This is a genomic window from Mesorhizobium sp. NPDC059025, from assembly GCF_042739655.1.
Taxonomy (GTDB): Bacteria; Pseudomonadota; Alphaproteobacteria; order Rhizobiales; family Rhizobiaceae; genus Mesorhizobium.
On sequence record NZ_JBHYIM010000005.1, the window covers coordinates 1 to 112451 of the forward strand.

General features: G+C 63.7%; 110 protein-coding genes and 1 pseudogene (1 of these 111 running past the window's edge). 61 read left to right on the forward strand and 50 right to left on the reverse strand.

What is annotated here, in order from left to right:
- Together ACFWYE_RS13590 and ACFWYE_RS13595 are read right to left on the reverse strand one after the other, a co-directional pair.
- A pseudogene (locus ACFWYE_RS13590) lies at nt 1-163 on the reverse strand (tryptophan synthase subunit beta); the annotation flags it as partial.
- A 29-nt stretch (nt 164-192) separates the two neighbouring features.
- Complete coding sequence (locus ACFWYE_RS13595; RefSeq protein ID WP_379112011.1) at nt 193-855, reverse strand: phosphoribosylanthranilate isomerase; 663 nt, start codon at nt 853-855, stop codon at nt 193-195.
- Between the two features lie 114 nt (nt 856-969).
- Here ACFWYE_RS13595 and ACFWYE_RS13600 point away from each other — a divergent pair, with 114 nt between their 5' ends.
- On the forward strand, nt 970-1188 hold the full coding sequence (locus tag ACFWYE_RS13600) for a hypothetical protein (protein WP_379112013.1): 219 nt from the start codon (nt 970-972) through the stop codon (nt 1186-1188).
- An 18-nt stretch (nt 1189-1206) separates the two neighbouring features.
- Here ACFWYE_RS13600 and ACFWYE_RS13605 read toward each other — a convergent pair whose 3' ends face one another.
- Entirely contained in the window at nt 1207-1650 is a 444-nt protein-coding gene (locus ACFWYE_RS13605; RefSeq protein ID WP_379112015.1) for a MarR family winged helix-turn-helix transcriptional regulator, read from the reverse strand.
- Between the two features lie 79 nt (nt 1651-1729).
- On the opposite strand from ACFWYE_RS13605, the gene ACFWYE_RS13610 reads away from it, so the two are divergent.
- A complete protein-coding gene (locus ACFWYE_RS13610) occupies nt 1730-2548 on the forward strand; it encodes an SDR family NAD(P)-dependent oxidoreductase (RefSeq protein WP_379112017.1) in 819 nt (272 codons plus the stop codon).
- Nucleotides 2549-2557: 9 nt separating this feature from the next.
- Here the strand turns inward: ACFWYE_RS13610 and ACFWYE_RS13615 are convergent, their stop codons facing one another.
- A complete protein-coding gene (locus ACFWYE_RS13615; protein WP_379112019.1) occupies nt 2558-3439 on the reverse strand; it encodes a LysR family transcriptional regulator in 882 nt (293 codons plus the stop codon).
- A gap of 269 nt (nt 3440-3708) precedes the next feature.
- Between ACFWYE_RS13615 and bla the strand changes: the two genes are divergently transcribed.
- The 5 genes from bla (at nt 3709) to ACFWYE_RS13640 (ending at nt 7711) form a co-directional block, all read left to right on the forward strand.
- Complete coding sequence (bla, locus tag ACFWYE_RS13620; protein ID WP_379064594.1) at nt 3709-4605, forward strand: class A beta-lactamase; 897 nt, start codon at nt 3709-3711, stop codon at nt 4603-4605.
- Between the two features lie 31 nt (nt 4606-4636).
- Nucleotides 4637-5812, forward strand: a complete 1176-nt coding sequence (gene ampC, locus ACFWYE_RS13625; protein WP_379112020.1) for a class C beta-lactamase — start codon at nt 4637-4639, stop codon at nt 5810-5812.
- 44 nt (nt 5813-5856) lie between these two features.
- Nucleotides 5857-6171 (forward strand): EthD family reductase, encoded by a 315-nt coding sequence (locus tag ACFWYE_RS13630; RefSeq protein WP_379112022.1) that lies wholly within the window; start codon nt 5857-5859, stop codon nt 6169-6171.
- Between the two features lie 155 nt (nt 6172-6326).
- The gene (locus ACFWYE_RS13635; protein ID WP_379112023.1) at nt 6327-6839 is read left to right on the forward strand and encodes a GNAT family N-acetyltransferase; all 513 of its coding nucleotides are present in this window, start codon (nt 6327-6329) and stop codon (nt 6837-6839) included.
- Nucleotides 6836-7711 carry a phosphotransferase family protein gene (locus ACFWYE_RS13640; RefSeq protein ID WP_379112025.1) on the forward strand — a complete coding sequence of 292 codons (876 nt, stop codon included), beginning with the start codon at nt 6836-6838 and terminating at the stop codon, nt 7709-7711. Before ACFWYE_RS13635 ends, ACFWYE_RS13640 begins: the two co-directional genes overlap by 4 nt.
- Nucleotides 7712-7768: 57 nt before the next feature.
- Here the strand turns inward: ACFWYE_RS13640 and ACFWYE_RS13645 are convergent, their stop codons facing one another.
- From ACFWYE_RS13645 to ACFWYE_RS13660, 4 genes are all read right to left on the reverse strand, one after another.
- The gene (locus ACFWYE_RS13645; RefSeq protein WP_379064586.1) at nt 7769-8527 is read right to left on the reverse strand and encodes a M48 family metallopeptidase; all 759 of its coding nucleotides are present in this window, start codon (nt 8525-8527) and stop codon (nt 7769-7771) included.
- A 162-nt stretch (nt 8528-8689) separates the two neighbouring features.
- Nucleotides 8690-9151, reverse strand: coding sequence for a DUF2852 domain-containing protein (locus ACFWYE_RS13650; RefSeq protein WP_379112026.1), 462 nt, complete (start codon nt 9149-9151; stop codon nt 8690-8692).
- A gap of 215 nt (nt 9152-9366) precedes the next feature.
- Nucleotides 9367-10509: a benzoate/H(+) symporter BenE family transporter gene (locus ACFWYE_RS13655; protein ID WP_379112028.1), complete on the reverse strand. Its 1143-nt coding sequence runs from the start codon at nt 10507-10509 to the stop codon at nt 9367-9369.
- A complete protein-coding gene (locus ACFWYE_RS13660) occupies nt 10509-11279 on the reverse strand; it encodes an alpha/beta hydrolase (RefSeq protein WP_379112030.1) in 771 nt (256 codons plus the stop codon). The genes ACFWYE_RS13655 and ACFWYE_RS13660 overlap by 1 nt, the downstream gene beginning before the upstream one ends.
- Nucleotides 11280-11583: 304 nt before the next feature.
- Between ACFWYE_RS13660 and infC the strand changes: the two genes are divergently transcribed.
- The 12 genes from infC (at nt 11584) to ACFWYE_RS13720 (ending at nt 22161) form a co-directional block, all read left to right on the forward strand.
- A complete protein-coding gene (gene infC, locus ACFWYE_RS13665) occupies nt 11584-12120 on the forward strand; it encodes a translation initiation factor IF-3 (protein WP_082407524.1) in 537 nt (178 codons plus the stop codon).
- A 124-nt stretch (nt 12121-12244) separates the two neighbouring features.
- Entirely contained in the window at nt 12245-12886 is a 642-nt protein-coding gene (locus tag ACFWYE_RS13670) for a methyltransferase family protein (protein ID WP_379064578.1), read from the forward strand.
- A 112-nt stretch (nt 12887-12998) separates the two neighbouring features.
- A complete protein-coding gene (locus ACFWYE_RS13675; protein WP_379112032.1) occupies nt 12999-13631 on the forward strand; it encodes a methyltransferase family protein in 633 nt (210 codons plus the stop codon).
- A gap of 170 nt (nt 13632-13801) precedes the next feature.
- On the forward strand, nt 13802-14005 hold the full coding sequence (gene rpmI, locus ACFWYE_RS13680) for a 50S ribosomal protein L35 (RefSeq protein WP_027166935.1): 204 nt from the start codon (nt 13802-13804) through the stop codon (nt 14003-14005).
- A gap of 33 nt (nt 14006-14038) precedes the next feature.
- Nucleotides 14039-14440, forward strand: coding sequence for a 50S ribosomal protein L20 (gene rplT / locus ACFWYE_RS13685; RefSeq protein ID WP_024924238.1), 402 nt, complete (start codon nt 14039-14041; stop codon nt 14438-14440).
- Nucleotides 14441-14588: 148 nt separating this feature from the next.
- A complete protein-coding gene (gene pheS / locus ACFWYE_RS13690) occupies nt 14589-15686 on the forward strand; it encodes a phenylalanine--tRNA ligase subunit alpha (RefSeq protein WP_379064571.1) in 1098 nt (365 codons plus the stop codon).
- A gap of 206 nt (nt 15687-15892) precedes the next feature.
- Entirely contained in the window at nt 15893-16339 is a 447-nt protein-coding gene (locus ACFWYE_RS13695) for an ASCH domain-containing protein (protein WP_379112515.1), read from the forward strand.
- Entirely contained in the window at nt 16336-18741 is a 2406-nt protein-coding gene (gene pheT / locus ACFWYE_RS13700; protein WP_379112033.1) for a phenylalanine--tRNA ligase subunit beta, read from the forward strand. Before ACFWYE_RS13695 ends, pheT begins: the two co-directional genes overlap by 4 nt.
- Before the next feature lie 93 nt (nt 18742-18834).
- Entirely contained in the window at nt 18835-19671 is an 837-nt protein-coding gene (locus ACFWYE_RS13705; RefSeq protein WP_379112035.1) for an aldo/keto reductase, read from the forward strand.
- Nucleotides 19672-20102: 431 nt separating this feature from the next.
- Complete coding sequence (locus ACFWYE_RS13710) at nt 20103-21113, forward strand: Tim44 domain-containing protein (protein WP_379112036.1); 1011 nt, start codon at nt 20103-20105, stop codon at nt 21111-21113.
- A gap of 131 nt (nt 21114-21244) precedes the next feature.
- Complete coding sequence (locus ACFWYE_RS13715) at nt 21245-21847, forward strand: nucleotidyltransferase family protein (protein ID WP_379112038.1); 603 nt, start codon at nt 21245-21247, stop codon at nt 21845-21847.
- 17 nt (nt 21848-21864) lie between these two features.
- Complete coding sequence (locus tag ACFWYE_RS13720; RefSeq protein ID WP_379112039.1) at nt 21865-22161, forward strand: hypothetical protein; 297 nt, start codon at nt 21865-21867, stop codon at nt 22159-22161.
- Nucleotides 22162-22248: 87 nt separating this feature from the next.
- On the opposite strand, the gene ACFWYE_RS13725 is transcribed toward ACFWYE_RS13720, so the two are convergent.
- Complete coding sequence (locus ACFWYE_RS13725) at nt 22249-23244, reverse strand: aldo/keto reductase (RefSeq protein ID WP_379112040.1); 996 nt, start codon at nt 23242-23244, stop codon at nt 22249-22251.
- 106 nt (nt 23245-23350) lie between these two features.
- Between ACFWYE_RS13725 and ACFWYE_RS13730 the strand changes: the two genes are divergently transcribed.
- The 5 genes from ACFWYE_RS13730 to ACFWYE_RS13750 all read left to right on the forward strand — a co-directional run bounded on the left by ACFWYE_RS13730 (nt 23351) and on the right by ACFWYE_RS13750 (nt 28381).
- The gene (locus ACFWYE_RS13730) at nt 23351-24250 is read left to right on the forward strand and encodes a LysR substrate-binding domain-containing protein (protein ID WP_379112042.1); all 900 of its coding nucleotides are present in this window, start codon (nt 23351-23353) and stop codon (nt 24248-24250) included.
- Nucleotides 24251-24274: 24 nt separating this feature from the next.
- Entirely contained in the window at nt 24275-24862 is a 588-nt protein-coding gene (locus tag ACFWYE_RS13735) for a cytochrome b (protein WP_379112043.1), read from the forward strand.
- A 55-nt stretch (nt 24863-24917) separates the two neighbouring features.
- Nucleotides 24918-25499: a YceI family protein gene (locus ACFWYE_RS13740; RefSeq protein ID WP_379112045.1), complete on the forward strand. Its 582-nt coding sequence runs from the start codon at nt 24918-24920 to the stop codon at nt 25497-25499.
- Between the two features lie 80 nt (nt 25500-25579).
- Nucleotides 25580-26566, forward strand: a complete 987-nt coding sequence (locus tag ACFWYE_RS13745; protein WP_379112047.1) for a Gfo/Idh/MocA family protein — start codon at nt 25580-25582, stop codon at nt 26564-26566.
- A 156-nt stretch (nt 26567-26722) separates the two neighbouring features.
- A complete protein-coding gene (locus ACFWYE_RS13750; protein ID WP_379112049.1) occupies nt 26723-28381 on the forward strand; it encodes an FAD-binding dehydrogenase in 1659 nt (552 codons plus the stop codon).
- Nucleotides 28382-28424: 43 nt separating this feature from the next.
- Here ACFWYE_RS13750 and ACFWYE_RS13755 read toward each other — a convergent pair whose 3' ends face one another.
- Both ACFWYE_RS13755 and ACFWYE_RS13760 read right to left on the reverse strand, forming a co-directional pair.
- Entirely contained in the window at nt 28425-28778 is a 354-nt protein-coding gene (locus ACFWYE_RS13755; protein WP_379112051.1) for a hypothetical protein, read from the reverse strand.
- A gap of 16 nt (nt 28779-28794) precedes the next feature.
- Nucleotides 28795-29229, reverse strand: a complete 435-nt coding sequence (locus tag ACFWYE_RS13760) for an Lrp/AsnC family transcriptional regulator (protein ID WP_379064547.1) — start codon at nt 29227-29229, stop codon at nt 28795-28797.
- A gap of 126 nt (nt 29230-29355) precedes the next feature.
- On the opposite strand from ACFWYE_RS13760, the gene ACFWYE_RS13765 reads away from it, so the two are divergent.
- Both ACFWYE_RS13765 and ACFWYE_RS13770 read left to right on the forward strand, forming a co-directional pair.
- Nucleotides 29356-32406 (forward strand): aminotransferase class III-fold pyridoxal phosphate-dependent enzyme, encoded by a 3051-nt coding sequence (locus tag ACFWYE_RS13765; protein WP_379112053.1) that lies wholly within the window; start codon nt 29356-29358, stop codon nt 32404-32406.
- 128 nt (nt 32407-32534) lie between these two features.
- On the forward strand, nt 32535-33548 hold the full coding sequence (locus tag ACFWYE_RS13770) for an amino acid ABC transporter substrate-binding protein (RefSeq protein WP_379064543.1): 1014 nt from the start codon (nt 32535-32537) through the stop codon (nt 33546-33548).
- Nucleotides 33549-33585: 37 nt separating this feature from the next.
- On the opposite strand, the gene ACFWYE_RS13775 is transcribed toward ACFWYE_RS13770, so the two are convergent.
- From ACFWYE_RS13775 to ACFWYE_RS13790, 4 genes are all read right to left on the reverse strand, one after another.
- Entirely contained in the window at nt 33586-34986 is a 1401-nt protein-coding gene (locus ACFWYE_RS13775; protein WP_379112055.1) for an APC family permease, read from the reverse strand.
- A 57-nt stretch (nt 34987-35043) separates the two neighbouring features.
- The gene (locus ACFWYE_RS13780; protein WP_379112057.1) at nt 35044-35529 is read right to left on the reverse strand and encodes a hypothetical protein; all 486 of its coding nucleotides are present in this window, start codon (nt 35527-35529) and stop codon (nt 35044-35046) included.
- 80 nt (nt 35530-35609) lie between these two features.
- Complete coding sequence (locus ACFWYE_RS13785) at nt 35610-36800, reverse strand: nitrilase-related carbon-nitrogen hydrolase (protein WP_379112058.1); 1191 nt, start codon at nt 36798-36800, stop codon at nt 35610-35612.
- Between the two features lie 171 nt (nt 36801-36971).
- On the reverse strand, nt 36972-37670 hold the full coding sequence (locus ACFWYE_RS13790) for a response regulator transcription factor (protein ID WP_379112060.1): 699 nt from the start codon (nt 37668-37670) through the stop codon (nt 36972-36974).
- A gap of 240 nt (nt 37671-37910) precedes the next feature.
- Here ACFWYE_RS13790 and ACFWYE_RS13795 point away from each other — a divergent pair, with 240 nt between their 5' ends.
- The gene (locus ACFWYE_RS13795) at nt 37911-39320 is read left to right on the forward strand and encodes an MATE family efflux transporter (protein ID WP_379112062.1); all 1410 of its coding nucleotides are present in this window, start codon (nt 37911-37913) and stop codon (nt 39318-39320) included.
- 230 nt (nt 39321-39550) lie between these two features.
- Here ACFWYE_RS13795 and ACFWYE_RS13800 read toward each other — a convergent pair whose 3' ends face one another.
- From ACFWYE_RS13800 to speB, 5 genes are all read right to left on the reverse strand, one after another.
- On the reverse strand, nt 39551-40345 hold the full coding sequence (locus ACFWYE_RS13800) for an ABC transporter permease (RefSeq protein WP_379112064.1): 795 nt from the start codon (nt 40343-40345) through the stop codon (nt 39551-39553).
- A complete protein-coding gene (locus ACFWYE_RS13805; protein WP_379064529.1) occupies nt 40342-41196 on the reverse strand; it encodes an ABC transporter permease in 855 nt (284 codons plus the stop codon). The genes ACFWYE_RS13800 and ACFWYE_RS13805 overlap by 4 nt, the downstream gene beginning before the upstream one ends.
- Entirely contained in the window at nt 41193-42230 is a 1038-nt protein-coding gene (locus ACFWYE_RS13810) for an ABC transporter ATP-binding protein (protein WP_379064527.1), read from the reverse strand. Before ACFWYE_RS13810 ends, ACFWYE_RS13805 begins: the two co-directional genes overlap by 4 nt.
- A gap of 152 nt (nt 42231-42382) precedes the next feature.
- A complete protein-coding gene (locus tag ACFWYE_RS13815; protein WP_379112066.1) occupies nt 42383-43471 on the reverse strand; it encodes a PotD/PotF family extracellular solute-binding protein in 1089 nt (362 codons plus the stop codon).
- Between the two features lie 126 nt (nt 43472-43597).
- A complete protein-coding gene (gene speB, locus ACFWYE_RS13820) occupies nt 43598-44650 on the reverse strand; it encodes an agmatinase (RefSeq protein WP_379064525.1) in 1053 nt (350 codons plus the stop codon).
- A gap of 238 nt (nt 44651-44888) precedes the next feature.
- Here speB and gcvA point away from each other — a divergent pair, with 238 nt between their 5' ends.
- From gcvA to ACFWYE_RS13860, 8 genes are all read left to right on the forward strand, one after another.
- Nucleotides 44889-45866 carry a transcriptional regulator GcvA gene (gene gcvA, locus ACFWYE_RS13825; RefSeq protein WP_379112068.1) on the forward strand — a complete coding sequence of 326 codons (978 nt, stop codon included), beginning with the start codon at nt 44889-44891 and terminating at the stop codon, nt 45864-45866.
- 138 nt (nt 45867-46004) lie between these two features.
- Nucleotides 46005-47309: a nicotinate phosphoribosyltransferase gene (pncB, locus tag ACFWYE_RS13830; RefSeq protein WP_379112070.1), complete on the forward strand. Its 1305-nt coding sequence runs from the start codon at nt 46005-46007 to the stop codon at nt 47307-47309.
- A 103-nt stretch (nt 47310-47412) separates the two neighbouring features.
- On the forward strand, nt 47413-48762 hold the full coding sequence (locus ACFWYE_RS13835) for a hypothetical protein (protein ID WP_379112072.1): 1350 nt from the start codon (nt 47413-47415) through the stop codon (nt 48760-48762).
- A 220-nt stretch (nt 48763-48982) separates the two neighbouring features.
- Nucleotides 48983-50281 (forward strand): ABC transporter substrate-binding protein, encoded by a 1299-nt coding sequence (locus tag ACFWYE_RS13840; RefSeq protein ID WP_379112074.1) that lies wholly within the window; start codon nt 48983-48985, stop codon nt 50279-50281.
- A gap of 28 nt (nt 50282-50309) precedes the next feature.
- Nucleotides 50310-51191, forward strand: a complete 882-nt coding sequence (locus ACFWYE_RS13845) for a branched-chain amino acid ABC transporter permease (RefSeq protein WP_379064515.1) — start codon at nt 50310-50312, stop codon at nt 51189-51191.
- A complete protein-coding gene (locus ACFWYE_RS13850) occupies nt 51188-52144 on the forward strand; it encodes a branched-chain amino acid ABC transporter permease (RefSeq protein ID WP_379064513.1) in 957 nt (318 codons plus the stop codon). Before ACFWYE_RS13845 ends, ACFWYE_RS13850 begins: the two co-directional genes overlap by 4 nt.
- Complete coding sequence (locus tag ACFWYE_RS13855; RefSeq protein WP_379064511.1) at nt 52141-52872, forward strand: ABC transporter ATP-binding protein; 732 nt, start codon at nt 52141-52143, stop codon at nt 52870-52872. The genes ACFWYE_RS13850 and ACFWYE_RS13855 overlap by 4 nt, the downstream gene beginning before the upstream one ends.
- Nucleotides 52865-53572 carry an ABC transporter ATP-binding protein gene (locus tag ACFWYE_RS13860; RefSeq protein ID WP_379064509.1) on the forward strand — a complete coding sequence of 236 codons (708 nt, stop codon included), beginning with the start codon at nt 52865-52867 and terminating at the stop codon, nt 53570-53572. Before ACFWYE_RS13855 ends, ACFWYE_RS13860 begins: the two co-directional genes overlap by 8 nt.
- A 48-nt stretch (nt 53573-53620) precedes the next feature.
- Here the strand turns inward: ACFWYE_RS13860 and ACFWYE_RS13865 are convergent, their stop codons facing one another.
- The gene (locus ACFWYE_RS13865; protein WP_379064507.1) at nt 53621-53800 is read right to left on the reverse strand and encodes a hypothetical protein; all 180 of its coding nucleotides are present in this window, start codon (nt 53798-53800) and stop codon (nt 53621-53623) included.
- 110 nt (nt 53801-53910) lie between these two features.
- Here ACFWYE_RS13865 and ACFWYE_RS13870 point away from each other — a divergent pair, with 110 nt between their 5' ends.
- On the forward strand, nt 53911-54882 hold the full coding sequence (locus ACFWYE_RS13870) for a LysR substrate-binding domain-containing protein (protein ID WP_379064505.1): 972 nt from the start codon (nt 53911-53913) through the stop codon (nt 54880-54882).
- Between the two features lie 88 nt (nt 54883-54970).
- Here ACFWYE_RS13870 and ACFWYE_RS13875 read toward each other — a convergent pair whose 3' ends face one another.
- The 8 genes from ACFWYE_RS13875 to ACFWYE_RS13910 form a co-directional block, all read right to left on the reverse strand.
- Nucleotides 54971-55765 (reverse strand): hypothetical protein, encoded by a 795-nt coding sequence (locus ACFWYE_RS13875; protein WP_379064503.1) that lies wholly within the window; start codon nt 55763-55765, stop codon nt 54971-54973.
- A gap of 99 nt (nt 55766-55864) precedes the next feature.
- Nucleotides 55865-56557 (reverse strand): response regulator, encoded by a 693-nt coding sequence (locus ACFWYE_RS13880; RefSeq protein WP_326890503.1) that lies wholly within the window; start codon nt 56555-56557, stop codon nt 55865-55867.
- On the reverse strand, nt 56554-59250 hold the full coding sequence (locus ACFWYE_RS13885; RefSeq protein ID WP_379112076.1) for a DUF4118 domain-containing protein: 2697 nt from the start codon (nt 59248-59250) through the stop codon (nt 56554-56556). The genes ACFWYE_RS13880 and ACFWYE_RS13885 overlap by 4 nt, the downstream gene beginning before the upstream one ends.
- Before the next feature lie 9 nt (nt 59251-59259).
- Nucleotides 59260-59829, reverse strand: coding sequence for a potassium-transporting ATPase subunit KdpC (gene kdpC / locus ACFWYE_RS13890; RefSeq protein WP_379112078.1), 570 nt, complete (start codon nt 59827-59829; stop codon nt 59260-59262).
- Between the two features lie 2 nt (nt 59830-59831).
- Complete coding sequence (kdpB, locus tag ACFWYE_RS13895) at nt 59832-61871, reverse strand: potassium-transporting ATPase subunit KdpB (protein ID WP_379112080.1); 2040 nt, start codon at nt 61869-61871, stop codon at nt 59832-59834.
- Nucleotides 61872-61882: 11 nt separating this feature from the next.
- A complete protein-coding gene (kdpA, locus tag ACFWYE_RS13900; RefSeq protein WP_379064499.1) occupies nt 61883-63592 on the reverse strand; it encodes a potassium-transporting ATPase subunit KdpA in 1710 nt (569 codons plus the stop codon).
- An 18-nt stretch (nt 63593-63610) separates the two neighbouring features.
- The gene (kdpF, locus tag ACFWYE_RS13905) at nt 63611-63694 is read right to left on the reverse strand and encodes a K(+)-transporting ATPase subunit F (RefSeq protein WP_379073212.1); all 84 of its coding nucleotides are present in this window, start codon (nt 63692-63694) and stop codon (nt 63611-63613) included.
- Between the two features lie 223 nt (nt 63695-63917).
- Nucleotides 63918-64679: a DeoR/GlpR family DNA-binding transcription regulator gene (locus tag ACFWYE_RS13910; RefSeq protein ID WP_379064497.1), complete on the reverse strand. Its 762-nt coding sequence runs from the start codon at nt 64677-64679 to the stop codon at nt 63918-63920.
- Nucleotides 64680-64885: 206 nt separating this feature from the next.
- On the opposite strand from ACFWYE_RS13910, the gene ACFWYE_RS13915 reads away from it, so the two are divergent.
- The 4 genes from ACFWYE_RS13915 to ACFWYE_RS13930 all read left to right on the forward strand — a co-directional run bounded on the left by ACFWYE_RS13915 (nt 64886) and on the right by ACFWYE_RS13930 (nt 71094).
- A complete protein-coding gene (locus ACFWYE_RS13915; RefSeq protein ID WP_379112082.1) occupies nt 64886-65773 on the forward strand; it encodes a phosphotransferase in 888 nt (295 codons plus the stop codon).
- The gene (locus ACFWYE_RS13920) at nt 65770-68223 is read left to right on the forward strand and encodes an FAD-dependent oxidoreductase (RefSeq protein WP_379112084.1); all 2454 of its coding nucleotides are present in this window, start codon (nt 65770-65772) and stop codon (nt 68221-68223) included. The genes ACFWYE_RS13915 and ACFWYE_RS13920 overlap by 4 nt, the downstream gene beginning before the upstream one ends.
- A gap of 216 nt (nt 68224-68439) precedes the next feature.
- Nucleotides 68440-70383 (forward strand): GTP-binding protein, encoded by a 1944-nt coding sequence (locus ACFWYE_RS13925; RefSeq protein WP_379112085.1) that lies wholly within the window; start codon nt 68440-68442, stop codon nt 70381-70383.
- Between the two features lie 81 nt (nt 70384-70464).
- Entirely contained in the window at nt 70465-71094 is a 630-nt protein-coding gene (locus ACFWYE_RS13930; RefSeq protein WP_379064489.1) for a CDGSH iron-sulfur domain-containing protein, read from the forward strand.
- Between the two features lie 94 nt (nt 71095-71188).
- Here ACFWYE_RS13930 and ACFWYE_RS13935 read toward each other — a convergent pair whose 3' ends face one another.
- Together ACFWYE_RS13935 and ACFWYE_RS13940 are read right to left on the reverse strand one after the other, a co-directional pair.
- Complete coding sequence (locus ACFWYE_RS13935; RefSeq protein ID WP_379112087.1) at nt 71189-72103, reverse strand: DMT family transporter; 915 nt, start codon at nt 72101-72103, stop codon at nt 71189-71191.
- Between the two features lie 118 nt (nt 72104-72221).
- Nucleotides 72222-72857, reverse strand: a complete 636-nt coding sequence (locus tag ACFWYE_RS13940) for a methyltransferase family protein (protein WP_379112089.1) — start codon at nt 72855-72857, stop codon at nt 72222-72224.
- Between the two features lie 209 nt (nt 72858-73066).
- On the opposite strand from ACFWYE_RS13940, the gene ACFWYE_RS13945 reads away from it, so the two are divergent.
- From ACFWYE_RS13945 to ACFWYE_RS13955, 3 genes are read left to right on the forward strand one after another with little or no spacing between them, the layout of a single operon-like run.
- Nucleotides 73067-73759 carry a response regulator gene (locus tag ACFWYE_RS13945; protein ID WP_379112517.1) on the forward strand — a complete coding sequence of 231 codons (693 nt, stop codon included), beginning with the start codon at nt 73067-73069 and terminating at the stop codon, nt 73757-73759.
- The gene (locus ACFWYE_RS13950; protein ID WP_379112091.1) at nt 73756-74943 is read left to right on the forward strand and encodes an ATP-binding protein; all 1188 of its coding nucleotides are present in this window, start codon (nt 73756-73758) and stop codon (nt 74941-74943) included. Before ACFWYE_RS13945 ends, ACFWYE_RS13950 begins: the two co-directional genes overlap by 4 nt.
- 10 nt (nt 74944-74953) lie before the next feature.
- Nucleotides 74954-75466: a hypothetical protein gene (locus tag ACFWYE_RS13955; RefSeq protein WP_379112093.1), complete on the forward strand. Its 513-nt coding sequence runs from the start codon at nt 74954-74956 to the stop codon at nt 75464-75466.
- Here ACFWYE_RS13955 and ACFWYE_RS13960 read toward each other — a convergent pair whose 3' ends face one another.
- Nucleotides 75467-75730, reverse strand: a complete 264-nt coding sequence (locus ACFWYE_RS13960; protein ID WP_379064479.1) for a hypothetical protein — start codon at nt 75728-75730, stop codon at nt 75467-75469.
- 233 nt (nt 75731-75963) lie between these two features.
- Between ACFWYE_RS13960 and ACFWYE_RS13965 the strand changes: the two genes are divergently transcribed.
- From ACFWYE_RS13965 to ACFWYE_RS14000, 8 genes are all read left to right on the forward strand, one after another.
- Entirely contained in the window at nt 75964-76578 is a 615-nt protein-coding gene (locus ACFWYE_RS13965; RefSeq protein WP_379112519.1) for a helix-turn-helix domain-containing protein, read from the forward strand.
- A gap of 178 nt (nt 76579-76756) precedes the next feature.
- Complete coding sequence (locus ACFWYE_RS13970; RefSeq protein WP_379112095.1) at nt 76757-77818, forward strand: extracellular solute-binding protein; 1062 nt, start codon at nt 76757-76759, stop codon at nt 77816-77818.
- A gap of 4 nt (nt 77819-77822) precedes the next feature.
- On the forward strand, nt 77823-78686 hold the full coding sequence (locus tag ACFWYE_RS13975; RefSeq protein WP_379112097.1) for an ABC transporter permease: 864 nt from the start codon (nt 77823-77825) through the stop codon (nt 78684-78686).
- Nucleotides 78686-79483, forward strand: a complete 798-nt coding sequence (locus ACFWYE_RS13980) for an ABC transporter permease (RefSeq protein WP_379112099.1) — start codon at nt 78686-78688, stop codon at nt 79481-79483. The genes ACFWYE_RS13975 and ACFWYE_RS13980 overlap by 1 nt, the downstream gene beginning before the upstream one ends.
- The gene (locus ACFWYE_RS13985; protein WP_379112101.1) at nt 79480-80595 is read left to right on the forward strand and encodes an ABC transporter ATP-binding protein; all 1116 of its coding nucleotides are present in this window, start codon (nt 79480-79482) and stop codon (nt 80593-80595) included. Before ACFWYE_RS13980 ends, ACFWYE_RS13985 begins: the two co-directional genes overlap by 4 nt.
- Nucleotides 80596-80616: 21 nt before the next feature.
- The gene (locus ACFWYE_RS13990; RefSeq protein WP_379112103.1) at nt 80617-82002 is read left to right on the forward strand and encodes an NAD(P)/FAD-dependent oxidoreductase; all 1386 of its coding nucleotides are present in this window, start codon (nt 80617-80619) and stop codon (nt 82000-82002) included.
- A gap of 26 nt (nt 82003-82028) precedes the next feature.
- The gene (locus ACFWYE_RS13995; RefSeq protein WP_379112521.1) at nt 82029-82379 is read left to right on the forward strand and encodes a cupin domain-containing protein; all 351 of its coding nucleotides are present in this window, start codon (nt 82029-82031) and stop codon (nt 82377-82379) included.
- A 196-nt stretch (nt 82380-82575) separates the two neighbouring features.
- Nucleotides 82576-83058, forward strand: coding sequence for a hypothetical protein (locus ACFWYE_RS14000; protein WP_379064467.1), 483 nt, complete (start codon nt 82576-82578; stop codon nt 83056-83058).
- Between the two features lie 180 nt (nt 83059-83238).
- On the opposite strand, the gene ilvD is transcribed toward ACFWYE_RS14000, so the two are convergent.
- A complete protein-coding gene (gene ilvD, locus ACFWYE_RS14005; RefSeq protein ID WP_379064465.1) occupies nt 83239-85074 on the reverse strand; it encodes a dihydroxy-acid dehydratase in 1836 nt (611 codons plus the stop codon).
- A 286-nt stretch (nt 85075-85360) separates the two neighbouring features.
- Between ilvD and ACFWYE_RS14010 the strand changes: the two genes are divergently transcribed.
- Nucleotides 85361-85837, forward strand: coding sequence for a VOC family protein (locus ACFWYE_RS14010; RefSeq protein ID WP_379064463.1), 477 nt, complete (start codon nt 85361-85363; stop codon nt 85835-85837).
- 71 nt (nt 85838-85908) lie between these two features.
- Here the strand turns inward: ACFWYE_RS14010 and ACFWYE_RS14015 are convergent, their stop codons facing one another.
- Nucleotides 85909-88998, reverse strand: coding sequence for an efflux RND transporter permease subunit (locus ACFWYE_RS14015; RefSeq protein WP_379064461.1), 3090 nt, complete (start codon nt 88996-88998; stop codon nt 85909-85911).
- Nucleotides 88995-90224 (reverse strand): efflux RND transporter periplasmic adaptor subunit, encoded by a 1230-nt coding sequence (locus ACFWYE_RS14020; protein ID WP_379064459.1) that lies wholly within the window; start codon nt 90222-90224, stop codon nt 88995-88997. Before ACFWYE_RS14020 ends, ACFWYE_RS14015 begins: the two co-directional genes overlap by 4 nt.
- 202 nt (nt 90225-90426) lie before the next feature.
- On the opposite strand from ACFWYE_RS14020, the gene ACFWYE_RS14025 reads away from it, so the two are divergent.
- Nucleotides 90427-90990: a TetR/AcrR family transcriptional regulator gene (locus tag ACFWYE_RS14025; RefSeq protein WP_379112105.1), complete on the forward strand. Its 564-nt coding sequence runs from the start codon at nt 90427-90429 to the stop codon at nt 90988-90990.
- 55 nt (nt 90991-91045) lie between these two features.
- Here ACFWYE_RS14025 and ACFWYE_RS14030 read toward each other — a convergent pair whose 3' ends face one another.
- Nucleotides 91046-92449: a sensor histidine kinase gene (locus ACFWYE_RS14030; RefSeq protein ID WP_379112107.1), complete on the reverse strand. Its 1404-nt coding sequence runs from the start codon at nt 92447-92449 to the stop codon at nt 91046-91048.
- Nucleotides 92446-93120, reverse strand: a complete 675-nt coding sequence (locus ACFWYE_RS14035; RefSeq protein WP_379064453.1) for a response regulator transcription factor — start codon at nt 93118-93120, stop codon at nt 92446-92448. The genes ACFWYE_RS14030 and ACFWYE_RS14035 overlap by 4 nt, the downstream gene beginning before the upstream one ends.
- Nucleotides 93121-93423: 303 nt before the next feature.
- Between ACFWYE_RS14035 and ACFWYE_RS14040 the strand changes: the two genes are divergently transcribed.
- The 8 genes from ACFWYE_RS14040 to ACFWYE_RS14075 all read left to right on the forward strand — a co-directional run bounded on the left by ACFWYE_RS14040 (nt 93424) and on the right by ACFWYE_RS14075 (nt 101196).
- Complete coding sequence (locus tag ACFWYE_RS14040; protein WP_379064451.1) at nt 93424-93927, forward strand: class I SAM-dependent methyltransferase; 504 nt, start codon at nt 93424-93426, stop codon at nt 93925-93927.
- The gene (locus ACFWYE_RS14045; RefSeq protein ID WP_379112109.1) at nt 93924-94541 is read left to right on the forward strand and encodes a DedA family protein; all 618 of its coding nucleotides are present in this window, start codon (nt 93924-93926) and stop codon (nt 94539-94541) included. The genes ACFWYE_RS14040 and ACFWYE_RS14045 overlap by 4 nt, the downstream gene beginning before the upstream one ends.
- A gap of 41 nt (nt 94542-94582) precedes the next feature.
- Entirely contained in the window at nt 94583-95494 is a 912-nt protein-coding gene (locus tag ACFWYE_RS14050) for a LysR substrate-binding domain-containing protein (protein ID WP_379064447.1), read from the forward strand.
- A gap of 132 nt (nt 95495-95626) precedes the next feature.
- On the forward strand, nt 95627-96787 hold the full coding sequence (locus ACFWYE_RS14055) for an ABC transporter substrate-binding protein (protein WP_379112111.1): 1161 nt from the start codon (nt 95627-95629) through the stop codon (nt 96785-96787).
- A gap of 182 nt (nt 96788-96969) precedes the next feature.
- Entirely contained in the window at nt 96970-97968 is a 999-nt protein-coding gene (locus ACFWYE_RS14060; protein WP_379112113.1) for an ABC transporter ATP-binding protein, read from the forward strand.
- A complete protein-coding gene (locus ACFWYE_RS14065) occupies nt 97965-98939 on the forward strand; it encodes an ABC transporter permease (protein ID WP_379064441.1) in 975 nt (324 codons plus the stop codon). Before ACFWYE_RS14060 ends, ACFWYE_RS14065 begins: the two co-directional genes overlap by 4 nt.
- Nucleotides 98929-99744 (forward strand): ABC transporter permease, encoded by an 816-nt coding sequence (locus ACFWYE_RS14070; protein WP_379112115.1) that lies wholly within the window; start codon nt 98929-98931, stop codon nt 99742-99744. Before ACFWYE_RS14065 ends, ACFWYE_RS14070 begins: the two co-directional genes overlap by 11 nt.
- A gap of 24 nt (nt 99745-99768) precedes the next feature.
- Nucleotides 99769-101196, forward strand: coding sequence for a gamma-aminobutyraldehyde dehydrogenase (locus ACFWYE_RS14075; RefSeq protein ID WP_379112117.1), 1428 nt, complete (start codon nt 99769-99771; stop codon nt 101194-101196).
- Nucleotides 101197-101338: 142 nt separating this feature from the next.
- Here ACFWYE_RS14075 and ACFWYE_RS14080 read toward each other — a convergent pair whose 3' ends face one another.
- From ACFWYE_RS14080 to ACFWYE_RS14140, 13 genes are all read right to left on the reverse strand, one after another.
- Entirely contained in the window at nt 101339-101653 is a 315-nt protein-coding gene (locus ACFWYE_RS14080) for a hypothetical protein (RefSeq protein WP_379064435.1), read from the reverse strand.
- Nucleotides 101654-101736: 83 nt separating this feature from the next.
- Nucleotides 101737-102099, reverse strand: coding sequence for a nuclear transport factor 2 family protein (locus ACFWYE_RS14085; protein ID WP_379064433.1), 363 nt, complete (start codon nt 102097-102099; stop codon nt 101737-101739).
- A 78-nt stretch (nt 102100-102177) separates the two neighbouring features.
- Nucleotides 102178-102651, reverse strand: a complete 474-nt coding sequence (locus ACFWYE_RS14090) for a carboxymuconolactone decarboxylase family protein (RefSeq protein WP_379064431.1) — start codon at nt 102649-102651, stop codon at nt 102178-102180.
- Between the two features lie 108 nt (nt 102652-102759).
- Nucleotides 102760-104352 carry an alpha/beta fold hydrolase gene (locus ACFWYE_RS14095; RefSeq protein WP_379112119.1) on the reverse strand — a complete coding sequence of 531 codons (1593 nt, stop codon included), beginning with the start codon at nt 104350-104352 and terminating at the stop codon, nt 102760-102762.
- A 132-nt stretch (nt 104353-104484) separates the two neighbouring features.
- On the reverse strand, nt 104485-104985 hold the full coding sequence (locus ACFWYE_RS14100) for a hypothetical protein (RefSeq protein WP_379064427.1): 501 nt from the start codon (nt 104983-104985) through the stop codon (nt 104485-104487).
- Nucleotides 104986-105001: 16 nt separating this feature from the next.
- Complete coding sequence (locus ACFWYE_RS14105; RefSeq protein WP_379064425.1) at nt 105002-105535, reverse strand: hypothetical protein; 534 nt, start codon at nt 105533-105535, stop codon at nt 105002-105004.
- A complete protein-coding gene (locus tag ACFWYE_RS14110) occupies nt 105502-105897 on the reverse strand; it encodes a hypothetical protein (protein ID WP_379073208.1) in 396 nt (131 codons plus the stop codon). Before ACFWYE_RS14110 ends, ACFWYE_RS14105 begins: the two co-directional genes overlap by 34 nt.
- Nucleotides 105898-105918: 21 nt before the next feature.
- Complete coding sequence (locus ACFWYE_RS14115; RefSeq protein ID WP_379112121.1) at nt 105919-106296, reverse strand: hypothetical protein; 378 nt, start codon at nt 106294-106296, stop codon at nt 105919-105921.
- A gap of 496 nt (nt 106297-106792) precedes the next feature.
- The gene (locus ACFWYE_RS14120) at nt 106793-107056 is read right to left on the reverse strand and encodes a formate dehydrogenase subunit delta (RefSeq protein ID WP_379064423.1); all 264 of its coding nucleotides are present in this window, start codon (nt 107054-107056) and stop codon (nt 106793-106795) included.
- Nucleotides 107046-107870 carry a formate dehydrogenase accessory sulfurtransferase FdhD gene (fdhD, locus tag ACFWYE_RS14125; protein WP_379064421.1) on the reverse strand — a complete coding sequence of 275 codons (825 nt, stop codon included), beginning with the start codon at nt 107868-107870 and terminating at the stop codon, nt 107046-107048. Before fdhD ends, ACFWYE_RS14120 begins: the two co-directional genes overlap by 11 nt.
- Nucleotides 107871-107916: 46 nt before the next feature.
- On the reverse strand, nt 107917-110796 hold the full coding sequence (gene fdhF, locus ACFWYE_RS14130; RefSeq protein WP_379064419.1) for a formate dehydrogenase subunit alpha: 2880 nt from the start codon (nt 110794-110796) through the stop codon (nt 107917-107919).
- Between the two features lie 10 nt (nt 110797-110806).
- Nucleotides 110807-112363, reverse strand: coding sequence for a formate dehydrogenase beta subunit (locus tag ACFWYE_RS14135; protein WP_379112123.1), 1557 nt, complete (start codon nt 112361-112363; stop codon nt 110807-110809).
- Nucleotides 112360-112451, reverse strand: the 3' portion of a protein-coding gene (locus ACFWYE_RS14140) for a formate dehydrogenase subunit gamma (protein ID WP_379112125.1). The gene runs 388 nt beyond the window's last position; the window shows 92 of its 480 coding nt (coding positions 389-480); the start codon falls outside the window, past its right edge; it ends in the stop codon at nt 112360-112362. Before ACFWYE_RS14140 ends, ACFWYE_RS14135 begins: the two co-directional genes overlap by 4 nt.

The window sequence follows — 112451 nt, forward strand, 5'->3', positions numbered from 1 at the left end:
CGGCCTTGAACGCGGGATCGTTCTTGGCCTTCTCCCATTCCCGCTCCAGGTCGAGGATCAGCGGCATCAGCGTCTCGGCGACAAAACGCCCGCCGAATATGCCGAACATCCCCTGTTCGTCGGGGCCCGTGCGGAAGGAATTGGGCAATGCCGGCTTGTTCATAGCCGCTCTCCTAGAATGCTGTCCGATGCTCAGGCGGCGCGGATCTTGCGCGCTGCCCGCACTGCCTGAAAAAACTCTGCGATCAACCGGACATCCTTGACCCCCGGTGCGCTTTCAACGCCGGATGAAATGTCGAGGCCGGGCGGATTGGCGATCGCCAGCGCCTCGCCGACATTGTCCGCGTTGAGCCCTCCCGAAAGCATGTAATCGAGATCGGCGTCAAGGCTGGTCAGGATGCGCCAGTCGAAGGAGACACCGTTGCCGCCGGGCAGTTCCGAACCCTTTGGCGGCTTGGCATCGAACAGGAAACGATCGGCGACGCCGCGATAGGGCGCGATAGCCGCGAGATCGCCGGCTTCGCGTAGCGAAAGCGCCTTCATCACCGGCAGGCCGTAGCGGGCCTTCACTTCAGCAACGCGTTCGGGGCTTTCGGATCCATGCAACTGCAGCATGTCGGGCGCCATTGCCGCCACGATCCCGTCCAGGGAGGCGTCGTCGGCATCGACGGTGACAGCAACCGCCTTGGCTTTACCGCGCGCCGCCTGGCGCAGGCGCCCGGCTTCAGCAGGCGCGATGTTGCGCGGGCTCTTGCCGAAGAAGATGAAGCCGACATGGCTGGCGCCGTTGTCGAGCGCGGCAGCCAGTGCTTCGTCGGTCCTGAGACCGCATATCTTGATATCGCGTGTGTCCATCTCGCGTGCCATAGGGCGGCAAGTGCCACGAAAAGCCGGCAAAGTCGAGGAAAAGCGACGGTTTGCCGAAATGGCGAAAGCAGCTACCTTGTCGGCAAACGGAGCAGCATCGCCATGGCCGAGAACACCGTCACCGAGCTGAAGGAAAAGCTTGCCCAGGCGCGTGAGGTGATCGCGCATCTGATCGACAAGGCTGCCTTCAACGGTGCCGAGGCGCATCGCGCGCTCGACTATTTCGGCGGCGATGCCTTCGACAGGAAATTCCTGCCGTGGCCACGCCAGGAAGATGAAGGGCTGAGGCCCGATGAACTCAACGCCGCCAACGACGACTGAGCGTTTACCGGTCGGCGTTTAGCGGTCATCGTCGGCCGCAGGTGTCGCGGCTGAGATCTTCTTGAATATCCGTTCCAGCGCGACGAGATCATCGGCGTCGAGCGCGGTGATTTCACGGGGCGGCCTGCGGAATTCAGCCAGCAGCTCGTCGCGCGTCCGGCGCCCTTTGGTCGTGAGCGCCACCAGCTTCACGCGGCGGTCTTCCGGTGCGGCCCTGCGTTCGACCAGTCCGGCCTTTTCCAGCCGGTCGACAACCCATGTCGTGTTGGAAGGGTCGCTCTTCCATTGTCGCGCCAGTTCGCCGATCGGCCTGCCCTGCGAGCCGTCCAGGCCGGAAAGCGCCCTCGCGTCATTGGGTGTCAGACCGCGCTGGCGCAGGCTTTCCGAGCGTTCCGGCGCGGAGCGCATGAAGAAGTCGAACATCAGCCGCCAGGCTGCGGATGCGCTGTCAGGACCTGTCATCACGTCGTTTCTAAAAATTTGACTCTCACCATATTGGTAGTACTTTAAATAAACCGAAAGGTCAAACTCGAGGGCTGATATGACTGAGTTGAAAAGGGCCGTGCCGTTTGCGGGCAAGGTTGCGCTGGTCGCCGGGGCCAGCAAGGGCATCGGCGCGGCGACCGCGGAGGCCTTCGCCACCGCCGGCGCCGCGGTTGCGTTGATTGCGCGTTCGGGCGATCTGGTCGAGGCGAGGGCCCGACAAATCCGGGAAAATGGCGGCAATGCGGTAGCCATCCAGGCCGACGTCGGCGATGACGAGCAGATGGCGCGGGCGGTCGAGCAGACCGTTGCCGAATTCGGCGGGCTGAATGCGGCCTTCAACAACGCCACCGATGGCCCGCGGCCGGCGCCGCTCGCCGATCTCGACCTCGATGGGTTCGGGCGCGGCATCCGCACCAACATCGACGGCACCTTCATCGGCATGCGCCACGAGATCGCCGCCATGCTGAAGGGCAGTGGCGGCGCCATCGTCAACATGGCTTCCGTCGCGGGCGCCAATGGTACCTCGGGCCTGGCAGGCTATGTCGCCGGCAAGGCCGGCATCATCGGCCTCACCAAGGCTGCCGCTCTCGACTATGCCGACCGCGGTATCCGCATCAACGTCGTTGCCCCTGGCCCGATTCTGACGCATCACCTCGAGGCGGCGGGGCCGGAGGCGCAGCGGCAGGCCGGGCTCGCCACGCCGATGCGCCGCATCGGGCGCGTCGAGGAAGTCGCCAGCGCGGTGCTGTGGCTCTGCTCGGACGAGGCCAGCTTCATCACCGGCGCGCTGCTGCCGATCGACGGCGGTCAGACCGCCGGCAACAAGATCGCGATGAATTATCGTCCGGGCGAGCCGATGCGGGCGGGGTCCTGAGATCGGGGTCTATCGGGCCCGGTCGCTGTCCATTGTGTCGACCAGCCACTCGCGGAACGCGGTCATGGCCGGTGTTTCCTCGCGCGATTTCAGCCGCGTCAGCCAGTAGCTGCCGGTGTGCACGGCAATATCGAAGGGCCGCACGATGCGTCCGGTTGCGATGTCGTGGCTGAACATCGCCACCGGAACGAGTGCGACGCCGACGCCCCGTGCGGCTGCCTCCACCAGTGTCAGCGAGGAATCGAACATCCAGCCGCGCAGGCTTGGCGCTCCCATGCCGGCAGCCTTGAACCACAGCTTCCATTCGTCCATCCGATAGGATCGCAGCAGCTCGGCATTGGCCAGATCGGCTGGAGTGCCGAGATCGGCCTGCAGCGCCGGAGCGCAGACTGGCGAGAGCGGGGCGTCCATGAGGTGAAAGGCTTCCGTGCCATGCCAGGCGCCGTCGCCGAAACGGACGAAGAAATCGAGCCCGTCGAGCAGGATGTCCGAGCGGTTGTTGTTGGTCTTGAGGCGCAGGTCGAGATGCGGATGCTGTTCCTTGAACCCATTCAGCCTTGGCAGCAGCCAGCCGATCGCGAAGGTACCGACCACGCCGACGGTCAGGATCTCGCGGTAGTTGCCCTCCTCGAACTGGCTCAGGGTGGCGCTCATGCGGCGGAAGGCATCGGTGAGCACCGGCAGCAGTGCGTGGCCCTCGTCGGTCATCGTCAGTCCGCGCGGCAGCCGCTTGAACAGCGTCACCCCCAGCGCATCCTCCAGCGCCTTGATCTGATGGCTGATCGCCGTCTGCGTGACGCGCAATTCGAGACCGGCCCGGGTGAAGCTGCAATGGCGCGCCGAAGCCTCGAAGGCACGCAGGGCATTGAGCGGCAGTTGCGACACTTCCATCGGCTATGACCAAGTTTCTCTCATGCCTGAGCTTAGAATTGATCGTTTGCCTGGGGCAAGAGGCATCGCCATAGTCGCTGTCGAGAGTCGCGAATGGGAGCCAGAGCAATTCCAGGAAAAGTGCGTAGCGGTTTTCCGTCCGGAATTGCGGAAAACAAGAAAGTTGGAGCGTTTCCGCGTTTCCGTTGATAACGGAAACGCTCTGGCCACGGTCCCGGACCAGGGCGTTCGTTCCTCTCCCTCAATCAATGCTGATATGGAACACGCGAATGACGATGTCCTTTTCGCGCCGGCAGGCCCTTGCCGGCAGCCTTCTTGCCATCCCGACCCTGGCGGCATTCAGTTCGATCGCACGCGCCGAGCGCGGCGGAGAAGCTGAAAACAAGCTCGCCGAACTGGAACGCAGACACCCCGGCCGCTTCTGCGTGACCATCCTCGATCTTGGCAGCGGCAGGCGTATCCAGCACCGGGCCGACGAACGCATCCTGATGTGCAGCACGTTCAAGGCCCTGCTGGCTGCCTTGGTTCTCGCGCATGTCGACAAAGGCGAGGGCAAGCTGGATGAACGCATCAAGTTCACCAGGAAAGACCTCGTCACGATGAATTCGCCGGTCACCGAGGCGCATGTCGACGGCCCTGGTCTGACCGTCGCCGAACTGTGCGATGCGATCGTCACCCGCAGCGACAATACGGCAGCAAATCTGTTGCTTGCACGCTTTGGCGGACCGGCGGCTGTCACGGCTTTCTGCCGCCGTCTCGGTGACGACATCACGCGTCTCGACAGGACCGAGCCCACGCTGAACATCCATGACGGTCCCGACGACCAGCGTGACACCACCACGGCGGCAGCGATGGCGGAAACCCTGCGCAAGCTGCTGTTCACCGATGTCCTGTCGGCCGCCTCGCGTTCTCAACTGGCGGCCTGGCTGATCACCAACAAGACCGGCAACACACGGTTGCGCGCCGGCCTGCCCGGGGATTGGCTTGTCGGTGACAAGACCGGTACCAATGGTGACGAGTACGGTAACAACAATGATATCGCTGTGATCTGGCCGCCGGATCGTGCCCCGCTGATCGTGACCGCCTTTTGCGAAATTCCCAGGATATCCTCCAGGGATCGCGACGCCGTCATCGCCGAGATCGGCCACATCGCTTCGCAGGTTTGACATGACCGACCTATCGAAAGATCCAGGAACCATGACCAGAATTCTTGCAATCGGAACCGTTGCCGCCGCGCTTCTGCAACTCGGTGCCAATGCCCATGCCGCCGACAACAAGGACGCCGAGCGCCGGCTCGAGCAGCTGGTGAGCAAGACCGTACGGCCACTGATGAAGGAAAACGACCTGCCCGGCATGGCCGTGGCCATCACCATCAACGGCCAGCAGTCTTTCTTCGGCTACGGCGTCGCTTCCAGGGAAAGCGGCCAGAAAGTCACCGAAAAGACCATCTTCGAAGTCGGCTCGGTGTCGAAGACCTTCGCCGCGACGCTGGCCGCCTATGCCGTCGAAAGCGGTACGTTTTCCCTGTCCGAAAAGGCAAGCGCCTATCTTCCGGCGCTTTCCGGCAGCGCCCTCGACAAGGTCGATGCCCTCGACCTCGGCACCTACACCGCCGGCGGCCTGCCGCTGCAGGTTCCCGACGACGTGACCAATCAGGATGGCATGATCGCCTATTTCCGGGCCTGGAAACCGGAGTTCGCCGCGGGAACACACCGGCGTTATTCCAATCCCAGCATCGGCCTGTTCGGCTATCTGGCCGCGGAAAGCATGGGCAAGTCGTTCGATGCGCTGATGCAGGAGACAATCCTGCCCAAGCTTGGCTTGTCCAACACCTTCATCCACGTGCCGAAGGAACGCATGGGTGACTATGCCTACGGCTACACCAAAACCGGCAAGCCGATCCGCGTCTCGCCCGGCGTTCTGGATTCGGAAGCCTATGGCATCAAGACCACCGCTCCTGACCTGATCCGTTTCGTCGAAGCCAATATCGATGGCAAGGTGTCGGACGAGAAGCTGCGTCGTGCCATCACCGCCACCCATGTCGGCTACTACAAGGTCGGCGAGATGGCTCAGGGGCTGGGCTGGGAGAGCTATCCCTATCCAACCGCCCTCGACACGCTGCTGGCCGGCAACTCGGCCGACATGGCGTTCAAGCCGCAAAAGGCCGAGAAACTTCAGCCTCCGGTTCCGGCTGGCGGCGACGTCTGGCTCAACAAGACCGGCTCAACCAACGGCTTTGCCAGCTATGCCGCGTTCATCCCGGCCAGGAAGGTTGGCATCGTCATTCTAGCCAACAGGAGCTATCCGATCCCGGCCCGAATCAAGGCGGCATATCGCATCCTGTCCGGCATTGAGAAATTGTCCGGGCTTTAAAAAGGCCCCTCCGACCCCGAGGGGCATCCCTGCAGGAGCCCAGCATGATCAAGATGAGCGTCTACTATCCGGCCGATGGCGGCTCGAGGTTCGATCACGACTATTACCGCACCACCCACATGCCGCTCATAAAGCAACGGCTCGGCGATGCCTGCCTGCGCTACGAGATCGAGAAGGGCATTGTGGGTCGCGAGGCTGGAAGCGCGCCGGAGTTCGTCGCGGCATGCCACGTCTACTCGCCGAGCCTGGAGATATTCCAGCAGACGTTCGCCCCACACCGGGCGGAAGTCGCCGCGGACGTCGCCAACTATACGGATATCGCGCCGATCGTGCAGTTCAGCGAAATCGTTGGAGGCTAGGCGGCTTCTGCGTGGGAGCGCCTGACGTGGACGAATCGGACCGGCCGGGCCTTGCCTGGCCGGTTTGTCGTTGCCGTCTGGACCATGCCGTGGAGTTGCTTCCGACAGGTGGCGGGGCCATTTGTGCGGAACTGCGGCAATGAAGACTGACGGCGATGACGGACGACCTCACCATCAGGGCTCTTGAGGCCGGCGATCTGGATTTGATCGCCGCGACGGATGGCGGACCAGCCTGGAATGCCGATTCCGTGCTCTGGCAGGGCTACCTTGCCGAAGCAGCTCGAGATCGCCGCGTCGCGCTGCTCGCGTTCCAGGGCCGGCACGTTGTCGGCTACGGCACGCTGCTGTGGCAGTCGGACTATCTGCCTTTCAGCGAAGCCGGCATTCCTGAAATAAACAATCTGGTCGTTGCGCAGGCCGCGCGGCGCGGCGGTATCGCCACGGAGATGATCGGCCGCTTCGAACAGCTCGCCGCCTCAGCAGGCAAGCCGGTGATCGGCTTGGGGGTCGGTCTCTATGCCGACTACGGCGCGGCCCAGCGTCTCTATGTCAGGCTGGGTTATCTTCCGGACGGGCGCGGCATCACCTATGGCGAAAAGCCGGTGGCTGCTGATCAGCCCGTGCGCGTTGATGACGACCTCATCCTCTGGCTGACGAAATCGCTGTGAGCGAGGTGCGCGATATCCCTTCGAACCCGATCGCGGACAGGCCGACGCCCGCCGAGATCGCGGCGGCGCTGAAGCTGCCGCCCTCGCCGAAAGTCGTTGCGACGGGCCAGAACAACCTCGTGCTCGATTTCGGCGAGACGATCGTGCGGCTGCCATTTCATCCATCCGGCATTCGCGAACTGGCGCGAGAGGCCGATGTGCTGGCCGCGTTGCGCCCGCATTTGCCGCCGCTTGTGCCTGTCCTGGAACTGCGTGACGTCGGCGCTCATGTCGTCTCCATGCACCGCAAACTCGCGGGCGAACCGATAACCGATCCCGGCATGCTGCCCGGCGAAGAGCAGAGATCTTTTGCGCGGGATCTGGCCGCTTTCCTGGCGGCATTGCATGCGCTGCCGGTCTCGCTCCTGCCCGACGTTGAAGCCGTCGATCCGCTGGCCGAATGGCATGAATTGCTGCGACAATGCGAAGACCATGCCTTCCCGCTGCTGCCGGCGGATGTCGTCGCGGACATCAGGCAACGGTTCAGTGCCTTCCTGTCCGGTTCCGGCATGGCTGCCCGGGCGATTATCCATGGCGATTTCGGCGCCGGCAACATCCTGGTCCATGACGGCCGGCTCTCGGGCGTGATCGATTTCGCAGGCTGCGGCATCGGCGATCCAGCCTATGATTTCGCAAGCCTGGCCGCGGGCTTCGGCGACGACTTCGTCACCCTGGTCGAACGGCACATGCCGATATCCCAGCCGATGCACGAGCGCATGGCCTTCTATCGCGGCACGTTCCCGCTGCTGGACGTTCTGTTTGGTGTCGAACAGGGCGACGACGATGCGCTGCAGGCGGGATTGCAAAGCTTGACGGGCCGGACTGACGGGTGAATTGAGCTCACCAACACGCGCATCGATCCGACATGATGGGCGGCTTGCAAGAAATCCCTAATCGAACGCGATCGCCTGCAGCGCGCCGCCATTCTTCTTCAGCCAGGCCTTGCAACGCTCGGTGTCGGGGCACAGCTCTGCGCACAGCTTCCAGAATTTCGGGCCGTGGTTCATCTCTTTCAGATGCGCCACCTCATGCGCCACCAGATAGTTTATCACCGGTGGCGGCGCCATCATGATGCGCCACGAGAAGGACAGGTTGCCGTCCGCGGTGCAGGAGCCCCAACGGCTCGACGTGTCCTTGAAGCGAATGCTTTTCGCTTTGCGACCGATCGCGCCGGTGTGGCGCTGCACCAGCACTTCGATATCGCGCTTGGCCTCTCGTTTCAGGAAATCGGCGACACGGCGCGGCAAATGCAGCCGGTCGCCATGAATGGTGAGTGTCGGACCGGTCTCGTCTGCACCGACCACGACGGTGCCGCGCTTGCCCGGCTCGTGCACGACCAGATGCGGGACACCGCGCAGCGGGATCTTGATGCCCGGCCGCACCTGCGGCCGGTCCGGAACCTTGGCCAGCCGCTGTTCGAGCCAGCCCTGGTGGCGGCTGAGGAACCTTTCGACCTCGCCCTGGCGCAGCCCTGGCGGCACCGTGATGCGCAAGCCCTGCCCGCCGGCATCGATCCGCAGCGTCAGGCGCCGCGCGCGTTCGTTCTCCACGATCCGGAGCGGCAGCGTCCGCCCGGCCACATGGTGCTCGCGCTCCTCGACCGGGGCGGGCCTGGGCTTGGTCAGGTTGCGGAAGAAGGCGAAGGACATATGAGGAACATAAGCGATTCGAGGAAATCTGTAGCGGTCTTCGCGGCGATGTGATTGCCGCCGGATGACGATTTGATTGTTTCGGCGAGCTGGGGCGGGTCTCCGAAACGACAGCGGCGCCGCTTTTGGCGACGCCGCTGGAACTCATGCTGATCGCATCGATCAGTCGTCGAGCAGGTTCGTGCCCTTGCCCTTGGCGGGCTTGGTGGTGGCCGGCGCGGTCGGCTTGTTGCGCTGGGCCATGAAGCGGTCGAACTCTTCCTGGTCCTTGGCGCGGCGCAGCTCGCGGGCATAGTCATCGAATTCGGACAGCGCTTCATCGAGCTTGCGGCGCTCTTCGGCAAGACGCTCCAGTTCCTTGTCGCGCCAGTCGTCGAAGGCGACATTGCCGGTGCGGGCGGAGGCATGGCCCCAGCGATGCGCCTTGTCGGCGCCACGCCGGCAGCCGGCGAAGATGCCATCGGTGGCCTTGTTGACGTCGCGCTTGAAGCCGTCGAGCCGGTCGCCCCAGATGATGTAGGCGAGCATGGCGAGGCCCAGCGGCCAGAACACCACGAAGCCAAGAACCATCAGCGCGATGGTTGCCGGCGTCCAGGCCGGGCGGATCAATGCAGTCGTGTTCATTTCTCCCGTTCCTTCGGTTAAGCATTTGCAGCCAAGTGACATCACTTGGCGTCGCACAATGCGGCGAAACCAAAACCTGGAGCGTTTCCGCGTTTCCGTGAAGAACGGAAACGCTCCATAGGCAGCCAAGCACGGCTGCTCCCGATCGAAGTGGGAAGGGTTGCCCCCTTGTTCAAGCACAAACGCCTGGGTGCCAGGGCAACCGCCTGTAAAGCCTAGCGATTTTTTGCGTGATCGAGCACGACCACGATCATTCCGGCGACCAGACCCCAGAACGCGGCGCCAACGCCGAACAGGGTCAAGCCCGAGGCGGTGACGACAAAAGCCGTCGTTGCCGCCATGCGTTCATGCTCGTCCTTCAGTGAGATGGTCAGTGCGTTGGTGAATGGCCCGAGCAAGGCAAGGCCCGCGACCAGCACGATCAGGCTTTGCGGCAACACTGCGAAGATCGCCACCAGCGAGGCGCCGAAGATCGCGAACACGACATAGGCGAGTGCATAGAATGGCCCGGTCTTCCAGCGCTCGGCAGGGTCGGGGTGCACGTCAGGTCCGGTGCAGATCGCTGCCGAGATCGCGGCCAGATTGGAGGTCGACGCGCCAAATGGCGCAAGCAGGAAGGATACCAGCCCGGTGAAGCTGATCAACGGACCGGGCTCGGGATTGTAGCCGGCGGCCCGTAGCACGGCGAGACCGGAAAGGTTCTGAGAGGCCATGGTGACGAGATAGAGCGGCAGTGCCAGCCCGATCGCCGCCTTGGCGGTGAAGACCGGTGCGATCAGTGTCAGCGTCGAAAGCTCCGGCGCCGGCAGGCTGCCGACGCGGCCGGTGAGGAAAGCGGCAAGCCCGCCGCCAATCAGCACCGCCAGCACAGACAGCGCCGGGTTCCACAGGCGGATCAGGAAGAAGGCCGCGATCAGCGGCAGCACCAGCCAGGGATCGACCGGAATGGTCCTGACGGCGTTGAGCGCGAAGGTGACGAGAATGCCGGCCAGCATGCCCGACGCCACCGAGGCCGGGATCTTCGAAATCAGCTGGGTCAGCGGCTTGAGCAGGCCGGTCAGCACCAGCAGCGCGCCGGCGATCAGGAAGGCGCCGACGGCTTCGCCGATCGGGAAACCGCTCGACGCCGCGATCAGCGCCGCGCCCGGTGTCGACCAGGCACTGATGATCGGCATCCTGGTGCGCCAGGACAGCCACGCCGTTTCCACCGCCATGGCGATGCACAGCGCGGTGACCCAGCTTGCCGTCTGCAGCTGCGTGGCGCCAACGGCATTGGCGGCCGCGATGATGATGGCGAGTGTGCCGCCAAAACCGACGATCGCGGCGACGAAGGCCGATATCGGAATGGAGATGCGCATCAGCCGGCCCGCTTGACCAGGGTTTCGACGGCGCGCTGCAGCAACTCCAAGTCCTGCGGGCGTGACAGCCGATGGTCGCCTTCCGGTACCAGAGACAGCGTGACGTCGTCGGAGGGCAGGTGGCTGACCAGCTTGAGCGCATGGGTGTGCGGCACGTCGGGATCGGCAAGGCCCTGGATGACATGGACAGGGCAATGCGTGTCGATCGGGTCGGTCATGACGAGGTTGTCGCGGCCATCCTCGATCAGGGCGCGCGTGTAGATGTAAGGCTGGTCGGAATAGTCGGACGGCTCGGCGAAGAAGCCGTTCTCGGCAAGATCGCGGCGCTGTGCATCGGTCAATGTCGGTTCGATCAGTTCGGCGGTGAAGTCGGGCGCTGGTGCGAGCAGCACCAGTCCGGCGACACGATCGTCGCCGGCCTTGCGCAGTTCCTGCACCATGCGCAGCGCGATCCAGGCGCCCATCGAGGAACCGACCAGGATCTGTTTGCCGGCGGCGTATCGGCGAAAGACGGCCAGGCTCTGGGCAAGCCAGGTCGAGATCGTGCCGTCATTGAAGTCACCGCCGGATTCGCCGTGCCCGGAATAGTCGTGGCGCAGGAAGGCGTGGCCGTTCCTGTGGGCCCAGTCGGCGAGCGTCTCGGCCTTGGTGCCCAGCATGTCGGACTTGTAACCACCAAGCCAGGCCAGGCCCGGAGCCTTGCCGGCCTGATGGCGGACGGCGATGGATGTGCCGTCGACATCGAGAAAGTCGGGAGCGGTTGGCTGCATGGTGCGGTTCCTAAGGCATCGCTCGACCAGGAGCGATGCGCAGCTTCAACTGTTTTGAGCCGGCGTATCCCTTCGACGCGCCCGCTCGAGGTTGCGCTTCTTGGCATGGCCTGGACGCAGCGAAAAGAGCGCTGTTCAGTTCTTTGCTTGGTTCAGAAAGCAACAGTAGGACTAATTTGCCTGAACAGGTGATTTGTTGTCGCGCCTGTGCTATTGACTCGCGCCGCGCGGTCACCACATTGACGCGCCAAAGCAAATTTTGAACTGAATTCCAGAACGCCAACGGCTCGAGGAGACCACGACAATTCGCAGACCTTTCAAAGCAGCGGCGCCCACGAAGGATGGCCCGCGCGCAAACCGGGATATCCGCGTCCCCCGCGTCCAGCTTATCGACGCAGAAGGCAAGAACCGCGGTGACGTTTCCATCAACGAAGCATTGCAGCTGGCTGAGGAAGCGGGGCTGGATCTGGTCGAGATCTCGCCCAACGCCGTCCCGCCGGTCACCAAGATCCTCGACCTCGGCAAGCTGAAATACGCCAACCAGAAGAAGGCCGCCGAGGCCCGCAAGAACCAGCGCGTCATCGAGATCAAGGAGATCAAGATGCGCCCCAACATCGACAGCCACGACTACGACGTGAAGATGCGCGCCGTGCGCCGCTTCTTCGAGGAAGGCGACAAGGTCAAGCTGACGCTGCGTTTCCGTGGCCGCGAAATGGCGCATATGGAACTCGGCATGCAGCTTCTCAACAAGGTGCGTGAGGAAGTCGCCACCATCGCCAAGGTTGAGGCGGAGCCGAAGCTTGAAGGCCGCCAGATGATGATGGTGCTGGCGCCGCGTTGATCGTGGCCGAGCCAGCCGGATTCGGACGAAGGCGCCCCGTCGAAAGCGGGGCGCCTTTTTCCTGCCTCAACTCGGTGATTTGTCGCCTTGCATGCGACGCTCAGCGACGATCGGACCTCTGAACATGAACAACAAAATTGCCGAGACGGACGCCCGGCGCGCGCTCGGCACCTATCAATCTCTCCGGCGCCTGGTCCTGGCCATCCTCATCATTGCGATGTTTGCGGCGCTGCTGTTCGGGGAGGCAGTCTATCCGCCTGAAACCTTCGTCCACGAAAGCGTGGAGATGGTCGGCGTGCTGATGATCTTCCTCGGCATCATAGGGCGCCTGTGGTCGACGCTGTACATCGGCGGGCGCAAGTCGCACGAGGTCGTCACCGGTGGGCCGTATTCGATAACCCGCAACCCGCTTTATGTCTTCTCGACGCTGGCCGCCGCCGGCGTCGGCGCACAGATGGGCTCGATCGTCGCCACTGTCGGCTTCGGCCTGCTCTGCGCCTTGGCGTTCCACATCGTCATCCTGCGCGAAGAGCGTTTTCTCTCTGCGGAACTCGGCGCGCCCTACAGGGACTATCTCGCGCGCGTGCCACGCTTCATTCCCAAGCTTTCGCTCTATGAGGAAGGCGATACCGGCTCCTTCCGTCCGCGCCTCCTGCTCAACACCCTGCTCGACGGCCTGGTCTTCCTGATCGCCATGCCGATCTTCGAACTGATCGAGAACGCGCAAGGGTCCGGCGCGCTGCCGATCCTTTTCCGGTTGCCCTGACCGCCACGATTTCTCCGCAAACAGATCGGGTAAATTCCACAAACGCACCCGACAAATTCCGCAAACGAATCCGACAAAACCCGATCGCAGTTCTGCGGTCGGGTTTTCTTTCATGCCCACGATCCCATCATCCGAGGCGCTCGAAGCATTGGGGCGCTATCAGCGGCGACGGCGCGGCGGGCTCGCCGTGCTGATTGCTGCCTTTTTCGGGCTCATTGCCTTCAGCGGCTCGTTGCATGACGAGCTCGCGCATGAGCGGATCGAATCGACAGGGCTCGTCTTGATCCTGGTCGGTATCGGCGGCCGGCTCTGGTCGATCCTCTACATCGGCGGGCGCAAATCCGCGGAGCTGGTTTCGACGGGTCCTTATTCGATCATGCGCAACCCGTTGTATTTCTTCTCGACGATCGCCGCTGCCGGCATCGGCGCCCAGACCGGCAGTGTGGTGGTGACGATCGCCTCCGCGCTGCTCTGCGCGGCCGTGTTCCACATCGTTGCACTGCGGGAAGAGCGTTATCTGAAGAGCGTGCTCGGCGCGCCCTACGAGGACTATCTGCGGCGCGTGCCGCGTTTTCTGCCAAACCCGTTCCTCTACCGGGATCAGGCCGAGGTGACGTTCACCACGCGCGTCTTCAATCTCACCTTGCGCGACGGGCTGGTGTTCCTGGCAGCCATCCCCTTCTTCGAGCTGATCGAGGAAGGCCAGGAGAACGGGCTGGTACCGATCCTGTTCTGGCTGTATTGACGCTGCAACACCGGCAGGGATTGCACACCCGCCATCTTTGCAGTATAGGGCCGCGTTCCAGAAAAACCGCCCGGCAGGGCATGCCGTGGCGGTTTAACTTGCTTTCCAGGCTTTGGTCGGCCCGGAAACAACAACAAGAAGGCTTAAAGCCTTCGCATAGGAGTAGCAAAATGCCCAAGATGAAGACCAAGTCCGCCGCCAAAAAGCGGTTCAAGATCACTGCGACCGGTAAGGTCCTGTCGGCTGCGGCCGGCAAGCGTCACGGCATGATCAAGCGCAGCAACAAGTTCATTCGCGATGCCCGCGGCACGATGGTTCTGGCTGAACCGGATGGCAAGAAGGTCATCAAGAACTTCCTTCCGAACGGCCTCTGAGCCGGCTGCGCCCCAATTTAAGGAGATCATGACATGGCACGCGTAAAGAGAGGCGTTACCGCCCACGCCAAGCACAAGAAGGTCCTGAAAGCCGCCAAGGGTTTCTACGGCCGTCGCAAGAACACCATCCGCATCGCCAAGCAGGCGGTCGAGAAGTCGCTGCAGTACGCCTATCGCGACCGCAAGGCGCGCAAGCGTAACTTCCGCGCGCTCTGGGTACAGCGCATCAACGCCGCTGTCCGCGAGCACGGCCTGACCTATGGCCGCTTCATCGACGGCCTCAACAAGGCTGGTATCGAGATCGACCGCAAGGTCCTGTCCGACATGGCTATCCACGAGCCGCAGGCTTTCGCCGTGCTCGTAGGCAAGGCCAAGGTCGCGCTCGAATATCTGAAGAACACCACCCCGAATGCTTTTGAAAGCGCTGTCGCCTAAGCCAGCGTCTTCCCAAGCTTTTCGAAATCTGATTTGGGAAACCCGCGCTGGCTCGGCCGGCGCGGGTTTTTCTTATGCCGCGCTCAAAAGCAACCAAATGGCTATCGGCAGATCGCTGCCGCGTAGCCCCGATCGAAAGAGTTTTATCGTGAACGCCAACGCTGGAAATCTCGAAGTCCTGGAGAGCGCGCTGCTTGCCGACATTGCAGCTTCTGCCGACGAGCAGGCCATCGAGGCCGTGCGCATCGCCGCCCTCGGCAAGAAGGGCTCTGTCTCGGAGCTGTTGAAGACGCTGGGCGCGATGACCGCCGAGGAACGCCAGGTCCAGGGCCCCGCGATCAACGGGCTGAAGAACCGCGTCACCGAGGCTCTTGCCACCCGCAAGGCCGAACTGAAGAATGCTGCCGTCGCCGCCCGACTCGTTGCCGAGACGGTCGACGTCACGCTGCCGGTGCGCCAGTCGCCGGCCGAGCGCGGCCGCATCCACCCCATCAGCCAGGTCATCGACGAGATCGCCGCCATCTTCGGCGATATGGGCTTCGCCATCGCCGAAGGTCCGGATATCGAGACCGACCATTACAACTTCACCGCGCTCAACTTCCCTGTCGGCCACCCGGCGCGCGAGATGCACGACACGTTTTTCCTGCAGGCGGCCGAGGGCAACGAAGCCAGGCTGCTGCGCACCCACACCTCGCCGGTGCAGATCCGCACCATGGAGGTGCAGAAGCCGCCGATCCGCATCGTCATTCCGGGCAAGACCTACCGCATGGATTCGGACGCGACCCATACGCCGATGTTCCACCAGCTCGAAGGGCTGGTCATCGACCGCACGGCCAACGTCGCCAACATGCGCTGGGTGCTGGAAGAGTTCTGCAAGGCGTTCTTTGAAGTGCCGAGCCTGAAGATGCGCTTCCGGCCGTCCTTCTTCCCGTTCACGGAACCGAGCCTCGAAGTCGACATCCAGTGCGACCGTTCGCGGCCGGGTGAAGTGCGCTTCGGCGAAGGCAACGACTGGATGGAGATCCTCGGCTGCGGCATGGTGCATCCCAATGTGCTGCGCGCCGGCGGGCTCGATCCCGACGAATACCAGGGCTTCGCCTGGGGCATGGGCATCGACCGCATCGCCATGCTGAAATACGGCATGCCGGACCTGCGCGCCTTCTTCGACGCCGATGTGCGCTGGCTGTCGCATTACGGCTTCCGCCCGCTCGACATGCCGACGCTGTTCGGTGGCCTCAGCACCTGATGATGAAGACGGTTGAAGACACACCGCTTGGCCGTTTCCAGATCGACTGGGGCATCGCCGAGCCGACGACCGAACTGGGGAGCATCGTTTCCCGGAACGATGAGCCGCGTGCGTTGACCTTTGGCGACCCGCTCTACCCGAATGAGACCAAGACCTTGGGCGTGTATCGCAACGATGCTAGCGGCGAATGGCTACTTCTCGCCGAGATCACGCCTGGTGTCTGGGCACTTGGACGGCAAGTCGGCGACCCCGCAGTGACCTTTGCTTTCGGCGACAGTCCGGAACTGCAGGACGAACTGCTGGCGCTGGTGCTGGCAGGCCGCAAGACCGCGACCTGCGGGGCACTGCGTGACTTCGGCGATCACGAGCCGGTGCCGCAGGTCGGACGGCGCGATGTCGTGCTCGATGGCCTGGGCCGCCGTGCCGCGGTCATCGAGACGCTGTCGATCGAGATGAAGCGCTTCGACGAGGTCGATGCCGCCTTTGCGCGCGAAGAGGGCGAAGGCGACCTGTCCTACGATTACTGGCGAGAGGCGCACGAAGCCTATTTCGGCCGCAACGGCGGTTATTCGCCTGACATGATTCTGGTTTGCGAGCGTTTCCGGCTGGTGGAAGTGCTCGACCGCAACAATACGAAACGAGTGAACCCATGAAATTCACCCTCTCCTGGCTCAAGGATCATCTCGAAACCGATGCCACGCTGGACGAGATCGTCGAGCGTCTGACCTCGATTGGCCTCGAGGTCGAAGCGGTCGACGACAAGGCGGCGCTCAAGCCCTTCGTCATCGCCAGGGTGCTGACGGCTGCCAGGCATCCGGACGCCGACAAGCTGCAGGTGCTGAGCGTCGACATCGGCTCCGGTACGCCGGTTCAGGTCGTCTGCGGTGCGCCGAACGCGCGTGCCGGTCTCATTGGCGCCTTCGCGGCGCCAGGCACCTATGTGCCCGGCATCGACGTCACCCTCTCGGTCGGCAAGATCCGCGGTGTCGAAAGCCATGGCATGATGTGTTCCGAGCGCGAGCTCGAACTGTCGGACGAGCACAACGGCATCATCGATCTGCCACAGGATGCGCCGGTCGGCACCTCCTTCGCGGCCTATGCCCATCTCGACGATCCGGTCATCGAGATCAACCTGACGCCGAACCATCCGGAAGCCACCGGCGTCTACGGCATCGCGCGCGATCTTGCTGCATCGGGGCTCGGCAGACTGAAGACCGCACCGGTCGAACCGGTCGCCGGCAAGGGCGCCACCCCGGTCAAGGTCAGGATCGAAGCGCCGGATCTCTGCCGTGTCTTCGCGCTCAGGCTGGTGCGCAACGTCAAGAACGGCCCGTCGCCGAAATGGCTGCAGCAGCGGCTGATGGCGATCGGCTTGCGGCCGATCAACGCCCTGGTCGACATGACCAACTACATCACCTTCGATCGCGGCCGGCCGCTGCACGTCTTCGACGCCGCCAAGGTTGCGGGTAATCTGGTGGTCCGCCGCGGCAAGGAAGGCGAAAGCGTGCTGGCGCTCGACGGTCGTACCTATTCGGTGACCCCGGACATGTGTGTCATCGCCGACGACAATGGCGTCGAATCCATCGCCGGCGTCATGGGTGGCGAACATTCAGGCTGTGACGAGAACACCACCGACGTGCTGATCGAGGCTGCCGTCTGGGAGCCGCTGACCGTCGCCCGCACCGGTCGCACGCTCGGCATCATCACCGACGCGCGCTACCGCAACGAGCGTGGCATCGATCCGGTCTTCAACACTCCGGGCATCGAGCTTGCCACGCGCATGGTGCTCGACCTGTGCGGCGGCGAGCCGGCCGAGATCGAAGTGTCCGGCGAGACCGGCTTCACGCCGAAGGTCGTCTCCTTCCCGGTGTCCGAGGTCAGGCGCCTGACCGGTATCGATGTGCCGAAGGCGGAAAGCCTCGACATCCTGACCCGCCTCGGTTTCGTGGTGAAAGGCGACGGCGACGTGGTTGAGGTCGCGGTGCCGTCCTGGCGCCCCGACGTCGACGGCAAGGCCGACCTGGTAGAAGAGGTGATGCGCATCCACGGCGTCGACGAGATCCGGCCGCAGCCGCTGTCCAGCCATGGCGTCGTCAACGGCAAGATCCTGACCACGCTGCAGATCCGCACCCGCGCAGCTAAGCGTGCGCTGGCCGTGCGTGGCATGATGGAAGCCGTGACCTGGTCGTTCATCCCGGCCAGGCACGCCGAGCTGTTCGGCGGCGGCCAGAAGCACCTGAAGCTGGCGAACCCGATCGCTGCCGACATGTCCGACATGCGGCCGTCGCTGCTGCCCGGCCTTGTCGCGGCAGCGCAGCGCAATGCCGATCGCGGTTTTGGCGATGTGGCTCTGTTCGAGGTGTCCGGCACCTATGAAGGCGATACGCCCGAAACGCAGCGCCGTGTCGCCGCCGGCGTGCGTCGCGGCACCGCCAAGCTCGACGGTTCCGGCCGCCACTGGGCCGGCAACGCCCAGGGCGTCGGCGTGTTCGATGCCAAGGCCGACGCCATCGCGGTGCTCGAAGCCTGCGGCGCACCGGTCGATCGGCTGCAGATCGAGACGGGCGCGCCGTCCTGGTACCACCCGGGTCGCTCCGGCGTCATCAAGCTCGGCCCAAAGGTGGTGCTCGGCCATTTCGGTGAGTTCCACCCCACGGCGCTGGAGGTGCTCGATGCGTCCGGTCCGCTCTGCGGCTTCGAGGTGTTCGTCGACGCCATTCCAGAGCCAAAGGCCAAACCGACCCGCACCAAGCCGAAACTGGAACTCTCGGCCTTCCAGGCCGTGAAGCGCGATTTCGCCTTTGTCGTCGACAAGGCGGTCGAGGCCGGCACGCTGACGCGCGCTGCCCTCGCCGCCGACAAGAAGCTGATCACCGGCGTTTCCGTCTTCGACGTTTTCGAAGGGGCAGCGCTCGGTGCCGGCAAGAAGTCGATCGCCATTGAGATTGCGATCCAGCCGGTGGAAAAGACGCTGACCGACGAGGATTTCGAAGCGCTGGCCAGGCGCGTGGTCGAAAACGTCGCCAAGCAGACCGGCGGCGTGCTGCGGACTTAACATCTTGCCCTGGATGTTGACGCATCCGGGGCGTCTCAATCGCCGGCGTGGCCCATCCGGGCCACATGACCGTCTGTATGGGAGATAGCAACGATGCCGGCGATCCGTACCACGCGACTTCCCGCCGGCGTCGATGTTCCGGTGCTCGGCCAGGGCACCTGGTACATGGGCGAGGACAGGCGCCGCGCCGCCGATGAGGTGGCGGCGCTGCGGCTTGGGCTCGATCTCGGCATGTCGTTGATCGATACCGCCGAGATGTATGCTTCGGGTGGCGCCGAGGAGGTGGTGCGCGAGGCCATCGCCGGTCGCCGCGACGAGGTCTTCCTGGTCTCCAAGGTGCTGCCGTCGAATGCCTCGCGCCAGCGCACCATTTCGGCCTGCGAGAGCAGCCTGAAGCGGCTGGGCACGGACCATATCGATCTCTACCTGCTGCATTGGCGTGGCGGCGTGCCGCTGGCCGAGACGGTCGAGGCCTTCGAGGCACTCATGGCTGCCGGCAAGATCGGCCACTGGGGCGTCAGCAATTTCGACGTCGACGACATGCAGGAACTGACGCGTGTCTCCAACGGCGTCCAGACCAACCAGGTGCTCTACAATCTGGAAAGCCGCGGCATCGAGTTCGATCTTTTGCCGGCTTCGCAGCGGGCCGGCATTCCGGTCATGGCTTATTCGCCAATCGGGCAGGGCGGCTTCGCAGGCGATGACAGGCTTGCCGCGATCGCCGGGCGGCACGGTGTCAGCACCACGCAGGTGGCGCTGGCCTGGGTGCTGCGCCACGAGGGTGTCATCGCCATTCCGAAAGCGGTGAGGCCCGAACATGTCCGCGCCAATCGCGCCGCTGCCGATCTCGTGCTGACCAAGGCGGATCTCGCCGAACTCGACGCGGTCTTTTCGCCGCCGCGTCGCAAGGTGCCGCTGGAGATGATCTGAGAGCAGGGTTGAACGCGAGCGCTTGGGTGCGTCCTTCGAGGCTCGCCGGCAAGTTTTGCATGAATTTTCGAGCGCCTTGCGGGCTCGCGCCTCAGGATGAGGGCCGTTGTACAACCGCGCTCAGGTTCCGAGACGCATCAGAACTGGCGCCCTGGCACCCAACGGCCCTCATCCTGAGGTGCGAGCCCGCGAGCCGGTGGAAACTAAGCGCGATCATAGCCGGGCGAGCCTCGAAGGACGCACCGCAAACCTGGAAATGTCGCTGTCGCCTCTGCCTTTTCCATGTACCGGCTCTTGCAAAGCGCGTCGGCATTTCCCACATCCCGTGCGCGGACCGGGCCCCTCTGACGTCTATGCAAGACGTGATGTCGGACCGCTGAATTGGGCCCGCTTTGCATTTTCACCGGAGCGGGTTGTGGGAGAAGGACCCGATGATCTCTGGCAAGACACGTTCATTTGCATTGTTGGCCACGCTTCTGATGGCGTTCACGCTGGTGTCGACCGATTTCGCCGACGCCCGGCGCGGCGGCAGCTTTGGCAGCCGCGGCACGCGCACTTTCCAGTCGGCGCCGCCGACACGCACCGCGCCGGCCCCGACCGCTCCGGTCGAACGCTCGATGACACCGAACACCGGACCGACCGCGACGACGCGGCAGCAGCAGCCTGGCATGGCGCAGCAGCAGCGCCCCGGGCTGTTCAGCGGTCTCGGTGGCGGCCTGATGCGCGGCATCCTGATCGGCGGTCTGCTTGGCGTCCTGTTCGGCTACGGTTTCGGCGGCATGGCCGGCGCGCTTGGTTTCATCGTGCAGCTTCTGCTGGTCGGCCTTGTCGTGATGCTGGCGCTGCGCTTCTTCCGCTCGCGCCAGGCGCCGGCAACGGCGACGGCCAGCGGTCCGGCCGCCGGCGGGCCTGGCGAGATGTTCGGACGCATGGCCAATCGCGACGCTGTCGAGGATGAGCGCCCGGCCGGCAATGGCCGTGCGGGTTCGTTTGGCATCCCGGGATTTGGTACCCAGGCGGCTCCGGCCTCGCAGGACATCGAGCTCGGCAAGGAAGACCTCGACCGGTTCGAGCGCATGCTGGACGAAGTCCAGACCGCTTTCGCCAAGGAAGACCATGCCGGCCTGCGTCGCCTGTCGACGCCCGAAATGGTGTCCTACTTCTCGGAAGAGCTGGCCGACAATGCACAGAACGGCCTTCGCAACGACGTTGCCGACGTGCATCTGGTGCAGGCCGACATCGCCGAAGCCTGGCGTGAAGACAACCAGGACTACGCCACGGCGGCCTTCCGCTATGAGTCGATCGACGTGATGCGCGACCGCAAGACCGGCAAGGTGGTCGAGGGCGACGAGAGGCTCAGCGAGACGACCGAGCTCTGGACCTTCACCCGCCCGCGCGGCGGCGACTGGAAGCTGTCGGCGATCCAGGAAGCGTCTGCTTGATACCAGAGGTCCGGATGTTGATACATCCGGACGCCTCAAGTTCGGAAATGGCCCGCGAAACCTCGCGGGCCATTTCCGTTTCAACGGGACGGCGCGTTGCTCAAACTGGCGAATCGCCGTCTTCTCGGCTCATGCATCACCTGCGCCATTCCGGCCTGCCCTTTGCCGATCAGGCAGCTGCTCTCAAGACGATTCTGCGGGCCGACCCTATCGTCTGGAAAGCGCTCGAGCTTGCCCGCGACCTGACCCTGCCGGACGGAATGGTCGTCTCGGGCGCGATCTATAACAGCGTCTGGAACAGCCTGACCGGCAAGCCGTCGGGCCATGGCATCAAGGACATCGACCTCTTCTACTGTGACGGCGCCGACCTCTCCTACGAGGCGGAGGATGCCGTCATCCGGCGCGCGGCCGCGCATTTCGAATGCCTGCCGCTGCCAGTGGAAGTGCGCAACCAGGCCCGCGTGCATCTCTGGTATCCAGACCGGTTCGGCCGCATTTGCCCGGCCTATCGCTCCAGCGCCGAGGCGCTCGGCTATTTCGCCTCGCGTACGCATGCCGTGGGCGTTCGGCTGACGGTGGCAAATGATATCGACGTCATCGCTCCGTTCGGCCTCGACGATATCTTTTCCTTCCGCATCACACCGAACAGGGTGATGGACAATCGCGAAACCCACGAGGCCAAGGGTGAACGTGCCGTGCGGTTGTGGCCGCAGATCACGGTCGAGCACTGGTAAGCAGCGAAAGGCACACGATGCGCATCCTTCTCATTCTTGGCGCTCTTGTCGTTGGAACGATCGCCGGGATTTACCTGTTCGGGATGATCTGGCGAACCACCGCTCCAGACGGAGAAGTGGCGATGATCGTAGGAGGGGCCACGCCAGTGCTCCTCGGGGCGTGGGCGTTTCTCGGCACAAAGAGCGCCGACGGCCACAGGCCAAGCCTCGGCAATGTACGGACCTGGTTCGCTCTTCTGGGGATCGTCGCGGCAGCCGCAGGGCTCTTTGTGCTGCTGGTAGCAGCCCTCTTCCTGATGGTTCAGCGCGGTTAGTGTGGCCTCGGATCACGGACGAGCCTCGGTGAAAGCTGGTCCTTCCCCCACAAGGGGAGAAGGAAAGACCGGGCCGATTGCTGCAGATCAGCCGTTGACCCGAGCCAGCGCTTCTTCCGTGTAGCGCTTGCCGATCACCTTGTCGGGAGACAGCGCGTTGCCGATCTCGGCGACTTCTGCGCTGGTCAGCTTGATTGCAGCCGCTCCTGTATTCTGCTCCAGGTGATGGATCTTGCGGGCGCCGGGGATCGGCACGATGAAGTCGCCCTGGTGCAGCACCCAGGCCAAGGCAAGCTGGGCGGCCGTCACGGCTTTTTCCTTCGCGAAGCGTTCCAGCACGGCCACGACCTTGGCATTGGCGTCCAGCGCCTCGGGCTGGAAGCGCGGCAAGGTATGACGCCAGTCATCGGCGCCAAGCTGCTCCGGCTTGCTGATCGTGCCGGTCAGCAGGCCGCGTCCGAGCGGGCTGTAGGGCACGAAGCCGATGCCGAGTTCACGGCAGACATCGAAGATCTCTTCTTCCGGATCACGGCTCCACAGCGAGTATTCGCTCTGTACGGCGGCAATCGGATGCACGGCATGGGCACGTCGCAGTGTTGCCGCGCTCACTTCCGAAAGGCCGAGTGCGCGCACCTTGCCTTCCTTGACCAGTTCCGCCATCGCGCCGACCGTGTCCTCGATCGCCACATCGGGATCGACCCGATGCTGGTAGAACAGATCGATGACGTCGGTGTCCAACCGGCGCAGCGATGCCTCGGCGACGGCTTTGACATGCTCGGGCCGGCTGTCGACGCCGATCATGCGCTCCGTGCCGCTGCCCTGTTCGGAGATCTTGAAGCCGAACTTGGTGGCGATGGTCACATGATCGCGCACCGGCTTCAGCGCCTTGCCGACCAGGATCTCATTGTCGAAGGGACCGTAGACTTCCGCGGTGTCGAAGAAGTCGACGCCGATGTCGACGGCATGCCGCAGCGTACGGATCGCTTCCGCTTCCTCCTGGCCGCCATAGGCAAAGCTCATGCCCATGCAGCCGAGGCCGACTGGAAAGACTGAGAGTTCGGTTCCGAGTTTGCGCTTTTGCATCGCGATGCTCCTTGGTCTCGATGGTTGCGATGCGAGAGAGATAGCGCCTTGCCTTGTGTTCGATAATTGTCTCATAACTGCACGAGCTATTCTAAAAGTTAGAACAATGGATCGAAGCCATCTTGCCCAACTTGCCGTGCTTGCCGCCGTGGCGGACAGGGGAAGTTTCCGCGGCGCCGCGCGCGACCTGGCGATTGCGCCTTCGGCGGTCAGCCATGCCGTGTCCAGCCTGGAAGCCCGTCTCGGCGTGCGCTTGCTGGCGCGCAGCACGCGCTCGGTCGCGCCGACAGAAGAGGGTGCCCGGCTGCTCGAACGCTTGCGTCCGGCCCTGTCCGAGATCGACCTGGCATTGGAAGCAGCGGTCGAGGCCAGGGACCGTCCCGCCGGCAATCTGCGGCTGACCGTTCCGCGCACCGCGCTGAACCTCGTGCTGGCGCCGAAGCTCGGGGCCTTCGCCAAGGCCTATCCCGAGATCGTGCTCGACATCGTCATAGAAGACCGTTTCACCGATGTGGTCGAGGGTGGCTTCGATGCCGGCGTGCGGCTTGGAGAGAGCCTGCAGCAGGACATGGTTGCCGTGCGCATCGGTCCGCAGATCCGCAGTGCCGTGGTTGGTGCGCCGTCCTACTTCGCCAGGATGCCGAAGCCGAAACATCCACGCGACCTCGTCGGCCATCGCTGCATCCGCTTCCGCTTCTCGAGCGGGGTGCTCTATCGCTGGGAGTTCGAGAAAGATGGCGAGGAGATCGAACTGCCGGTGCAAGGGCCGCTGATCCTCGGCGTCGATGGTGCGATCGTCCGCGCCGCCGTCGATGGCGCCGGTCTTGCCTTCGTCTTCGAGGAGTATGTCGCGCAGCCGCTGGCCTCGGGGAGTCTGGTGCGGGTGTTGGAAGACTGGTGCCCATCTTTCGAGGGTTTCTCGATCTACTACCCGAGCCGGCGCCAGATGCGACCGGCTCTGCGCGCCTTCGTCGATTTCTTCCGCTGGCGTGACCGGGATGATTGACCGCGCCGTGGTCGTTCATCCGTCATGGCATTCCCGATCAGGAACACTCACACCCGCTATGGCTGGATCGCGATCCTGCTGCATTGGCTGATCGCTCCTTTGCTCATCGGCCAGATCGTGCTTGGCCTCGCCATGGTTCGGGTAGCCAGCCAGCGCACGGCCTTCGAGCTCATCCAGTTGCACAAGTCCCTCGGCTTCCTGCTGCTGGGTCTTGTCGTGCTGCGGGTCGGCTGGCGGCTGGCCAATGCCGCACCGCGACTTCCAGCCGGAACCGGGCGTCTGGAAAGGCGGGCAGCGCCGGCCGCCCATGTCGCGCTCTATGCGCTGCAACTTCTCCTGCCGCTCACCGGCTGGGCGCTGGTGTCGGCTTCCGTTCTCGAAATCCCAAGCATGCCGTTCGACCTGTTCGTGATGCCCAACCTGCCTGTTGCGGTCTCGGACCGGGGTGAAGCCTGGTGGCGGGCAGCGCACGCCTATCTGGCCTACGTGGCCATTGCGCTGGTGGCAGTGCATGTGCTGGCTGCCTTGCGGCATCATTTCCGGCTGGGAGACAACGTGCTTGCCCGCATGATCTCACCTTCACGCCAGCGTGATGACACTGAACCGGAATAGACGCCCTGCATGATGCGTTGATCCAGCGAGTACCGCACTCAGCCGGAAAGCTCCGATGTCGTTTCGCCGTCTCGCCCTTTTCATGCTCGCCGCGATAGCCGTCGCGAGCTCCGCTGCCTACGCGGCGACCTCGCTCTCCGCCGCCGGCGGCCGCTATACGATCAACCCGGCCGGATCCAGCATCCGCTTTTCCATCGGCAAGGCCGGCGGCGGCAGCCTCGACGGCGCCTTCGCCCGTTTCACCGGCAACATCCGCGTCGACAATGCCGATGCCGACCGTTCCGAGGTCAACATCACCATCATGCCGGCCAGTGTCGGTACCGGTCAGGGGCGCATCGATGCGTTCCTGCGCTCGGATGCGGTCTTCGATGCCGCCAACGATCCCGAGATCCGCTTTCGCTCGACCAGCGTGCGGCGGACCGGCGAGGCCACGGCAACGATAACCGGCAATCTCACCGCCCGTGGCAAGACCTCGTCGGAGAAGTTCCAGGCCGAACTCAAATCCTTTGCCGGCGGCATGATCACCTTCCGGGTCACCGGCAGGGTGCTGCGCTCGCGCTACGGCATGGATGTCGGAACGCCGATCTACTCCAACGTCGTCGAATTCGACATGACGCTGTCAGGGCGGCGCAGCTAGAAAGCTGCCGCAACGGCACTGGTTTTTCGGCGCGTTTCGCGCAAGTCTCGCCAGCACAGAATCTTGCGAGGAAATGCCGGATGTTTCGTTGGGGTGTGTTGTCGACGGCCAAGATCGGACGTGAGCAGGTTCTGCCGGCCATTGCCGATTCCGGCAATGGCGTGCTGACGGCCGTGGCCAGCCGCGATGTCGGCAAGGCGCGGGCGTTGGCGGACCGTTTCGGCGCGCCGCATGCCTTTGGCTCTTATGAAGAGTTGCTGGCCTCACCGCATGTCGATGGCGTCTACATCCCCGTGCCGACCTCGCAGCATGTCGAATGGACGGCCAAGGCGATCGAGGCGAAGAAACACGTGCTGGTCGAGAAGCCGCTGGCGCTCGACGCCAAGGATATCGCGCCGCTGATTGCGCTGCGCGACCGCCACAAGGTGCTGGTCTGCGAAGCCTTCATGGTCATCTACCATCCGCAGTGGATCAAGGTGCGCCAGCTGATTGCCGACGGCGCCATCGGCAGGCTGCGTCAGGTGCAGGGTTGCTTCACCTATTACAATGTCGACCCCGCCAACATGCGTAACCAGCTCGATCTCGGTGGCGGCGGGCTGCTGGACATCGGCGTCTATCCGATCGTTTCCACGCGCTTCGCGGCTGACCGCGAGCCGTTGCGGGTGCAGGCGACGATCGAGCGCGACAAGACCTTCGGCACCGATGTCTATTCCTCCGTGCGCGCCGATTTCGGCGATTTCGAACTGTCCTTCTATGTCTCGACGCAGATGGCCGGGCGCCAGTCGATGGTGTTCCATGGCGACAAGGGTTTCATCGAACTGGCCTCGCCTTTCAATGCCGGCGTCTACGACCATCACCGGGTCGAACTGCACAACCAGAACCATGCTGAAGCGCAGGTCTTCCGCTTCCCGGGCGTGCAGCAGTACAAGCTCGAAGCAGAAGCCTTCGTGCGTGCTGCACTTGGCGGCGGCGATCGCGTCTTCACGCTGGAGGAATCGGTGCTGAACCAGAAGGCCATCGACGCGATCTTCCGCGCCGGCGACAAGGACGGCTGGGAGACGGTCTGACATTAGAGCAATTCCAGCAAAAGTGCGCAGCGGTTTTGCGTCCGGAATTGCGTAAAAACAGATAGTTAGAGCGTTTCCGTTAAAAGCGGAAACGCTCTAGCGTTGCCCCGGCGGGAGGAACAGGCCGGGATCGACGACGCAAAAGGGAGGAGAACATTGGCTTACGACGCGGATGTCATCATCGTCGGCGCTGGTCTCGCGGGGCTGGTCGCTGCGGCCGAGCTCGCCGAGGCGGGCAGGAAAGTCCTCATCCTCGACCAGGAACCCGAACAGTCACTCGGTGGACAGGCCTTCTGGTCGTTCGGCGGGTTGTTCCTGGTCGACTCGCCCGAGCAGCGGCGCATGCGCATCCGCGACTCCCATGACCTTGCCCTGGAGGATTGGCTGGGCACCGCCGCCTTCGACCGTCCGGAGGATCACTGGCCACGGGAATGGGCGAAGGCCTATGTCGGTTTCGCCGCCGGTGAGAAGCGTGCCTGGCTTTCCGAACGTGGCATCAAGTTCTTCCCCGTCGTCGGCTGGGCCGAGCGCGGTGGCGGCAATGCTGTCGGCCACGGCAATTCGGTGCCGCGCTTCCATGTCACCTGGGGCACCGGCCCTGGGGTGATCGAGCCCTTCGTGCTCCGCGTGCTTGAAGCGGCGAAACGCGGGCTCGTCACCTTCAAGTTCCGGCATCGCGTCAGCGAACTGACGAAGAGCGGCAAGGCGGTCGACGGCGTGCGCGGAGAAGTGCTGGAAGAAAGCGGCGTCGAGCGCGGCCGCAAGAGTTCGCGCACGGTGACAGGCGACTTCGCCTTCAGGGCGCAGGCGGTCATCGTCGCTTCCGGCGGCATAGGCGCCAATCATGAGCTGGTGCGCCAGAACTGGCCGACCCGCCTTGGCACGGCCCCGAAACGCATGATCACCGGCGTGCCGGACCATGTCGATGGCCGCATGCTGGCGATCACCGAAAGCGCCGGCGGCTCGATCATCAACCGCGACCGCATGTGGCACTATGTCGAGGGCATCAGGAACTGGGCGCCGATCTGGACCGACCACGCCATCCGCATCCTGCCCGGCCCGTCGTCACTGTGGCTGGACGCGCGCGGCAAGCGCCTGCCGGTGCCTCTTTATCCCGGCTTCGACACGCTGGGCACGCTCGCCCACATCATGAAGACCGGCTTCGATTATTCCTGGTTCATCCTGACCGAGAAGATCATCCGCAAGGAGTTCGCCCTGTCGGGGTCGGAGCAGAACCCCGATCTTACCAACAAAAGCTGGCGCCAGGTGCTGCAGCGCGCCACATCGGGCATTCCAGGTCCGGTCAAGGCCTTCCTCGACAAGGGCGAGGACTTCATCGTCGAGCGCGAGCTGCCGGCGCTTGTCGCCCGCATGAATGCGCTGGCCGGTGGCGAGCCACTGCTCGATGTCGCCCAGGTCGAGCGCGAAATCCGTGCCCGCGACATGCAGCTCGACAATCCCTTCTCCAAGGACATGCAGGTGATCGCGTTGCGCGGCGCCCGCACCTATCTCGGCGACAAGCTGATCCGCACCGCCAGGCCGCACAAGATGCTCGACCCCGCCAACGGGCCGCTGATCGCCGTGCGCCTTAACATCCTCACCCGCAAGACGCTGGGCGGCCTGCACACGGATCTCGACAGCCGGGTGCTGGGCGCCGATGGCCAGCCGGTGGAGGGTCTCTATGCCGTCGGCGAGGTTGCCGGCTTCGGTGGCGGCGGCGTGCACGGCTATGCGGCTCTCGAAGGTACCTTTCTCGGCGGCTGCATCTTCTCGGGCCGCAGCGCGGGTCGTGCGGCTGCGAAGGGTGTGCGTTAGGTCGCGCTCTTCCTTCTCCCTCAAGGGGAGAAGGAACCCTACCTCAGTCCTTCCTGCCGTTGCTTTTCTTGAGATCGCGCAGGAGGTCGGAACAGCTTGCCGGTGTCTCGAGGCCGATCGGGCCGTTCACCTTGGCCTTGGAATCGGCCATCAGCTTGTTCACCTTGGCCTGCGGGTCCTGCCATTTCACCTTGCGCGCGAACTTCAGCAGCGATGTCCGCATCTCGTCCAGTATGCCGGGCGTCTTGACGTAGGCCGCGCATTGCTGGGCGAGCGAGAGCGACATCACCTGGCCCATGAACTGGCTTTCATATTGTTTCGGAACCTTGAATTCCTGGGCTGTGGCCGGCGAAGCGGCAACGGCGAGGGCAAGAAAAAGGGTCGCTGGAATTTTCATCGGGGTATTCTCGGAGTTATTGGCGTTCAATATCGCGCCTGAGCACGATCAGCGAGGTCAGGTCCTCGACGCTGGCGTGCGAGGCGATCTGGTCGCGCAGCGTGTTGAGCCGATCGATCGACGGCACCTCCACCTCGACCACCAGGTCGACCTGCCCGGAAATGGACGAGACCCGCCGCACCTCCGGATGGCGTGCGAGCTGGTCGAGCACGCCGATCGAAGGCGTGCGAACCAGCGTCACCATCAGGAAAGCGGAAAGCTGGTTCTGCTCCAGTTGGCCGATATCGGCGCGGTAGCCGCGGATGACACCGCTTTTCTCCAGCAGCGCCACGCGCTCGCTGGTGGCGCTGCGCGACAAGCCGATGCGCGCCGCCAGGGTTTTCAACGGAATCCGTGCCTCCTTGGACAGGATGGCGAGGATATCCCGGTCCTTTGCGTCGAGTTCCTTCATGGCGATTTCCACTCACCGTTAATATGCCGGTCGAAGCAGGCATAGTGCCGGTCTGACCGACGCTTTGCCGGATGCCCGATTTTTGCGCCCGTGCCAAGCTCCATGAAGATCAAATCCGGACCTGCAATGACCAACATCACTCACCCGGCTCCCAATTTCTCGCTGATCGAAGCGCGCGCGCTTGCCGCCAGCCATTTCGGCGTTTCCGGCTCGGTCGGCTCGCTCGACAGCGAGCGCGACCAGAATTTCAGGCTGACTTCGGAAGACGGCGACTGGATCCTGAAGGTGGTCAATGCCAGCGAGCCGCGCGGCGAGAGCGAGTTCCAGACAGCGCTTCTGGATCATCTCGCCGGCAGCGGGATCGACCTTTCAGTGCCTTCCTTGAAGAAGACGCTGGACAACACTTCGCTCGCCTTCGCGGCGGCCAATGACGGCACCCGCCATGCCTTGCGGCTGGTCTCCTGGCTGCCAGGCCAGCCGCTGGCGGAAGCCGAGCGTTCGCCCGAGGCACTCGACAGTCTCGGTCGCGCGCTCGGCAAGCTCGACCGCGCGCTGCAGGGTTTCATCCATCCCGGCGCGCTGCGTAGCTTCGACTGGGACATCCGCCGCGCCGGTGCCTCGCGTCGCCGCCTGACGCATGTTGGCGACGCCAATGACAGGGCGCTGCTGGAGCGGTTCCTCGATCGCTTCGACGCCCATGTGGCACCGCGCCTGTCCGCGCTGCGCGCGCAGGTCATCCACAACGACGCCAATGACTGGAACGTGCTGGTCGATGCCGCCGATCCGAAGCGGGTCGCCGGCCTGATCGACTTCGGCGACGCGCTCTATGCGCCCTTGATCGCCGAACTGGCTGTCGCCTGCGCCTACTCCATTCTCGATACCGAGGATCCGATCGGCGCGGCGGCGAAGCTCGCCGCCGGGTTCCACGCCGAATATCCTCTGCGTGAGGAGGAGATCGATCTTCTCTTCGATCTCATCGCCATGCGCCTCGTCACCAGCGTGACCCTGTCGGCGCTGCGCCGGCAGGAGGCTGGGGACAATCCCTATCTGGCCATCAGCGAAGCGCCGGCCTGGCGCATGCTGCGCCGGCTCGATGCCATGAACCGCAGTTTCGCCACCGCGATCCTGCGCCATGCCTGCGGCTTCGATGCCGTACCCGGCGCCCGCGCCGTCACCGGCTGGATCGCCGCTCACGCAAAGAGCCTCGCACCGGTTCTCGACCGCCATCCGGCGACCCTGGTCAAGGAACTGGTGCCCTATGGCGATCCGCGACACCCGATGACGGTCGCGTCGGCGGCACAGCAGCCGGCCAAGGCCAGCGCCTGGTGGGACGCGCATTGCGCGGAATACGGCATCGAACTCGGCATCGGCCCTTGGGGTGAGGTGCGCACCGTCTATGCCAGCGACATGTTCCAGTCACGCTTCGTCGAACAGGAGCGCCGCATCCATCATCTCGGCCTCGACCTGTTCATGCCGGCCGGCACCAGGGTGCGCACGCCGCTTGCCGCGACCGTGAAGAGCGTCGAGATCGAAGAGGACCCCTTGGGCTATGGCGGCCTCGTCGCGCTGGAACACGCACCGGAAGGCTGTCCTGCCTTCGTCACGCTGTGGGGTCATCTCGCCCATGAGGCGGCGTCCCGCCTGAAGCCGGGCCAGCGCCTGGAAGCGGGCGAAGTCGTCGGCGAGATGGGCGTGGCCGCGCAGAATGGCGGCTGGGCGCCGCATCTGCATTTCCAGATCTCCACCGACACCAGCCTGTCGGCGCGCGAGATCCTGGGTGTCGGCGAAGCACGTTATCTCGACGTCTGGCGCCAGCTCTTCCCCGATGCCGCCGAACTCGCCGGCATTCCGCCGGAGACCTTCGTCCAGACCGGTCGCAGCCGTCCCGAGATCGTGGCGGCGCGCAAGACGTCGCTGCTGCCCAACCTGTCGATCTCCTATTCCGAGCCGATCAAGTTCGTGCGCGGCGAGGGTGCCTGGCTGATCGACGACCGCGGCCGCGCCTATCTCGACTGCTTCAACAATGTCTGCCATCTCGGACATGCCCATCCCGACGTGGTCGAGGCGATTGCCCGGCAGGCGGCCAGGCTCAACACCAACACGCGCTATCTGCACGACGCCATCGTCAGCTATGCCGAGCGGCTGACGGCAACGCTGCCGGAAGAGCTTTCGGTGGCATCCTTCGCCTGCTCGGGCAGCGAGGCCAACAGCCTGATGCTGCGCATGGCCCGCAACCACACCGGGCGCAGCGACGCCATCGTGCTGGACTGGGCCTATCACGGCACGACCCAGGAACTGATCGATCTCAGCCCCTACAAATACAAGCGCAAGGGCGGCAAGGGCCGGCCGGCGCATGTGTTCGAGGCGACGATCCCCGACAGCTATCGTGCTCCGCAGGAATGGCCGCTCGCCGAACATGCGAGCCGCTTTGCCGAGAGCATTGCCGAGCAGATCGCGGCGATCAAGGCGCAGGGCCGCGCCCCGGCCCTGTTCATGGCGGAATCGATCCCGAGCGTCGCCGGCCAGGTCTTCCTGCCGGAAGGCTATCTGAAGGAGGTCTATGCCCTTGTTCGTGCAGCCGGCGGCGTCTGCGTCGCCGACGAAGTGCAGGTTGGTTTCGGCAGGGTCGGCAGCCACTGGTGGGCATTCGAGACGCAAGGTGTGGTGCCTGACATCGTCACCATGGGCAAGCCGATCGGCAACGGCCACCCGATGGCGGCGCTGGTGACGACGAAGGAGATCGCTGCCACCTTCAACAACGGCATGGAGTACTTCAATACGTTCGGTGGAAACCCGGTGTCCTGTGCGGCCGGCCTTGCCGTGCTCGATGTCATCGAGCGCGACCGCCTGCGCGAGAACGCAGCGAGCATCGGCGCCTATCTGGTCGAACGCTTCCGCGAATTGCAGACCCGCTACGACATCATCGGCGACGTCCGTGGCATGGGGCTCTTCCTCGGTATCGAACTGGTCGAGGACCGCAAGACCAAGGCACCGGCGACATCACTGGCGCGACGCATCAATGACGGCGTCCGCGCGCGCGGTGTGCTGATCGGCACCGAGGGGCCGTTTGACAATGTACTGAAGATGCGCCCGCCAATGATCTTCAGCCGCGCCAATGCCGATCATCTGGTCAGCGCATTGGACGACACCTTCGGCGAAGTGCTGGCGACGCGCTAGCCGTTGGGTTGAAGACTTCTCCCGGCGGTATCGACCGCCGGGCAGTTCACAGCAGGAAACAGGATCAACGACGGTGTGGGAGCACCGGCGTCAGGAGAGGCTTTGCCTCGAACAACAGGGAGGAGACCATGAAGAAGCACCTTTTCACAGCAGCTCTTTTGACGGCGTCGGCAGCCGCCATGCCGGTAAAGGCCGATACGCTCGACACGATCAAGCAGCGCGGCACCGTCACCTGTGGCGTCAGCCAGGGCGTTGCCGGCTTTTCGGCTCCCGATGATGCCGGCAAATGGCATGGCTTCGACATCGACTTCTGCCGGGCCGTTGCGGCCGCAGCACTCGGCGACGCCGACAAGGTCAGCTACGTGCCGCTGTCGACCAAGGAGCGGTTCACCGCACTGCAGTCCGGCACTGTCGATCTCCTGTCGCGGCAGACCACATGGACGTTGTCGCGCGATGCCGGCATCGGCATCCATTTCGTCGGCACCGCCTATTATGACGGCCAGGGTTTCATGGTGCGCAAGGATCTCAATGTCGACAGCGCCCTGAAGCTTTCCGGTGCTACCGTCTGCGCCGAGCAGGGCACGACGACCGAACAGAACACCGCCGACTATTTCAGCGCCAACAAGCTGCAATATGAGCCGGTGGTGGTCGATTCCGCCGAAGGCATCATCAAGGCCTTCGACAGCGGGCGCTGCGATGTCTACACCACCGACGCCTCCGCGCTCTACGCGCAGCGTCTCAAGCTGGCCAACCCCGACGGCTATGTCGTGTTGCCTGAGATCATCTCCAAGGAGCCGCTCGGACCGGCCGTGCGCCAAAGCGACGACAAGTGGTTCAACATCGTGCGCTGGACGCTGTTCGCGTTGCTTGAAGCGGAAGAGCTGGGCATCACCCAGGCAACGGCGGAAGCCGGGCTCACCTCGACCAATCCGGCGGTCAAGCGCTTCCTCGGTGCCGATGGCGACAACGGCAAGCAGCTCGGGCTCGATCCGCGTTTCGCCTACAACATCGTCTCGAAGGTCGGCAATTACGGCGAGATCTTCGAACGCAATCTTGGCCAGTCGAGCGCACTCAAGATCGACCGCGGCATCAACAAGCTGTGGAATGCCGGTGGCCTGATGTACGCCCCGCCGCTGCGCTGACCGGGAGCGCTCCCGGTCAGGTGGTGCATGCGCGAGCCTACGCTTCGGACAGCTGTGACACCTGTCCGGAGCGCATCGCGACGACGATGCCGAGCACTGCCGCGATCGGCAGCAGCCAGGGTGCGTAGTCGAGCAGGCCGAGGCTGCCGGTCAATGTCGCGTAGTTCTTGATCACCAGCAGCGCCGCCGTGCCCAGGCCGATGGTGGCGACCAGGGCGATCAGCAGCTGGATCAGCGAGCCGGTCTCCCTGTCGCGGTTCTTCCACGTGAAGACCGCCACCGAGAGCGAGGTCACGGCCTGCAGGATGATGATGCCGAGCGCCGCCAGCCCGAATGTGCTGGACAAAAGGGTCATCAGCGGGTCGGCGTCTGCAATCGCGAACAGCGCCACCGCAATCGCCGAAACCACCGTGACGGTGATGCTGGCGACATGCGGCGACTGCAGCCGTGCATGCAGGCTGCCGAGCACGCCAGGCAGCATCCCTTCGCGGCCAAGTGCGAACAGGTAGCGCGCAGCGGCGTTGTGCAGGGCAAGCGTCGCGGCAAGCGCGCTCGTCACCATCAGGAACTGCACCGCCACCAGGAACACCGGGTGGGTGTATCGCGCGAAGGCACGGAACACCAGCGTGCCCGGGTTCTCGCTGGCCGCGGCCACGACCTTGTCTTCGCCGAAGGCGAGCACCACCGCCCACATGGTGATGGCATAGAAGATGGCGATGAACACCACGGCGGTGATCAACGCCCGGCTGACCGTGCGGTGTCCGTCGCGTGCCTCCTCGCTGTAGATGGCGGCGGATTCGAAGCCGAGGAACGAGACGAAGGCGAACATCAGGCCGACGCCGAAGGAACCGCTGACGATGTTGGGCAGGCTGAATGAACCGAAGGTCACCTGGGCCGGGCTGGTCGGTGCAAGCACCGCCACCGTCAACACGACCAGGATCAGGACCTCCAGGGTCAGCAACACGGCGAGCAGGCGTGCGCCGAGCGTGATCTCGCGGTAGCCGACGATGGCGGTGATCACCAGGCAGATCGCACCCCAGGCTTTCCACGACAGGTCGATGCCGAGGTTTTCCGAGAAGAACACGCTGGCGAAGAAGCCGAAGCCGCCGACGCTGCCGATGACCATCATGCCGTAGACGACGATGGCGACGAAGGCCGCGGCCCCGCCGGCAAGCGGTCCGAGGCCATGGCGGACATAGGCATAGAAGGCGCCGGAATGTTTCACATGCGGGCTCATGCGGATGAAGCCGATGGCGAACAGGATCAGCACGAGGCCGGCCAGCAGGTAGGAGCCCGGCATGCCGACGCCGTTGCCCATCAGCACGCCGAGTGCACCGTTGCTGGCTACGGCGGCGAGCGGTGCTGCAGCGGCTACCACGAGAAAGAAGATATCGAAGGAATGCAGGCTGCGTCTTGGCGCGGTGTTGGTGGAAGACATGGCGTTTGGTCCGGCGATGGCGTGAAACGAAAAGGGGAAGGCAAGCGGTGCCCGCTCTTACGGCAGGGTCACGCGCTTGCCTTCCAGGGGTGTCGGCAGCGGGCCGCGCAGCAGCTTGTCGTCGGCACCGTAGAACCGCGCCGCCGCCGTGCCGGTGAAAGCGTCGCCGGCGATGTCGATCTCGTAGGAGATCTCGCCGCGGCTGACGAATTTGTGGGTTTTGCGGTCGGCCGTCACCTCGACGAACTTGCCGATGATCTTGCCGTCCTTCTGTGCCCAGATACCCTTGCCGTCGCTGTCGCTGTTGTCGGGATTCCCGGAGTCCGGATTGGCCTGCTGCATGGTGCCGTCGGCATTGAAGACGAACATGTGATGGGTGAATGGCGCATCCACCGCCTTCACAACCCAGGTGCCGACGATGCCGGCTGGCTTAGCCGCATCTTCAGCCTTTGCCGACGCGGTCGCTGCAACAAGCGCAACGGTCGCGGGCAGGATGATGGAACTGGCGAATCGCGTAAGCGGGCCGAAATTGGAAAAATGCACGATAGCCTCCCTTGTTGAACCGGACCGCGCCGCCTGTTCCCCGTTTGTCGATTATGGGGCGGCGGGTCCGGTATTCCTGATCAGTCCTCGTTCCAGGGCGCCCACATGGCCTGTGCGGCGGCCCAGTCGTCATTGCCTTCCGACGGGGCTGGTGTGTAGCGCGCGCCCGGCACCTCATGCGCGGGCAGGGTCCATGTGCCGCGCTCGACCAGCCTTGCGATGTTGTCGCGATAGACCTCGTCCACCGTCGCGTGACGCTCCGGATCGCGGTTCAGCCACAGATTGCGCGGGTGGATCGGCTTCTCGTACATTTTGGAGAACAGCTCGGTGCGCAGGTCCTTCAGCCAGTTCGAATTGAGGTTCATGGTGCGGAACTGCCGCAGCGCCTCGATGTCGATCAGGCTGGCCACCATGGTGTTGGCGCCGCTGGCCGAATAGGAGCTGATGTTGCCGCGGAAGTCGACGATGTGGCTGTTGCCGCCGGCGATGTCGATCGGATGGCGCGAACTCGGCGAGAGATAGACCGGCCCGATATTGGGACACAGCATGTAGACGCTGTTGAAGTCGGCGTGCGCCCGGTTCTGGATCATCCAGCTGCCGCCACCGGGATAGGACGAGCCGGTCATCGGCATCGCCTCCGAAGGACGATAGACGACCTCGGCGCCGCCGAAGGCCAGTGCGCGCACCGCCTCCGGATATTCGCCGTCGGAACAGCAGATGGTGCCGATGTTGCCGATGTCGTCGGTGCGCAGCACCGGGTAGAAAGCCTCGATATCGTCGCCGAAAAGTTCGACCCAGCGGTCGTAGATGTCGTGCGGCGTGCAGCTGCGCTCGCGGCACCAGATGTGGTTCTTGGCGGCGCGGTGGACGAGCTTGCCCTTGCGGTCGATGACGAACAGCGTGTTGAAGAAGCGGTCTTCCATCACATCGGGCCAGCGCGCCTTGCACTGGCCTATGATGTAGGTGTCGTAATGCCGGGCCAGCTTGCCGAGCGCCTCGGTCTCTTCGCCGGGCAGGTCGATGAAGATGTCGCGCGCCGCGGTGACATGCGGCACGTCGAAGATCTCGTCGGTGAAACCGGTCAGCGCGCCTTCGGCTAGCGCCACAACGCGGATCGGCGCGTTGATGGCGCAGATCGAGACGGCGGCATGGATGGCTTCCTCGATCGTCTCCAGATTGTGCCGGATGTGCTTGCGCTGTGCGACGCCGGTGACGATGGTCGAAAGTCCGATCGCCATGTAGGGCGCGACATAGGCGGGACGTGAGGCCATTCCGGTCGATACTCCAACTGTCGGTCGGAGGAGCGATGTCTGCGGGAACGGGCGTCGGCATAAGCCAAGCCATCTCCCTCCAACGCCGCGTTCCTCCCAGGCGTCTACAGGAACCGGCAGGATAGGGAGACTTGGCGGGCCGGGGCTATCATACCGAAGTACGACGCCTCGTCAGCCGCGGCCGTGCAGCTTCTTCATCAGCTCGCCGCGGTTGCGCACGCCGGCCTTGACCAGGATGCGGCTGATGTGGGTCTTCACCGTCGGCAATTCGATATCGAGCCGCCGGCAGATGTCCTTGTTGCACATGGCGGCGCCGACAAGATTGGCGATCTCGCGCTCGCGCGGCGTCAGGCCGGGAATGTCGAGCGCGGATGCCTCGTCCTCATCGGAGAGCACGCTGTCCTCGACAAAACCAACCAGCCTGTCGAGAAAGGTGAGGTTGTCGGACGTGAAGGGCCCGTTGCGTTCGCTGCGCAGCAGCGAGGCGCCGGCGATGATCCGCGATCCGGCCCGGAAATAAAGTTCGGTCTGGTGCACCGTGTTCTGCGGTACCAGGAATTGCTCGAAATATTCTGGCGCGCCGACGTCGCGCCGCGCGGTCTCGCGCGTCACCGAACGTAGCCTTATGCCTGCCTGGCCGACGCGTTCGGGATGCAGCGGGTCGAAACGCCAGAAGCGATGGTAGTAGCGGTTCAGCCAGTAGGGCGAGAGACCCGACAGGCGATGGTCGACGACATGCCTGCCGTCTTCGACGCGATAGAAACAGCAGCCGACAAGCGGCATCGCCGCCGCGACGACTGTCAGGAACTGGTCTCCGAAAGCTGTCCTGTCGAAATGCATGAGCGTTGGCCCGATCGACGGATCGGCCATTTTCGGCCTCTCCGGTTCCCCTGTCGCGGCAATACTTTAACATCATAATATCGTTATGCGGCTGCCAAAATAAATCGAATTCCTGCAATCGGCCGCCGGCTGGATCAATTTTTCAGGCTGCTGTGCCCTTGCAAACGCCAGTTTGTTCAATGAAAACCGGATTCGAGCCGGGAGCCATTCCGTTTCCGGCCAGATGCGGATTCCGGCTGACGCCGACGCGCCGCAGGGAAGTATAAGACAATGTCCGCGATCGAAGCCGGTGTGAGAGCGCCGGGAAGCCTCTGGCGCTCCGAAATCAAGTCAACGCTGTCGCTTGCGTGGCCGATGGTGCTGACCAATCTCGGCCAGACGGCAATGACCGCCACCGACGTCATGATGATGGGGCGGCTCGGGTCTGAGACGCTCGCCGCCGGCGCGCTCGGTTCCAACCTTTATTTCATGCCGATGATCTTCGGCCTTGGCCTGATGCTGGCCACCTCGCCGATGATGGCGACGGAACTCGGCCGCTTCCGCCATTCGGTGCGCGACGTGCGCCGCACCGTGCGCCAGGGTCTCTGGTCCGCGATCTTCATCGCCGTCCCGATCTGGATATTCCTCTGGAACGGCGAAAGGATCCTGCTGGCCATGGGCCAGGATCCCGTGCTTGCGCATCAGGCCGGCATCTATATCCACTGGCTGCAATGGGCGCTTCTGCCGTTCTACGGCTATATCGTGCTGAGGTCCTTCATTTCGGCGCTCGAGCGCCCCGGCTGGGCATTGGTCATCGTCTTCATTGCGGTGAGCGCCAACGTGCTGCTCAACTGGATGTTCATGTTCGGCAATCTCGGCGCGCCCAGGATGGGAATCGCCGGTTCGGGACTGGCCACCACCATCTCGTCGGTGCTGATGTTCATCGGCATGGCCCTGGTGGTGACCCGGCACAGGAAATTCCGCCGCTACCATCTGTTCGGCCGTTTCTGGCGCTCCGACTGGCCACGCTTCCGGGCGCTCATGAAGCTCGGCCTGCCGATCGCCGGCATCCTGGCCTTCGAAGTGACGATCTTCAACGCCGCTGCCTTCCTGATGGGGCTGATCAACGCGCCGTCGCTTGCCGCGCATGCCATCGCCCTGCAGATCGCCTCGATCAGCTTCATGGTGCCATTGGGTCTCAACCAGGCCGTCACCGTGCGCGTCGGTCTTGCCTATGGCGCCGGCGACAAGGACGGCATCAGTCGCGCCGGCTGGACCTCCTACGCCATGGGGGTCGGCTTCATGTCGCTGACCGCGCTCACCATGATCTTGTGGCCGCGCGTGCTGATTTCCGGCTTCATCGACGTGCATGATCCGGTCAACAGCCAGGTCGTCGGCCTCGCCGTCTCATTCCTGGCGTTTGCAGCGCTTTTCCAGATCGTCGATGGTGCCCAGGCCGTCGGCGCCGGCATGCTGCGCGGCCTGCATGACACCACGGTGCCGATGCTCTACGCGGCGATCGGCTATTGGGGCGTCGGCCTGCCGCTCGGCGCGCTGCTTGCCTTCCATTTCGGCTTCGCCGGCATCGGCATCTGGATCGGCCTTTCGACCGGGCTGGCGGTCGTCGCCGTGCTGCTGCTCGGCCGCTGGCTGCGCCGTGACCGTCTGCCGGTCAAGAGTGGCCCGATCGCCATGCATTGATTTGGTGCGTCCTTCGAGGCTCGCCCATCTGATGTTCTGCTATTTCTCCGTGGGCGTGCAGGCTCGCACCTCAGGATGAGGGCCGTTGTGCGTTCGGGTAACATCGGAACGTTTCAGAACTTGGATGTGGTTTCGCGCAACGGTCCTCATCCTGAGGTGCGAGCCCGCAGGCCATAGGAAACAACGCGCGACCTTGACTGGGCGAGCCTCGAAGGACGCACCGACAGATATCAACCCTCCGACGACATCGCTCCGAGCAGTCTGCGGATATCGCCGAAATAGGCGATCGCCCCGAACACCAGCGCCGCCACCGTGACGAAGAAGATCGACACCGCCGCCATGGTCGGCGTGTAGCCGTAGCGCAGTGCGTTGAAGATCTTGATCGGCAGTGTCTCGGTGGTGAAGCCGATGGTCATGTAGGCGACGATGTATTCGTTGAGCGACAGCACGAAGGCGAAGGCGAAGCCGGAGACCAGATAGGGCAGGATCAGCGGCAGCACGACGGTCTTCAGCACCGTGCGGTCGTCGGCGCCCATCGTCGAAGCGGCTTCGACCAGCGAGCGATCGATGGAGGCGAAACCGAGTGACAGCGTCACCAGCGGCAGCGTCACGAAGAAGATCGCGTGGCTGATGATCGCCGTGTAGAACTGCCCGAACAGCCCGACCGTGGCCCAGAAGCTCAGGAAGCCGAGCGCGGTGATGACCGGCGGCAGGATGAAGGGCGCGAGACCCAGCACCTGGAAGATGTTCGCCCAGGGCGCGATGCGCCGCCACAGGAACCAGGCCAGCGGCAGCGCGATCGCCACCGCGATCGCCGCCGAACAGACCGCCAGCGTCACGGAGTGGATCAATGCCAGCCGCCATTCCGGATCGTTGAAGATCTGCCCGTACCAGCCGAGCGAGAAACCTTTCGGCGGGAAGGTCAGCTCCTGCTTCTGGTTGACCGAGACACCTGCCACCACGATCAGCGGTGCTGCCAGGAACAATGCGACAAGGACGAAATAAAGCCGGCGAAGCACGGTCATAGCGCGTTCTCCTTGCGGCCGACGAGCAGGGTAAGTCCGACCAGTGCCAGCGAGATCAGCACCAGGAACACCGCCATCGCCGCGGCGAACGGCATGTTGGACTGGTAGATCGCCTGGTCGGTGATCAGCACCGACAGCGTCCAGTTCGACGGCCGGCCGAGGATCTGCGGCAGCAGGTAGGAGCCGAGCGCGAAGACGAACACCATGATCAGCGTCGCCACGATGGTGTTGCGCAGTGCCGGCGTGACCACGTTGAAGAAGGCACGCACCGGCGAGGCGCCTAGCGTGCGCGCGGCTTCCAGCAATGTCGGGTCGAGCCTGACCAGGGCGGGGTAGAGCACGAGGATCGTATAGGGCAGCGCCTGGTAGACCATGCCGGTCAGCACCGCCCAGAAGCTCGGCAGCAGCGCCACCGGCTCCTTCATCAGCCCGACCGCGACCAGCAGGTTGGTGATGCCGGCCGTGCGCGAGAACAGCGTCGACCAGGCAAAGCCGATGATGACTTCCGACAGCGACAGCACCGAGAGCAGCCCGACCAGCCACAGCGTCTGCACGGCACGCGGCCGCTTGGTCAGCAGATAAGTGAAGGGGAAGGCGATGACCACGCAGCACACGGCAACGAGAACAGCCAGCAGCAGCGAGAAGCCGAGCACCGAACCGAAGAAGGTGGTGAGGAAGCGCGCATAATTGTCGAACACGAAATCCGGCGTGTAGAAGCCGGCCGGATTGCGCTTGAAGAAGCTCACCGCGATCATGATCGAGAACGGCACGACGAAGAAGACGATGAGCATCAGCGCCGGGAAGAACAGCGGCGCATAGTCTGCGAGTGCTCTTGGCGGTTCGCGTCTCATGGCTGCAGCACCACGCAGCTTTCAGGCGGCAGCACGACGCCGATGGCCTGGCCGACGCTGACATTGGGGCGCTCGCGTGGCGTGGCGACGGCCACGATGGTGGTGCCGCCGGCCTCGACGAAGGTTTCGACCGTGCCGCCGAGATCGCGCACGAAGCTGACGGTGCCGGGAATCGCACCGGCGCCGGGCGTCGAGAAATGAATGTCCTCGGGACGGATCGAGATGGTGGCCTTGGCCGAGCCCGATGGCAGGGCGACGCCGGGTACGGCGGCACCGAGCACGGTGGTGCGGCCGGCGCTGTCGGCCTCTGCCGGCAACAGGTTGGTGATGCCGATGAAGTCGGCGACGAAGGCGTCCGCAGGCTTGCGGTAGATCTCGATCGGCGAGGCGGCCTGCAGGATCTTGCCCTTGCCCATGACGACGACGAGGTCGGCCATGGTCATGGCTTCACGCTGGTCGTGGGTGACGACCACGGTGGTGATGCCGAGGCGCTGCTGCAGCTGGCGCAGTTCCACCTGCATGGCCTCGCGCAGCTTGGCGTCGAGCGCCGACAGCGGTTCATCGAGCAGGAAGAGTTTCGGCGACAAGGCCAGTGCCCGGGCGATCGCCACGCGCTGGCGCTGTCCGCCGGAGAGCTTGGCCACCGGCCGGTCGGCGAAGCCCGTCAGATGGATCATGGCAAGCAGCTCTTCGACGCGCTTGCGCTGGTCGTCTTTGGAAGCGCCCCGAATGCGCAGCGCATAGGCGATGTTCTCGCCCACGGTCAGGTGCGGAAACAGCGCCAGCGACTGGAACACCATGCCGAGATTGCGTTTGTGCGTCGGCACGCGGGTGATGTCGTCGCCATCCAGCACGATGGCGCCGCTGGTCGGCTCCTCCAGCCCGGCGATCATGCGCAGCAGCGTGGTCTTGCCGCAGCCCGAAGGTCCGAGCAGGCAGATGAACTTTCCGTCCGGGACCGAAAGGCTGACGTCGTCGACGGCGGCGAAATCGGCGAAGCGCTTGGTGATCGAATTTATGGACAATCCGGGCATGGCGTTATCCTGCTTGGCTGGTCGTGCATGCGGATGGTGCGGTCGCTTCCGCCTTCCAGATTAGCGAAAGGCGGCTGGCATGTCTGCGGTCGATACGAAGATACGGGGGCTCGCAAGGCGAGCTCCCGATATCGTCGCTGGATAAGATTGGATCAGCCGACGATCAGCTCGGTCCATTTCTGGTTGATCGCGTCGGCCTTCGACACGTAGAGGTCGTAGCGCGGAATGATCGGCGCGATGTCGGAAGACACGGCCGCGAATTCCTCCGGCTTCAGGTCGAGAACCTCGCGCTTCAGCGTCGGTGCGGTGCCGACATTGCGCGACATCAGGCCCTGGATCGCCGGCTGGCTCATATAGTCGATGAAGGCATGCGCCTCGTCGACCTTCTTCGAGGCGCGCGACAGCACCCAGTTGCCGGAATCCTGGATGCCGCCTTCCTTCGGGAAGGTCGACCGCACGGGCTGGCCGTCCTTGGCGGCAAGGCCGGTGACGTCGTGATAATACTGGCCCATCGGGATTTCGCCCGACTTCAGCGCCTGCTCGAACTGCGCCTCGTCGCGGTACCACAGGCGCACATTCGGCTTCACTTCGGCGAGCTTGGCAAAGGCCTTGTCGATGCCTTCGTCGGTGTCGAGCGCGTTGGTGCCGCCCATGAAGGTCTTCGCGGTCACTTCCAGCAGGAAGGAGTTGGAGGCGAGCGCCAGCAGGCCGAGCTTGTCGGCGTTGGTCTTGTCCCACAGCGCGTCCCACGACGTCGGCGCGTTCTTGTAGACATTGGTGTTGGTGACCAGCGTGATGTACCAGGCCACCGCGCCGATGCCGGCAACACGGCCGTCCGGATACTTGTTGATGAACTGCGGCAGGAGATCACCATAGTGCTTGAACTTGGCGGTATCGAGCGGCTGCCACAGCTCGGTCGACTGGCCCTTCAGCGTCGAGGTCTGCGACATCATCGAAAGGTCGGCCGGCGCCTGTCCGGCCTTGGCGGCCTGCTCCAGCTGCACCAGCCAGGCTTCACCGGTCGGCTCGGCCACCGATTCGACGGTTATGCCGGTCGCCTTGGTGAATTCGGGGAAGATATGCTGGTCGAATGACTTCTTGAAATAACCGCCATAGACGCCGACCTTCAGCGACTTTTCCTGGGCGCGCAGGATGGCGGGCATCGCAAGCACGCCGGCGGCGGCAACGCCGGCGCCAAGCACGCTCCGCCGGCTGAGCATGGTCTTCATGATCTCGGTCATCATTGTTCTCCGTTGTTCCGGCTTTGCCGGGTTCCCTTATGGTCTTCTTATAAAACGGTGTCACTGGATAGAGCATGATCTGTTCCGAAAACCGGTTTCGGGATCATGCTTCCATCCAGCACGCCGTCATCCTCTCAGCGCCGGGCTGAACACCATCAGCGACAGGATCTCGAATAGCACCTGCGCGCCGGCATGCGCCGTATTGGTGGTGGAATCGTATTGCGGCGCCACCTCGACGACGTCGCCGCCGACGATGTTGAGGCCTTTCAGTCCGCGCAGTATCTCCAGGACCTCGCGTGTCGTCAGTCCTCCGACCTCCGGCGTACCGGTGCCGGGCGCAAACGCAGGGTCGAGGCTGTCGACGTCGAAGGAGACGTAGGTCGGTCCGTCGCCGACGATCTTGCGCGCCTTCTCGATGATGGCCGGGATGCCGAGGCCGGGAACCTCTTCGGCGTGCACGACGGTCATGCCGGATTCGTAGGTGAACTCCCACAGATATTCGGCCGCGCCGCGGATGCCGATCTGGATGGTGCGCGACGGGTCGAGCACGCCGTCCAGCACCGCGTTGCGGAAGGGGCCGCCATGGTGGAACTTGGTCTGGTCGAAGGCGCCGCCGGTGTCGCAATGCGCGTCGATATGGATCATGCCGACCGGCCGCTCCTTGCCGACGGCCTTCAGGATCGGATGGGTGATCGAATGGTCGCCGCCGACCGACAGCGGGATGACGCCGGCATCGACGATCTGGTTGAGGCGTTTCTCGATGTCTTCGTGGCTCATTTCCAGCCGATAGCGGCTGCGGAACGGCACGTCGCCGATATCGGCCACGCGGAGCTCGTGGGTGGGAGCGCAATCCAGCACATGATTGTAGGGCCCGATGCGTTCGATGGCGCGCAATGCACGCGGACCGAAACGGGAGCCTGGACGATTGGTGACGCCGAGATCCATCGGCACACCGATCATTGCCACCTGGAGGTCGCCGAAATCCGGATTGTCGGCGGCAACTTCACGATACGGCGCGGTCAGGAAGGTCGGGATGCCGGAATATGGTGCCAGGCGGGTACCGCCCTTGGAGAAGATCTTGTCGGCGACCCGGCGGAATTTCGGGTCGAACAGCTCGCCGCCATGGCTCTCGCCATATTTGCGGCGCAACGCGTCGAGCTTGCCTCTGTCGAAACCCATCCTGCAACTCCTCCTGCCGCGCCCGAAAATCGGGTTCGATTTTCGCAAAGGCGCTAAATCAAATCAGGCGAGCCGATGAGCCTCCGATACGGGGGCATGAACCAGTGACAGCTGCCTGCGATAGCGTGTTTTTATGATTGATTGCCGCGGATTGTCGGAGGCTGCGGATGGAAAATCAATTGATATTGTTATAGCGCTGGCTGTTAGAAAATCTCACACTGTGTCTTGACGCCGGCCCATGAGCAGTTCCCGTCGCCTTCCGCCCCTCAACCCTTTGCGAGCATTCGAAGCGACTGCCCGGCAAGGCTCGCTTTCGAAGGCGGCGGCCGAGCTCCACGTCACCCACGGTGCGGTCAGCCACCAGATCAAGGCACTGGAGCAGTCGCTCGGGGTCAAGCTGTTCGAGCGGATCGGTTCGCGTCTCAAACTCACGCCGCACGGTGCCGAGCTTCTGCCGGCAGTATCCGGCGCTTTCGAGGGGATTGCCGCTGCCGCCGCACGGTTGACTCGTCCCGCCAGCAGCGGCGCGCTGGTCGTATCCTGCGTGCCGGCACTTCTGTCGCTGTGGCTGATCCCGCGCCTTGGCTCGTTCACGGCGCGTTATCCCGACATCCGGTTGAAACTCGTAGCCTCCAATGATGCGCGCGATATCCGCCAGCCCGACATCGATGTCTGCGTGCACTATGGCGACGGCAGCTGGAGCGATTGCTGGATCCGCAAATGGTCTGGACTGGAGTTGTTTCCGGTCATCAGCCCGACGCTGGCCAACAACCGGCCGATCCGCTCGATCCGCGACCTCGCCGACCATGTCCTGCTGCATGGCGACGACGGGCGCGAGTGGCACACCTGGCTGGCCGCCGCCGATGCGCTCGATCTCGAGCGGGTCTGCCGGCGCCATCAGTTCAACGATGCCCGCCTATCGATCGAGGCGGCGCTCCACGGCCACGGGGTGGCGCTGGGCGACACGATGACGGCGAGCCGCCTGCTGGCCATGGGCCAGCTGATCGTGCCGTTCGGCCTTTCGGTGCCGGCGGTCGACGACTTCTATGTCATCTGCCGCAATGAGATGCGCTCCACGCCCATCGTGCAGCTTTTCGTCGACTGGCTGTTCGCTGAAAAAGCCGAAGACGAGAGCCGGGCCGAAACGGTGGGTACGAGGCTCAACGCGCGCCGCAAACGGCCCATGCTGCAACTGGTGACGAAAGCCGAGGAATGAGGGGTGCTCGACAAGCGCCGGCGATGCCCTCATGTTCATGGCTTGCGTGCCTTGCGATCACAAAGCGGGAAGCGCGTTAATCATTTCAATGCTAAGAGGCCTATCCGGTAACGGATTGGGTGGAAGCAGGTTTCGGACATGGCCAAGACTGACATCGCGCGGCGCGTCTACAACCACACCTGGAAGCTCGATCCCATCGTGCGGTCGCTGCTCGACACCGATTTCTACAAGCTGCTGATGCTGCAGATGATCTGGGGCATGTACCCCAAGGTCGATGCCACCTTCTCGCTCATCAACCGCAAGACCAAGGTACGGCTCGCCGACGAGATCGATATCGGCGAACTGCGCGACCAGCTCGACCACGCCCGGACCCTGCGTTTCACCAAGAAGGAAATGATCTGGCTGGGCGGTAACAATTTCTATGGACGCAAGCAGATATTCGAGCCGGAATTCCTTGCCTGGCTGGAGAATTTCCGGCTGCCTGAATATGAATTGACCCGGCGTGACGGCCAGTTCGAGCTCTCCTTCTCCGGTCCCTGGATGTACACCACGCTGTGGGAAATCCCGGCGCTGGCCATCATCAACGAATTGCGCTCGCGCTCGGCGCTCAAGGCTTTCGGTCCGTTTGCGCTTGATGTGCTTTATGCGCGCGCCAAGGCGAAGATGTGGGCCAAGACCGAGCGTCTCAAGGAGCTTCCCGGCATCCGTATCTCCGATTTCGGCACGCGCCGCCGCCACTCGTTCCTGTGGCAGCGCTGGTGCGTGGAGGCCCTGAAGGAAGGTATCGGTGAGGCCTTTACCGGAACCTCGAACGTGCTGCTGGCAATGGACAATGATCTCGAAGCACTCGGCACAAACGCGCATGAATTGCCGATGGTGCTCGCAGCACTTGCCAATTCCGAGGCCGAACTGCGCCAGGCGCCCTACAAGGTCCTGCAGGACTGGCAACGCTACTACGGCGGCAATCTGCTCATCGTGCTGCCGGATGCCTTCGGTACCGCCGCTTTCCTGCGCGATGCGCCGGACTGGGTCGCCGACTGGACCGGCTTCCGTCCCGACAGCGCGCCGCCGATCGAAGGTGGCGAACGCATCATCTCCTGGTGGCGCGAGCGTGGCCGCGATCCGCGCCAGAAACTGCTGATCTTCTCCGATGGCCTCGACGTCGACACCATCATCGAGACCTATCGCCACTTCGAGGGCAAGGTACGCATGTCCTTCGGCTGGGGCACCAATCTCACCAATGATTTCGAGGATTGCGCGCCGGTGCCGACCGACCGGCTCAATGCCATCTCGCTGGTGTGCAAGGTCACCGAGGCCAATGGCCGCCCGGCAGTGAAGCTGTCGGACAACCCGGCGAAAGCCACGGGCGATCAAAAGGAGATCGACCGCTACATCCGTATCTTCGGCGAGGAGGCGCGGGTGCGCCAGCTCGTGAAGGTTTAGGCAAGGCCGGGTTCGGTTTGTCCTTCTCCGGATGAGCAAGCGGTTCAGTCAGAGGCAAAATCAGTGGGCGGCGCTCATTGCATGCGCGACCCCGCTTCTTCCCGTGCAGGCATTGGCGCACGCCTCCGATCGCGGCCACGTCCTGCTGTTGCCAACCAACTATTATCTCGCCGGCGGGGCCTTCGCGGTGGCGGCATCCTTCCTGGTGCTGAGCCTGGTATCGCCGCAAGCGTTGGGCCGCCTCTGGCGCAGGCGCTTCTTTCTTTTCCGGTTCCCGGACGCTGCCCGCGTCGTGGTCAGCCTGCTTTCCTTCGCCGTTTTTGTTGCCCTGATCGCAGCAGGGTTATGGGGCAGCCGCGATCCTCTTTCCAATCCCTTGCCGTTGACGATCTGGACGCTGTTGTGGACCGGCATGACCTTGGCGCAAGGCATGTTCGGCAATCTCTGGTCCTGGCTGAACCCATGGTATGGACCCTGGCAGCTTGTTGCCTGGTTGACCGGCGCCGACCAGGGACCAAAACACATGCCGCCGTGGCTCGGTTATTGGCCGGCTTTCCTGTTTTTCCTCGGCTTTGCCTGGTTCGAACTGATCTATCCCGCACCGGACGACCCTTCGAAACTTGCGATCGCGGCCGGCGGCTACTGGTTGCTCAGTTTCATGTTGATGCTGGTGTTCGGCTATGAAGGCTGGTGCCGCCGCGGCGAATTCCTGAGCGTCTTCTTTTCCATGCTGGCGCGGTTCTCGCCGCTCGATCGCGATGCCGCCGGCAGGTTGTCGCTCTGCTGGCCGGGCGCCAAACTGCTCGACGCGCCGCCGCTGCCGTTGAGCGCTGCCGCATTCCTTTTGCTCGCCCTGTCGTCGGTCTCTTTCGATGGGCTGATGCGGACCTTCTTCTGGCTCGGTCTGAACGGCATGAACCCGCTCGAACTGCCTGGCCGGACCGCAATGATCGGCACGGGCAGCACGGGTCTCGTCGCGACGTTCCTGTTGCTGGCGCTGTTGTTCGGCGTGTCCATCCTGGCCGGGCGCTGGATCGCGGGCAGCAGCCTGCCTTTCAGGCAGCTTTCCGGGCTGCTGGTCTGGTCGATCGTGCCGATCGCGCTAGCCTACCACATCGCCCACTACCTCACCGACGTGCTGGTCAACGGCCAGTATGCGCTGGTTGCCCTGTCCGACCCCTTCGCCCTGGGATGGGATCTTTTCGGTACGGCGCATCTGCCGGTCACCGCGGGCATCGTCGCCGGTGCGGACGCGGCCTGGTGGCTGTGGAACATGCAGGCGGCCCTGATCGTCGGCGGGCACATCCTGGCCGTGCTCGTCGCCCATGCCGCGGCCTCACGATTGGCGCCTGCAACGTCGCAGGCGACATTGCTGCAGGTTCCGCTGACCGTGCTGATGGTTGCCTACACGCTTTTCGGTCTCTGGCTGCTCGCTACGCCCACCGCCGGCTGATGCCAACGGTCATTTTAGGTGACCGTTGGAGCGCGCGACCGCGCGCCGCGCCCGTTGGCGCGTAAGCCAAGCGGCTTGGATAGGCCGCGCCGGCGCTTGAGGCTATGATCCCTCTTGCCGCCAATGCTCGCTTGCCTTGGCAGGGGTTTGATGCTTGGTTTGCCTCGCGATTTTCGCGGCCGCTGCCGGCCGCGGGTCAAATGCCATGAGGGGGAATTCGATGACTGGCCGCTTCTTCGACCTGACCAAAGGCAAGGCATCGCGCCGCACGGTCCTGAAAGGGCTGGCAGCCGGTGCCGGACTGGCCGCAGCGCCCGGTTTCGTTCGTTACGCGCAGGCACAGAGCTCTGCCCCGATCAGGATCGGCTTCCAGGCGCATCGCACCGGCATCGGTGCCGCCTATGGCCGCTGGTATGAAAAAACAACGGCTGCCGCCGTGAAGGCGATCAACGCAGCCGGCGGCATCAACGGCCGCCCGATCGAAGTGGTCATCGAGGACGACGGCACTGACGCCGCGCGCGGCGCCGAGGTGGTGGCCAAGCTCGCCAACCAGCACAAGGTCGACATCGTCTACGGCACCTTGTTCTCCAACGTCGTGGTCGGCTCGGCGCCGGCCGCCGGCGAACTGAAAATCCCGTATTACGTCGTGTCGGAAGGCTATCACGTCGCCTCCGGGAAACTGAACCGCTACGTGTTCCAGCCTGGCATCACCGACGTGCGCGCGCAGGTGACTTCGGTGGCGCCATGGATCGCTGCCAATGCCGGCAAGAAGATCACCATGATCTTCCCCGATTATGCTTTTGGCTACGATCATCGCGACTACCTGCCGCCGGCGCTGCAGAAGGCTGGCGCGGAAGTCGTTGCAAAGATCGCCATCCCGCCGACGGAATCTTCCTTCACCAAATACTTCCCGCAGATCCCATCGGATACCGACGCCATCTACCATGTCATGGTCGGGCCGGCGGTGCTGACCTTCGTCAAGGAACTTGGCGACTTCTACGGGTCGACCGGGCCGAAGCTGTTCGGCTTCATCGACTCGCTGGAGGCGGTCGACATCAACAGTCCCGGCCTCGAATATCTCGACGGCAGCCATTTCTGGGAAGGCTCGCCGCGCTATGCGCAGGCCGATGATTCAGACGCGCAGAAGGCCTATCGCGCCGCCGTCGGCATCGACGACAATGGTGCGGCCGTCGCCGACGCCAAGGACGTTTCCACCGCCGCCCACATGTTCGGCTGCTGGGAAACGCTCTACGTCATCAAGAAGGCGATGGAGGATGCCGGCTACAAGGGAGTGGAAGACCGCGCCAAGCTGGTCGAGGCGACCGAGGCGCTGACCGAATTCGCCGAAGGGCCGGAACATCCGCAGGGCAAGAAGCTGTTCAACGGCAAGATCCACCAGTGTTTCGGCCACCAGAACATCTCAAAGCTGGAGGGCGGCAAGCTCAAGGTTGTGCACAAGACCGCGATCGAGGACGGCATGTACGAGCCGGAGGCCGACTACACCAAGCAGTCCCTGTGATTATCCTGCCGTCGAAGGCCGGGACCTGATGGCTTTCGGACCGCATCTTCTGCTGGCTACCCTCGAAGGGCTGGTTACTGCGGCGGTGCTGGCGCTGACCGCGCTCGGCCTGTCGCTGGTGTTCGGCGTGATGCGCATCGTCAATGTCGCGCATGGCGAATTCTTCATGCTGGGCGCGGTGCTTGCCTGGGCGGTGGCGACGGCGCTTGGCGCCCATCCGGCCATCGGCTTCGTAGCGGCGCTGATCGTGGCGCCGCTGGTGGTCGGTGCGATTGCCCTGCTTTCCGAGCGGCTGGTGTTGCGCCGGCTCAATTACGACCCGGAAGCCACGATCGTCGCCACCATCGGCCTGCTCTACATCATCCAGCAACTGGCGCTGAGCTTCTATGGCCCCGAAGCGAGGCCGGTGACCCCGCCCTTCAGCTATCGCGTGCTGCTGCCCTGGTTCGGCTATTCCGGCTACAAGCTTTCGATCATCGCTGCCTCCGGCCTGCTGCTCGTCGTCACATGGCTGGTGCTGACGCGTACCAGGATCGGCCTCGTCATGCGCGCCACGCAGTATGACCGCGAGATGGCGCAGGCCTTCGCCATTCCGGTCGAGCGCGTCTATGCTGGCGTCTTCGCGCTGGGAGCCATGCTGGCGGCATTCGCCGCGGTGCTGATCGTGCCGATCAGCCAGGCGCACTACCTGATGGGGCAGGATCCGCTGCTGCTGTCGTTCATCGTCGTCATCATCGGCGGCCTCGGTTCGTTGCGCGGCACCGTGGTGGCAGCACTGCTGATCGGCTTGTCCGACGGCATCGTCTCGATGTTCTTCTCGCCGACGCTGGCCAAGCTGATCGCGACGCTGGTTGTTGCGATGGTGCTGGTGTTCCGCCCGCAGGGCCTGTTCGGAACGGCGGCCCGATGACGGCGACGGCAAGGATTTATGGACTGCACATGGCCGTGGTGGCCGTGTTGTTCGCGCTGAACTTCCTGCTGCCCGACTATCACCATGGCCTTTTCGCGCGCATCCTGGTGCTGGCTACCTTTGCCATGGGCTACAATCTGCTGTTCGGTTATGCCGGGCTGCTCAGCCTCGGCCATGCCATGTTCTTCGGCGCTGGGCTCTACGGCAGCGGATTGGCGATCACTTATCTCGGTTTCGGCGTTCTATCGGCTTTCCTTGCCGGACTTGCCTGCGGCGCCGTTCTGGCGCTGGTGGTGGGGGTCCTCGCGCTCCGCACCTCCGGCGTCGCCTTCATGATCGTCACCATGATGTTCGCGCAGGCCTTTGTGCTGACCATCGTCTATTTCAACCAGTGGACCGGCGGTGACCAGGGGCTGGTGTTGCAGCAGGCGAGCCGCATGCTGACGATCGGCAATGCGAGCCTCGATCTCACGGCGCCGGTCGTACGTTATCTTGCGGCGCTGCTGCTGTTCGCGGTGGTGTTGTTCGCTACACTCGCCATTGTCCGCTCGCGTTTCGGCCGCGTGCTGGTGGCGATCCGGGAGAACGAGGAGCGCACGCGCATGCTGGGCTACGACACCTTCACCAACAAGCTGGCGGCGGTCGTGCTTTCCGGCATTTTCTGTGCTGCGGCTGGTGCCGCCTATGCTCTGCTGTTCGGTTATGTCGGCTCCAACTTCGCTTCGGTTCAGTATTCCATCCTGCCGCTGCTGTGGGTGCTGGCTGGAGGGGCTGCCACCACGCTCGGCCCGCTGGTCGGCACATTGTTCATCTATTACGTGACCGATATCGCCAGCAGCTACACCTCGGCCTGGCTGCTGATCGTCGGCGCGGCACTCGTGCTCCTGGTGCTGTTCGCGCCGAAAGGCATCCTTGGTTTCGTCCGTCGCCGCTGGATCGGGTGGCTGCCATGACCCGGCCCTTGCTGACCACCAGCGGTCTGTCGCGCGATTTCGGCGGGCTTCGCGCCGTGGACAAGGCCGATTTCAGCCTGATGCCGGGAGAGATCCGCGCCATCATCGGCCCGAACGGTGCCGGCAAGACCACCTTCGTCAGCCTGATCTGCGGCCGCGTCCTGCCGTCGTCGGGCACGATCGATTTCGCCGGAACCGAAATCTCCGCCTTGCCGGCGTATCGCCGTGTGCGGCTGGGCATCGCCTACACATTCCAGGTCACCAGCGTCTTCGCCAACCTTTCCGCCTACGACAATGTCGCGCTGTCGGTGCAGCGCACCTTGACCGACGGCCGCTCCAAGGGGGCGGTGCGTACAGGGACCATGAAGGCGCTGCAGCAGGTCGGCCTGGCCGATCGCGCGGGAACGCCGGCGGGGCAGCTCGCCTATGGCCATCAGCGTCTTCTGGAAGTGGCCATGGGCCTGGCGTTGCAGCCGCGCCTGCTGATCCTCGACGAACCGACGCAGGGGCTCTCCGATGGCGAGATCGAGGGTTTCGTCAGCCTGATCCGCGAGATTGCGCGTGATGCCACCGTGCTGATCATCGAGCATAACATGCCGGTGGTGATGCAGCTTGCCCATCGCATCACCGTCTTCGACGCCGGTCGCATCATCGCCGAGGGCGATCCGGCGGCAATCCGCGCCAACACGCAAGTGCAGGAAGCTTACCTCGGAGCAGCGCATGGCTGAACTGCTCACCATTGAAGGGCTCGATTGTTTTTATGGCGAGGTGCAGGTCCTGCATGGGCTGGACCTCGCACTGAACAAGGGCGAGGTGTTGTGCCTGCTCGGGCGCAACGGTGCCGGCAAGACGACGACGCTGAAGGCGATCATGGGGCTGGTGCCGGCGGCAGCCGGCTCAATCAGCCTCGAAGGCCGCGAATTGACGGCGCTGGCGGCGCACGAGGTGCCGAAGGCCGGCGTTGCCTATGTGCCGCAGGGCCGCCGGCTGTTCGCCGAGATGACGGTCGCCGAAAACATCGAGATCGGCCTGATGGCGCGCGACAAGGGCCTGGCCACGCGCGAAGCCGTGCTGGACCTGTTTCCGCGCCTGCGCGAACGGCTGAGGCAGCGGTCCGGCACGCTCTCTGGCGGCGAACAGCAGATGCTCGCCATGGCGCGTGCTCTTTGCCTGGAGCCGCAGGTCCTGCTGCTGGATGAGCCGACCGAGGGGCTGATGCCGTCGATGATCGAGAAGATCCGCGAGACGGTCGCTGGGCTGCGCGGCCTTGGCGTGTCGACCATCCTGGTCGAGCAGCGGGTGGAAGCGGTGCTCGCCGTCGCCGATCGCGTCGCCTTCATCGAGAACGGTCGCAACCGCGAGACCATGACCGCCGAGGCGCTGCGCGCCGACCCTGCGGCGGTCAAACGTTATGTCGGTGTGGGGTAGGCCGTCCTCCGGGAAGTAACCCGCAGGATCACAACTCAAGATCACCGGTCAGCTTTGCCAACGGCCGCAAGGGTCGTTGCCGTCGAGCAGGCCAAGGTCGCGGCGCAGGTGCGGCGACAATTCCCTGACGTCGAGATGCGCCTTCTTGCGACGGCCGAACCCGTCAGTCAGCCAGGACAGCCAGTGGTGACCGGAAACCGAAAACAACAAGTGCTGTGTCGTTGTCATGGCGGAACGCCTCCGTTATGCCTAAATGCATCTGATCCGTAGGGTTCAATGTCGTGTCGCTACGCCTTTGTTTCCAATCGAATGTCGATCATGACCTATAAAGACAGCTTATGAGCTTTCAGCTCCCGCCCCTCGCTGCCACACGCGTCTTCGAAGCGGTTGCGCGGCATCTGTCCTTCACCAAGGCTGCGCGCGAGCTGGGCATGACGCAGGCCGCCGTCAGCTATCAGATCAAGCTTCTGGAGGAGCGCGTCGGCGCGCAGCTTTTCCTGCGCCACCCACGCCATATCGAATTGTCCGACGTCGGGCAGCGGCTGGCGCCGGCGATCACCGATGCCTTTGCCATCATCGGCGAGGCCTATTCGGCCGCTCGCTCCGGCGCCGAAGGCGTCCTGTGCGTCAGCACGATCCTGACCTTCGCCTCCAACTGGCTGGCGCAGCGGCTCGGCGCCTTCCAGATGACCTATCCCTCGCTCGCCGTGCGCCTCGACACGTCGACCCGATTGATCGATTTCGCACGTGAGGATGTCGACATCGCCATCCGTTCCGGCAGCGGCAAATGGCCCGGCGTCGAGACGCACAAGCTGTTCTCGGCAGACTTCACGCCGATGCTGAGCCCGGCGCTCGCCGCGAGCATTGGCGGTGTGAAGGAACCCGCCGATCTGCTGCGCTTGCCGATCATGGATCCCGGCGACATCTGGTGGAAGGAGTGGTTCAAGCTGGCTGGTGTCGACTCCGGTGAGCTTGCATCACGAACGGCCTCCAGCATGGGCGCGCAGATGTATGAGGCGAGCGCCGCGATCGCCGGCCACGGTGTCGCCATCCTGACCCGCGAGCTGTTCCAGGCGGAGCTCGCCGATGGCCGCCTGATCCAGCCCTTCGATCTCGTCGGTGACGATGGCCATTCCTACTGGCTGGTCTATCCGACGTCGCGCCGAAACGTGCCCAAAATCAAGGCTTTTCGCGAATGGCTGTTGGTCGAGGTCGAGCGGTCGCTTAAGGCAAATGCCGAAGCTCGCAGCCCTGCCGTGATCGTTGGAACTTCGGGTCGATCTCAGTTCTCGTCGCCGAAGAAACGATAACCGAGCTCAGGTTCTGCCAGGATGATCGCGGCGTGGACGGTCTGCGTTCGATCTTGCCACGCAACTGGTGCCTCAAACTCGACACGGATCATTGTATCAGTCCGAATTCTCTTCTTCGATCGTACAGAAAAAGCCCCTCTTCATCCCAACCTGCCGACCATCCCCCATTCCACAGCAGATACGCAGCGGTGGTGGGGTCGTCTCCTATGGTTGAATGGCTGCAGAGAGGCCATTTTACCCAGTCGGAAACATCATAGCTGGAGGCGAGGCGGTAGAGTGGTTCCGACAGGAAATAGTAAGCGGCACTGCCGGCTTGACCATGCTCCTTGGCAGCCATCTCACCAAGTGCAGCGCGCAAATGCACGAAGGGCGAATCCGCGCGTGCAAAGGCGTCCTGCGGAGAGATGCTCGGGTTCTCCATCACACGTACATGGCCGAAGGGGTCTGCTGCCTCCGCCCCAAGCTCTCTGGTCAGATCGACGCCTTTGCGCAACACCATGGTGGCGTAGTCAGCATCGATCGGCTTTCGCCGCGTTGACAGATGTTCTTCCACGCGCGCCAGCATCCGATCGCCGCGTGGCAGAATCGAGAAAGCACGCCTGCGCGCCTGACGAGCACTTTTCCAATCAGTGAACCAGAAACCGAACTGCAGTCGAAAATCGCTATCCATGTCCGGCAGCGGATCTGGCACGCCCTTGTCGCCGGGTTTCTCATCTGGATGATCGTTGTAGCCGTCGAGGATCTGGTGCCAGCGACGTTGCCATTCCTTTGGGTCCTGCGGCACCGGCGTTTCCGAACCCGACGGCAGATTTTTGCGCTTGAGAAAATTGAACACACTGCCTCCGCTTGTCGAAGGGATGATCGGCGGATCCCGATCGACCATAAAGCATTCTTGCAGCCAAGTGGAATCACTTGGCGTTACAAAAATGCGGCGAAAACAAAAGCTTAGAGCATTTCCGTGAAAAACGGAAAGGCTCTAGCCTCACGTCTCGTCGCCGACAAAGCGATAACCGACCCCCGGCTCCGTCCGGATGATCGCCGGCGCGGACGGATCGCGTTCGATCTTGCCGCGCACCTGGCCGACGAAGACGCGCAGGTAGTGCAGGTCGTCTGCATGGGCCGGCCCCCAGACCGAGGTCAGCAGCGCCCTGTGCGTGACCACGCGTCCGGCATGGCGCGCCAGCATCAGCACGAGGTCGTATTCCTTCGGCGTGAGATGGATCGGCGCGCCGCTGCGGGTGATCAGCCGGCGCACGGTGTCGATATGCAGCCCGTCGACCGAAATCTCGGTGACGCCGCCATCCTCGCGGGTGCGGTGGCGCAGCGCCGTGCGGATACGGGCGGTCAGTTCGCCGATGCCGAATGGTTTTTCGATATAGTCGTCGGCGCCGAGGTCGAGAGCGGCGATCTTCTCGCTCTCGCGGTCGCGCGCCGAGAGGATGATGATCGGCAGTTCGGACCAGCCGCGCACATTCTTCACCACCTCCTTGCCGTCCATGTCGGGCAAGCCGAGATCGAGGATGATCAGATCCGGCGCCGCCGTGGCGATAGCCTTCAGCGCCTGGGCGCCGGTTCCGGCCTCTATCACCTCATAGCCTGCGGCGGTGAGCGCCGGGCGCAGGAAACGCTGGATCTGCGGTTCGTCGTCGACGACCAGGACACGAAAGCCGCTCACGACATCGTCTCCGCCTCGACAGGCATGTCTTCGACCGGGAAGCGCAGGATCATGCGTGTGCCTTTTCGTTTCTGGGCCGGGCTTTCGGCCTTGATGGTGCCGCCCATCGCTTCGACGAAACCGCGTGCGATCGGCAGGCCGAGCCCTGTACCCGGTGCGCGTCCGTCGGGCTTGCCGCGCCGGAAGAATTTCTCGAACACCTGTTCGAGATCCTTTTCGGGAATGCCCTTGCCCATGTCGACAACCGATAGAACCAGCTCGTTCTGGTCGCGCCGCGCATAGATGCGGATCGGCTCGGCGCCGCCATATTTGTCGGCATTGTCGACAAGGTTGAACAGCACCTGTCCCAGAAGCACGCTGTCGCCGCGGATCAAGGGCAAATCAGGGGCGAGCTGCACTTCGACAACCCGTTCCGGGAACACCTTGCGGGAACGTTCCACCGTGGAGTTGATGACGTCTGGCACGTCGACCCAGTCGCGCTTGGCTTCGACCGAGCCGGATTCGATGCGTGTCATGTCGAGCAGGTTGGCAAGGAAGCGCGACAGCCGGGCACTCTCTTCGTCGATCGAAACGAGCAGGTCGTCACGGCTCTGCTTGTCCATCCTGTCGCCGAGTTCGCGCAGGCTGGTGATAGCGCCGGTGATGGTGGCGAGCGGCGTCTTGAGATCGTGCGATACCGAGGCAAGCAATGCCGAGCGGAAACGCTCACCCTCCAGCGCCGTGGCCTGGCGAAGGCTTTCCCTGGACAGACGCGCCCTGTCGATGGCCACGGCCGACTGGTCGAGGATGGCATTCAGCATCCTCTCTTCGGTTCCATCCAGCAGTTCGCCATCCTGCTGGATGCCGCAGACGCCGACGACGCCATGCGGACTCATCAGCGGGATGAAGCGGAAGGCGCTGTTGGGGAGCGTTCCGGTGCCGCTGCCGGCCTCCTCGCTTTTTTCATAGGTCCAGCGCGCGGCCGCCATGTCCGAGACGCCGAGCTCGGTGTCCGGCGGCCAGGACGCCTGCAGCCGCAATTCGCCCTGGTCCGGCAGCAGCAGCGCCACCGTGCGCGAGAGCGCTCCCTGCAACTGGGAAACGGTCGCCCACACCACGTCGTCCTGTTTCGCCGTGCCGGAAAGCTTGCGCGAATAGTCGTACAGTGTCTGCGTCGTGACGGAGCGCTCGCCGGATACCTTTGCCTGTTCGCGCAGCCGCGAGGTGAGGCCGCCGGTAAGCATGGCGGCGGCAAGGAAGACGAACAGCGCGAAGACTTCGTGCGGCTCGGCGATGGTCAGCGTGTAGAACGGCGGAATAAAGAAGAAATTATACGCGATCGCCGAGCCGAGCGCGGCAACGACCGCCGCCAGATAGCCGCTGCTGATCGCCGAGACCAGCACCGCCAGCAGATAGATGATCGAGATGTTCGGCAGCCGCACCCACTCGTCGATGGTCAGGCCGAAGCCGGTCGCAGCAGTAACCGTGGCGACGGCGGTGCCGACTTCCCGGGCCAGCCGAAGCGCCAGCGGCCGCTGTTTCACCGGGGTGGCCGGTGGCGGCATCGCATCGTCGCCGGTGACGACATAGACGCCGATGCCGGAGGCTTTCTCCATCAGGGCGTCGGGCAGCGAACGCCGGAACAGGCGCCAGGGGAAAGACTGCCTGCGTCCGCCGATGACGATCTGCGTGGCGTGTTCGCGCCTTGCCAGTCGCAGGATCTCCTCGACGAAATCGCTGCCCTTCACGCGCCGTGTCTCCGCGCCGAGCCGTTCGGCCAGGCGGAAGGTGTCGTCCAGCCGGCGCTCGCCCGTCTGGTCGGCGACGGCGCGGTCCACGGGTTCGATCGACGCGACGATCCAGTGCGCATTGAGACCGGAGGCGAGCCGGCTGGCGATGCGCACGACTTTTTCCGACAACGCATCCGGACCGATGCAGACCAGCAGCCGCTCGGCCGAAGGCCATGGGCCTTCGATGGCGTTCTGCTTGAGATAGTCGACCATCTGGTCGTCGACCCGGTCTGCCGTGCGCCGCAGCGCCAGGTCGCGCAGCGCGGTGAGGTTGCCGAGGCGAAAGAAGGAATCCGCCGCGCGCGCCGCATTGGCCGGCAGGTAGACCTTGCCTTCCTTCAGCCGCTCCAGCAGTTCCGCCGGCGGCAGGTCCACCAGCAGCACTTCGTCGGCCTTCTTCAGGACCGTGTCGGGGATCTGTTCGCGCACCGGCACGCCGGTGATCTGGGTGACGACGTCTGACAGGCTTTCCAGGTGCTGGATGTTGAGCGCCGTCCAGACATTGATGCCGGCGGCCAGCAGTTCGTCGATGTCCTGGTAGCGTTTGGGGTGGCGGCTCTCGGGCGCATTGCTATGCGCCAGTTCGTCGACCACGATGGTGTGGGGATGGCGCGCCAGTGCCGCGTCGAGGTCGAATTCCTCGATCGTGCGGCCGCGATAGGGGATGCTGTGCAGCGGCAGCACCTCCAGGCCTTCGAGCAGCGCGGCGGTCTCGCCGCGCCCATGCGTCTCGACGAGGCCGACGAGGATATCGCCGCCGTCTTCCTTCATGCGGCGCGCACGCGACAGCATGGCGAAGGTCTTGCCGACACCAGGCGCTGCGCCCAGGAACACGGTCAGCCGACCGCGTTCCTGGGCGCCTGCCAGTGCCAGCAGCGCGTCCGGGTCGGCGCGCTTTTCTCGATGACGGTCGCTATCGCCCATTCGGTAGATTTAGGACTTTAGCCGATCCAGCGCGAGATTTAGTTTCAGCACGTTGACGCGTGGTTCGCCGATCAGGCCGAGCAGCCGGCCCTCCTGCGTTTCGTCGACCAGCCTGGCCACATCCGCCTCCGGCAACCCGCGCGCCTTGGCGACGCGAGCGACCTGATCGCGGGCGAAATCCGGCGTGATGTGCGGGTCGAGGCCGGAGCCGGACGTGGTGGCGGCATCGGCCGGGACCGGCGACGCGATGCCGGCGCCATTCAGGCGCTGGATCTCGGCCGCAACGCGCTCCTTCAGCTTCTGCGAGGTCGTGCCGAGATTGGAGCCGCTGGAATTGCCGGCATCGTAGGGCGTGCTGCCGATCGCCGACGGACGCGGCCAGAAGTAGCGGTCGCTGGTGAAGTTCTGGCCGATCAGTTCGGAACCGATGACGGTTCCGTTCTGCCTGATCAGGCTGCCGTTTGCCTGTGCCGGCAGGATGATCTGGCCGACGCCGGTGATGGCGAGTGGATAGGCGATGCCGAGCAGGATCGTGAACAACACGATCATGACCAGGGCGGGGCGAAGGTTGCTTGTCATGATTACACCAGATGAAGAGCCGAGACGGCGATGTCGACCAGCTTGATGCCTGCGAAAGGCAGGAGCAGACCACCGACGCCGTAGACGAGAAGATTGCGGCGCAGCAGCGCCGCGGCACCGACCGGGCGGTAGGCGACACCCTTCAGCGCCAGCGGGATCAGCGCGATGATGATCAGCGCGTTGAAGATGACCGCCGACAGGATCGCCGATTCCGGCGAGGTCAGCCGCATGATGTTGAGATGGTCGAGCGCCGGATAGGTCGCCACGAACAGCGCCGGGATGATGGCGAAATATTTGGCGACGTCGTTGGCGATCGAAAAGGTGGTCAACGAGCCGCGTGTCATCAGAAGCTGCTTGCCGATCTCGACGATCTCGATGAGCTTGGTCGGGCTGGAATCGAGGTCGACCATGTTGGCGGCCTCGCGCGCGGCCTGGGTGCCGCTCTGCATCGCCACGCCGACATCGGCCTGGGCAAGCGCCGGCGCATCGTTGGTGCCGTCGCCGCACATGGCGATCAGGCGCCCGCCTTCCTGTTCCTTGCGGATATAGCCGAGCTTCTGCTCCGGCGTCGCTTCCGCCAGGAAGTCGTCGACCCCGGCCTCCGAGGCGATCGCCGCCGCGGTAACCGGATTGTCGCCGGTGACCATGACGGTGCGGATGCCCATGGCACGCAGCGCCGCGAAGCGCTCCTTGATGCCGGGCTTCACCACGTCCTTCAGGTGGATGACGCCGAGCAGTCTGCTGCCCTCGGCCACGGCCAGCGGCGTGCCACCGGTACGCGCCACAAGTTCCACTGCCTGACGGAAAGCGGCGGGTACGCGTGCTTCGTCGAGCGCGGTGAACTTCAGCACGGAATCGACCGCGCCCTTGCGCAGTCGACGCTCGCCGAGATCGACACCCGAAAGCCTGGTCTCGGCCGCGAACGGCACGATCGCATCGGGTTGCTTGACCGGCGCGGCAACGCCGAACTCACCGGTGGCGAGCGCAACGATCGAACGGCCTTCCGGCGTCTCGTCGCCCAGGCTCGCCAGCATGGCGGCTTCGGCCAGTTCCTCGGCGCCGATGCCCGGCACCGGCAGGAATTCGGTTGCCATGCGGTTGCCGAAGGTGATGGTGCCGGTCTTGTCGAGCAGCAGCGTGTCGACGTCGCCGGCGGCTTCCACGGCGCGACCGGAGGTGGCGATGACGTTGAAGCGCACCAGGCGATCCATGCCGGCGATGCCGATGGCCGAAAGCAGCCCGCCGATGGTGGTGGGGATCAGCGTTACCAGCAGCGCGGCCAGCACCGTGACCGACAGCACCGTACCCGAATAGCCGGCAAGACCCCACAGTGTCGCCACGGCGATCAGGAACACCAGCGTCAGGCCCGACAGCAGGATCGACAGCGCGATCTCGTTCGGCGTCTTCTGGCGCTCGGCGCCTTCGATGAGGGCGATCATGCGGTCGACGAAGGACGAGCCCGGCGCGGCGGTGATGCGCACCTTGATCCAGTCGGACAGCACCTGGGTGCCGCCGGTGACGGCCGAACGGTCGCCGCCGGATTCGCGGATGACCGGGGCGGATTCGCCGGTGATGGCGCTTTCGTTGACGGAGGCGATGCCTTCGACGATTTCACCGTCGCCCGGGATCAGCTCACCGGCCTCGACCAGCACCATGTCGCCGACCTTGAGATCGGTGGCCGGGATGCTGGCAACGTCCAGCCCGTCTTCCGACATGAGCTTGCGCGCGGTGAGCTGCGACTTGGTGCGGCGCAGGCTGTCGGCCTGCGCCTTGCCGCGGCCTTCTGCCACTGCCTCGGCGAAGTTGGCGAACAGCACTGTGAACCAGAGCCAGGCGGCGATCTGGCCGGAGAACAGCGGCTTGCCGCCGGCGATGACGAGATCGCGCAGGAACATCAGCGTCACCAGCGCGGCCACCACTTCGGTGACGAAGATGACGGGATTGCGCATCAGCTTCTGCGGCGCCAGCTTGGTGAAGGCCTGTCCGAGGGCCGGCCACAGGATGGCCGGCTCGAACAGCTTGTGTTGTACAGGGGTCGACATGAAAGTGTCCTTTAGAAGGTCTGGCCGGCCAGCATCGCGAAATGCTCGACGATGGGGCCGAGGGCGAGGGCCGGGAAGTATTGCAGGCCGCCCAGGATGAGGATGATGCCGACGAGCAGGCCGACGAACAGTGGCGTATGGGTCGGGAAGGTGCCGGCCGAAGCCGTCGTCTTGGTCTTGCCGACCAGCGAGCCGGCGATGGCCAGCACCGGCACGACGTAGCCGAAGCGGCCGAGCAGCATGGCGATGCCGAGCGTGGTGTTGTACCAGGGCGTGTTCGCCGAGAGGCCGCCGAAGGCCGAACCGTTGTTGGCCGTCGTCGAGGTATAGGCATAGAGGATTTCCGACAGGCCATGCGGGCCGCTCATGCTGATCGATGTGAGAGCGAAGGGCAGCATGGCCGACAGCGCGCTGAAGCCGAGGATCGACAGCGGCAGGATGAGCACCGCCAGCATGGCGTATTTCATCTCGCGGCTTTCGATCTTCTTGCCGAGGAACTCCGGCGTGCGGCCGACCATCAGGCCGGCGACGAAGACCGAGAGGATGGCGAAGACGATCATGCCGTAGAGGCCGGAGCCGACGCCGCCGGGCAGCACTTCGCCAAGCTGCATCAGGAACAGCGGGATGAGGCCGCCTAGGCCGGTCAGCGAACCGTGCATGGCGTTGACGCCACCATCGGAAATGCCGGTGGTGACGGCGGCATAGGCGGCGGTCATGGCCTGGCCGAAACGCACCTCCTTGCCTTCCATGTTGCCAAGCGTGTTGTCGAGCCCAAGCGCGGTCAGGATCGGATTTCCCTGCGTCTCGGCCCAGTAGATGATGCCGACGCCGGCGATCAGCAGGATCGCTGTGGCGGCGACGAAGGCCCAGCCCTGGCGGCGGTCACCGACCATCTGGCCGAAGGTATAGGCAAGCGCTGCCGTCACCATCAGCATGGACAGGATGTTGAGATAGTTCGACAGTGCGGTCGGGTTCTCGAACGGATGCGCGGCGTTGACGTTGAAGAAGCCGCCGCCATTGGTGCCGAGCTGCTTGATGGCTTCCTGGCTGGCCACCGGTCCGAGCGCGATGGTCTGGTTGGCACCCTCGAGCGTGGTCGCTGTGACCGAACCGTCAAGTGTCTGCGGCAGGCCCATCGCCACGAAGGCGATCGCGACGACGACAGCGAGCGGCAAGAGCACGTAGAGCGTGGAGCGGGTCATATCGACCCAGAAGTTGCCGACGGTCGTGCCGTTTGAACGGATGAAAGCGCGCGTCAGCGCCAGGGCCATCGCAATTCCGGTCGCCCCCGAAAGGAAGTTGTGCACGGTCAGGCCGGCCATCTGGCTGAAATGGCTCATCGTGGTTTCGCCGCCATAGGACTGCCAGTTCGTGTTGGTCACGAAGCTGACCGCGGTGTTGAAGGCGAGGTCGGGTGCAACACCGGCGAACCCTTGCGGGTTGTAAGGCAGGTAAGCCTGCAGGCGCAGGATCGCGTAGAGCAACACCAGGCCGGCGATCGAGAAGGCGATCATCGAGAAGGTGTAGGCCAGCCAGCCCTGTTCTTTCTTCGGGTCGACACCGGCCAGTGCGTAGAAACCGCGCTCGACGGGGCCAAGCACGGGCGACAGGAAGGTTCGTTCATTGGAAAAGACTTTTGCCATGAACAAGCCGAGCGGCTTGATCAGCAAAAATGTGAGGAGAAAAAGCAGGCCGATCTGCAGCCATCCGATCAAAGACATGGCGGAACTCTTTTGTTCTTAGAATTTTTCTGGCCGCAGCAGCGTCACCAACAGGTAGACGCCGAGAGCTACGGCAACGGCGAGGCCGAGTAAGGCTTCCATCAGGATCACCCCCCTCAAAGCCGCGTCAGCGCGCGCGCATAGAGCGCGAAAATCAGGAAGGATCCTATGCCAAGGGCAAGGTAGGCGAGGTCGAGCACGATGCTTCTCCGCAGTTCAAGAAGTGCGGAAAATGCTCCCGATGCCGGTCAAATATCGATTGGGAATAGCTGTAGCGGGTATCAAGAAAAGATAAGGATCGCGTCAGGCGACGGGTTGTCCCGTTTCAGCCTGCCACGTGCAGGCGCGCGCCGGCCGTTTCCAGGGCCGTAACAATGTCTGCCGGTGGCATGCTGTCGGTGGCGAGTTCGGAGAAGCCGGAAAAGCCGCATACCCGCACGAGTCCCTGGCGGCCGAACTTGCTGTGGTCGGTGATGACGACGGAGCGCTGGCCACGCGACAGCACGGTTGCCGCGAATTCCGCCTCTTCCAGGTCGAAATCCATGACGCCGCCGGTCGCATCGATGGCACCTGCCGAAATGATGGCGTGGTCGACGCTGAAGCGGCCGACGAAATCGATCGCCGAGACGCCGAAGGCCGCACCGGAATCGCTGCGCAACTCGCCGCCGGCCATATAGACCCGGTTGCCGTTGGCGGTGGCCAGCGTGCGGGCGATATCGGAGGAGTTGGTCACCACGGTGAGCCGGTGATGGCCGAGCAGTTCCCGGGCCAGGAAGCTTGTGGTGGTGCCGCAGTCCAGCATGATCGACTCGCCGTCGCGGATCGTTGCCGCCACCATGCGCGCGATCGTGCGCTTGGCATCGGCATTGTCGCGCATGCGCCGCTCGAACGGCGCTTCACCGATGATGCCGGGCAGGCTGATGGCGCCGTGCATCTTCAGCACCGAACCATCCTCGGTCAGCGGTTTCACATCGCGCCGCACGGTCTCGAGCGAGACATCCAGCCGCTGGGCGAGATCGGCGATGGTGACCGTGCCTTCCTCTTTCAGGAGGCGCAGGATCTCACCGTGCCGCTTGGAATGGTTCACCGAAGTCTGGCCTCGCCGCTGGCATCAAGATGACTGATTTGTAGGCGTTCACCGAAATGAAAACAACATAATCGGGCAGATAAACATAAAAAACCACAGAATCGCGTTGACAATCCCGCCTCTGCGTCTGACCTTGGGGCAAGGAGAAGCGGTGGACCACGGTGAAAAGCCCTCTGCAGAAGGGCCGCCGGTCGATGGGAGGAGACGTGACGAGCGAGGATCGCATTCGCGGCCTGCCTTGCTGGAAGGGAAGCGTCGATGTCGCGCCCCTGTCCGGCGGTCTGAGCAACGAGAATTTCCTGGTGACGGACGTGGCGGGCAAGCATGTTGTCCGGCTTGGGCGTGACTATCCATTTCACCATGTGCTGCGCGAGCGCGAGCTGATGACGGCGCAGGCCGCCTCGGCGGCCGGGTTCGGGCCCTCGGTCGAATATGCCGAGCCCGGCGTCATGGTCACCCAGTTTCTCGGCGCGAAGACCTATGCGGCGGAGGATGTGCGCGCCAATGCCGAGCGCATCGCGACGCTGATGCGCGAATTTCACAAGCGGATGCCGGAACATGTTTCCGGCCCGGGTTTCATGTTCTGGGTGTTCCACGTCATCCGCGACTATGCACGCACGCTGAGCGCCGGGAAAAGCCGCATGATGCCGGTGCTGCCGCTCTACCTCGCGCTGGCGGATCGGCTGGAAAGCGTGCAGGCGCCGCTGCCGATCGTGTTCGGCCACAACGATCTGCTGCCAGCCAATTTTCTCGACGATGGCGACAAGCTCTGGCTGATCGATTTCGAATATGCCGGCTTCGGCACGGCCATGTTCGACCTCGCCGGCATCGCCTCCAACTCCGGCATGCCGGACGCGGAGGCAGAGCCGTTGCTCGGCGCCTATCTCGGCCACATGCCGGATGAGGCGATGCGCCGTTCCTTCGCCGCCATGCAATGCGCGTCGCTGCTGCGCGAGGCGATGTGGAGCATGGTCTCCGAACTGCATCTCGACGCGCCGGGCGTCGACTATGTCGCCTACACCACCGAGAACCTCGCCCGCCTCGACGCGGCGCTCGAAAGCTACAGCTCCAGATACGGAAAAATCCTGTCATGACCTTGCCCAATCACGCCGAGATCGTCGTCATCGGCGGCGGCATCATCGGTTGTTCCACGGCCTATCATCTGGCACGCGACCACAAGGCGGACGTGATCCTGCTCGAACAGGGCGCCATCACATCCGGCTCGACCTGGCATGCGGCCGGCCTCGTCGGACAGTTGCGCTCATCGGCCTCGATCACCCGCGTGCTCAAATATTCGGTCGAACTCTACAAGGGGCTGGAGGCTGAAACCGGGCTGGCCACCGGCTGGAAGATGACCGGTTGCCTGCGCCTCGCCACCAACCAGGACCGTTGGACCGAGTTCAAGAGGCTGGCGACGACGGCGCGCAGCTTCGGCATGGACATGCACCTGCTGTCGCCGGCAGAGGTGAAGGCGATGTGGCCGCTGATGGAGACTTCTGATCTCGTCGGTGCCAGCTGGCTGCCGACCGATGGCCAGGCCAGCCCTTCCGACATCACCCAGTCGCTCGCCAAGGGAGCGCGCATGCATGGCGCCAGGCTGTTCGAAAAGGTCCGTGTGACCGGCTTCGACATGAAGGACGGCCGCATCGTCGCGGTGAAGACCGACCAGGGCGACATCGCCTGCGAGAAGGTGGTCAATTGCGCCGGCCAGTGGGCGAGACAGGTCGGGGCCATGGCCGGCATCAGCGTGCCGCTGCAACCGGTCAAGCACCAGTACATCATCACCGAGAAGATCCCGGGCCTCGCCACCGACGCGCCCACCATCCGCGATCCGGATCGCCGCACCTATTTCAAGGAAGAGGTCGGCGGTCTCGTCATGGGCGGCTATGAGCCGGACCCGCAGGCCTGGCAAACCGGCCTGCCCGGCGGCGATGTTCCGAACGAATGGGAGTTCCGCCTGTTCGATGACGACTACGATCATTTCGAACAGCATATGACGCAGGCCATCGCGCGCGTGCCGGCGCTCGAGACCGTCGGCGTCAAGCAGATGATCAACGGCCCCGAGAGCTTCACGCCGGATGGCAACTTCATCCTCGGCGTGGCGCCCGAATGTTCGAACATGTTCGTCGGCGCCGGCTTCAACGCCTTCGGCATCGCCTCGGGCGGCGGCGCCGGCTGGGTGCTGGCGAAATGGGTGGTCGACGGCGAGGCGCCGCTCGACCTATGGGTCGTCGACATCCGCCGTTTCTCCGATCTGCATCGCGACCGGCAATGGGTGTGCGACCGCACGCTCGAAGCCTATGGCAAGCACTACACGATCGCCTTCCCGCATGAGGAGTATGACAGTGGCCGGCCGCGCATCGTCTCGCCGCTCTACCAGCGCCTGCACAAGTACAATGCCGTCTTCGGTTCCAAGCTTGGCTGGGAGCGGCCGAACTGGTTCGCCGCGGCAGGAACCGAGGCGAAGGACATCTATTCGATGGGCCGGCAGAACTGGTTCGGGCCGGTCGGCGACGAGCATCGCCATGTCCGCGACAAGGTCGGCGTCTTCGACCAGTCGTCCTTCGCCAAATACGAGCTGAGCGGCAGGGATGCCGGCAAGGCGCTCGACTGGATCTGCGCCAACGATGTCGCCAAGCCGGCCGGACGGCTCACCTATACGCAGCTGCTCAACACGCGCGGCGGCATCGAGGCCGATCTCACCGTTGCGCGGCTGGCCGACGACAAATTCTACATCGTCACCGGCACCGGTTTTCGCACGCATGACCTTGCCTGGATACGCGACCACATCGGCTCTGGCCTGGATGTCGACGTCGCCGACGTGACCGAGGCCTTCGGCACGCTTTCGCTGATGGGACCGCAGGCGCGCGCGGTGCTGGAGAAGGTGACAAGGGCCGATGTCTCCAATGCCGCTTTCCCATTCGGCCATGTGCGCGAGATCGCCATCGCAGGGCACACGGTGCGGGCACTGCGCGTCACCTATGTCGGCGAACTCGGCTGGGAACTGCATGTTCCGATCGCCGCCACCGGCGAGGTGTTCGACGCCCTGATGCAGGCCGGCAGGGAGCAGGACATCCGGCCGGTCGGGTATCGTGCGCTGGAATCGCTGCGCCTCGAAAAGGGCTATCGCGCCTGGGGTTCCGATATCACCCCGAACGATACGCCGTTCGAGGCCGGTCTCGGCTGGGCGGTGAAGCTGAAGAAGGAAACCGATTTCGTCGGTCGCGCGGCGCTGCAAAAACTGGATGGGCAGCCTCTGGTCAAGCGTTTTGCCGGCTTCACGGTCGATGATCCGGAAATCGTTTTGCTCGGCCGCGAAACGATCCTGCGCAATGGCGAACCGGTCGGTTACCTGACCTCGGGCGGCTACGGCTACACCCTGGCGAGGAACATCGGCTACGGCTATGTGCGTCATGCCGCCGGGGTCAGCGATGCTTTCCTGGATGAGGGCGGCTACGAACTGGTGGTGGCAACGCAAAAGGTGCCAGCAAAACTTCACCTCGAACCACTCTACGATCCTTCCGGACAGAAGGTGAAAACTTAGACCTATCCCAGGGCCGGAATTCGAAGCGTTACCGATACGCCACAGAAGGCGATGTTAAGGCCGGCGTAGCAAGCGCTCGGCGGTGCGACGGGGTTGCCCCGCCGTCCATCGCGTGCTCTGTGATCGTTCCCAAGTCACGTTCGGTAAGGAGCCGACCAATGCGAGTCATGTCCATCGAGAAAGGAGCTTTGATCCATCTTGGGGACATGAACCTCTATGCGGACTTTGAATTTGGGAATTCTGGCGCATGTCGACGCAGGTAAGACGAGCCTCACCGAACGGCTGCTCCATGCGGCCGGCGTCATCGACAAGATCGGCAGTGTCGACGACGGCAACACACAGACCGATACCCTGGCCCTGGAGCGGCAACGCGGCATCACCATCAAATCGGCGGTGATGTCGTTCACCATCGACGGCGTGGCGATCAACCTGATCGATACGCCAGGCCATCCTGACTTCATCGCGGAAGTAGAGCGCGTGCTCAGCGTGCTCGACGGGGCGGTGCTGGTGATTTCGGCCGTGGAAGGTGTGCAGGCGCAGACGCGCATACTGATGCGGACGTTGCGGCGGCTCGGTATTCCAACACTGATCTTCGTCAACAAGATCGATCGCACCGGTGCCGATTGCGAACATGTCCTTGAGGCGATCGCCAAAAGATTGACGCCGGCTGCTATTGCGATGGGCAAGGTGCAAAGGGCCGGGTCGCCGGATGCGCTGCCGCTGCCCTTCGACATCGCGGAACCTGCGTTCGGCACGCTGCTGACGGAGATGCTGGCCGAACATGACGACACGCTGCTCGCCGCCTATGTCGGTGGCAGGGCGCTATCCGCAGGCACGCTGCAAAAGACGCTCGCGAGGCAGACAGGCAAGACGCTGGTGCATCCGGTGTTCTTTGGCTCGGCTGTCACCGGTGCCGGCATCGCACCGTTGCTTTCGGGCATCCGCGACCTTTTGCCGGCAACCGAAGGTGCCGCCGACGGTCCCGTTTCGGGCATGGTCTTCAAGATCGAACGCGGCGGATCCGGGGAAAAGATCGCTTATGTCCGCCTGTTCTCCGGCACCTTGCGGCCGCGCGAGCGTGTCGGTTTCGGTCGGGGGCGCGAAGCGAAGATCTCGGCGCTCAAGGTTTTCGACGGCGGCGGCGCGGTCGAGAAACCTTCTCTCAGGGCGGGGCAGATCGGCAAGCTGTGGGGCCTCGCCGAGGCCCAGATCGGCGATGCGATCGGCCTTCGCGGCGGTCGCGTGGAACATCATTTCGCGCCGCCGACGCTGGAGACGGTGATCCAGCCTCGGCTTCCGGCCAATCGAGGAGCCCTGCATGCCGCACTTGCATTGCTCGCCGAACAGGACCCGTTGATAAACCTCAGGCAGGATGACAGCCGGCAGGAGACCTATGTCTCGCTATATGGCGAGGTGCAGAAGGAGGTCATCCAGCAGACGCTGGCCGACGAGTATGGGCTCGACGTTTTGTTCCGCGAGACCACCCCGATCTGCATCGAGCGACCTGTCGGCAGCGGCGGTGCGCGCGATGAGGCACCCGACCCGTTCGTGGCAACAGTCGCCCTGCGGGTCGAGCCAGGGCCCATTGGCAGCGGCATCGCCTTTTGCCTCGAAATGGAGTTCGGAACCCTTCCGCTTTCCTACCACAAGGCCGTGGAGGACGCCGTCCATGAGACGTTGCGGCAGGGTCTCCACGGCTGGCAGGTGACGGACTGCGTCGTGACGATGACGGAGGCGACGCGCGTGCGCCACTGGGGGCCGATGACGACGGCTGCCGAGCATCGCAAACTCACCCCGCTGGTCGTGATGGCTGCTCTCAGGCAGGCCGGCACGGTGGTGTGCGAGCCGATCCACCGCTTCCAGCTCGAAGCACCGATGGACACGCTGCCGTCGCTGCTGCCGGTCCTGGCGAGGCTGGATGCATTGCCCCAGAACCCGACGATGGAGGGCGCATCCTATACGTTGACCGGCATCATTCCGGCGGCGCGCGTCCACGCTTTGCAGCAGATGGTGCCCGGCCTTACGCATGGCGAGGGCGTCCTGGAAACGGCGTTCGATCACCATCGCCCGATCCGCGCCGCGATCCCGGAGCGACCACGCACCGACGACAATCCGCTCAATCGAAAGGATTATCTCCTGCGGCTGTCGCGACGGGGATGACGCGCACCCTCCTTTCGGCCAGTTGCGGTGGGCCACTTCCGTACGGCATGATCGGGGAACATCAAGCTGAGGAGCTACCCAATGGCGCGGAAATTCGTCGAGAGCGAAAACATCGACGTCGGTTTCGACGGCAAGCTCTGTATCCACTCGCGCAACTGCGTGTTGGGTCATCCCGAAGTCTTCGTGCCCAATGCGCCGGGCCAATGGATCCATCCCGAAGCCGGTGCCGTCGAGGCGATCGTCGGGGTCGCGCATTCCTGTCCATCCGGCGCGATCACCTATCGCCGCAAGGATGGCGGACGGGAAGAAGCGGCACCGGTGGTCAACCTAGTCAGGGTGCGCGAGAACGGGCCGCTCGCCTTCAATGCCGAGATGGACATCAATGGCGAGGTGATGCTGCGGGCGACGCTCTGCCGTTGCGGCGCATCCGAGAACAAGCCGTTCTGCGACGGCAGTCACACCAAGGCCGGGTTCGCGGCCACCGGGGAACCGGAGACCAGGGAGTCCATCGCGCTGGAGGCACGCAATGGCGTGGTCAAGGTCACTCCAACACCCAACGGCTCGCTCAAGGTCGAAGGCAATCTCGAAATCGTCTCCGGCACCGGCCGTACGGTCGACCGCGTGACCAAGGTGTTCCTGTGCCGCTGCGGCCATTCGAAGAACAAGCCGTTCTGCGACGGCAGCCACAAGGCGGCCGGCTTCGTCGGCTGACCGCCCCGAGCGTTTCCGCCATGCGCGGAAACGCGGGACTCCGGCGTTCGTCCTTACAAAAATTCCGGGCGCAAAACTGCCAAGCTTTGCTAGCCTAGTTGACGCCCTTCGGCACGTTCTCCGGCGGTACGGTGTCGACCACCTTCTGCCGGTGGAAGATGAACAGTCCTGCCAGCACGACGATGGCGGCACCCACGAGCACGCGCGGGCCAGGCACGTCGCCGAAGAACACCATGCCGAACACGATGGCCCACAAAAGCAGGCTGTAGTGCAGCGGCGCCAGCGTCGAGGCCGGCGCCAGCTTCAGCGCCCGCGTGATCATCAGATGAGCGGCGCAGGAAACGACGCCGAGCAGCAGCATCGGGCCGATGTCGACGAGGCCGGGCGTCTGCCAGTCGGGGATCGCGAAGATGAGACCGGCCACCAGGGCAGCGATGGTCTGCCAGGTCACCAGCGTCGTATCGGGCGTTCCTCGCAATTGCCGGCTGTAGACGATCGACAGGGCGAAGGCGACCGAGCCGATGAAGGCGAAGATGGCGGATGTCGAAAAAGCGGAAGCGGACGGATTGAGAATGACGAGCACGCCGCAGAAGCCGACCAGGATGGCGGCCCAGCGGCGCCAGCGGATACGTTCGCCGAGCATGAAATGCGAAAGCGCCGCGACATAGATCGGTCCTGCCATGTAGAAGCTCATCACGTCGGCGAGCGGCATGTGGACGACGGCCGCATAGAACAGGCCGGTATCGACCGTTGCGATGACGGCGCGCAGGACCTGCGTTCCAGGTCTCTCGACCTGGAAAAGCTTTGTCACACCCTGCCGGGCAATCATCGGCCCGAGGATGATGAAAGCGCCGATCGAGCGGACGGCGACCACCAGCCCGACCGAAAAATTGGCGACCAGCCATTTGCCCATCGCGTCGTTGAGCGCGAACATGAAGTCGCCGGCCAACATCAGCAGGATGCCGGCCACGACGAGGTTCTTGGGTGCGAGTGCCCGCAGCGGCGCCATGGCTCGAGTATCCTTCACGCCGATCGTTCAGCCGACGGCTGACTAACCGTTGGCCGGAAGTTTGGCGAGAGGGAAGCAAAACTTTTGGTTGCGCCAGAGCGTCGCGCGGCGGTCCAGCTCAATACAGGCTGAAAAACACCGGCAGATAGCCTTCGTCCTGCAGGTATTCGACCAGGAACATGGCGGGCACGGCGGCCAGGAAGACGAGGCTGTCAATCAGGGTGCCGTAGAGCCGCTTCGGCGTGATCTCGATCATCTCGCGATCCGTGAACAGCCGGCAGTCGACGCAGAACGCCGGGACGCGCCTGCAGTAGTCCACATAAGCCTGCCCGAAATGCGTTCTGAGCAGCTGCTCTTCACGGGTCACGGTCCGCAGCAGGATCGCATGCACCACGATGGCGCATAGCAGCGCGGGTGCGACACTGCCCGTCTGTGCGCCCACCCCCGCTGCCCCGATGATCGAGAACAGATAGAGCGGGTTTCGGCACATCGAATAGGGGCCGTCGTCGACCAGCACCACCGACTTCTTTCCGCCGATGTAGAGCGTGCACCAGAGCCGTCCCAGGATCGCCGTGCCGATGAGGCCGATACCGGCGATCCTGATTGTCAGCTGCAGATCGACGCCGCCCGGCGGATAGAGTTTCCAGGCGGACTGGAACAGCAGCGCAAAGGCGATGAGGAACAAAGTGACGATCCACAAGGCTGCAATGCGTGGACGCTGAATGTGTCCGAAGGTCTTTGGTGGCGTTTGCATGATGGTCCCGACGAAGTGACGCCGGCGCGCCATTGGGTTCCGCCCAGACCGTGACGACGCGTCGACGGCCGGACCTTGGTCGCGTTTCATCAAGGTTTGGCGGAGAGCCCGCCAAGGCTCGCCAAGGAACCTGGCAACCGCTGGTGTTTGCGATTGCCTGCCGCTTCGTGTTGCGGAATATGGCCGTGCCAACCAACGAAGGACTGCGCATGGACAAGGGGTTGATCCTTATCGTCGAGGACGAACCGCGCATTGCCGAGATTCTCGAGGCCTATCTGGCGCGCGAGGGTTTTCGCACGGTCACCGCGGTGAATGGGGATATCGCACTGTCCCACCATGCCATGCTGTCGCCCGATCTCGTGCTTCTCGATGTGCACATACCCCGGCTGGACGGCTTCGAGGTTCTGGCGCGCATCCGCCAGGACGCGAACACACCGGTCATCATGGTGACGGCGCTGGCCGAGGACATCGACCGCCTTTCGGGTTTGCGGCTGGGTGCCGACGACTATGTGATCAAGCCGTTCAATCCGCAGGAGGTGGTGGCGCGCGTCAATGCGGTGCTGCGCCGGTCGCGCGCCTCCGGCGCCTCGCGGACGCTGCGATTTGCTCCCGTCGAGGTCGATCTCGACGCCCATGCCGCTTTTGTCGAGGCGGAGACCGGGCGCCAGTCGCTGGCGCTGACGCTCAGTGAGTTCCGCATCGTCGCCTACATGATCCGCAGGCCGACCCATGCCTTCGGGCGCGCCGACATCCTCGATGCCTGCCTGCCGGAGAACGATGCGCTCGCCAAGACCGTCGACACGCATGTCGCCAACCTGCGCCGCAAGTTCGAAAATGCCGGGGTTCCCGGTCTCTTCCAGGCGGTGCGTGGCATCGGCTACCGGTTCGCGGCGCCGAAATGAAGCTGCGCCGTCTTTCCCTCTCAACAGTCACCGCGGTGACGATCGGGGCGATGCTCGTGCTCAGCATGATCATCGCCTACACCACCTTCTTCGCGATCATGAAGCGACTGACGGAGATCGAGCTGCGGACGCTGCCCGCCGACGTGGCCCAGGCCTATCGGGACATCCAGGACGGGGTGATGCCATCCGTCGAGAGCTTCCGGAAACTGATGCTGGTCGTTCCGGAATTCGAGAAAACCGTGGACGCGCAGATGAACCTGGCCTTCTTGGGGCATATCCTGCTGGCGGCATTCATCTGCGGTTCGATCGGCTATTGGCTCGCCCGGCGTATCGCGCGCCCGCTGGAGCGGCTGGTGTCGGCGGCGGAAACGCTGCGCGAAGGCGACTTCGCGGTTGGCCTCGGCAATTTTCGCGGCGGTACTTCGGAGGTGCACCGCCTCGGCAAGACCATCGATGCGCTGGCGACCGATCTTGGCCATATGGAAAAGCGCCTGCGTTTCAACACAATGGCTGTCGCGCACGAACTGCGCACTCCCCTCACCATATTGCAAGGCAATCTCCAGGGCATGATCGATGGTGTTTTTCCCGTCTGCCAGCAGGGACTGGAAGACCTGCTCATGCAGGTGCAGGGACTGTCGCGGCTGGTCGAAGACCTGCGCATGCTCTCGCTTGCGGCAGGCCACAAGCTGATTGCCGAAAGATCGGCTACGGATCTTTCAGCCGAAGCCAAGACCGTTCTCGCCGCCGCTCGCCCAATGCTTGAAGAGGCCGGCATGCGGCTCGAAAAAGACCTCCGCGCGGCGCCGGCCAATGTCGATCCGGAGCGTTTGCGCCAGGCGATGCTGGCGCTTGTGCACAATGCCTGTCGGTACGCGTCGACAGGTGGCGTGCTGCGGTGCGAGACCGGTCTCGACAGGGATGGCAACGCGTTTGTCCGCTTCCTGGACCGTGGTCCGGGGCTGCTCGAGGAGATCCGCGCGATTTCATTCGACCTCTTCTGGCGCGGCGACACCTCGCGGTCACGCGCCACCGGTGGAACCGGGCTGGGGCTTTCCATCGTCGAGGCGATCGCCAAGGCCCATGGCGGCAGGCTGGAGGCGGGCAACAGGCAGGACGGTGGCGCCGCCATTGCGATCATTGTGCCGCCACGGCCGCCGGGCGACGCATGCTCATTTCCTCAATAAGGCAGCAACGATGAAGTCAACGGCTCCGTCCATCTTTCTGGCCGCCACCCTGGTCATTTCAACGGGCGGTTTCCAGGTGCTCGCGGATGGCCTCCGCCTGGAGAAGCTTGATCACGCCGTCACGCAAAGGGCTGTCCGTCGTTCCGACAATGGAAAGATAGTCGGCATGGCGGCCACGTTCGGGAATTCGTTCCTGCATTATCGGGCTTTTCGCGGCCGCCTGCGTCTCCACTACGTCGACGATTTCGATCTGAGCAGGATACCGCCGAAGGAAACGAGGTTCTATCGGGATGCCATGGGCGGAGCGCCAGTCTACAGAGTGGAGAATGCGGATGAATTTCTTGCGCAGAATCGTGGGCGCACGTTCCTGCCGCCAGGAAACAAGCCGACCTTTGTTACTTTGAAGACCGGGGACTATGTCGACGGTGGGCAGGTGACCTGGATATGCATCCTGTCGGCGCCCAGCCTCGACCGGTTCTACAGCGACAGAATGGGGCACGAGCGCTGTGACGCCTTCCGCTGACTACTGTTTCACCACGATGGGCCGATAGATCACAATCGGGGGGCGGGCGTTGAAGCGGGCGAACTCCGCGTCGCGGGCGCGCATCTCGGCCGAGCGATCGAGATCGATCCGCTGCAGGCATTCGGCGAAGGCATCCGTCTTCCTCTTGAAGCCGTAGGCGCTGCATTTCGCTTCATCCGCGGCGCGCCGTTGTTCGGGCGTCATCGTCTGGCAACCGGCCAGCAGGGTCGCGACAAGCACCGCCGCCAGGACTTTGAGCGACATCGCCTTCTCTCCGATTCAAAAAGATGAGGCGCATTGTAGACTATCCTCGACAGCGAAGGAAATGCCGGCGGCGGATGACGTTCATCCGGCCTGCTTTCCTGTCATGACCGTGGCCAGAAATCCGATCTCGCATCGCGATCAACCATCTTGATCGCTGTGCAGTCTCACTGTACAGTCTGTTCAGTGGAGTTTATGGCATGACGATTGTCGCATCTTCCCTGGAGCAGGCCTCCATGGAGAACCCGCCTGAACGAGCCGGACCCGAGACGGCAAAACTCGGCCAGCGCCTCAAGGATTTGAGGCAGCGGCGACGGTTTTCGCTCCGCCAGCTCGCGGACAGGACCGGCACCAGCGCGAGCTTCATCAGCCAGCTCGAACGGGGACTGACCGGCGCCAGCACGGCCTCGCTCAACCAGATGGCGGCGGCGCTCGGCGTCACCGTGGCTGCGCTTTTCGAAGAGCCGGCGACGCCTTCGACCGAGGGCGTGCTGCGACGCAGCCAGCGGCCCGCCATTCCGACCAGCCATGGCTGCCGCAAGACCCTTCTGTCGCGTCGGCCTGCCACCGAGATGGAGGTCTATGTCGGTGAATTCGAGATCGGCGGTTCCACGGGCCCCGACCTCTACACGCATGGCGACGCCCACGAGATGCTGGTCGTGACGCGTGGCGTTGTCGAGGTCAGCCTCGGCGAAAGCCGCCACGTGCTCGAAGAGGGCGACAGCATCGAATACGCCACCTCCACTCCCCATCGCACCGAGAACATCGGCAATGGCCGGGCCGAGGTGATGTGGATCATCGCACCACCGACATCCGGCGGCGAGGAGCTAGACCAATACGTCAGCTGGTAACCGCTCGCGGCCAGCGACGCTTCACACAACGTGAGCCAATGGGAGAATGACGATGACCATCTTATGCTCCAGACTGGAGCAATTCCAGGAAAAGTGTGCAGCGGTTTTCCGTCCGGAATTGCGTAAAAACAAAAAGGTAGAGCGTTTCCGCGTTTCCGTGAAAAACGGAAACGCTCTAGTGACGATCAGTGCCCTCGCGGCACTGGGTGTTGCCGCGGCGACAGGCGTCTTTGCGCAGGAGAAACCGGTAGCCGGCGCGATTGCCGAGGGTTCGCTCAAGGGCAAGACCCTGACGTTCGCTTCCTTCGGCGGCATCTTTCAGGACGGACAGATCGCGGCCCTCAAGGAATTCGTCGACAAGTCCGGCGTCAAGCTGCTGAGCGATGGCCCGACCGAGATCGCCAAGGTGCAGGCACAGGTCGAGTCGAAGAACGTGACCTGGGATGTCGTCGATACCGCCGACTTCCCGCCTTACGTGCATTGCGGAACGCTGTTCCAGAAACTCGACTTCAGCAAGATCGATACGTCGAAGATCCCGCAGGGCCAGGTCAGCGAATGCTCCGTGCCGGCCATGAACTACGGTGTCGTGCTGATGTACAACACCGAGAAGTACAAGGATAACCCGCCCAAGAACTGGGTCGATTTCTTCGACACCGAGAAGTTCCCGGGCGTGCGTGGCATCGACGGTTCCGGCGACTTCACCGGCGGTCTGCTCGAACAGGCTTTCCGGGCCACCGGCGGTGATCCGAAGGCGATGACAAAGAACGACATCGCCACCGCGATCAAGAAAGTCCACGACCTTGGCGGCGACACGATCTATTGGAAGACCGGTGCCGAGTCGCAGCAGCTCGCCGAATCCGGCGAAGCCGACATGCTGATGATGTGGACCGGGCGCGCGATGACCGCGGTGAAGAACGGCGCCAAATACACGCCCGCCTGGCAGGACTGGCTCGTCGTCATGGACCAACTGACGATCCCTGTTGGCGCCAAGGACCCGGACGCGGCCCATGCGCTGATCAACGCCTATCTCGGCAAGAGCGCGCAGGAGACGCTGACCAAGGAAACATCCTACACGCCGATCAACAGCGAGGCGAAGCCCGTTGTCGACGACGCGGTCGCGGCCTTCCTGACCAACACGCCGGAGCGGCAGGGCCAGGGCTACCAGCAGAACATCAAGTTCTGGGTCGAAAACTTCAAGGATGCCTCCGAGCAGTGGTCCGCCATGATGGCTGGCGGCTGACCCGATGGGCGCGAGCGTCACTCCATCCGAAAGGGCCGCTCCTCCCCGGCGGTCCTGGGGCGCGCTCGCGCTGGCCTTGCCGGCGCTGGTCCTGCTCGTCGCCGTCATCGGCTACCCGTTGGCGACGATCGTTCTGCGAAGCTTCGCCGAACCGCAATGGGGCCTGCAGAACTACAGCTGGTTCTTCAGCACGCCGGTCAATCTCGTCGTGCTGCAGCGTACCTTTGTCATCTCGGCCTGGGTCACGGTCGTCTGCGTGATCTGTGCCTATCCTTTCGCTTATGCCATGACCGCCGTCGGACCCAAGGTTCGCCTGCTGCTCACGCTCTGCGTGCTCATCCCGTTCTGGGTAAGCGGCGTGGTGCGCACGCTTTCCTGGGTCATCCTGCTGCAGGATTCCGGCGTCATCAACTCGATCCTGCGCTCGGTCGGCCTTGATGGCGTCAGGCTGATCCGAACCCAGGTCGGCGTTGTCATCGGCATGGCGCAGGTGCTGCTGCCCTTCATGGTGTTGCCGCTCTACTCGGTCATGAAGGGCATAGACCTGCGCCTCGTGCAGGCGGCGCGCAGCCTCGGCGCCGGTCCGGTTCGGGCCTTCTTCACCGTCTACCTGCCGTTGTCGCTGCCCGGCGTCTATGCCGGCGCGATCATCGTCTTCATCCTGGCGCTGGGCTTCTACATCACTCCCGCTCTGCTCGGCGGGCCGCGCTCTACCATGCTGTCGACGCTGGTCCAGAACCAGGTGCTGAGCCTGCTGCAATGGGGTCGCGGCGGTGCGATGGGCGTGGTGCTTCTTGTCGCGACCTTTATCCTGCTGGCGCTTGCGGGCCCGCTGATGCGCCAGAAACACAAGCAGGGCACGCGCTGATGGCCATGCATCCACTCACCCGCGCGCTGCTGGGCCTTGCCTGCATCCTCATCGGCCTCTGGCTGGTCGCGCCGACGCTGGTTGTCGTGCCGATGTCCTTCAACGAGAACAAGTCGCTGGCTTTCCCGCCGCAGGGCTTCTCCTGGCAGTGGTACCAGAATTTCGTGACCAATCCGGAATGGTCGACGAGTTTCCTGAATTCGCTGAAGGTGGCCACGGTCGTCGCCGTCCTTGCCACCGCCCTCGGCACGCTCGCCGCCTTCGGGCTCGACCGCATGCGGGCGCAGTCGGCGGGGCTGCTGCGCATGCTGCTGCTGACGCCGATGGTGGTGCCGGGCGTCGTGCTGGCGATCGGCATCTATGCGGTCTACCTCGATGCGCGTCTTGTCGGCACCATGACCGGCTTCGTGCTTGCCCATACGATCCTGGCGCTGCCATTCGTGCTGATCGCCGTGCAGGCCAGCCTCGAAGTCTTCGACAAGCGCCTGGAGACCGCTGCTGCCAGCCTTGGCGCCGGCCGCATCGCGACCTTCCGCACGGTGACACTGCCGCTGATCGCGCCCGGCATCCTGTCCGGCCTGCTCTTTGCCTTCGTGACGTCGTTCGACGAGGTCATCGTCTCGCTGTTCATCACCAGCCCCTACATGAAGACATTGCCGGTGCAGATATTCACTTCGATCACACGCGATGCGGATCCGACGGTGGCTGCCGTCGGCACGATCCTGCTTTGCACCACCACCATCCTGATCGGCGGCGGCCTGCTGCTGCTGGGACGCGACAGAAGGAGCGGCCTGTGAGCGAGACCGGTAAACAGCGCGGCGCAGCCATCGACCTGAGCGCGGTCAGCAAGGCCTATGGCAGCTTCCGGGCGCTTGATGACATTTCGCTGCATATCGAGCCCGGCGAATTCATGACGCTGCTTGGCCCCTCCGGTTCCGGCAAGACGACGACGCTCAACGTGGTGGCGGGCTTTACCGAGGTCAGCGCCGGCAGCCTGCAGGTGGGTGGGCGCAGCGTGGTCGGTGTGCCGGCGCACAAGCGCAACATCGGTGTCGTCTTTCAGCACTACGCGCTCTTCCCGCATATGACGGTCGGCCGCAACGTCGCCTATCCGCTCAGCCTGCGCGGTGTCGCCAAGGCCGAGCGCGAGGCCCGCGTGAAGCGGGCGCTCGACATGGTGCGCATGGCGGACTTCGCCCATCGTTATCCCAGCGAGCTCTCCGGCGGCCAGCAGCAGCGCGTCGCGCTCGCACGTGCCATCGTCTTCGACCCGCCGCTGCTGCTCATGGACGAGCCGCTCGGTGCCCTCGACAAGAAGCTGCGCGAATGGCTGCAGCTGGAGATCAAGCGCATCCACCGCGAGCTCGGCACCACCTTCGTCTATGTCACGCACGACCAGGAAGAGGCGCTTGTGCTGTCCGACCGCATCGCCGTCTTCAACCGCGGCAAGATCGAACAGGTGGGCACCGGGCGCGACCTGTATGATGCGCCCGCGACACTCTTCGTCGGCCGCTTCATCGGTGATTCCACCGTGCTGCGTGGCCAATCGCGCGGCGACAGGTCGAGCACCGCGCTCGACATCGCCGGCGAGACCGTGACGGCACCACAAAAACACGCGGGCGACAACCAGCCCGTGATGCTCCTGCGCCCGGAAAAGCTTGCAATCCGCCGGCCCGGCCTCGATCGCCGCGACGGCGACAACCGGCTTTCCGGCACGGTATCGGAAGCGATCTATCTCGGCTCCGGCTCGAAATACGAGGTCTCGCTGCGCGACGGTTCGACGGCCATCGTGCGATCGCCGCTGACGGATGAAAGCTTCGCGATCGGTGAGGCGGTCGAGCTGTGCTTCCGCGGCGAAGACGCCAAGCTGCTTGCCGACGACAGCACGGCCGACACCACTCTCACCTGACGAAACGGAAACACCATCATCATGCATGCTGAGCGCAATGGCGACGTCTCGTTCTGGTATGCCGACATCGGCGGCCTGCCCGCACCGCGGCCGCCGATGCCAGGCGATCTTGCCGTCGACGTCGCCATCGTCGGTGCCGGCTATACCGGATTGTGGACGGCCTACTATCTCAAACAGGCCAGGCCCGATCTCTCCATCGCCATCCTCGAACGCGAGTTTGCCGGGTTCGGTGCCTCCGGGCGCAATGGCGGCTGGCTTTCCGGCGGTTTCGGCTGGTCGCGGGAGAAATATCTGAAGACATCGACACGCGAGGGCGTGGTCGCCATGCAGGAGGCGATGGCCGGCACCGTCAATGAGGTCATCCGCGTGGCTGAGAAGGAGGGTATCGACGCCGACATCCGCTGCGCCGGCAATCTCAGCGTCGCGACCAATGTCCCGCAGCTCGACCGGGCCAGGTCCGAGTTCGACGAGGCACGGAGCTGGAGTGTCGACCCCTCCCGGCTGGAGTGGCTGGACGCTGCGCAGGTGAAAGCCCGCATCGACATCAACAACGCGCTTGGCGGTTATGTCATCAACGGGCAGGCGCGCGTGCAGCCGGCAAAACTGGTGCGCGGCCTGGCACAGGCCGTCGAACGGCTGGGTGTCGCGATCTACGAAAAGACCACCGTCACGGACATCGAACTGGGCATCGTTTCGACCGATCGCGGGACGGTGAAGGCCGGGACCATCATCCGCGCGACCGAAGGGTTCAGCGCCGGCCTGCCCGGGCAGGAACGCACCTGGCTGGCGCTCAACAGCGCGCAGATCGTCACCGAGCCGGTGCCGGACGAACTCTGGAAGAAGATCGGCTGGGCCGGCTACGAACTGCTCGGCGATACCGCCCACGCCTATTGTTATGCGCAGCGTACCCGTGAAGGCCGCATCACCATGGGCGGGCGCGGCGTGCCGTACCGCTATGGTTCAGCGACGGATGTGAACGGGCAGACCCAGCAAGCGACCATCGACAAGCTGCATGCCATCCTGAAGCGCCTGCTGCCGCAGGTCGCGCATCTGCGCATCGACCATGCCTGGTGCGGCGTCCTCGGCGTGCCGCGCGACTGGTGCACCACGGTCGGCCTCGATCCGAAGACGCGAATCGGCTGGGCCGGCGGCTATGTCGGACTGGGCGTGTCGAGCTCGAACCTGTCCGGCCGCACGCTGACCGACCTCATTCTCGGCCAGGATACCGATCTGGTGCGGCTGCCCTGGGTGAATCGCCAGGTGCGCAAGTGGGAACCCGAACCACTTAGATGGCTCGGCGTTCATTCCATGTACCAGCTCTATCGCATCGCCGACGAGCGCGAGGCGAAGGGCCTGCAGCATTCCTCCCGTCTGGCGGCGATCGCCGACCGGATCACGGGACACTGATTTTCCATGAAAAACAGAGAATGACGATGATCGATCTGGAGACGTTCAAGAGCCTCGCCGGTGTCGAACTGGGTGCGCCGGCGCCCAAGCCGACCTCCATAGAGGGCAACCAGATGGAAGCCGCGACCTCGCTGTGGAGCTCGCCGGACGGCAAGCTGGACGTCGGTGTCTGGGAATGCACGCCGGGCCGCTTCACCGCCGATCGCTCCGACACGACGGAGATCTGCCACATCGTCTCGGGCAAGGCCGAGATGCGGGACCATCAGGGGCAGTCGCGTATCCTTGGTCCGGGCGACCTGCTGGTGCTGCCGAAAGGCTGGAAGGGCGAGTGGCGGATCATCGAGACAACCCGCAAGCTGTATCTGATCCAGGCGTAGAGGGGTGGCAAGGGAAACTCAGCAGGATTGTAGGCTAGGGAAAGACGAAGCCTTCTGGATTGAATCTGTTGGTGTGGTTCGAGGGGTTGGTCAATTTCACGACAGAGGTAGTCGCCGGTGGAAGTGGCAAAGCTCGGCCTTGAACGCTTGACAGTCTTTAGAGAAACGCGTCGCTTGAGGATCCGCCGAGGTAGCCATGACACTGAAAGAGCTATTACCCTTCTTCGGGCATTCCGAACTGAATACCAATCTCGCTCAACTTTTGAAGTCCGCGGGAGCAGACGTTCATTCCTTGTCCACCAGGACACTCCGGGTCGAAGGCTCGGATGCCATTGAACTCAAGTCTCTGGGACTGGAACTGGCATTCTGGGAACGGGAAAGCTACGAGCAGAAAATTACCTCTCCCAAGGATGCGGGCAAGGCGATCCTGGTCGGGGTGTTTGCATATGGCCCGGTCAGCAAAGGCTTCAAGCCGTATCTGGGGCCGATTCCGTTCAGCGACGGGCCCATCACCAGAAGGGAAGACGCACTGCGCGAGTTCGGTACGCCACAGAAGACGGAAGTAGACGAAGATATCGTCGAATGGGACCAGTGGGCCAAAGACGGGCTGCAGGTGCGCGCCACCTACCACGACGATGGTTCGTTGTGGAATCTCTCGTTCTCGACGCCGTTCAAGTGACGACTTGCTCGCCGATCCTCGGCACGAATTAGCCGATCTTCAACATCTCGGCAGCTTCGTGCCAGCCCTTTCGACCCAAAGGGCCTCGTCTTCTGCTGACGTACAATCCTGCGAGTATTCCTTCACCAACCGATAGAGCGTTTCCGTTTTCCACGGAAACGCTGACGCTTTTGGTGACGCTTATTCCGGCACGTGGCGGACTGCACCCTTGTCGGCGCTGAGCGCGAAGGCGGCATAGGCGCGCAGGGCCGGCGTCACATTGCGCTTGCGCTTCTCGGCCGGCTGCCAGCCCTTGGCGTCCTGCTCCTTGCGGCGTGCCGCCAGCTCCTCGTCGCTGACCAGGAGATTGATGGTGCGGCCGGGAATGTCGATGGCGATCTGGTCGCCCTCGCGCACCAGGCCGATGGCGCCGCCGGTCGCCGCTTCCGGCGAGGCATGGCCGATCGACAGGCCGGACGTGCCACCGGAGAAGCGGCCGTCGGTCAGCAAGGCACAGGCCTTGCCGAGTCCCTTCGACTTCAGGTAGCTGGTCGGATAGAGCATCTCCTGCATGCCGGGGCCGCCCTTCGGACCTTCATAGCGGATCACCACCACGTCGCCGGCCACGACCTCGTTGCCGAGGATGGCTTTCACCGCGGCGTCCTGGCTCTCATAGACCTTGGCCGGGCCGGTGAACTTCAGGATCGACTCGTCGACACCGGCGGTCTTCACCACGCAGCCGTCGAGTGCGATGTTGCCCTTCAGTACGGCAAGACCGCCATCCTTCGAGAAGGCGTGTTCAGCGGAGCGGATGACACCCTTTTCGCGATCGAGGTCGAGCTCGTCCCAGCGGCGGTCCTGGCTGAAGGCGACCTGGGTCGGCACGCCGCCGGGCGCTGCCATGTAGAATTTGCGCACGTTCTCGGCGGTGGTGCGGGAGATGTCCCAGCGCTCCAGCGCGTCGCCCATTGTCGCCGAGTGCACAGTGGGCAGGTCGCGATTGATCAGCCCGGCTTTGTCGAGCTGGCCAAGGATGGCCATGATGCCGCCGGCGCGGTGCACGTCTTCCATGTGCACGTCGGACTTGGCGGGTGCGACCTTGCTCAGCACCGGCACCTTGCGCGAAAGCCGGTCGATGTCGTCCATGGTGAAATCGATGCCGCCTTCCAGGGCGGCAGCAAGGATGTGCAGCACGGTGTTGGTCGAGCCGCCCATGGCGACGTCCAGTGTCATCGCATTCTCGAAAGCCCGCTTCGAGGCGATGTTGCGCGGCAAAACGCTTTCGTCTTCCTGCTCGTAGTAGCGCTGGGCCAGGTCGACGACGAGATGGCCTGCCTCCACGAAGAGCCGCTTGCGATCGGCGTGCGTTGCGAGCGTCGAGCCGTTACCCGGCAGGGAAAGGCCAAGCGCCTCGGTCAGGCAGTTCATCGAATTGGCGGTGAACATGCCCGAGCACGAGCCGCAGGTCGGGCAAGCCGAGCGCTCGATAACGTTGACTTCCTCGTCGGAAACCCTGTCGTCGGCAGCGGCCACCATGGCGTCGACCAGGTCGACGGCGGTCACCTTGTCTTTCCAGACGACCTTGCCGGCTTCCATCGGGCCGCCGGAGACGAAGACGGCCGGGATGTTGAGCCGCATCGCCGCCATCAGCATGCCGGGCGTGATCTTGTCGCAGTTGGAAATGCAGACCATGGCGTCGGCGCAGTGCGCATTGACCATGTACTCGACGCTGTCGGCGATGAGTTCGCGGCTCGGCAGCGAATAGAGCATGCCGTCATGGCCCATGGCGATGCCGTCGTCGACGGCGATCGTGTTGAACTCCTTGGCGACGCCGCCGGCCGTCTCGATCTCGCGCGCCACCAACTGGCCGAGGTCCTTGAGATGCACGTGCCCCGGCACGAACTGGGTGAAGGAGTTCACCACCGCGATAATCGGCTTGCCGAAATCCGAGTCCTTCATGCCGGTGGCGCGCCACAGGCCGCGGGCGCCGGCCATGTTGCGGCCATGAGTGGTGGTTCGGGAGCGGTAGGCTGGCATGGGTACTGTCCTTGATGCCTGTAAGGCACGTTCCTGTGCGATGAATGTAGATAGGAAGCTGGCGTTATATACGCCATGAGCCAGTCTGGCCACGGTTTTGCGACAAAACCGGCTTCACGGACGCGCGACGTGCCGCGCGGTCGTCTCCCGAGAAAAATTCAGGGCGCCTGTCGGATCACGGCAATCGAGCCCGTCCTTGATGTGACGGCAGCCTGTCTTACGACCTTCAGGTCGCGTTCCAGAGCCGCCGCAAAACATTCGAAACGGGACCTCCCAGGAGAAGAAGATGCAGAAGATCACCGCTTGCCTCTGGTTCGAGAACAACGACGCCGAGGATGCGATCAAGTTCTATTCGTCTATTTTCAAGAATTCGAGGATCGTCAGCGAAACGCGCTGGGGCAAGGGCGGCCATGGTCCGGAAGGCAGTCTGCTTGTCGCCGACTTCGAACTGGACGGCATGCGCTTCCAGGCGCTGAACGGCGGTCCGCATGCAAGCTTCAACGATGCCATCTCGCTGAGCATCGACTGCAAGAACCAGGAAGAGGTCGACCATTTCTGGAACGGGCTGACCGCCGATGGCGGCAAGGAGGTGCAGTGCGGCTGGCTGAAGGACAGGTTCGGCATTTCCTGGCAGGTGGTGCCCGACATTCTGCCCAGGCTGCTCAAGGACAAGGACGGAGCGAAGGCCGACCGCGTCATGCAGGCGATGATGAAGATGGTGAAGATCGACATCGCGGCGCTGGAAGCGGCCGCCAACGGCTGATTTCCAGCGTCTCAAGCAAACAGGGCGCCGGATTGCTCCAGCGCCCTGTTTTTTTGCCTGTCGGCTGCCGCTTATTCCGCGGGTTCAAGCGCCCCCGCCGCCGGCCTCTCTGCCGGTGCGTGGCCGCGATGCGCCAGGAATGTGTAGAACATCGGCACCACGAACAGCGTGAAGCAGGTGCCCACCAGGATGCCGGTGAAGATCACCAGACCCATGGAGAAGCGCGCGGCGGCACCCGCACCCTGGGCGACGATCAGCGGCACGACGCCCAGCGCCATGGCGGCGGTGGTCATCAGGATCGGGCGCAGGCGAACCTTGGCCGAGGCGACGATGGCTTCGCGGATCGACAGGCCGTGTTCTTCACGCTGCTGGTTGGCGAACTCCACCAGCAGAATGCCGTGCTTGGTGATCAGGCCGATCAGTGTGATCAATCCCACCTGGGTGTAGATGTTCAGCGTTGCGCCGGCGATGCCACCGTTGATCAGGTTGAGCGGCAAGATAGCGCCGAAGATCGACAGCGGCACCGACATCATGATGATGAGCGGGTCGCGGAAGCTTTCGAACTGCGCCGCCAGAACCAGGTAGATCACGATGATCGCCGCGATGAAGGCGATGATGATCGTGTTGCCTTGTTCCTTCTCCTGCCGCGACTGGCCGGTGTAGTCGATGAAGAAACCGTCCGGCATGCTCGCCCGGGCGATGTCCTCGATCGTCTTCAGGCCATCGCCCGTCGTGACGCCGGGCATCGGCAGTGCGGTGATCGTCGACGAGTTCAGCTGGTTGAACTGTTCGATTGCCGCCGGCGATGCATCGGTGGTGATCTTCACCACGGAGGTCAGCGGCACCATCTGGCCCGTCACGCTGCGCACGAAATACTCGCCGAGCTTGTCGGGATTGTCGCGATAGACCATCGGCACCTGCGGCATGATCTTGTAGGCGTTGGAGTCGCGGTCGAACTTCGCCACTTCATTGCCGCCGACCAGCAACGTCAGCGTGCGGCCGATGTCGCTGATCGGAATGTTGAGTGCCGCGGCGCGATCACGATCGATGGTGATCGTGGTCTGCGGCGCGTTGTACGACATCGAGTTCTGCACGACGATGAAACGGCCGGAGGCCTGCGCCTTCTGCTTGATCTCTTCGGCCACCTCGAACACCTTCGAGGCTTCGCCCGTCGAGCGAACGACGAGGCCGACCGGCAGGCCGCCGCCGGAACCCGGCAGCGTCGGCGGTGCGAAGACGAAAGCCTCGACGCCGGCGACCTTCTTCAGGCGTTCGGTGATGTCAGCCTGAATTTCCTTCGACGAACGAATACGGTCGGCCCAGTCCTTGAAGGCGAAGCCGACGAAAGCGCCATTGGTGGCGCCGCCGAAGGCGACAGCCGAGAACAGCGCCCGGGTTTCCGGGATATCCTGCACCAGGCCGAGCATCTGGTTGACGTAGGCTTCGGTGTAGTCCGACGTCGCATATTGCGGGCCGGTGACGATCGAGAGCAGGAAGCCCTGGTCTTCTTCCGGCGCCAGTTCGCTCGAGGTCTTGGTGAACATGAAGCCCGTCACCCCGACCAGCGCGATGACGATCAGCAAGGTTACCCAGCGCGCACCGAGCGATGCCTGGACCAGTCGCTCATAGACGTTTTCGATGCGCGTGAAGGTGCCGTCCACGATTTTCTGGAACCGGCTGTGCGAGCCGGCCTTGAGAAGACGAGCCGACATCATCGGCGTGATGGTCACGGCGATGACACCGGAAAGGACCACCGCGCCCGCCAGCGTCACCGCGAATTCGCGGAACAGCGAGCCGGTGAGGCCGCCGGTGAAGGCAAGCGGGGCAAACACCGCCGCCAGCGTGATCGTCATCGCCACGACGGCGGAGAAGATTTCACGCATGCCGGCAAAGGCGCCTTGCATCGGCGTCATGCCTTCTTCGATGTGGCGGTGGATGTTCTCCACCACCACGATCGCGTCGTCGACCACCAGGCCGATCGCCAGCACCATGGCGAGCAGCGACAGCAGGTTGATCGAGTAGCCCATGAAATAGAGGATGAAGCAGACGCCGATCAGCGACAGCGGGATCGTGATGATCGGCATCAGCACCGACCGGAACGAGCCCAGGAACAGCAGGATGACGACGACGACGATGGCCACGGCCTCGGCGATGGTCTTGAACACTTCCTCGATCGAGGCGCTGATCTGCTCCGTCGAGTCATAGACAACCTGGATCGTCATGCCCTTGGGCAGGGTCTCCTGGATCACCGGCACCAGCTTCTGGACAGCCGATGCGGTCGTCAGCGGGTTGGCGGCCGGCGTCGGGAAGATGGCCAGGAAGGTACCGGGCTTGCCGTTGAAGGTCACGCGGGTGTCGGTGTTTTCGGCACCCAGCTCCACGCGTGCCACGTCACGCAGGCGCACCACATTGCCGTCGACCGAACGGATTGGCAGGGCCGCGAAGGCCTCGGGCGTCTGCAGGGTCGAACGCACCGTGATCGACGAGATCACATATTCGTTCTCGGTCTTGCCCGGAGCGGACAGGAAGTTCGAGTTGTTGATCGCCTGCACCACTTCCGCGGCGGTGACACCGCGTGAAGCGAGCCTGATCGGATCGATCCACACGCGCATCGAATATTGCTGGGCGCCGAAGATCTTGACGTCGGCGACGCCTTCGACCGTGGTGATGCGCGGACGCACGACGCGGTCGATGTATTCGGTCAGCTGCTCCTTCGTCATGTTCGGATTCTGCATCGAGATGTACATCATCGCGAACGAGTCGCCGGTGCCCTTGACGATCACCGGGTCCTTGGCTTCCGAAGGCAGGTCGCCGCGCACGCCCTGCACCTTGGACAGGACTTCGGCGAGCGCGACGTCGGGATTGGAGCCGAGCTTCATCTGCACCGTCACGGTGCTCGCCGACGGCGCGCTGGACGACTTGACGTAGTCGATGTTTTCCGTCGAGGCGACGGCACGCGCGATCGGGGCCGAAATGAAGCCCTGGATCAGGTCGGCGCTGGCGCCTGGATAGGCCGTGGTCACCGTGATCGCGGTTTCCTCGACCTTCGGGTACTGGCGGATCGCCAGGTTGAAGATGCCCTGGATACCCAGGAGCAGGATCATGGCGCCGAGCACCGTCGAGAGGACGGGCCGTCTGATGAAAAGGTCAGAGAAACTCATTGGGCGGAAGCCTTCTGCTCTGCCGGCTTGCTGGGGTCGACCGTGTTGTCGATCTTGACCAGGGCACCGTTGCTCAACCGATTCTGGCCGGCGGTGACGACCTCGTCGCCTGCCTTGACGCCTTCGATGATCTCGGCGACGCCGCCGAAGCGCCGGCCGATCTTGACGAAGACCTGGTCGACGGCAAGCTGCGGGCCTTCGCTGCCAGCCGGCTTCTGCGCGGCAGGGGCTGCGGCTTCAGCCGGCTTGGCGCCTTCGGCAGGCTTCGCCTCCGCGGCCTTGTCGGCGGGCTTCGCTTCCTTCGGCTTGGCCGGAACGACGGTGTAGACGTAGTCGCCATAAAGGCTGGTGGTCAGCGCCGTCTGCGGGACAGTGATGACGTTGTCTTCCTTGGGCAGCTCGACGCGAACCTGCACGAACTGGCCGGGGCTCAGGCGCCCTTCCGGATTGTCGATGCGGGCACGCACCGAAACCAGGCGGCTGCTCGGGTCGATCTTGGGATCGATGCCGGTGACGACACCCTTGAACGACATGTCTTCCGAGGTCGGGCCGAAGGTGACCGGCTGGCCGACCTTCAGCTTCTCGAGCTGCTGCTCGGGAACGGTGAAGTCGACGCGCATCGTGTCCATGTCCTGCAGCGTGACGATGGCGTTGCCGGGCGCGACATACTGGCCGAGCTCGATCTTCGGAATGCCGGCGATGCCGCCGAAGGGTGCCTTGAGCAGCTTGAGATCCGCCTGGGCCTGTGCCTTGGCGACCTGGGCGATCGAGGTTTCGGCATTGGCATTGGCAGTGTCCAGTGCGGCCTCGGTGCCGACGCCGGTCTTGCGCAGCGCTTGCGCGCGCGCCAGTGCCTGCTGGTCGAGCGTTGCCTTGGTCTTGGCGGCGATCAGGTCAGCCTGTTCGACGGCATCGTCGAGACGCACCAGGAGCTGGCCGCTCTCGACCTTGTCATTGGCCTTGAACAGGATCTCCTTGACCACGCCAGACGTTTCCATCGTCAGGTCGACACCCATCGAGGCGCCGACGGTGCCGATGGCCTCGATGCCAGGGGTCCAGGTGGTCGGCTCGATCTTCTTGGCCGAAACCGTCAGCACATTGGCCGGCATGTTGGCGAAGAACCCGGCAATCATCTTGTCGCGGAAGAAGTTGAACCAGATGATGCCGCCGGCCACCACGGCCACGAGGACAAGCAGGATGAAACGGATGATGAAGCGCTTGATCATGGGATCCCTCGAACGCGCGTGGCAATGACAGTCGAATCAAAATAGCCGGGTGCGCATTTTGCGAAACCCCGGCCTTCACTTTTTTCGACGCTTTACTGTACCGTCTGGACGGTCTTGTCAATTGCGCCTAGTGTCATGTTTTCGAACTTCGCTGCGGCGGATTTCAGAATAAGGACACAACTGTGTCTTATGGGCGACAGAGATGAAGAAACCACGAGCGAATTCACGCGAAAAGATCCTGGCTGCGGCGGCAGACGTCGCGCGCGAGTCGGGTCCGGGCAATCTGTCGCTGGATGCGGTCGCTCAACGTGCCGGTGTCTCCAAGGGTGGTCTGCTTTACAATTTTCCAAGCAAGGCCAAGCTGATGCAGGCACTGGTCGAACATCATCTGCAGGAGTTCCAGGAAGCGCTGGAGACAGCCAGGCAGGATTGCGCCCAGGGCAATCTTCTGGCTGCCTATGTCAAGCTGTCGGCCAAGAAGTTCGAGGAGGATCAGCCCCCTTCGGCGTGGATATTCTCGGCCATCGCCGAAAATCCCGATTTCCTGGCTCCGATCCGCATCTTCCAGCGCGAGCTGTTCGACCGGCTGAAGGCGGAAACGCCCGATTTCAAGGCGCTTTTGCTCACCTATTTCGCGGTCGAAGGCATGCGCAGCGCCAGCCTGTTCGACTTCCAGGTCCTGTCGGAGCAGGAACGCCAGTCGCTGGTGTCCTCGCTGCTGTCGGTGGCCAGGGGCAATCTGGCTCCGGTTCCGGCCGTCGCGTAGAGCGTTTCCGGTTTTTTCGAAAAACGCGAAAACACTTTTCCTGGAATTGCTCGGATCAGCACCCCTTGCGGGGCGTTTCTTCGTTTTTCGGACGCGTCGGAAAACTGATCCTGAACAGCGCACCCGGACTGCCGTCCAGCACTTCGATGCGCCCGCCATGCAGCTGCATGATCTCCTGCACCAGATTGAGGCCCAACCCGGCGCCGTGATCGTGGGGACGCAGACGGTAGAAGGGCTGGAAGATCTTCTTGCGCTCGTCTTCGGGCACGCCTTCACCTTCATCGAGGATTTCGATGGTCGCTGGCTTGACGACGCTGATGGTGATCTTGCCGCGGTTACCGCCATGTTCGATTGCGTTCTGGACAAGGCTGGTGACCGCCCGCTCGATCGAAGCGCGATCGCCGGTGGCCGCCAGTTTCTCAACATCGGGCTCGAAGGCCATTTCATAGCCTGAGGAGAAGGCGATCGGCGCCATGTCGAGCACGACGCTGCGGGCGATATCGACCAGATCGACTTTCGCCATGCTGTCGACCTGGCGTCCGAGCCGCTGCAGGTCGAGCAACTGATCGGTCAGCGTGGACAGCCGCGCTGCGTCGCGCAAGACACGGGCTCGTTCTGGCGTTGGCGGCAAGGAGGCGACGCGGGTGTTGAGGATGGCCACCGGCGTGCGTAGCTCATGCGCGGCGTCGGTGAGGAAGCGGCGGTGGCGCTCATAACCATTGTCCAGCCGCACCAGCGCCTCGTTCACGGCATTGACCAGTGGTGTCACCTCCATTGGCACATCTTTGAGAGGCAACTGCATGCCGCGCTTGTCGATGTCGATCTGCCCGGCCTCGGTGGCCGCTGCCCCCAATCCTCGCAGTGCGCCACGCACGACCCAAGGTGTCACGAACAGCGTCGCCAGCGCCATGACACCTACGACGGGCAGGATAACGACCAAAAAGAACTGCCAGGCGGCAAGCCCCAGGCGGCCCCAGGAGAGTTTGCCTTCGGTGCCGGCCAGGATCTGCACTTCGCCGGCTCCCGTCTCGCTCTCCCACGACACGATACCGGCTGGCCTGTCGGAGTTTTTGCCCATCGTCCAGGAAAAGCGCGCCTCGCTGATGTTGTCGAGCTGATCCGCGAACGGCGCCAACGCTGGCGGGATCGTGCCTTCCTTCAGCATGTTGCCCTGTTTGTCGCGCACGACGTACCAGAGGTTCTTCTCGGTTCTTCGCAGTTCGGCAAGTTCGCGTGTCGGGTTGAGTATCAGCTTGCCGTCTGTGTCGCGGGCAAGCGCGTCCTTGATGACATCGGCCGTACCGCCTTCATAGTCGTTCAGGCTGGCAGCGCCGAACATCATCAACGCCACGATAAGCAGCGGAACAAGTAATGTGATCAGGATGCCTTGCAGCAAGACGATGCGCAGCACCAGGCTCCATTTCAGTGAACGAGGTCGACGTGGTTTACCGAGGATCATGATGTCTCGCGCAGCAGATAGCCAACACCACGCACGCCATTGATCGTCACGCCGACACCGGCCTCGGCCAGTTTGCGGCGCAGGCGCGAAACATGGGTGTCGAGGGCGTTGGACTGGATTTCATCGTCGAGGCCGAACACCGCCTCCATCAGCGACTCGCGCTGCACCATGCGGCCCATGCGTCGCATCAGGGCTTCCAGCACCAGCAATTCCCGCCTCGGCAGCGCCATCGGCTCGCCGCGTATGCTGGCCTCGCGATGGCCGACGTCGAAGGCGAGGTCGCCGGCGCGGATCACCTGCGAATGCACCGTCGCCGGCCTGCGCAGCAGTGCGCGCAGCCTCGCCATCAGTTCCTCGAAGGCAAAAGGCTTGGCCAGATAGTCGTCTGCGCCGACATTCAATCCATCGACCTTGTCGGCGGTGTCGCCACGTGCCGTCAGGACGAGCACAGGCGTGGCACTGCCACCGGCGCGCAGCTTGCTCACCAGCGAAAGCCCATCGCCGTCCGGCAACTGGCGGTCGAGCAGGATGGCGTCATAGCTGTCGGTCGCCACAAAATCTTCCGCCTCGAGAAGCGAGGCGGCGTGATCGGCCACCATGTCATGACGCTTGAGCGCCACGCGCAGTGCCGAAGCCATTTCCTGTTCGTCCTCGACCAGAAGGATACGCATTGTCGTCTCGTGCAGTAGAACTCGTTACGGCGGGCTACGACCTCAACATTGCGTAAACATGGCAAAATAATGTGAGCGCCTGGGGCACGCTTTTTGTGTCAGATCGCCATCTTTCGCAATGTTTATGCAATCCAGCACCAGCAAACAGCGCTGCATCGGCTGGCGTTCGATTCGCCGGCAGTTCGATTTCGGATCGAGGATGATATGCACACCAATGATGCTTTCTCATTTCTGATGGCTTGGGCAGCGGCGCCATTCAAAATTGGTTCGGTAACTCCGTCCAGTGCCACGTTGTCGGCCTTGATGACGAAGGAGATCGGCCCGGACACCGGTCCGGTCCTGGAACTTGGACCCGGCACCGGACCTTTCACGCGTGCTTTGATTGAAAAGGGCGTCAGGGAAAAAGACCTGACCCTCATCGAGGCTGACAGCGATTTTGCAGCCTTGCTCACCAAGCGGTTTCCCTCCGCGCGCATCTTTGAGATGGACGCCACCGGTTTGCGTCATCTGGCGCTGTTCAACGGTCCGGTCCTGGGCGCGGCCGTCAGTGGCCTGCCGTTCCGGCTGATTTCGCCGCGTCGCACGCGACTGATCCTGGAGGGGGTCTTCGCCAACCTGCGGCCCGGCGCCTCCCTCTACCAGTTCACGCTCGGCCTGCGTTGCCCGATCGACCAGAGCATGCTCGACCAGCTCGACCTCAAAGCCACCCGTATAGGCCACACGCTGCGCAATTTCCCGCCGGCCACGGTCTATCGCATCAGCCGCATTCCGGTCGTCAAGTCGTACGACTGGCGCTACGCATCGTGACCGGTCCGCTGCCAGTCATTCTGGGTTCCGGACTTCTTGGCGTGTTCTGTATCGCGTCCGTCGAGAAGATCTTTCCGGCGCCGCCGTCACACATCGTCCTGCTGTTCCTCGGCATGACGGCGGCGCCGGGTCTGGATCGGCTGGAACTGCTTCTGCTGATCACCGTTGCCGGGTCCACTCTCGGCTCGCTGTTCTGGTACGCGATGGGACGCCGCCTCGGCGAGGCGCGCGCGGAGGCTCTGGTCGGACGTTTCGGCAGATATGTCTTCCTGCCGCTTTCGACCTATCGCAAGCTCGCCGAAGCCTATCGCCACAAGGCCTTTGTCGCCTCATTGGTCGCGCAGCTCATTCCAACGGTGCGCAACTATCTCGGTATCGGTGCAGGCGCGCTACGACTGCCGATCCTGCCCTTTGCCTGCGCCACGCTGCTGGGCGCGGTGATATGGAATTCGGCGTTCCTTTACATCGGCTATCTGATGCGCGGCGGCGATCATAATCTGGTGTCCGTCGGTTTCCGCATCCTCGCCATCGTCGTGCTGGTGGAGTTGACCTTCTTCCTTGCGCTGCGCTATCGCTCGATACGCCGCCGTCGTGCGGAATTGGCGCGCGGCTGACCGCTTTTCTTCCTGACCGTGCCGGTGTTTATATCGACGGCATGGCATTCACCCTCAGGCAGCTTCAGTTCTTCGTCGCCGTCGCGGATCAGGGCTCGGTCTCACGGGCAGCGCAGAAACTGTCCATCTCGCAGTCTTCCGTCACCGAAGCGGTCAAGGAGCTGGAGACCGACCTCGGCGTCGAGCTGTTCGAGCGCCATTCGCGTGGCCTCAACATCACCCACAAGGGTCACCAGTTCCTGCGCCACGCCACCAAGATCCTGTCGGATGTGTCGGATGCGCGCAGAACCTTCCTCGGCGAGCAGGAACAGACCAAGGGTCGCTTACAGCTCGGCGTCACTTCGCTTGTCGCCGGCTATGTCCTTTCTGACATATTGGCGCGCTATCGCCGCGCCTATCCCGGCGTCGAGATCACGGCGATCGAGGACAATGGCGACTATCTCGAGCACCTGCTGGTCGGCGGCAAGCTCGACGTCGCGGTCATGGTGATCTCGAACCTGCGCGACCGCACGGCATTGCAATCGGAAATCCTCGAGGTGTCGGCCTATCGTTTGTGGATGCCGCTCGGCCATCGGCTGACCGGCGCCGACATCATCGGCGTCGGCGACATCGTCAGCGAACCGCTGATCATGCTGACCATCGATGAGATCGAGGAGAACACCGGCAAGCTCCTGGCCGCGATCGGCGCCAGGCCGCATGTCGCTTTCCGGACGCGTTCGGTGGAGGCCGTGCGCAGCCTTGTCGCCACTGGTGCCGGCGTGGCCTTGCTGCCGGACCTGATCTATCGCCCGTGGTCGCTGGAAGGTGATCGTATTGAATCGCGGGATGTTTCCGGTTCGCTGCCGGTCGTCCAGGTCGGCATGGTCTGGCGGCGCGGCTCGGGCCTCGCGCAGCCGGCACGCGACTTCATCGGCATCGCCCAGTCGCAGCGCACGATCCGGCAGCGGCAATAAGCCATTAGCTATCGGAAAAACCGATATCGCCTTTCTGATAAATGAATTTGCGAAAGCTGCATTTTCACGACACCTTTCATTCCAGGGAGCGAAGCCGCCGTCAGAGCGCGGCCCCTGAGATGGGAGACGACGATGAATTCTTTCCTCAAATCATGCACTGCCCTGACGATCGCGCTGACCTTCGCCGGTCAGGCCGTGGCGCAGGAAGCCTTGAAGGAAGTAGGCAAGGGCGAGGGGCAGCTCAACATCATCGCCTGGCCGGGCTACATCGAACGCGGCGAAACCGACAAGGCCTATGACTGGGTCTCGGACTTCGAGAAGAAGTCGGGCTGCAAGGTCAACGTCAAGACCGCCAACACCTCCGACGAAATGGTTTCGCTGATGAACGAGGGCGGTTTCGACCTCGTCACCGCCTCCGGCGACGCCTCGCTACGCCTCGTTGCCGGCAAGCGCGTGCAACCCATCAACACCGACCTCATCCCGAGCTGGAAGACGGTCGACGACCGCATCAAGGATGCACCCTGGTTCACGGTCGACGGCAAGCACTATGGCGTTCCCTATCAATGGGGTCCGAACGTGCTGATGTACAACACCAACTTCTTCAAGGAAGCGCCGAAGAGCTGGAACGTCGTCTTCGAGGAACAGACGCTCTCGGACGGCAAGTCCAACAAGGGTCGCGTCCAGGCCTATGACGGCCCCATTCATATCGCCGACGCCGCCAACTACCTGATGGCGCACAAGCCGGATCTCGGCATCAAGAGCCCGTATGAATTGAACGAGGACCAGTACAAGGCGGCACTCGACCTGCTGCGCGTGCAGCGCACCCTGGTCGGCCGTTACTGGCACGACGCCGCCATTCAGGTCGACGACTTCCGCAACGAAGGCGTCGTTGCTTCCGGTTCATGGCCGTTCCAGGTGAACACGCTGGTTGCCGCCAAGCAGCCCGTCGCCTCGACCATTCCGGAAGAGGGTGCCACCGGCTGGGCAGACACCACCATGATGGAGGCCGACGCCGCCAATCCGAACTGCGCCTATATGTGGCTCGAACATTCGCTGTCGCCGAAGGTGCAGGGCGACGTCTCGGCCTGGTTCGGCTCGCTTCCAGTCGTGCCGGCCGCCTGCAAGGGCAACGAATTGCTCACTGACGAGGGTTGCAAGACCAACGGTTTCGACCAGTTCGAGAAGATCAAGTTCTGGCGTACCCCGACCTCGAAATGCGCCAGCCAGAACGACCAGTGCGTGCCTTACTATCGCTGGGTCTCCGACTATATCGGCGTCATCGGCGGGCGTTGACCTCCCATCCCCTCCCCGTAACCGGGGAGGGTCGCCCCGCAGGGGCGGGTCGGGAGCCATGCGGACCTGAGCTTTCGCCCGCCCTTCGGCGCAGCCTCCCTGGCGGAGGTGACCGCGTCTGCCCGACGGCTGTCTTGCAGCCGGGACAGGCATGATCGTTTGTAACAATGATCGCAGATCAGATGACCCCAGCTGTTTCCTTCCAGAAAGTCGCCCGTCACTTCGGCGCTGTGAAAGCAGTCGACGCGCTCGACCTTGACATCGCGGCCGGCGAATTCTTCGCCATGCTCGGCCCTTCCGGTTCGGGCAAGACGACCTGCCTGCGCCTGATCGCCGGCTTCGAGCAACCCACCGCCGGCACCATTTCGATCTTCGGCGAACGCGCCGAGGGCGTGCCGCCCTACCGGCGCAATGTGAACACGGTCTTCCAGGACTATGCGCTGTTTCCCCACCTCAACGTGCTCGACAACGTCGCCTACGGCCTGATGGTCAAGGGTGTCGGCAGGGCCGAGCGTTTGAAGGCGGCGGAAGAGGCGCTGGCGCTGGTGCAGTTGCCGGGTTATGGCGCGCGCCGCCCGGGCCAGCTCTCCGGTGGCCAGCGCCAGCGTGTCGCTCTGGCGCGCGCGCTGGTCAACCAGCCCAAGGTGCTGCTGCTCGACGAGCCGCTCGGCGCACTCGACCTCAAGCTGCGCGAAAACATGCAGGAAGAGCTGAAGTCGCTGCAGAAGGCGCTCGGCATCACCTTCGTCTTCGTCACTCACGATCAGGGCGAGGCCTTGTCGATGGCCGACCGCGTCGCGGTCTTCAACGAAGGCAGGATCATGCAGGTCGGCTCGCCGCAGGAAATCTATCAGCGGCCGAAGACACGTTTCGTGGCGGACTTCGTCGGATCCTCCAACGTACTGCCGCCGGATTTCGTACAGCGTTATGCCGGCCAGCGCCGCTGGGGCAGCCTGCGCCCGGAAGCGATCCGCATCACACGCGAAACAGGGGGCGACACCGTCCAGGCCCGGGTCTCCGGCGTCAGCTATCTCGGCGCCGCCACGCGGCTGGCGCTCGATACGGAAGGGCTGCGCCTGCATGCCAGCGTGCCGTCGGGCTCGGCGGTGCCGGAGCAGGGCGACGCCATTGCCTTCACCTTCAACCGCGATGCCATCCACATGATGGACGAGGCCCCATGAGCATCGCTTCCGTCACCGCAACGCGCGACGCGCCGGCATCCGCGATCCTGCCCGCCCGCGGCGGCATGCTGGGTGCGCTGTCCGACCTGTTCTGGCGCCGGCCGCGTTTCCTGCTCGTGCTCATGCTGCTGCCGCCGCTGCTCTGGCTCGGCGTCGTCTATATCGGCTCGCTGTTTGCGCTTCTGCTGCAGAGCTTCTTCTCGATCGACGAGTTTTCCGGCCTCATCAACCGTCAGTTCACGCTGAAGACCTATGCCGATCTCCTTCAGCCGGCGAATTTCGACATCATCGTGCGTACGGTCACGATGGCGGCTCTGGTGACGCTGGCTTCCATCGCCGTCGCATTCCCGATTGCTTACTACGCCGCCCGCTACGCGCAGGGCCGCTGGAAGGCGTTGTTCTATCTGGCCGTGATGCTGCCGCTGTGGTCGAGCTATCTGGTCAAGGTCTATGCCTGGAAGCTGATCCTCGCCAAGGAAGGCATCCTCACCTGGTTTCTCGCCAAGGTGCACCTGCTGTGGCTGCTCGACGGCTGGCTGGCCTTGCCCTATGTCGGCGGCAACTCGCTGTCGGTGTCGGCGACTGGAACCTTCATCGCCTTCGTCTATGTCTGGCTGCCGTTCATGATCCTGCCGATGCAGGCCGCACTCGAACGCGTGCCCGGCAATCTGGTCGAGGCCTCGTCCGACCTTGGTGCCTCCCCCGGGCAGACGTTCCGCAATGTGCTGTTCCCGCTGGCGCTGCCCGGCATCGTCGCCGGCTCGATCTTCACCTTCTCGCTGACACTGGGCGACTACATCGTGCCGCAGATCATCGGCACGTCGCGCCTGTTCATCGGCCAGGCCGTCTATTCGCAGCAAGGCACTGCCGGCAACATCCCGCTCGCCGCCGCCTTTGCGGTGGTGCCCATCGTCATCATGGGCTTCTACCTGTGGGGCGCCAAGCGTATGGGGGCCTTCGATGCGCTCTGACCGCAGCCAGTCGGCACCGCTCGGCCTGAAGATCGCCGCCACCTGCGGCCTGCTCTTCCTGCACCTGCCCATCCTGCTGATCTTCGTCTACGCGTTCACCACGGAAGAGAAGAGCTATCAATGGCCGCCGCCCGGCCTCACCACGGAATGGCTCGCGGTCACCTGGAACCGGCCCGATGTCTGGCAGGCTTTGTCGCTTTCGGTCAGGGTCGCCGCGATCTCGACCCTGGTTGCCCTGATCCTTGGCACCTTGTGCGCGGCCGCCGTCTCGCGCTCGCGCTTCTTTGGCCGGGAGACGGTCTCGCTGCTGGTCATTCTGCCGATCGCGCTGCCCGGCATCATCACCGGCATCGCGCTGCGTTCCGCCTTCGCCCTCACCGAGATCCCGTTCTCGTTCTGGACGATCGTGCTCGGCCACGCCACCTTCTGCGTTGTGGTGGTCTACAACAACGCGGTCGCCCGCTTCCGCCGCACATCGGGTTCGCTGATCGAGGCGTCCTATGATCTTGGCGCCGACGGTTTCCAGACCTTCCGGCATGTCGTGCTGCCCAATATCGCCACGGCCTTGCTTGCCGGCGGCATGCTGGCCTTCGCGCTGAGCTTCGACGAGGTCATCGTCACCACCTTCACCGCCGGCCAGCAGCAGACGCTGCCGATCTGGATGCTGGAGGAACTGATCAGGCCGCGCCAGCGTCCGGTCACCAACGTCGTGGCCATGGTGGTCGTGCTGGTGACGCTGCTGCCCATCCTGCTTGCCTATTACCTCACCCGCGACGGCGACCAGGTCGCCGGGTCGGGCAAATAAGATCGATTTCGAAGGGAGATTGTCATGGATACCGAGATGCTGATCGGCGCTGCGTTCGAAAAGGGCGCCGAGGCCGAGGAAGCCGTGCTGAACCCGCGCACCGGCGCCACCATCCTCAGCCTGCCGGAAGCAAGCGAAGCGCAGATCGAGCGCGCGGTCGCCGCCGCCGAGAAGGCTTTCACCACGTGGTCGCGCACCACACCGGCGCAGCGCTCGGCCTATCTGCTCAGGATCGCCGACCGTATCGAGGCCGAGGCGCAGGAATTCGCCGCACTCGAGGCACTGAACTGCGGCAAGCCGATCAATGCCGTGCTCAATGACGAAATTCCGGCCATCGTCGATTGTTATCGTTTCTTCGCCGGAGCGGTGCGCTCCATGCCCGGCCAGGTGGCTGGCGAGTATCTGCCGGGCCACACCTCGATGATCCGCCGCGACCCGATCGGCATCGTCGCCTCGATCGCACCGTGGAACTATCCGCTGATGATGATGGCATGGAAACTCGCTCCAGCCATCGCCGGCGGCAACACGGTGGTGTTCAAGCCGTCGGAACAGACACCGCTCACCGCGCTGAAGCTGTCCCGCATCCTTGCGGATATCCTGCCGGAAGGCGTCGTCAACGTCGTGCTCGGCCGTGGCGAAAGCGTCGGCAGCCCGCTGATCAATCATCCCAAGATCAACATGATCTCGATCACCGGTGATATCGCCACCGGCAAGAAGGTGCTGCAGGCGGCCGCCAAATCGGTCAAGCGCACGCATCTGGAGCTGGGCGGCAAGGCCCCGGTCATCGTCTTCGATGATGCGGATCTCGACGCCGTCGTCACCGGCCTGCGCGCCTTCGGCTACTACAACGCCGGCCAGGACTGCACTGCCGCCTGCCGCATCTACGCCGGCAGGAAAATCTACGACAAGCTGGTCTCGCAACTGTCGTCGGCGGTATCGACCATCAAATACGATCAGGCCGACGACACCGAGAACGAGATCGGGCCGCTGATATCGCGGCGCCAGCGCGACCGTGTCGCTTCCTTCGTCGAGCGTGCCTCGGAGCTGAAGCACATCGAGATCACCACCGGGGGCAAGCCGGGCGGAGGCTCGGGTTTCTACTTCCAGCCGACAGTTGTCGCCGGCGCCCTGCAGGATGACGAGATCGTGCGCCGCGAGGTGTTCGGGCCGGTCGTCTCGATCACCCGCTTCTCCGACGTCGACGAGGCGGTCGGCTGGGCCAATGACAGCGACTACGGTCTTGCCTCTTCCGTGTGGACCAAGGACATCTCGCGCGCCATGGCCACCGCCGCCCGCCTGCAATATGGCTGCACCTGGATCAACACCCACTTCATGCTGACCAACGAGATGCCGCATGGCGGCCTGAAGCAGTCCGGCTACGGCAAGGACATGTCGGTCTACGCGCTGGAAGACTACACCGCGGTGCGCCACGTCATGGTGGCGCACGGGTAGAGCAATTCCAGGAAAAGTGTGTAACGGTTTTCCGTCCGGAATTGCGTAAAACAAAAAAGTCAGAGCGTTTCCGGGTTTCCGTGAAAAACGGAAACGCTCTTGGGTCCTTCTCCCCGTGAACGGGGAGAAGGAAGAGAAAGCGCTACTCCACCACCCGGAAGATCTGCCAGAGGCTCGAGCCTGACACCACATAGGGCTCGATCTCCTTGCCCCATTTGGCGTGCGCGTCGATCTTGCCGATCCTGGCGAAGAATTCCTCCAGCCGGGCAAGACTCTCGACCTGGTGATGTGTCTCGATCGTCGCCTCGCGCGCGCCGATCGATCCGGTCATGATCTGGAATTTGAGGTCGGCGATGTTGACCTGCGAGCCGATCTCGCGTTCCCATTTCCGCATCAGCTCTAGTACGGTCTGCTTGTGACCGAATTTGGCATCGATCTGCCATCTGGCGCTGAACATGATGTTCTCCTCCCTGGTTGCGACCCGAACACTCTGAAACAGGGCCCCATCCCGACTGATCGGGCCGGGGCTTCGCCGTTGATCTATTCGTCCCAGGCCTGCACGACAGTCTGCCGCGCGATGAGGCCGTTTTTCAGCTCGAGTGTCGCTGCGCAGAACACCTTCGTACCGTCCGGATAAGCGCAGGCCTGGGTGAAGGCGAGGTTGTCCCCTTCGGCGATGGTGGTGTCGACCTTGTGGGTCATCGCCCGGCTGCAGATATCGTCCCAGAAGGTGCTGATCGCGGCACGGCCGCGGATCTCACGCGGCTTGCTCGGCGGGTTGTTGCGGTCGATCACGCGCACCAGCGCATCGTCCGCGTAGAAGCTCGACAACATCTTGCCGTCGCGCCCCTCGATCGCCTTCTTGATTGCCACACCGTCCACTGCTTTTGTCTTGGTCAGCATTTTTGATCTCCATGACCCGTTCGGCCGGGTGTTCGATTGGATCGGATGCCGCCCGACGCCCATCGCCGGGCAGCCTGGTCACTGCGACTTCGGCTTGGCGCCGGCGAACAGCGCGTCTGTCTGCTTCTTGAAGGTTGCCATGTCGACCTGGCCGCCATTGAGCATCGTCGACCAGTGGCGCACGATGGCCGCCATCGCCACGGCCTCCTTGATTTCTTCGTCGCTCGCACCGTTGGCCCTGGCCGCCAGCGTGTGGAAGTAGATGCAGTACTGGCAGGGGATCTGCGATGCCACGGCAAGTCCCATCAGCTCCTTGGTCTTGCCGTCCAGCGCGGTCTTGGGATTGAGCTGGATCCCCTTGATCTCGGCCCAGGCGCCGGCAACGGCGGCGTCCGGCAATGTCTTGAACATGTCCGGCACCGAGCCAAGCGTGGCCTGGATGTCCTTGTAGGCGGCTGTTGCCGAAGCATCTTCGGCGCGCGCCGGCGCGACCGCCAGCAATGCAGCTGCCGCCAATGCCAGCAATCCGGTCTTGCCAATCAGTCTCAGCATTTCATCCTCCATTCGCAGGGCCGTAACGGCGACATCGCCTGGCCTGCATGGAGACAAATCGTAAGCCTCAAGGTGCTCCGAGCGCTTCGCTCGAAAGCGCCATGGCTCTCATGGCCCGTCCGGGCCAGCATGCCTGGCCGAAAAGGCCGCCGCGGCTGCCCGCGACGGAAGGTCGAGCTTGAGCAATATGTTGGCGACGTGCCGCTTCACCGTATGCTCGCTGAGCTTCAGTTCGGCGGCGATCGCCGCATTGCTCTTGCCGTCGGCGATCAGGCTCACCACTTCGGTTTCCCGCGCCGTCAGCGTGGCTGGCTCCAAAGGTCTGGCTTTGGAACGACAGGCCGGTTCCAGATGTTGTTCCGAGGTTGCCTGGACCACTGGCAACGGTTCGCCCAGCTCGTCGAGGCTGACGTGGCCGGCGTCGATGAAACGCAGGCCGGAGCCGACCGCCAGTTCGGCGACCAGCCGTGAGGCGATGATGTCGCCGCGCGACGCATGCGTCGCGAGCTGCATGGTCACCCGTGCCGTCAGCCCGGCCGGCTGGCCACGCAGTTCGATCTCTCCGACATGGGCGCCTTGTGCGCTCGCCACCCCGATCTGCTGCGCCGCTTCGCGCAGGGCGGCCGCGCAGCGTATGGCGCGCGCCGGCCCGTCGAAGCGCGCAATCATCAGCTCGCCATGCATTCCGGCGACGCGCCCGCCATGGCGACCGACCAGCAGTCGCCATGTCTCGTGGAAGCGTTGGCTCCGCTCGCTCCACATGCGGTCGCCGAGTCTGGCGGTGTCGTAGATACGCGTCGCCAGCAACGCGGCGAGCACACGTTCGGTGTCGGCTACAGCCGGTTGACCGGTCAGGAATTCTTCCATGAGGTCTGCCACACGGTCGACGTCGCCTGTCCAGATCGGATGATCACGCCCGGGGATCTCGACGAGCCGTGCGCCCTGGATTTTCCTGGCGAGGAAACGGCTGGCCTCGGGGTCGACGCGCACATCATTGTGGCGATGGATGAGCAGTGTCGGTGTGTTGATCGTCGACAGGATGCCGCGCACATCGTCCCCGGCATCCATGCGGGCAAGAACCGATGCGGCGGTCGGACTGGCAGACAACCTCTCGAACCGTGCCCACCATTGGATGAAATGTGTGTCGTCCATCCGGCCCGGCGCGAAACTGGGCAAGGTCGCGCCGGTACCCCACGAAGTATCGGCTGTTTCAAGGAAGGTTTCCAGGCGTTCCGGCGGCATCACCCATTTGTGGAAATGTGCGTAGCCGCCATAGAGAACCAGCGCTCGCGTCCGCTCCGGATAGGTGGCGGCGAACAGCATCGCCATCGGCGCGCCTTCCGACGCGCCAAGCAATGCCGCGCGGCCGCTGCCGGCAGCGTCCATCACCGCACGCACGTCGTCCATGCGGCTTTCGGGGCTGGGCAGGTGGCGGCTGTCGACGCGGTCGGAAAGCCCGGTGCCGCGCTTGTCGAACAGGATCAGCCGCGAGAAGGCGGAGAGCCGTCTCAGCAGGCGGCTGTAACCCTCGTCTTCCCAATGCAGGTCGAGGTTGGAGATGAAGCCCGGCACGAAGACGAGATCGAACGAACCCTGGCCGACCACCTGGTAGGCGATCCGCACATCCCCGCTACGCGCGTATCTGGTCTCGATCGACCTCACGCGACTGCCCGCCAACCAGACGATCCCTGTCTTGATCATAGCAGAAAATGCCGGCGGCCGCTCAGACAAATTTTACAGACTGAAATAATCAATGGAGACTTGGCATTCCCCGGCCGCTACCGCGGCGGACGGCAAGCGTCGCGACGCGGACAATTGAAGCCATGAGGCACCTCACTCGCAGCGCAGCGTCACGGTCCCCTGGTAATTGCCGGCGGCGTAGATGCCCGAGCTTTTGGTCGCGATCAGGTCGATCTGAACGCTGTGTGGGCCGTTCAGCACCGTGACCGGGGTATTCTGGGGCTGGTCGGTTGCGCTGCCGTCGATGCGGAAGACCGTATTGAAACTGACATTGGTGCCGCCGCCGGAGGGCGCGCTCGAAAAGCTGGCCGGCGGCACCACGGACAGGGCGAAACAGTTCAGCAGTTGAGCGAGGCTGCACAGGACACCAAGAAGGCCGGGCTGGATGGTGATGGAGGCGGTGGCGGAAGCACCGCCGGCCAGTTTTGAGCTCAGCACGGACGTGTTGGCATTTGTCACCAGGGTTCCGGTCCGTGTCACCATGATCGTGCAGGTGCCGTCCAGGGCCGCGGACGCGGGGGTGGTGACCAGCGCGGATATCGCAAACGCGGCTGTCAGGCGCAGTGCAGCGATACGCAAGGAGGTGCAGGACATCGTGGCACTCCGTCGGCTATTTGCCGTCGCCCCGCGCGCTCCAGCCCTCGGATACCCAGTTCTTGCTCTTGCGCTGTGCCTTGGCCTGACGTTTCACCGGAACGGTGGTCGTCGTCGATGCCGGTTGCGCGGTCGATGCGGTGGTCATGCCGGCATCGGGACCGACCCCCATTTTCATCAGGTCGAGTTCTATCTGCAGGCGTTCGACCTCCAGATTGTAGAGCTTGGAGCAATCGAGTCGTTTAGGCCTGCTGCCGAGCGGGATCACCACGCGGCCGTAAGCCGCCATGTCTTGTGTGCTCACGGCTGCACTGTTCCTGATGACGCCCATGTCGAGATACGCGCCGGAGCCGGAAATCGATGAGCTGCATGTCGTGCCGTCTGCCGCGCGCACTTCATCCTGTCCCTGCGGGAGAGCCACCCCAGGCAGATCGAAGCCGTTCTGGTTCTGGACGAGCTTGTAGACATCCTCGGCGTCGGCCTGCCATGCGCCGGCTCCGATCAACGCAAGCGTGGTCAGGAGCGTCTTTGTCCAAGAAACTTTCCGCATATCTGTGCCCTTATCTGGGTTTGATCATTTGGAAACGGGATGCTTTCCGTGCAGATTCGAACCTTGCGCTCGGTTGTGCCGTTGAATGGAACGACGACGAGAACCGGACGCGAGGCATCGCCCCCAAGCATGAATTCGGAAGGGCTGACGCGCGCGTCCTTGACCGGGTAGAAATCCTGGTCGTAGACGCGGACCGAGATCTTGATGCGTTGCTTGTAGGGGTTGGCCGGGTAGACGCGCACGGCGAAGGCATTGGAGAAGCTCATGATTTCGCCACGCATCGGCGACATCGACTGAGCCGAAACCGCTGCCGGAAGGACGCACAACAGGGCCAAGGGCCCGTACAGGCGCTTGCTGATCATCATTGTCCCTTTCGAGCTGCTCTAGGGTTCGCAGCGAACCGTAACCGTCGCCTGGTAGTTGCCTGCCACGAATGTATCCGAGCCCGTCTTGGCACCGGCCAGATTGACGGTCACCACGGACGTCCCGGGTCCCGTCAATGCATGAGAAGCGCCGCCTTCCGGGAAATTGTGCGCACCTGAGACCGCGTAGGTCGGAGTCCACGCGATGGTGCCGCTGTCGGCGGCCGGTGTGGTGACGCCGGTCACGGCGGAATCGACGCTGAGCGTCACACCGCCTGTGGTTGCAAGATTTGCCGTGCCGGCCGTGCCGCCGCTGTTGTGTGAACTGAGGGACTGAAGGTTCGGACTGACGGTCATCGTGCCGTTGGAGCCGACCGTCAGGACGCAGACAGAAGCCACTGTTCCATTGAATATCACGCCTTGCGTTGCGGCGAACGTAACAGAAGAAGATGCCGCAAGCCCAAGAAACGCAAGTCCAGGTAAAATACCTTTCATGCGGAGAGCCCTCTCCTTACTGAATAAGGAAACGCTTAAACACAAGTATTCTTAAGTCAAGAAGTTATTGTTCATGTGCGTAGCGCTGTACGCCGTACGTCACATTTACAAGGGCAGATCCAGAGCTGTGGTTCGATTCAATTCTTGTGTTTTTGAATGTATCTCTAATATTCTTCGATCTAAATTAGAGGCAGAAAAATAAAGGTCAGGAATCCGCAACCATTGGATGCGCGTTGCTACTTGGAAAAAATCCATGACAAGTGGCCAAAATTTGGACAGATGGATTGTTTTCTGGGTGCTGCGCACGACGAAGGAATCGGCGACTCGCAAAGGACTCCGGGCTTTTTACAGCGGCAGACGTGTCAAAGACGGGTCGGTGGACAGCAATCCGCCGTCAAAATCAGGCGGCGGGCCGCTCTTCCGGAGCCGGACGGCGAATCAGTGGCGACGCGGCAAGGACCAGCTCGTCGAAACCCTTTCCGCCAGCGTCGATCATCTCGAACATCTGGCGGCGCATACGGGGCTCCCAGAACTTGTTGATGTGCTCGGCCACGCCGGCAATGCCTTCCTCGCGCGGCTTGGAGTGGAAGAAGGTCGCGATCTGGTTGGCCATCCGCACCAGCTTTTCGCGCGTGGAGGCGACATGATCCTCATCATGCGACATGTTGGGAAACTCCGCTCAAGACCCGCTCCGGGCGGGTGAAGATGTCGAACTCGTCGCCGCGCACCAGCGCCACCAGCGTCATGCCGGCGGCTTCGGCGGTACGGATGGCCAGTGCTGTCGGCGCCGAGACGGCGATGATGAAGGGCGCGCCGATAGCCGCAGTCTTCTGCACCATCTCGACCGAAACGCGCGAGGTGACGACGACCGCGCCAGCCGTTCCATCGATGCCGGCCCTGGCCAGGGCGCCGGCCAGTTTGTCCAGGGCGTTGTGACGGCCGACGTCTTCGCGCGCCGCCACCACCCCCTTGCCGGGCAGGTAGAAGCCGGCGGCATGCACCGCGCCGGTCTCGGCATGCAGCGGCTGTTGTTTCGACAGCGCCTTGACCGCGCCGGCGATGTCGTCGGCGGTCAAGGTCAGTCGCGACGCTTCGACGGCGTCGACCGAGCGCATTGCTTCCTCGATGGATTCAATGCCGCATAGCCCGCAGCCGACCGGACCTGCCAGCCGCCGGCGCCGTGCCTCGAACCGTGTGTTGGCCTTGTCCTTCAGCCGGATCTGGATGTCGATGCCAGCCTCGACGTCCTGCACTTCGAAGGATTCGATCTCGTCCGGCGAGCCGACGATGCCTTCGGTCAGTGAAAAGCCGAGCGCGAAATCCTCGAAGTCGGCGGGCGAGGCCATCATCACCGCATGGGTGGTGCCGGCATAGGAGAGCGCCACCGGCGTTTCCTCCGGCACCATGCGCGCAGCCGCATTCGTTCCGCCAGCGCGGCGGGCAATGCGGGTCGTCGACGTGGTGGCCGGACGGATCATCTTTCTTCTCCCCGTGAACGGGGGAAAGAGAATGCCAAGCGCCTGTTCACTCCGCCGCCTCGAGATGGCCCTTGATGCGCCGGCTCTGGCGGGCCTGCTCATTGTAGTCCTTCTGCCACTCGGTCGGACCGTTGGACGGCGCCACCTGCACGGCGGTGACCTTGTATTCCGGACAGTTGGTCGCCCAGTCGGAGTAGTCGGTGGTGATGACGTTGGCCTGCGTGTCCGGATGGTGGAAGGTGGTGTAGACCACACCCGGCGAGACACGGTCTGTGATCAGCGCGCGCAGCGTCGTTTCACCCGCACGGCTTGCCAGCCGGATCCAGTCGCCGTCACGGATGCCGCGGTTCTCGGCATCGTGCGGATGGATCTCCAGCCGGTCCTCGGAATGCCACATGACGTTGTCGGTACGCCTGGTCTGCGCGCCGACATTGTACTGCGAGAGAATGCGGCCGGTGGTCAGCAACAGCGGGAAGCGCGGGCCGGTCCGTTCGTCCGTTGCCACATATTCGGTGCGGATGAACTTGCCCTTGCCGCGCACGAAACCGTCGATATGCATGATCGGCGTGCCTTCCGGCGCCTTCTCGTTGCAGGGCCACTGCACCGAACCCATCTTCTCGAGATAGTCGTAGGACACCATGGCAAAGCTCGGCGTGGTCTTGGCGATCTCGTCCATGATCTGCGACGGATGCGCGTAGTTCCAGTCGAGCCCGAGCGCCTTGGCGAGGTTCTGTGTCACTTCCCAGTCGGCGTAGCCGTTCTTCGGGGCCATCACCTTGCGCACGCGGTTGATGCGGCGTTCGGCATTGGTGAAGGTGCCGTCCTTCTCGAGGAAGGTCGAGCCGGGCAGGAACACATGCGCGTAGTTGGCGGTCTCGTTGAGGAAGAGATCCTGGACCACCACGCATTCCATGGCGGCAAGGCCCGCCGAGACGTGCTTGGTGTCGGGGTCGGACTGCAGGATGTCCTCGCCCTGGATGTAGATGCCCTTGAACGAGCCGTCCACGGCTGCGTCCAGCATGTTGGGGATGCGCAGGCCGGGTTCGTCGTCCAGCTTCACGCCCCACAGGCTTTCATAGATGTCGCGTACCGCGTCGCCGGAGATATGGCGATAGCCCGGCAGCTCGTGCGGGAAGGAGCCCATGTCGCACGAACCCTGCACATTGTTCTGGCCGCGCAGCGGGTTCACGCCGACACCGCGCCGGCCGATGTTGCCGGTCGCCATGGCAAGGTTGGCGATGCCGATCACCGTGGTCGAACCCTGGCTGTGTTCGGTGACGCCGAGGCCGTAATAGATCGCGCCATTGCCGCCGGTCGCGTAGAGGCGCGCCGCTCCGCGGATCAGTTCCGGGTCGACGCCGGACAATTTGCCGACTTCTTCCGGGCTGTTCTCAGGCAGCATCACGAAGGACGCCCAGTCCTGGAACTCGTCCCAGTCGCAGCGTTCGCGGATGAAGGCTTCGTCGAACAGGCCTTCGGTGACGATGACATGGGCAAGCGCCGTCACGACGGCCACGTTGGTGCCCGGCTTCAGCGGCAGGTGATAGGTGGCCTTGGCGTGGACCGAATTGACCGTCTCGGTCTGGCGCGGGTCGAGCACGATCAGCTTGGCACCCTGGCGGATGCGCTTCTTCATGCGCGAAGCGAAGACCGGATGCGCCGCCGACGGATTGGCGCCGATGACCATGATGACGTCGGAGTCCTCGACCGAATCGAAATCCTGCGTGCCGGCCGAAGTGCCGTAGGTCTGGCCGAGCCCGTAACCGGTCGGCGAGTGGCAGACGCGGGCGCAGGTGTCGACATTGTTGTTGCGGAAGCCCTGGCGAACCAGCTTCTGCACGAGATAGGTCTCTTCATTGGTGCAGCGCGACGAGGTGATGCCGCCGATGGCGCTGCGGCCATACTGGTACTGGATGCGGCGGAACTCGTTGGCGGTATGGGTCAGCGCCTCTTCCCACGACACTTCGCGCCATGGGTCGGTGATCTTCTCGCGGATCATCGGGTTGAGGATGCGGTCCTTGTGGGTCGAATAGCCATAGGCGAAGCGGCCCTTGACGCAGGAGTGGCCGCGATTGGCCTTGCCGTCCTTGAACGGCATCATGCGCACCAGTTCGTCGCCGCGCATCTCCGCCTTGAACTGGCAGCCGACGCCGCAATAGGCGCAGGTCGTCACCACCGAATGCTCGGGCTGGCCGATCTTGATCAGCGACTTCTCCGACAGCGTCGCGGTCGGGCAAGCCTGCACGCAGGCGCCGCAGGAGACGCATTCGGAATCGATGAAATGTTCGTGCATGCCGGGCGAAACCCGGCTGCCGAAGCCGCGACCCTCGATGGTCAGCGCGAACGTGCCCTGCACCTCTTCACAGGCGCGCACGCAGCGCGAGCAGACGATGCACTTCGAGGGATCATAGGTGAAATACGGGTTGGACTCGTCCTTCGCCATCCAGCGGAAGTTCGCTTCGCCGTCATTCTTCTTGAAGACGTGATTGTCGCCTTCATAGCCGTAGCGCACGTCGCGCAGGCCAACGACGCCAGCCTGGGTCTGCAGTTCGCAATTGCCATTGGCGGCACAGGTCAGGCAGTCGAGCGGATGGTCCGAGATGTAGAGTTCCATCACCCCGCGGCGGATGTCCTTCAGCCGCTCGGTCTGGGTGCGCACCACCATGCCCGGTGTCACCGGCGTGGTGCAGGAGGAGGGGGTGCCGTTGCGGCCTTCGATTTCCACCAGGCAGAGGCGGCAGGAACCGAATGCGTCGACCATGTCGGTCGCGCAGAGCTTCGGAATGGCGATGCCGGCATCCATCGATGCCCGCATGATGGAGGTGCCTTCCGGCACGGTGACCGTGAAGCCGTCAACGGTCAGCGTGACCTGCTTCTCCGATTTCGAAGCGGGCGTGCCGAAGTCGATTTCATGAATGAGACCCATGGCCAGGCTCCTATTCAGCAGCTTCGGCGACAGGCGCCGGCTTGAAGTCTTCACCAAAATGCTTGATTGCGCTCATCACCGGGTAGGGCGTGAAGCCGCCCAGCGCGCACAGCGATCCGAACTTCATCGTGTTGCAGAGGTCGGTGACCAGCTCGAGGTTCTTCTCCGGTTCGATGCCGGCCGCGATCCTGTCGATGGTCTCGACGCCGCGCGTCGAGCCGATGCGGCAGGGCGTGCACTTGCCGCAGCTCTCGATGGCGCAGAATTCCATGGCGAAGCGCGCCTGCTTCAGCATGTCGGCGGTGTCGTCGAACACGGTGATGCCGGCATGGCCGATCAGGCCGTCGCGCTTGGCGAATTCCTCATAGTCGAACGGCGTATCGAACAGGTCGCGCGGGAAATAGGCACCGAGCGGCCCGCCCACCTGCACGGCCTTCACCGGCCGTCCCGAGTGAGTGCCGCCGCCGATCCCGTCGACGATCTCGCCCAAGGTCAGGCCGAAGGCGGTCTCGAACAGGCCGCCATATCTGACGTTGCCGGCGATCTGGATCGGGATCGTGCCGCGTGAGCGGCCCATGCCGAAGTCCTTGTAGAAGGTCGCCCCCTTGTCCATGATGATCGGCACGGAGGCGAGCGAGATCACGTTGTTGATCACCGTCGGCTTGCCGAACAGGCCCTGGATCGCCGGCAGCGGCGGCTTGGCGCGCACCACGCCGCGCTTGCCTTCCAGAGAGTTCAGCAGCGAGGTTTCCTCACCGCAGACATAGGCGCCAGCGCCGACACGGATCTCGATGTCGAACGCATTCGGCGAGCCGAGAACGGTGGCGCCCAGCACACCGGCCCTGCGGGCGACCTCGACGGCCTTGTTCATCGTCGCCACCGCATGCGGATATTCCGAACGGATGTAGACGAAGCCCTTGGTGGCGCCCGTGGCGATGCCGGCGATCGTCATGCCTTCGATCAGCACGAACGGGTCGCCTTCCATGATCATGCGGTCGGCGAAAGTGGCGCTGTCGCCTTCGTCTGCGTTGCAGACGATGTATTTGCGGTCGGCTGCCGTATCGAGCACCGTTTTCCACTTGATGCCGGTCGGGAAGCCGGCACCGCCGCGTCCGCGCAGGCCGGACTCGGTGACCTGCCTGACGATGTCGGCGGGCACCATGGCAACGGCCTTGCGCAAACCGTCGAGGCCGCCATGCGCCTCATAGTCTTCCAGCGAAACGGGATCGGTGATGCCGCAGCGGGCAAAGGTCAGCCGTGTCTGCCTGGCGAAGAACGGAATGTCTTCCGGGTCGCCGAGTGCCAGCTTGTGCTGGCCACCGGCGAGGAAACCTGCGTCGAACAGCCCTTTGACGTCGGCAGCCTTCACCGGGCCGTAGGCGCGGCGGCCTTCAGCCGTCTCCACCTCGATCATCGGTTCCAGGAAATAAGCGCCGCGCGAACCGTTGCGCACGATTTTCGCCGCGACGCCGCGCTCCGCCAATTCCCTGGCTGTCGCCTTGGCAACTTTTTCGGCGCCGAGCGCCAGCGCGCCCGAGTCGCCCGGAATGTAGATGGTCGCGCTCATCGGCGTACCTCCGCGACGATCTCGTCGATCGCCTCGTCGTCCAGCCTGCCGATCACTTCGCCATTCAGCATCGCCGATGGCGCGCAGG

Bases quoted from the DNA above. Each gene is read 5' to 3' on its own strand.
- ACFWYE_RS13725 (WP_379112040.1), bottom strand. From the start codon at position 23,244: ATGCAAAAGCGCAAACTCGGAACCGAACTCTCAGTCTTTCCAGTCGGC.
- ACFWYE_RS13605 (WP_379112015.1), bottom strand. From the start codon at position 1,650: ATGACAGGTCCTGACAGCGCATCCGCAGCCTGGCGGCTGATGTTCGAC.
- ACFWYE_RS13955 (WP_379112093.1), top strand. From the start codon at position 74,954: ATGAAGTCAACGGCTCCGTCCATCTTTCTGGCCGCCACCCTGGTCATT.
- rpmI (WP_027166935.1), top strand. From the start codon at position 13,802: ATGCCCAAGATGAAGACCAAGTCCGCCGCCAAAAAGCGGTTCAAGATC.
- ACFWYE_RS13720 (WP_379112039.1), top strand. From the start codon at position 21,865: ATGCGCATCCTTCTCATTCTTGGCGCTCTTGTCGTTGGAACGATCGCC.
- ACFWYE_RS14000 (WP_379064467.1), top strand. From the start codon at position 82,576: ATGACACTGAAAGAGCTATTACCCTTCTTCGGGCATTCCGAACTGAAT.
- ACFWYE_RS13785 (WP_379112058.1), bottom strand. From the start codon at position 36,800: ATGGCCTCACGTCCCGCCTATGTCGCGCCCTACATGGCGATCGGACTT.
- ACFWYE_RS13595 (WP_379112011.1), bottom strand. From the start codon at position 855: ATGGACACACGCGATATCAAGATATGCGGTCTCAGGACCGACGAAGCA.
- ACFWYE_RS13850 (WP_379064513.1), top strand. From the start codon at position 51,188: ATGACGGCGACGGCAAGGATTTATGGACTGCACATGGCCGTGGTGGCC.
- ACFWYE_RS13810 (WP_379064527.1), bottom strand. From the start codon at position 42,230: ATGCCCGGATTGTCCATAAATTCGATCACCAAGCGCTTCGCCGATTTC.
- kdpB (WP_379112080.1), bottom strand. From the start codon at position 61,871: ATGTCGACCCCTGTACAACACAAGCTGTTCGAGCCGGCCATCCTGTGG.
- ACFWYE_RS13740 (WP_379112045.1), top strand. From the start codon at position 24,918: ATGTCGTTTCGCCGTCTCGCCCTTTTCATGCTCGCCGCGATAGCCGTC.
- ACFWYE_RS13770 (WP_379064543.1), top strand. From the start codon at position 32,535: ATGAAGAAGCACCTTTTCACAGCAGCTCTTTTGACGGCGTCGGCAGCC.
- ACFWYE_RS14120 (WP_379064423.1), bottom strand. From the start codon at position 107,056: ATGTCGCATGATGAGGATCATGTCGCCTCCACGCGCGAAAAGCTGGTG.
- ACFWYE_RS14060 (WP_379112113.1), top strand. From the start codon at position 96,970: ATGACCCCAGCTGTTTCCTTCCAGAAAGTCGCCCGTCACTTCGGCGCT.
- ACFWYE_RS13975 (WP_379112097.1), top strand. From the start codon at position 77,823: ATGGGCGCGAGCGTCACTCCATCCGAAAGGGCCGCTCCTCCCCGGCGG.
- ACFWYE_RS13615 (WP_379112019.1), bottom strand. From the start codon at position 3,439: ATGGAAGTGTCGCAACTGCCGCTCAATGCCCTGCGTGCCTTCGAGGCT.
- ACFWYE_RS14050 (WP_379064447.1), top strand. From the start codon at position 94,583: ATGGCATTCACCCTCAGGCAGCTTCAGTTCTTCGTCGCCGTCGCGGAT.
- ACFWYE_RS14020 (WP_379064459.1), bottom strand. From the start codon at position 90,224: ATGATCAAGCGCTTCATCATCCGTTTCATCCTGCTTGTCCTCGTGGCC.
- ACFWYE_RS14100 (WP_379064427.1), bottom strand. From the start codon at position 104,985: ATGTCCTGCACCTCCTTGCGTATCGCTGCACTGCGCCTGACAGCCGCG.
- bla (WP_379064594.1), top strand. From the start codon at position 3,709: ATGACGATGTCCTTTTCGCGCCGGCAGGCCCTTGCCGGCAGCCTTCTT.
- ACFWYE_RS14015 (WP_379064461.1), bottom strand. From the start codon at position 88,998: ATGAGTTTCTCTGACCTTTTCATCAGACGGCCCGTCCTCTCGACGGTG.
- ACFWYE_RS13755 (WP_379112051.1), bottom strand. From the start codon at position 28,778: ATGAAAATTCCAGCGACCCTTTTTCTTGCCCTCGCCGTTGCCGCTTCG.
- ACFWYE_RS13795 (WP_379112062.1), top strand. From the start codon at position 37,911: ATGTCCGCGATCGAAGCCGGTGTGAGAGCGCCGGGAAGCCTCTGGCGC.
- ACFWYE_RS13745 (WP_379112047.1), top strand. From the start codon at position 25,580: ATGTTTCGTTGGGGTGTGTTGTCGACGGCCAAGATCGGACGTGAGCAG.
- ACFWYE_RS13865 (WP_379064507.1), bottom strand. From the start codon at position 53,800: ATGACAACGACACAGCACTTGTTGTTTTCGGTTTCCGGTCACCACTGG.
- ACFWYE_RS14010 (WP_379064463.1), top strand. From the start codon at position 85,361: ATGCAGAAGATCACCGCTTGCCTCTGGTTCGAGAACAACGACGCCGAG.
- ACFWYE_RS13650 (WP_379112026.1), bottom strand. From the start codon at position 9,151: ATGAACACGACTGCATTGATCCGCCCGGCCTGGACGCCGGCAACCATC.
- ACFWYE_RS14070 (WP_379112115.1), top strand. From the start codon at position 98,929: ATGCGCTCTGACCGCAGCCAGTCGGCACCGCTCGGCCTGAAGATCGCC.
- ACFWYE_RS13950 (WP_379112091.1), top strand. From the start codon at position 73,756: ATGAAGCTGCGCCGTCTTTCCCTCTCAACAGTCACCGCGGTGACGATC.
- ACFWYE_RS13600 (WP_379112013.1), top strand. From the start codon at position 970: ATGGCCGAGAACACCGTCACCGAGCTGAAGGAAAAGCTTGCCCAGGCG.
- ACFWYE_RS13990 (WP_379112103.1), top strand. From the start codon at position 80,617: ATGCATGCTGAGCGCAATGGCGACGTCTCGTTCTGGTATGCCGACATC.
- ACFWYE_RS13710 (WP_379112036.1), top strand. From the start codon at position 20,103: ATGATCTCTGGCAAGACACGTTCATTTGCATTGTTGGCCACGCTTCTG.
- ACFWYE_RS13765 (WP_379112053.1), top strand. From the start codon at position 29,356: ATGACCAACATCACTCACCCGGCTCCCAATTTCTCGCTGATCGAAGCG.
- ACFWYE_RS13980 (WP_379112099.1), top strand. From the start codon at position 78,686: ATGGCCATGCATCCACTCACCCGCGCGCTGCTGGGCCTTGCCTGCATC.
- ACFWYE_RS13855 (WP_379064511.1), top strand. From the start codon at position 52,141: ATGACCCGGCCCTTGCTGACCACCAGCGGTCTGTCGCGCGATTTCGGC.
- speB (WP_379064525.1), bottom strand. From the start codon at position 44,650: ATGGGTTTCGACAGAGGCAAGCTCGACGCGTTGCGCCGCAAATATGGC.
- ACFWYE_RS13945 (WP_379112517.1), top strand. From the start codon at position 73,067: ATGGACAAGGGGTTGATCCTTATCGTCGAGGACGAACCGCGCATTGCC.
- ACFWYE_RS13805 (WP_379064529.1), bottom strand. From the start codon at position 41,196: ATGAGACGCGAACCGCCAAGAGCACTCGCAGACTATGCGCCGCTGTTC.
- ACFWYE_RS13860 (WP_379064509.1), top strand. From the start codon at position 52,865: ATGGCTGAACTGCTCACCATTGAAGGGCTCGATTGTTTTTATGGCGAG.
- ACFWYE_RS13885 (WP_379112076.1), bottom strand. From the start codon at position 59,250: ATGGGCGATAGCGACCGTCATCGAGAAAAGCGCGCCGACCCGGACGCG.
- kdpC (WP_379112078.1), bottom strand. From the start codon at position 59,829: ATGACAAGCAACCTTCGCCCCGCCCTGGTCATGATCGTGTTGTTCACG.
- ACFWYE_RS13705 (WP_379112035.1), top strand. From the start codon at position 18,835: ATGCCGGCGATCCGTACCACGCGACTTCCCGCCGGCGTCGATGTTCCG.
- ACFWYE_RS13610 (WP_379112017.1), top strand. From the start codon at position 1,730: ATGACTGAGTTGAAAAGGGCCGTGCCGTTTGCGGGCAAGGTTGCGCTG.
- ACFWYE_RS14135 (WP_379112123.1), bottom strand. From the start codon at position 112,363: ATGAGCGCGACCATCTACATTCCGGGCGACTCGGGCGCGCTGGCGCTC.
- ACFWYE_RS13715 (WP_379112038.1), top strand. From the start codon at position 21,245: ATGCATCACCTGCGCCATTCCGGCCTGCCCTTTGCCGATCAGGCAGCT.
- ACFWYE_RS13870 (WP_379064505.1), top strand. From the start codon at position 53,911: ATGAGCTTTCAGCTCCCGCCCCTCGCTGCCACACGCGTCTTCGAAGCG.
- ACFWYE_RS14085 (WP_379064433.1), bottom strand. From the start codon at position 102,099: ATGCTGACCAAGACAAAAGCAGTGGACGGTGTGGCAATCAAGAAGGCG.
- ACFWYE_RS13920 (WP_379112084.1), top strand. From the start codon at position 65,770: ATGACCTTGCCCAATCACGCCGAGATCGTCGTCATCGGCGGCGGCATC.
- ACFWYE_RS14035 (WP_379064453.1), bottom strand. From the start codon at position 93,120: ATGCGTATCCTTCTGGTCGAGGACGAACAGGAAATGGCTTCGGCACTG.
- ACFWYE_RS13840 (WP_379112074.1), top strand. From the start codon at position 48,983: ATGACTGGCCGCTTCTTCGACCTGACCAAAGGCAAGGCATCGCGCCGC.
- fdhD (WP_379064421.1), bottom strand. From the start codon at position 107,870: ATGATCCGTCCGGCCACCACGTCGACGACCCGCATTGCCCGCCGCGCT.
- ACFWYE_RS13670 (WP_379064578.1), top strand. From the start codon at position 12,245: ATGAACAACAAAATTGCCGAGACGGACGCCCGGCGCGCGCTCGGCACC.
- ACFWYE_RS13925 (WP_379112085.1), top strand. From the start codon at position 68,440: ATGCGGACTTTGAATTTGGGAATTCTGGCGCATGTCGACGCAGGTAAG.
- ACFWYE_RS13930 (WP_379064489.1), top strand. From the start codon at position 70,465: ATGGCGCGGAAATTCGTCGAGAGCGAAAACATCGACGTCGGTTTCGAC.
- ACFWYE_RS13940 (WP_379112089.1), bottom strand. From the start codon at position 72,857: ATGCAAACGCCACCAAAGACCTTCGGACACATTCAGCGTCCACGCATT.
- ACFWYE_RS14040 (WP_379064451.1), top strand. From the start codon at position 93,424: ATGACGAAGGAGATCGGCCCGGACACCGGTCCGGTCCTGGAACTTGGA.
- ACFWYE_RS13635 (WP_379112023.1), top strand. From the start codon at position 6,327: ATGACGGACGACCTCACCATCAGGGCTCTTGAGGCCGGCGATCTGGAT.
- kdpF (WP_379073212.1), bottom strand. From the start codon at position 63,694: ATGGAAGCCTTACTCGGCCTCGCCGTTGCCGTAGCTCTCGGCGTCTAC.
- ACFWYE_RS14110 (WP_379073208.1), bottom strand. From the start codon at position 105,897: ATGATCAGCAAGCGCCTGTACGGGCCCTTGGCCCTGTTGTGCGTCCTT.
- ACFWYE_RS13960 (WP_379064479.1), bottom strand. From the start codon at position 75,730: ATGTCGCTCAAAGTCCTGGCGGCGGTGCTTGTCGCGACCCTGCTGGCC.
- ACFWYE_RS14105 (WP_379064425.1), bottom strand. From the start codon at position 105,535: ATGCGGAAAGTTTCTTGGACAAAGACGCTCCTGACCACGCTTGCGTTG.
- ACFWYE_RS14025 (WP_379112105.1), top strand. From the start codon at position 90,427: ATGAAGAAACCACGAGCGAATTCACGCGAAAAGATCCTGGCTGCGGCG.
- ACFWYE_RS13935 (WP_379112087.1), bottom strand. From the start codon at position 72,103: ATGGCGCCGCTGCGGGCACTCGCACCCAAGAACCTCGTCGTGGCCGGC.
- ACFWYE_RS14065 (WP_379064441.1), top strand. From the start codon at position 97,965: ATGAGCATCGCTTCCGTCACCGCAACGCGCGACGCGCCGGCATCCGCG.
- ACFWYE_RS14090 (WP_379064431.1), bottom strand. From the start codon at position 102,651: ATGCTGAGACTGATTGGCAAGACCGGATTGCTGGCATTGGCGGCAGCT.
- ACFWYE_RS13730 (WP_379112042.1), top strand. From the start codon at position 23,351: ATGGATCGAAGCCATCTTGCCCAACTTGCCGTGCTTGCCGCCGTGGCG.
- ACFWYE_RS13790 (WP_379112060.1), bottom strand. From the start codon at position 37,670: ATGGCCGATCCGTCGATCGGGCCAACGCTCATGCATTTCGACAGGACA.
- ACFWYE_RS13675 (WP_379112032.1), top strand. From the start codon at position 12,999: ATGCCCACGATCCCATCATCCGAGGCGCTCGAAGCATTGGGGCGCTAT.
- ACFWYE_RS14080 (WP_379064435.1), bottom strand. From the start codon at position 101,653: ATGTTCAGCGCCAGATGGCAGATCGATGCCAAATTCGGTCACAAGCAG.
- ACFWYE_RS13630 (WP_379112022.1), top strand. From the start codon at position 5,857: ATGATCAAGATGAGCGTCTACTATCCGGCCGATGGCGGCTCGAGGTTC.
- ilvD (WP_379064465.1), bottom strand. From the start codon at position 85,074: ATGCCAGCCTACCGCTCCCGAACCACCACTCATGGCCGCAACATGGCC.
- ACFWYE_RS13815 (WP_379112066.1), bottom strand. From the start codon at position 43,471: ATGACCGAGATCATGAAGACCATGCTCAGCCGGCGGAGCGTGCTTGGC.
- kdpA (WP_379064499.1), bottom strand. From the start codon at position 63,592: ATGTCTTTGATCGGATGGCTGCAGATCGGCCTGCTTTTTCTCCTCACA.
- rplT (WP_024924238.1), top strand. From the start codon at position 14,039: ATGGCACGCGTAAAGAGAGGCGTTACCGCCCACGCCAAGCACAAGAAG.
- ACFWYE_RS13655 (WP_379112028.1), bottom strand. From the start codon at position 10,509: ATGCGCATCTCCATTCCGATATCGGCCTTCGTCGCCGCGATCGTCGGT.
- ACFWYE_RS14075 (WP_379112117.1), top strand. From the start codon at position 99,769: ATGGATACCGAGATGCTGATCGGCGCTGCGTTCGAAAAGGGCGCCGAG.
- ACFWYE_RS13965 (WP_379112519.1), top strand. From the start codon at position 75,964: ATGGAGAACCCGCCTGAACGAGCCGGACCCGAGACGGCAAAACTCGGC.
- ACFWYE_RS13800 (WP_379112064.1), bottom strand. From the start codon at position 40,345: ATGACCGTGCTTCGCCGGCTTTATTTCGTCCTTGTCGCATTGTTCCTG.
- ACFWYE_RS13775 (WP_379112055.1), bottom strand. From the start codon at position 34,986: ATGTCTTCCACCAACACCGCGCCAAGACGCAGCCTGCATTCCTTCGAT.
- pncB (WP_379112070.1), top strand. From the start codon at position 46,005: ATGGCCAAGACTGACATCGCGCGGCGCGTCTACAACCACACCTGGAAG.
- ACFWYE_RS13660 (WP_379112030.1), bottom strand. From the start codon at position 11,279: ATGCAGCCAACCGCTCCCGACTTTCTCGATGTCGACGGCACATCCATC.
- pheT (WP_379112033.1), top strand. From the start codon at position 16,336: ATGAAATTCACCCTCTCCTGGCTCAAGGATCATCTCGAAACCGATGCC.
- ACFWYE_RS13875 (WP_379064503.1), bottom strand. From the start codon at position 55,765: ATGGTCGATCGGGATCCGCCGATCATCCCTTCGACAAGCGGAGGCAGT.
- fdhF (WP_379064419.1), bottom strand. From the start codon at position 110,796: ATGGGTCTCATTCATGAAATCGACTTCGGCACGCCCGCTTCGAAATCG.
- ACFWYE_RS14055 (WP_379112111.1), top strand. From the start codon at position 95,627: ATGAATTCTTTCCTCAAATCATGCACTGCCCTGACGATCGCGCTGACC.
- ACFWYE_RS13645 (WP_379064586.1), bottom strand. From the start codon at position 8,527: ATGTCCTTCGCCTTCTTCCGCAACCTGACCAAGCCCAGGCCCGCCCCG.
- ACFWYE_RS13995 (WP_379112521.1), top strand. From the start codon at position 82,029: ATGATCGATCTGGAGACGTTCAAGAGCCTCGCCGGTGTCGAACTGGGT.
- ACFWYE_RS13735 (WP_379112043.1), top strand. From the start codon at position 24,275: ATGGCATTCCCGATCAGGAACACTCACACCCGCTATGGCTGGATCGCG.
- ACFWYE_RS13760 (WP_379064547.1), bottom strand. From the start codon at position 29,229: ATGAAGGAACTCGACGCAAAGGACCGGGATATCCTCGCCATCCTGTCC.
- ACFWYE_RS14030 (WP_379112107.1), bottom strand. From the start codon at position 92,449: ATGATCCTCGGTAAACCACGTCGACCTCGTTCACTGAAATGGAGCCTG.
- ACFWYE_RS14095 (WP_379112119.1), bottom strand. From the start codon at position 104,352: ATGATCAAGACAGGGATCGTCTGGTTGGCGGGCAGTCGCGTGAGGTCG.
- ampC (WP_379112020.1), top strand. From the start codon at position 4,637: ATGACCAGAATTCTTGCAATCGGAACCGTTGCCGCCGCGCTTCTGCAA.
- gcvA (WP_379112068.1), top strand. From the start codon at position 44,889: ATGAGCAGTTCCCGTCGCCTTCCGCCCCTCAACCCTTTGCGAGCATTC.
- ACFWYE_RS13845 (WP_379064515.1), top strand. From the start codon at position 50,310: ATGGCTTTCGGACCGCATCTTCTGCTGGCTACCCTCGAAGGGCTGGTT.